Source organism: Pseudomonas oryzihabitans (assembly GCF_014522265.1).
GTDB lineage: Bacteria > Pseudomonadota > Gammaproteobacteria > Pseudomonadales > Pseudomonadaceae > Chryseomonas > Chryseomonas aestiva.
Genome location: NZ_CP017024.1, coordinates 747,003 through 862,345 on the forward strand (window position 1 = coordinate 747,003; position 115,343 = coordinate 862,345).

The 115,343-nt window shown below is 67.2% G+C and carries 96 protein-coding genes and 7 pseudogenes (2 of these 103 cut by a window edge); 47 read left to right on the forward strand and 56 right to left on the reverse strand.

Going from position 1 to position 115,343, the window contains the following annotated elements:
• The 5 genes from BGI51_RS03505 to BGI51_RS03525 all read left to right on the forward strand — a co-directional run.
• Positions 1-1,278: the 3' portion of a TonB-dependent receptor family protein gene (locus BGI51_RS03505; RefSeq protein ID WP_187980328.1), read on the forward strand. 1,011 nt of this gene lie to the left of the window's left edge; only the last 1,278 of its 2,289 coding nucleotides appear in the window; its start codon lies off the left edge, out of view; it ends in the stop codon at positions 1,276-1,278.
• A 14-nt stretch (positions 1,279-1,292) separates the two neighbouring features.
• Positions 1,293-1,943 carry a MotA/TolQ/ExbB proton channel family protein gene (locus BGI51_RS03510; RefSeq protein ID WP_187980329.1) on the forward strand — a complete coding sequence of 217 codons (651 nt, stop codon included), beginning with the start codon at positions 1,293-1,295 and terminating at the stop codon, positions 1,941-1,943.
• Positions 1,944-2,000: 57 nt separating this feature from the next.
• Positions 2,001-2,555, forward strand: coding sequence for a GNAT family N-acetyltransferase (locus tag BGI51_RS03515; RefSeq protein ID WP_187980330.1), 555 nt, complete (start codon positions 2,001-2,003; stop codon positions 2,553-2,555).
• Positions 2,556-2,629: 74 nt separating this feature from the next.
• Positions 2,630-3,637: a zinc-dependent alcohol dehydrogenase family protein gene (locus tag BGI51_RS03520; RefSeq protein WP_187980331.1), complete on the forward strand. Its 1,008-nt coding sequence runs from the start codon at positions 2,630-2,632 to the stop codon at positions 3,635-3,637.
• 83 nt (positions 3,638-3,720) lie between these two features.
• Positions 3,721-4,113: a response regulator gene (locus BGI51_RS03525; RefSeq protein WP_187980332.1), complete on the forward strand. Its 393-nt coding sequence runs from the start codon at positions 3,721-3,723 to the stop codon at positions 4,111-4,113.
• Here BGI51_RS03525 and BGI51_RS03530 read toward each other — a convergent pair.
• Positions 4,110-4,493, reverse strand: coding sequence for a response regulator (locus tag BGI51_RS03530; protein ID WP_051226123.1), 384 nt, complete (start codon positions 4,491-4,493; stop codon positions 4,110-4,112). The genes BGI51_RS03525 and BGI51_RS03530 overlap by 4 nt on opposite strands.
• 244 nt (positions 4,494-4,737) lie before the next feature.
• Between BGI51_RS03530 and BGI51_RS03535 the strand changes: the two genes are divergently transcribed.
• Positions 4,738-8,079, forward strand: coding sequence for a PAS domain S-box protein (locus tag BGI51_RS03535; protein ID WP_187980333.1), 3,342 nt, complete (start codon positions 4,738-4,740; stop codon positions 8,077-8,079).
• Between the two features lie 272 nt (positions 8,080-8,351).
• On the opposite strand, the gene prpF is transcribed toward BGI51_RS03535, so the two are convergent.
• From prpF to BGI51_RS03555, 4 genes and pseudogenes are all read right to left on the reverse strand, one after another.
• Positions 8,352-9,503, reverse strand: coding sequence for a 2-methylaconitate cis-trans isomerase PrpF (gene prpF / locus BGI51_RS03540; protein ID WP_187980334.1), 1,152 nt, complete (start codon positions 9,501-9,503; stop codon positions 8,352-8,354).
• Positions 9,504-9,524: 21 nt separating this feature from the next.
• Positions 9,525-10,415, reverse strand: a complete 891-nt coding sequence (gene yghX / locus BGI51_RS03545) for a YghX family hydrolase (RefSeq protein WP_133861411.1) — start codon at positions 10,413-10,415, stop codon at positions 9,525-9,527.
• A gap of 104 nt (positions 10,416-10,519) precedes the next feature.
• Positions 10,520-14,635: a CheR family methyltransferase gene (locus BGI51_RS03550; protein WP_187980335.1), complete on the reverse strand. Its 4,116-nt coding sequence runs from the start codon at positions 14,633-14,635 to the stop codon at positions 10,520-10,522.
• A 639-nt stretch (positions 14,636-15,274) separates the two neighbouring features.
• Positions 15,275-17,628 (reverse strand): annotated as a pseudogene (locus BGI51_RS03555) (DNA polymerase II).
• Positions 17,629-17,816: 188 nt separating this feature from the next.
• Between BGI51_RS03555 and BGI51_RS03560 the strand changes: the two are divergent.
• Together BGI51_RS03560 and BGI51_RS03565 are read left to right on the forward strand one after the other, a co-directional pair.
• Positions 17,817-18,509, forward strand: coding sequence for a 3'-5' exonuclease (locus BGI51_RS03560; RefSeq protein ID WP_252977203.1), 693 nt, complete (start codon positions 17,817-17,819; stop codon positions 18,507-18,509).
• Positions 18,510-18,603: 94 nt separating this feature from the next.
• Positions 18,604-19,647, forward strand: coding sequence for a zinc-dependent alcohol dehydrogenase family protein (locus BGI51_RS03565; RefSeq protein WP_187980336.1), 1,044 nt, complete (start codon positions 18,604-18,606; stop codon positions 19,645-19,647).
• Here the strand turns inward: BGI51_RS03565 and BGI51_RS03570 are convergent.
• Positions 19,644-20,135, reverse strand: coding sequence for a hypothetical protein (locus BGI51_RS03570; RefSeq protein ID WP_178083908.1), 492 nt, complete (start codon positions 20,133-20,135; stop codon positions 19,644-19,646). The genes BGI51_RS03565 and BGI51_RS03570 overlap by 4 nt on opposite strands.
• Before the next feature lie 385 nt (positions 20,136-20,520).
• On the opposite strand from BGI51_RS03570, the gene BGI51_RS03575 reads away from it, so the two are divergent.
• Positions 20,521-21,540, forward strand: coding sequence for a branched-chain amino acid aminotransferase (locus tag BGI51_RS03575; RefSeq protein WP_133861416.1), 1,020 nt, complete (start codon positions 20,521-20,523; stop codon positions 21,538-21,540).
• Positions 21,541-22,603: 1,063 nt separating this feature from the next.
• Here BGI51_RS03575 and BGI51_RS03580 read toward each other — a convergent pair.
• From BGI51_RS03580 to BGI51_RS03590, 3 genes are all read right to left on the reverse strand, one after another.
• A complete protein-coding gene (locus BGI51_RS03580; protein WP_133861417.1) occupies positions 22,604-23,167 on the reverse strand; it encodes a DedA family protein in 564 nt (187 codons plus the stop codon).
• Between the two features lie 9 nt (positions 23,168-23,176).
• Positions 23,177-24,283, reverse strand: coding sequence for a calcium:proton antiporter (locus BGI51_RS03585; protein ID WP_187980337.1), 1,107 nt, complete (start codon positions 24,281-24,283; stop codon positions 23,177-23,179).
• A gap of 106 nt (positions 24,284-24,389) precedes the next feature.
• Positions 24,390-25,490: an acyltransferase family protein gene (locus BGI51_RS03590; protein ID WP_252977204.1), complete on the reverse strand. Its 1,101-nt coding sequence runs from the start codon at positions 25,488-25,490 to the stop codon at positions 24,390-24,392.
• A 228-nt stretch (positions 25,491-25,718) separates the two neighbouring features.
• Here BGI51_RS03590 and BGI51_RS03595 point away from each other — a divergent pair, with 228 nt between their 5' ends.
• From BGI51_RS03595 to BGI51_RS03605, 3 genes are all read left to right on the forward strand, one after another.
• A complete protein-coding gene (locus tag BGI51_RS03595; protein ID WP_133861420.1) occupies positions 25,719-26,669 on the forward strand; it encodes an adenosine deaminase in 951 nt (316 codons plus the stop codon).
• Positions 26,670-26,671: 2 nt separating this feature from the next.
• Positions 26,672-27,478: a histidinol-phosphatase gene (hisN, locus tag BGI51_RS03600; RefSeq protein ID WP_187980338.1), complete on the forward strand. Its 807-nt coding sequence runs from the start codon at positions 26,672-26,674 to the stop codon at positions 27,476-27,478.
• 265 nt (positions 27,479-27,743) lie between these two features.
• Positions 27,744-29,423, forward strand: a complete 1,680-nt coding sequence (locus tag BGI51_RS03605) for an ArnT family glycosyltransferase (protein ID WP_187980339.1) — start codon at positions 27,744-27,746, stop codon at positions 29,421-29,423.
• A 99-nt stretch (positions 29,424-29,522) separates the two neighbouring features.
• On the opposite strand, the gene BGI51_RS03610 is transcribed toward BGI51_RS03605, so the two are convergent.
• The 8 genes from BGI51_RS03610 to BGI51_RS03645 form a co-directional block, all read right to left on the reverse strand.
• Positions 29,523-30,215, reverse strand: coding sequence for a cysteine hydrolase family protein (locus BGI51_RS03610; protein WP_252977205.1), 693 nt, complete (start codon positions 30,213-30,215; stop codon positions 29,523-29,525).
• Complete coding sequence (locus BGI51_RS03615; RefSeq protein ID WP_187980340.1) at positions 30,212-31,138, reverse strand: ABC transporter permease; 927 nt, start codon at positions 31,136-31,138, stop codon at positions 30,212-30,214. The genes BGI51_RS03610 and BGI51_RS03615 overlap by 4 nt, the downstream gene beginning before the upstream one ends.
• Positions 31,135-32,262, reverse strand: coding sequence for an ABC transporter permease (locus tag BGI51_RS03620; RefSeq protein WP_187980341.1), 1,128 nt, complete (start codon positions 32,260-32,262; stop codon positions 31,135-31,137). Before BGI51_RS03620 ends, BGI51_RS03615 begins: the two co-directional genes overlap by 4 nt.
• Positions 32,255-33,769: an ABC transporter ATP-binding protein gene (locus tag BGI51_RS03625; protein ID WP_187980342.1), complete on the reverse strand. Its 1,515-nt coding sequence runs from the start codon at positions 33,767-33,769 to the stop codon at positions 32,255-32,257. The genes BGI51_RS03620 and BGI51_RS03625 overlap by 8 nt, the downstream gene beginning before the upstream one ends.
• A gap of 76 nt (positions 33,770-33,845) precedes the next feature.
• Complete coding sequence (locus BGI51_RS03630) at positions 33,846-34,937, reverse strand: BMP family ABC transporter substrate-binding protein (RefSeq protein WP_187980343.1); 1,092 nt, start codon at positions 34,935-34,937, stop codon at positions 33,846-33,848.
• Between the two features lie 20 nt (positions 34,938-34,957).
• Complete coding sequence (locus BGI51_RS03635) at positions 34,958-35,344, reverse strand: VOC family protein (protein ID WP_187980344.1); 387 nt, start codon at positions 35,342-35,344, stop codon at positions 34,958-34,960.
• Positions 35,344-36,363, reverse strand: coding sequence for an isopenicillin N synthase family dioxygenase (locus BGI51_RS03640; protein WP_187980345.1), 1,020 nt, complete (start codon positions 36,361-36,363; stop codon positions 35,344-35,346). The genes BGI51_RS03635 and BGI51_RS03640 overlap by 1 nt, the downstream gene beginning before the upstream one ends.
• Before the next feature lie 571 nt (positions 36,364-36,934).
• A complete protein-coding gene (locus BGI51_RS03645) occupies positions 36,935-37,420 on the reverse strand; it encodes an FKBP-type peptidyl-prolyl cis-trans isomerase (RefSeq protein ID WP_017639847.1) in 486 nt (161 codons plus the stop codon).
• Between the two features lie 225 nt (positions 37,421-37,645).
• Between BGI51_RS03645 and BGI51_RS03650 the strand changes: the two genes are divergently transcribed.
• A complete protein-coding gene (locus BGI51_RS03650; protein WP_007162722.1) occupies positions 37,646-38,374 on the forward strand; it encodes a GNAT family N-acetyltransferase in 729 nt (242 codons plus the stop codon).
• Positions 38,371-39,168 (forward strand): lysophospholipid acyltransferase family protein, encoded by a 798-nt coding sequence (locus BGI51_RS03655; RefSeq protein WP_187980346.1) that lies wholly within the window; start codon positions 38,371-38,373, stop codon positions 39,166-39,168. The genes BGI51_RS03650 and BGI51_RS03655 overlap by 4 nt, the downstream gene beginning before the upstream one ends.
• On the opposite strand, the gene BGI51_RS03660 is transcribed toward BGI51_RS03655, so the two are convergent.
• On the reverse strand, positions 39,111-39,698 hold the full coding sequence (locus BGI51_RS03660; RefSeq protein ID WP_187980347.1) for an ACP phosphodiesterase: 588 nt from the start codon (positions 39,696-39,698) through the stop codon (positions 39,111-39,113). The two genes, BGI51_RS03655 and BGI51_RS03660, sit on opposite strands and share 58 nt — an antisense overlap.
• A 95-nt stretch (positions 39,699-39,793) precedes the next feature.
• On the opposite strand from BGI51_RS03660, the gene BGI51_RS03665 reads away from it, so the two are divergent.
• On the forward strand, positions 39,794-40,753 hold the full coding sequence (locus tag BGI51_RS03665; RefSeq protein WP_187980348.1) for a 2-hydroxyacid dehydrogenase: 960 nt from the start codon (positions 39,794-39,796) through the stop codon (positions 40,751-40,753).
• A gap of 29 nt (positions 40,754-40,782) precedes the next feature.
• Positions 40,783-41,784, forward strand: coding sequence for a class I SAM-dependent methyltransferase (locus BGI51_RS03670; protein ID WP_187980349.1), 1,002 nt, complete (start codon positions 40,783-40,785; stop codon positions 41,782-41,784).
• 129 nt (positions 41,785-41,913) lie between these two features.
• Here BGI51_RS03670 and BGI51_RS03675 read toward each other — a convergent pair whose 3' ends face one another.
• A complete protein-coding gene (locus BGI51_RS03675) occupies positions 41,914-42,735 on the reverse strand; it encodes a M48 family metallopeptidase (protein WP_187980350.1) in 822 nt (273 codons plus the stop codon).
• 161 nt (positions 42,736-42,896) lie between these two features.
• Between BGI51_RS03675 and BGI51_RS03680 the strand changes: the two genes are divergently transcribed.
• The gene (locus BGI51_RS03680) at positions 42,897-45,026 is read left to right on the forward strand and encodes a methyl-accepting chemotaxis protein (RefSeq protein ID WP_187980351.1); all 2,130 of its coding nucleotides are present in this window, start codon (positions 42,897-42,899) and stop codon (positions 45,024-45,026) included.
• A gap of 87 nt (positions 45,027-45,113) precedes the next feature.
• Here the strand turns inward: BGI51_RS03680 and BGI51_RS03685 are convergent, their stop codons facing one another.
• The 3 genes from BGI51_RS03685 to BGI51_RS03695 all read right to left on the reverse strand — a co-directional run bounded on the left by BGI51_RS03685 (position 45,114) and on the right by BGI51_RS03695 (position 46,357).
• Complete coding sequence (locus BGI51_RS03685; protein WP_187980352.1) at positions 45,114-45,731, reverse strand: SOS response-associated peptidase; 618 nt, start codon at positions 45,729-45,731, stop codon at positions 45,114-45,116.
• 183 nt (positions 45,732-45,914) lie between these two features.
• Positions 45,915-46,175 carry a putative signal transducing protein gene (locus tag BGI51_RS03690; protein WP_133861431.1) on the reverse strand — a complete coding sequence of 87 codons (261 nt, stop codon included), beginning with the start codon at positions 46,173-46,175 and terminating at the stop codon, positions 45,915-45,917.
• Complete coding sequence (locus BGI51_RS03695) at positions 46,175-46,357, reverse strand: CPXCG motif-containing cysteine-rich protein (protein WP_017639858.1); 183 nt, start codon at positions 46,355-46,357, stop codon at positions 46,175-46,177. The genes BGI51_RS03690 and BGI51_RS03695 overlap by 1 nt, the downstream gene beginning before the upstream one ends.
• A gap of 107 nt (positions 46,358-46,464) precedes the next feature.
• Between BGI51_RS03695 and BGI51_RS03700 the strand changes: the two genes are divergently transcribed.
• The gene (locus BGI51_RS03700; protein WP_187980353.1) at positions 46,465-47,625 is read left to right on the forward strand and encodes a 1-acyl-sn-glycerol-3-phosphate acyltransferase; all 1,161 of its coding nucleotides are present in this window, start codon (positions 46,465-46,467) and stop codon (positions 47,623-47,625) included.
• A 60-nt stretch (positions 47,626-47,685) separates the two neighbouring features.
• Here BGI51_RS03700 and BGI51_RS03705 read toward each other — a convergent pair whose 3' ends face one another.
• The 7 genes and pseudogenes from BGI51_RS03705 to BGI51_RS03735 form a co-directional block, all read right to left on the reverse strand.
• Positions 47,686-48,273 (reverse strand): YajG family lipoprotein, encoded by a 588-nt coding sequence (locus BGI51_RS03705; RefSeq protein ID WP_133861433.1) that lies wholly within the window; start codon positions 48,271-48,273, stop codon positions 47,686-47,688.
• A 118-nt stretch (positions 48,274-48,391) separates the two neighbouring features.
• Positions 48,392-49,891: an AdeC/AdeK/OprM family multidrug efflux complex outer membrane factor gene (adeC, locus tag BGI51_RS03710; protein ID WP_187980354.1), complete on the reverse strand. Its 1,500-nt coding sequence runs from the start codon at positions 49,889-49,891 to the stop codon at positions 48,392-48,394.
• Between the two features lies 1 nt (position 49,892).
• Positions 49,893-53,029, reverse strand: a pseudogene (locus BGI51_RS03715) (efflux RND transporter permease subunit).
• A 12-nt stretch (positions 53,030-53,041) separates the two neighbouring features.
• Positions 53,042-54,235 (reverse strand): efflux RND transporter periplasmic adaptor subunit, encoded by a 1,194-nt coding sequence (locus tag BGI51_RS03720; protein ID WP_187980355.1) that lies wholly within the window; start codon positions 54,233-54,235, stop codon positions 53,042-53,044.
• Positions 54,236-54,582: 347 nt separating this feature from the next.
• Positions 54,583-55,161 carry a YceI family protein gene (locus BGI51_RS03725; protein WP_059313566.1) on the reverse strand — a complete coding sequence of 193 codons (579 nt, stop codon included), beginning with the start codon at positions 55,159-55,161 and terminating at the stop codon, positions 54,583-54,585.
• Positions 55,162-55,196: 35 nt separating this feature from the next.
• Positions 55,197-55,750 (reverse strand): annotated as a pseudogene (locus BGI51_RS03730) (cytochrome b).
• Between the two features lie 173 nt (positions 55,751-55,923).
• Positions 55,924-57,501, reverse strand: coding sequence for a flavin monoamine oxidase family protein (locus BGI51_RS03735; protein ID WP_187980356.1), 1,578 nt, complete (start codon positions 57,499-57,501; stop codon positions 55,924-55,926).
• A 173-nt stretch (positions 57,502-57,674) separates the two neighbouring features.
• On the opposite strand from BGI51_RS03735, the gene BGI51_RS03740 reads away from it, so the two are divergent.
• The 3 genes from BGI51_RS03740 to BGI51_RS03750 all read left to right on the forward strand — a co-directional run bounded on the left by BGI51_RS03740 (position 57,675) and on the right by BGI51_RS03750 (position 60,544).
• Positions 57,675-59,075, forward strand: a complete 1,401-nt coding sequence (locus tag BGI51_RS03740) for an adenosylmethionine--8-amino-7-oxononanoate transaminase (protein ID WP_133861439.1) — start codon at positions 57,675-57,677, stop codon at positions 59,073-59,075.
• 13 nt (positions 59,076-59,088) lie between these two features.
• The gene (locus tag BGI51_RS03745; protein WP_187980357.1) at positions 59,089-59,817 is read left to right on the forward strand and encodes a 16S rRNA (uracil(1498)-N(3))-methyltransferase; all 729 of its coding nucleotides are present in this window, start codon (positions 59,089-59,091) and stop codon (positions 59,815-59,817) included.
• A gap of 67 nt (positions 59,818-59,884) precedes the next feature.
• On the forward strand, positions 59,885-60,544 hold the full coding sequence (locus tag BGI51_RS03750; RefSeq protein ID WP_187980358.1) for an HAD-IA family hydrolase: 660 nt from the start codon (positions 59,885-59,887) through the stop codon (positions 60,542-60,544).
• Here BGI51_RS03750 and BGI51_RS03755 read toward each other — a convergent pair.
• From BGI51_RS03755 to pilG, 9 genes and pseudogenes are all read right to left on the reverse strand, one after another.
• On the reverse strand, positions 60,541-61,008 hold the full coding sequence (locus BGI51_RS03755) for a chemotaxis protein CheW (RefSeq protein ID WP_007161686.1): 468 nt from the start codon (positions 61,006-61,008) through the stop codon (positions 60,541-60,543). The genes BGI51_RS03750 and BGI51_RS03755 overlap by 4 nt on opposite strands.
• Positions 61,009-61,019: 11 nt before the next feature.
• A pseudogene (locus BGI51_RS03760) lies at positions 61,020-62,038 on the reverse strand (chemotaxis protein CheB).
• On the reverse strand, positions 62,031-67,034 hold the full coding sequence (locus tag BGI51_RS03765; RefSeq protein WP_437179424.1) for an Hpt domain-containing protein: 5,004 nt from the start codon (positions 67,032-67,034) through the stop codon (positions 62,031-62,033). The pseudogene BGI51_RS03760 and the gene BGI51_RS03765 overlap by 8 nt, the downstream one beginning before the upstream one ends.
• A 365-nt stretch (positions 67,035-67,399) precedes the next feature.
• Positions 67,400-69,136: pseudogene (locus tag BGI51_RS23955) on the reverse strand (Hpt domain-containing protein); the annotation flags it as partial.
• Between the two features lie 11 nt (positions 69,137-69,147).
• A complete protein-coding gene (locus BGI51_RS03770) occupies positions 69,148-69,996 on the reverse strand; it encodes a CheR family methyltransferase (RefSeq protein ID WP_252977207.1) in 849 nt (282 codons plus the stop codon).
• 61 nt (positions 69,997-70,057) lie between these two features.
• Positions 70,058-72,088, reverse strand: coding sequence for a methyl-accepting chemotaxis protein (locus BGI51_RS03775; protein ID WP_133861445.1), 2,031 nt, complete (start codon positions 72,086-72,088; stop codon positions 70,058-70,060).
• A gap of 161 nt (positions 72,089-72,249) precedes the next feature.
• A complete protein-coding gene (locus BGI51_RS03780; protein ID WP_133861446.1) occupies positions 72,250-72,786 on the reverse strand; it encodes a chemotaxis protein CheW in 537 nt (178 codons plus the stop codon).
• A gap of 49 nt (positions 72,787-72,835) precedes the next feature.
• Entirely contained in the window at positions 72,836-73,201 is a 366-nt protein-coding gene (gene pilH, locus BGI51_RS03785; protein WP_007161680.1) for a twitching motility response regulator PilH, read from the reverse strand.
• Positions 73,202-73,241: 40 nt separating this feature from the next.
• Positions 73,242-73,649, reverse strand: coding sequence for a twitching motility response regulator PilG (gene pilG / locus BGI51_RS03790; protein ID WP_007161679.1), 408 nt, complete (start codon positions 73,647-73,649; stop codon positions 73,242-73,244).
• 220 nt (positions 73,650-73,869) lie between these two features.
• On the opposite strand from pilG, the gene gshB reads away from it, so the two are divergent.
• From gshB to BGI51_RS03825, 7 genes are all read left to right on the forward strand, one after another.
• Complete coding sequence (gene gshB / locus BGI51_RS03795; RefSeq protein ID WP_133861447.1) at positions 73,870-74,820, forward strand: glutathione synthase; 951 nt, start codon at positions 73,870-73,872, stop codon at positions 74,818-74,820.
• Between the two features lie 103 nt (positions 74,821-74,923).
• Entirely contained in the window at positions 74,924-75,802 is an 879-nt protein-coding gene (locus tag BGI51_RS03800; RefSeq protein ID WP_187980360.1) for an energy transducer TonB, read from the forward strand.
• 55 nt (positions 75,803-75,857) lie between these two features.
• Positions 75,858-76,427 (forward strand): YqgE/AlgH family protein, encoded by a 570-nt coding sequence (locus BGI51_RS03805; protein ID WP_187980361.1) that lies wholly within the window; start codon positions 75,858-75,860, stop codon positions 76,425-76,427.
• Positions 76,424-76,876 carry a Holliday junction resolvase RuvX gene (gene ruvX / locus BGI51_RS03810; RefSeq protein ID WP_133861450.1) on the forward strand — a complete coding sequence of 151 codons (453 nt, stop codon included), beginning with the start codon at positions 76,424-76,426 and terminating at the stop codon, positions 76,874-76,876. The genes BGI51_RS03805 and ruvX overlap by 4 nt, the downstream gene beginning before the upstream one ends.
• Positions 76,877-76,878: 2 nt before the next feature.
• Entirely contained in the window at positions 76,879-77,388 is a 510-nt protein-coding gene (gene pyrR / locus BGI51_RS03815) for a bifunctional pyr operon transcriptional regulator/uracil phosphoribosyltransferase PyrR (RefSeq protein WP_133861451.1), read from the forward strand.
• 15 nt (positions 77,389-77,403) lie between these two features.
• Complete coding sequence (locus BGI51_RS03820) at positions 77,404-78,402, forward strand: aspartate carbamoyltransferase catalytic subunit (RefSeq protein WP_133861452.1); 999 nt, start codon at positions 77,404-77,406, stop codon at positions 78,400-78,402.
• Positions 78,399-79,676, forward strand: coding sequence for a dihydroorotase (locus BGI51_RS03825; RefSeq protein WP_187980362.1), 1,278 nt, complete (start codon positions 78,399-78,401; stop codon positions 79,674-79,676). The genes BGI51_RS03820 and BGI51_RS03825 overlap by 4 nt, the downstream gene beginning before the upstream one ends.
• Positions 79,677-79,726: 50 nt before the next feature.
• On the opposite strand, the gene BGI51_RS03830 is transcribed toward BGI51_RS03825, so the two are convergent.
• On the reverse strand, positions 79,727-80,131 hold the full coding sequence (locus BGI51_RS03830) for an NINE protein (RefSeq protein ID WP_133861454.1): 405 nt from the start codon (positions 80,129-80,131) through the stop codon (positions 79,727-79,729).
• Between the two features lie 434 nt (positions 80,132-80,565).
• Here BGI51_RS03830 and BGI51_RS03835 point away from each other — a divergent pair, with 434 nt between their 5' ends.
• The 3 genes from BGI51_RS03835 (at position 80,566) to BGI51_RS03845 (ending at position 83,916) form a co-directional block, all read left to right on the forward strand.
• Positions 80,566-81,123 carry a C40 family peptidase gene (locus tag BGI51_RS03835; protein ID WP_133861455.1) on the forward strand — a complete coding sequence of 186 codons (558 nt, stop codon included), beginning with the start codon at positions 80,566-80,568 and terminating at the stop codon, positions 81,121-81,123.
• Between the two features lie 132 nt (positions 81,124-81,255).
• Positions 81,256-82,467 carry a putative DNA modification/repair radical SAM protein gene (locus BGI51_RS03840; protein ID WP_017640984.1) on the forward strand — a complete coding sequence of 404 codons (1,212 nt, stop codon included), beginning with the start codon at positions 81,256-81,258 and terminating at the stop codon, positions 82,465-82,467.
• A complete protein-coding gene (locus BGI51_RS03845; RefSeq protein ID WP_187980363.1) occupies positions 82,468-83,916 on the forward strand; it encodes a UdgX family uracil-DNA binding protein in 1,449 nt (482 codons plus the stop codon).
• Here the strand turns inward: BGI51_RS03845 and BGI51_RS03850 are convergent.
• Both BGI51_RS03850 and pilT read right to left on the reverse strand, forming a co-directional pair.
• The gene (locus tag BGI51_RS03850) at positions 83,913-85,055 is read right to left on the reverse strand and encodes a PilT/PilU family type 4a pilus ATPase (RefSeq protein WP_133861457.1); all 1,143 of its coding nucleotides are present in this window, start codon (positions 85,053-85,055) and stop codon (positions 83,913-83,915) included. The genes BGI51_RS03845 and BGI51_RS03850 overlap by 4 nt on opposite strands.
• The gene (pilT, locus tag BGI51_RS03855; RefSeq protein WP_007161666.1) at positions 85,055-86,089 is read right to left on the reverse strand and encodes a type IV pilus twitching motility protein PilT; all 1,035 of its coding nucleotides are present in this window, start codon (positions 86,087-86,089) and stop codon (positions 85,055-85,057) included. Before pilT ends, BGI51_RS03850 begins: the two co-directional genes overlap by 1 nt.
• A gap of 126 nt (positions 86,090-86,215) precedes the next feature.
• Between pilT and BGI51_RS03860 the strand changes: the two genes are divergently transcribed.
• The 9 genes from BGI51_RS03860 (at position 86,216) to BGI51_RS03900 (ending at position 94,459) form a co-directional block, all read left to right on the forward strand.
• Positions 86,216-86,911, forward strand: coding sequence for a YggS family pyridoxal phosphate-dependent enzyme (locus tag BGI51_RS03860; RefSeq protein ID WP_187980364.1), 696 nt, complete (start codon positions 86,216-86,218; stop codon positions 86,909-86,911).
• 9 nt (positions 86,912-86,920) lie between these two features.
• Complete coding sequence (proC, locus tag BGI51_RS03865) at positions 86,921-87,739, forward strand: pyrroline-5-carboxylate reductase (RefSeq protein ID WP_133861459.1); 819 nt, start codon at positions 86,921-86,923, stop codon at positions 87,737-87,739.
• Between the two features lie 9 nt (positions 87,740-87,748).
• Positions 87,749-88,342 carry a YggT family protein gene (locus BGI51_RS03870; protein ID WP_017640989.1) on the forward strand — a complete coding sequence of 198 codons (594 nt, stop codon included), beginning with the start codon at positions 87,749-87,751 and terminating at the stop codon, positions 88,340-88,342.
• A 118-nt stretch (positions 88,343-88,460) separates the two neighbouring features.
• Positions 88,461-90,419, forward strand: coding sequence for a dynamin family protein (locus tag BGI51_RS03875; protein WP_133861460.1), 1,959 nt, complete (start codon positions 88,461-88,463; stop codon positions 90,417-90,419).
• Positions 90,420-90,527: 108 nt separating this feature from the next.
• Positions 90,528-91,667 (forward strand): homoserine O-succinyltransferase MetX, encoded by a 1,140-nt coding sequence (gene metX, locus BGI51_RS03880; protein WP_187980365.1) that lies wholly within the window; start codon positions 90,528-90,530, stop codon positions 91,665-91,667.
• Positions 91,668-91,672: 5 nt separating this feature from the next.
• On the forward strand, positions 91,673-92,293 hold the full coding sequence (metW, locus tag BGI51_RS03885) for a methionine biosynthesis protein MetW (protein WP_133861462.1): 621 nt from the start codon (positions 91,673-91,675) through the stop codon (positions 92,291-92,293).
• Between the two features lie 83 nt (positions 92,294-92,376).
• Positions 92,377-92,970, forward strand: a complete 594-nt coding sequence (gene rdgB, locus BGI51_RS03890; protein ID WP_133861463.1) for an RdgB/HAM1 family non-canonical purine NTP pyrophosphatase — start codon at positions 92,377-92,379, stop codon at positions 92,968-92,970.
• Entirely contained in the window at positions 92,967-94,118 is a 1,152-nt protein-coding gene (gene hemW / locus BGI51_RS03895) for a radical SAM family heme chaperone HemW (RefSeq protein ID WP_187980366.1), read from the forward strand. Before rdgB ends, hemW begins: the two co-directional genes overlap by 4 nt.
• Before the next feature lie 14 nt (positions 94,119-94,132).
• Positions 94,133-94,459, forward strand: a complete 327-nt coding sequence (locus BGI51_RS03900) for a DUF3392 family protein (protein WP_133861465.1) — start codon at positions 94,133-94,135, stop codon at positions 94,457-94,459.
• Here the strand turns inward: BGI51_RS03900 and BGI51_RS03905 are convergent.
• From BGI51_RS03905 to BGI51_RS03925, 5 genes are all read right to left on the reverse strand, one after another.
• On the reverse strand, positions 94,456-96,189 hold the full coding sequence (locus BGI51_RS03905) for a putative bifunctional diguanylate cyclase/phosphodiesterase (protein ID WP_133861466.1): 1,734 nt from the start codon (positions 96,187-96,189) through the stop codon (positions 94,456-94,458). The genes BGI51_RS03900 and BGI51_RS03905 overlap by 4 nt on opposite strands.
• Positions 96,190-96,358: 169 nt before the next feature.
• The gene (gene trmB, locus BGI51_RS03910; RefSeq protein ID WP_187980367.1) at positions 96,359-97,069 is read right to left on the reverse strand and encodes a tRNA (guanosine(46)-N7)-methyltransferase TrmB; all 711 of its coding nucleotides are present in this window, start codon (positions 97,067-97,069) and stop codon (positions 96,359-96,361) included.
• Between the two features lie 68 nt (positions 97,070-97,137).
• Positions 97,138-97,920, reverse strand: a complete 783-nt coding sequence (locus tag BGI51_RS03915; RefSeq protein ID WP_133861468.1) for a thiazole synthase — start codon at positions 97,918-97,920, stop codon at positions 97,138-97,140.
• A gap of 19 nt (positions 97,921-97,939) precedes the next feature.
• Positions 97,940-98,140 carry a sulfur carrier protein ThiS gene (thiS, locus tag BGI51_RS03920; RefSeq protein WP_017640999.1) on the reverse strand — a complete coding sequence of 67 codons (201 nt, stop codon included), beginning with the start codon at positions 98,138-98,140 and terminating at the stop codon, positions 97,940-97,942.
• 93 nt (positions 98,141-98,233) lie between these two features.
• Entirely contained in the window at positions 98,234-98,611 is a 378-nt protein-coding gene (locus BGI51_RS03925; RefSeq protein ID WP_133861469.1) for a DUF423 domain-containing protein, read from the reverse strand.
• Positions 98,612-98,679: 68 nt separating this feature from the next.
• Between BGI51_RS03925 and mtgA the strand changes: the two genes are divergently transcribed.
• Positions 98,680-99,381, forward strand: coding sequence for a monofunctional biosynthetic peptidoglycan transglycosylase (gene mtgA / locus BGI51_RS03930; protein WP_133861470.1), 702 nt, complete (start codon positions 98,680-98,682; stop codon positions 99,379-99,381).
• 228 nt (positions 99,382-99,609) lie between these two features.
• On the opposite strand, the gene rpoH is transcribed toward mtgA, so the two are convergent.
• The 4 genes and pseudogenes from rpoH to ftsY form a co-directional block, all read right to left on the reverse strand.
• Positions 99,610-100,464: an RNA polymerase sigma factor RpoH gene (gene rpoH, locus BGI51_RS03935; protein WP_064309252.1), complete on the reverse strand. Its 855-nt coding sequence runs from the start codon at positions 100,462-100,464 to the stop codon at positions 99,610-99,612.
• A gap of 161 nt (positions 100,465-100,625) precedes the next feature.
• Positions 100,626-101,636, reverse strand: a complete 1,011-nt coding sequence (gene ftsX / locus BGI51_RS03940) for a permease-like cell division protein FtsX (RefSeq protein ID WP_158893568.1) — start codon at positions 101,634-101,636, stop codon at positions 100,626-100,628.
• On the reverse strand, positions 101,633-102,307 hold the full coding sequence (ftsE, locus tag BGI51_RS03945; protein ID WP_133861472.1) for a cell division ATP-binding protein FtsE: 675 nt from the start codon (positions 102,305-102,307) through the stop codon (positions 101,633-101,635). The genes ftsX and ftsE overlap by 4 nt, the downstream gene beginning before the upstream one ends.
• Positions 102,304-103,757 (reverse strand): annotated as a pseudogene (gene ftsY / locus BGI51_RS03950) (signal recognition particle-docking protein FtsY). The gene ftsE and the pseudogene ftsY overlap by 4 nt, the downstream one beginning before the upstream one ends.
• 202 nt (positions 103,758-103,959) lie before the next feature.
• Between ftsY and BGI51_RS03955 the strand changes: the two are divergent.
• From BGI51_RS03955 to BGI51_RS03980, 6 genes are all read left to right on the forward strand, one after another.
• Complete coding sequence (locus BGI51_RS03955; protein WP_187980368.1) at positions 103,960-105,321, forward strand: M16 family metallopeptidase; 1,362 nt, start codon at positions 103,960-103,962, stop codon at positions 105,319-105,321.
• Positions 105,318-106,757, forward strand: coding sequence for a M16 family metallopeptidase (locus tag BGI51_RS03960; RefSeq protein WP_187980369.1), 1,440 nt, complete (start codon positions 105,318-105,320; stop codon positions 106,755-106,757). Before BGI51_RS03955 ends, BGI51_RS03960 begins: the two co-directional genes overlap by 4 nt.
• A gap of 1 nt (position 106,758) precedes the next feature.
• On the forward strand, positions 106,759-107,328 hold the full coding sequence (gene rsmD / locus BGI51_RS03965) for a 16S rRNA (guanine(966)-N(2))-methyltransferase RsmD (protein WP_187980370.1): 570 nt from the start codon (positions 106,759-106,761) through the stop codon (positions 107,326-107,328).
• On the forward strand, positions 107,325-108,329 hold the full coding sequence (locus BGI51_RS03970; protein WP_187980371.1) for a hydrolase: 1,005 nt from the start codon (positions 107,325-107,327) through the stop codon (positions 108,327-108,329). The genes rsmD and BGI51_RS03970 overlap by 4 nt, the downstream gene beginning before the upstream one ends.
• A 99-nt stretch (positions 108,330-108,428) precedes the next feature.
• Positions 108,429-108,914, forward strand: coding sequence for a pantetheine-phosphate adenylyltransferase (coaD, locus tag BGI51_RS03975; RefSeq protein ID WP_133861478.1), 486 nt, complete (start codon positions 108,429-108,431; stop codon positions 108,912-108,914).
• 99 nt (positions 108,915-109,013) lie between these two features.
• Entirely contained in the window at positions 109,014-109,265 is a 252-nt protein-coding gene (locus BGI51_RS03980; RefSeq protein WP_007161640.1) for a YfhL family 4Fe-4S dicluster ferredoxin, read from the forward strand.
• 23 nt (positions 109,266-109,288) lie between these two features.
• Here BGI51_RS03980 and BGI51_RS03985 read toward each other — a convergent pair whose 3' ends face one another.
• From BGI51_RS03985 to BGI51_RS04010, 6 genes and pseudogenes are all read right to left on the reverse strand, one after another.
• Entirely contained in the window at positions 109,289-109,645 is a 357-nt protein-coding gene (locus BGI51_RS03985; RefSeq protein ID WP_187980372.1) for a multidrug transporter, read from the reverse strand.
• An 85-nt stretch (positions 109,646-109,730) separates the two neighbouring features.
• The gene (gene lgt, locus BGI51_RS03990) at positions 109,731-110,543 is read right to left on the reverse strand and encodes a prolipoprotein diacylglyceryl transferase (RefSeq protein WP_059313521.1); all 813 of its coding nucleotides are present in this window, start codon (positions 110,541-110,543) and stop codon (positions 109,731-109,733) included.
• A gap of 19 nt (positions 110,544-110,562) precedes the next feature.
• Entirely contained in the window at positions 110,563-111,345 is a 783-nt protein-coding gene (locus BGI51_RS03995) for a sulfite exporter TauE/SafE family protein (protein WP_187981260.1), read from the reverse strand.
• A 76-nt stretch (positions 111,346-111,421) separates the two neighbouring features.
• Positions 111,422-113,701 (reverse strand): phosphoenolpyruvate--protein phosphotransferase, encoded by a 2,280-nt coding sequence (gene ptsP, locus BGI51_RS04000; RefSeq protein ID WP_133861481.1) that lies wholly within the window; start codon positions 113,699-113,701, stop codon positions 111,422-111,424.
• A 111-nt stretch (positions 113,702-113,812) separates the two neighbouring features.
• Positions 113,813-114,285 (reverse strand): annotated as a pseudogene (locus BGI51_RS04005) (RNA pyrophosphohydrolase).
• A gap of 191 nt (positions 114,286-114,476) precedes the next feature.
• Positions 114,477-115,343: the 3' portion of an MFS transporter gene (locus BGI51_RS04010; protein WP_187980373.1), read on the reverse strand. It continues 657 nt past the right edge of the window; 867 of the gene's 1,524 nt are visible here — the last part of the coding sequence; its start codon lies off the right edge, out of view — the gene reads right to left on this strand; it ends in the stop codon at positions 114,477-114,479.

The following is a 115,343-nucleotide window of genomic DNA, read 5'->3' on the forward strand; positions in this document are numbered from 1 at the left end:
CGCAATGGCGTCTATGACCTGAGCAACCTGAACAGCGCCGCCGGTTATGCCGCCGATGGCACGCCCAACTCCGGCGTCTACTACCGGCCCTCGCGCACCCAGACCTGGCGCCCAGGCGTGACCACCAAGCTGACCTGGGACGTGAATGACGCCCACAGCCTGCAATTCGGCTACTGGTTCGAATATGCCCGGCAATCGCAGACCCAGCCCTATATCCCGATCGATGCGGCGGGCAAGGCAGATGACAACTTCTGGCCGGATGCCCGCAGCGTGGTGGACGCTCGCGGCAACCGGATCCAGGGCCGCGACCGCTACACCGAAACCCCGGCGCACAAACTCTGGGTGCAGGACACCTGGACCCTGAGCCCGGACTGGACCCTGAACGTCGGCACTGCCTACCAAAAGGTGGAGCGCAAGGCCGACAACCATGGCGATCTTGGCAGCCTGCCCTTCGAGCGCTCGCGCAGCTACGACGCCTTCCTGCCCAGCGCCGGGCTGAGCTACCAGCTCGATGCGCAGAATCAGCTGTTCTACAACGTCAACCGCAACATGCGGGTGCCGGCCAACTACGTGCTGTACGACAGCAGCCCGGACTCCCTCAACCTGCGACCGGAATTCAGCTGGAACCAGGAACTGGGCTGGCGCCAGCAGCGCGAGACCATGGCCTTCTCGGCAAGCCTGTTCTTCCTCAAGTTCAAGGATCGCCAGGCCTCGAGCAAGGACATCAACGGCGACAGCCTCAGCTTCAACGGTGGCGACGTCGACAACAGCGGCCTGGAGCTGGCCTGGAGCGGCCTACTGCCCCACCATTTCAACTACTACACCTCCTACACCTATACCCGCTCGATCCAGCAGGACGACCTGCCGGTCTATAACAAGGGGCAGCGCATCGAGCTGCCTACCAAGGGCAAGCAATTCGCCAACGTGCCGCGCACCATGCTGGCCGCCAATATCGGTTATGACGACGGCCGCTACTACGGCACCTTCGGCGGCAAGTACAGCAGCAAGCTCTATGGCGATCTGACCAACGACGAGAGCGTGTCGGGCGCCACGGTCTTCAACCTGGGTGCCGGCGTCTACCTGCCCACCGACAAACGCTTCCTCAAGGACGCCACCCTGCGGCTGAACGTCGACAACCTGTTCGACAAGAGGTACCTGGACGACGTCGACAGCGTGCAGACCAATGCCGTTGCCTACCAGGGCTATGCCGGTAGCAGCCCGACCTACAACGTCGCCATGGAACGCACCGTGACCGTTTCCCTGGAAGGCCATTTCTGATCCCGGAGCCCCGCATGAATACCCAACTCCTGCACGACGCCACCTTCTACATCCTCTATGGCTGCATCGCCCTGGCGCTGTTCATTGCCATCGAGCGTGGCCTGTTCTTCGCCTACACCCGTCGCCAGGCCAGGCACCTGGCCGAGGCCCTGATCCAGCGCGAGGTGCAGCAGAGCGGTCGGCTGCCAGCCGCCCTGGCCGAGCGACCCGGTCTGCCGGTCAACATGATCGAGCCGATCCTGGCCCAGCGCGGCCGGCTCGATCACCAGGCGCTGGAAGATCTGGTCGATACCCAGTACCTGGCCACCCGGGCACCCCTGGCGCGCAGCCTGTGGATCATCGAGACCATCACCACCGCCGCTCCGCTGCTGGGCCTGCTCGGTACCATCCTCGGCATCATCGACACCTTCAAGGCACTGGCCTCGGCCGGGGTGTCCGATCCGGGGCAGATCTCCGGTGGCATCGGCACGGCGCTGTTCGCCACCGGCCTGGGCATCGCCGTGGCTCTGCTTTGCGTGGTCTTCCATAATTTCTTCCAGGACCGCCAGGAGCGCATCAACGAACAGCTCAAGATCGTGCTGATCCGGGCACGTGGCGCCGCCAGCTCGCCTACCCAGGCCGAGCTGGCTGAAGACCTGTCGCCCACGCGGCTCCGTCAGGCTTGAGTCGAAGTCCTCGCGGCGCGCCGCGAGGACGCCCTACGCTGCTGCCGGAGGACCGCCATGCTGCCGCAACCCAGCCTGCTCACCGAACGCCTGGCGCTACGTCCCTGCAGCGAGCGGGACGTACCTGCCCTGGTGACTCTGGCCGGCGACCCGCGTATCGCCGCCACCACCGGTACCCTGCCCCATCCCTACACCGAGGCGATCGCCCACCAGTGGCTCGCCACCCATGCACCGGGCTGGTCCACAGGTAGCCAAGCCCACTTCGCCATCGTCGACCGGACGCGCGACGATCTGCGCGGCGTTATCTCGCTGCGCCGCGATGGCCAGGATACGGCCAATATCGGCTACTGGATTGGCGTGCCCTCCTGGGGCCAGGGCCTGGCAACCGAAGCCTGCGCCGCCCTGATTGCCTTCGGCTTCGACCATTGGGCGCTGAGCGCCATCAACGGCCGCCACCTGCCAGAGAATCCCGCCTCGGGGCGCGTACTGCTCAAGAACGGCTTTACGCTGCAGGGACAGGTCCGCGCCCTGTTCCCCATCCGTGGTGGTGAGGAGAAGCTGGACAGCTACCAGCTCACCCGCGAGCGCTGGCTGGCTCGTCTGCTGGATTGAATTCCCGCGCGACGCCTGGGGTCCCTTCTGGATCGGCAGGCCAACCGCGGCCTGCGCCCCAAAGGAGAACGCTCATGCACGCCATACGCCTACGCAAACCCGGTGGTCTGGACCAGCTGGAAGCCTGCGAACTGCCTGATCCCGGGCAGCCGGGGGCTGGTGAGATCCGGGTGCGGATCAAGGCCAGCTCGCTGAATTTCCATGACCTGGGCGTGGTGCTGGGCAAGATGCCGACCGCCGATGGGCGCATTCCCATGTCCGATGGCGCCGGCGTGGTCGAGGCCGTGGGCGCCGGGGTCAGCGAGTTCGCCGTGGGCGATCACGTGGTCTCGACCTTCTTTCCCCACTGGCTGGATGGCGAGCCGCCCATCGATGACTTTTCCACGACCCCTGGCGATGGCGTCGACGGCTTCGCCTGCGAGGTGGTGGTACGCCCGGCCACGGCCTTCACCCTGGCGCCCAAGGGCTACAGCCATGCCGAGGCGGCGACCCTGACCACCGCCGGACTCACCGCCTGGCGCGCCCTGGTGGTGGATGGCGGACTCAAGGCCGGCGACAGCGTGCTGATCATGGGGACCGGCGGGGTGTCGATCTTCGCTCTGCAGATGGCCAAGGCCATGGGCGCCACGGTGATTGCCACCTCCTCCTCGGACGAGAAGCTGCAGCGCGCCTATGCCCTGGGCGCCGATCACCTGATCAATTATCGCGACGAACCGGAATGGGGTGCCAAGGTGCAGGCCATCACCGGCGGCCGTGGCGTCGACATCGTGGTGGAAGTGGGCGGCCCGGCGACCCTGGCGCAGTCGATCCAGGCCGCGCGTATCCATGGTCACCTGGCGCTGATCGGGGTGCTCACCGGCGTCGAGGGGCAAGTCCCCACGGCCAATCTGATGCGCCGCCATCAGCGGCTGCAGGGGCTGATCGTCGGCAGCCGTCGCCAGCAGCAGGAGATGATCAAGGCGCTGGAAGGCAACGGCATTAAGCCGGTCATCGATCGCAGTTATCCGCTAGACGAAATTGCCGCGGCCTTCGCCTTCCAGAAGGACGGCAGCCACTTCGGCAAGATCGTCCTGGAGTTCTAACAATGGTCAGACAAAAGCCGGACTGACGCCGGCAAGGCTCTGCTAGACTTCCGGAATCGTCTCGTCGCGTTCCGGAAGTCTCGATGACCTCGCCAGATCCCCTTCCCTATCTCGTCGTCATCGAAGACAACAGCCTGCTCGCCGAGCTGCTGAGCAACCATCTCGAAGACCGCCTCTGCTGGACCTGTCGGCAGTTCGACAATGCCGACGATGCCCTGGTGCATCTGCTCCAGCAGCAGCAGGCTCCCGGGCTGGTAATCACCGATCACCTGATGCCCGGCCAGCTGCGCGGCGGTGAATTGGCCGAAATGCTGCTCCAGCGCTGGCCCGCGCTGCCCATGGTCATCACCTCGGGCTATGGCTACGAGATCACCACGGCGCTGCCCCCGCAGGTGATCTTCCTGCAGAAGCCCTGGACGCTCGATGAGGTGGATTCGGCGGTACGCCTCGCACGCGCGCGTCAGGCGGGCGGTTAGACGCCCAGCTGGCCGCAGGCCTTCAGCAACTGGTCGATGGTCCAGGGCTTGGGCAGGAACAGCGCCCGGTCTTCGCGTTCGGCGTACTGCTGTCCGGTATAGCCGGACGACACCAGTATCGGCAACTGCGGAAAACGTTGGCGGACCTGTTTGGCCAGGGCGAGACCATCCAGCCGACCGGGCATGCGCACGTCGGTGAAGAGGAGATCAGGCGGCAGCGGGTCGGCTTCGAACCAGCACCAGGCGGCATCGGCGGTGTCGAACGACTGGACGGCATAACCCTCCATCTCGAACACCTCCGTCGCCAGCGATCGCAGTACAGGATCGTCCTCGACCACCAGCACAGTGGTAACGGCTGCGGAAGAAACTACATCGGTCATGGCAACGCTACTTCATTAGTACGACTAAATAGACCGAAATTACTCGAATTGGATCACAACCCTCGGATGGACGGCTGGCCGCTTGGTACCGGCACTTGTCTGATGCCGTAACGGCTACTTAATTCCCTGCCTGTCGGAAAAAGGTGCTGGCAGATCGCTAGCCGGCGCCCGACTCTCTTACTCTAAGGCTCTTGCTGGACGTCATTGGCGTCCGCTTCCGCTGCCCACGCGCTTGAAAGATCCCATGGCTGAATCCGCTCCCTCCTACGCTGAACTCCAGGCCGAAGTCCGCCGCCTCCGCGCCGCGCTCGACCAGTGCACCGCGCTGCCACCCCAGGACGCCCAGCGGCGCCTGGCGATCTTCGATGGCGCCATCGATTTCGCCATGGTCGTACTGGATCCGGCCGGGGTCATCACCGACTGGAACACCGGCGCCGAGCGCCTGCTGGGCTGGACCGCCACGGAGATCCGCGGCGCCCCGGCAGAGTGCTTCTTCACCCCGGAAGACAACCGGAACGGCCGGGCCGCGCTGGAAATGCGGCTGGCGCTGCAGGACGGTCGCGCCGAAGACGAACGCTGGCACCTGCGACGCGACGGCACCCGCTTCTGGGCCAGCGGCGAGATGCATCCGCTGCACGACGACGCCGGCCGCCATACCGGCTTCGTCAAGATCCTGCGCGACCGCACCCCCCAGCACCTGGCCGGCGAGGCCCTGCGTGACAGCCAGCGCCACGTCGGCGAGGTGCAGCGGCAACTGGCGGAGAGCGAGCGCTACTGGCGCGGCCTGTTCGAGCAACTGGACGAGGGCTTCATCCTTGGCACCATCCTGCGTGATGACCAGGGCCATGGCCGGGACTGGCGCTATGACCAGGTCAACCGCGCCTGGTGCACCCACTTCGGCCTGAGCGCGGAACAGACGATCGGCCAGACAGCCCGCACCCTGTTTCCCGAACTCGAAGACCTCTGGGTGGAGGATTTCACCCGGGTGGTAGATACCGGCCAGTCGTTCAGTTACGTGCGGCAATTCCAGTTCAACGGCCGCTGGTACGAAGGCCATGCGCACAAGGCTGGCCCGGACAGCTTTCTGGTGCTGTTCCTGGATGTCACCGAGCGCGAGCAGGCCGCCCAGGCCACCCGTGACGAAGAGCGCTATCGCCGCGCCCTGGCGGAGTTGGGCGAAGGCTTCAGCCAGCTGAACGACATCGAGGCGGTCACCGAACTCGCCTGCACCGCCCTGGGCACCATCCTGAATGCCCATCTGGTGGGCTACGGTCTGGTGGACGCCGAGACCGAGACCATCACCGTGGAACGCGACTGGACGATCCCGGGCGCCCGCAGCCTGATGGGCACGCTGAATTTTCGCGACTACGGCAGCTACAGCGAGGCCTTCAAGCGCGGCGAAACCGTGGTGATCGAGGACGTGCAGCAAGACCCTCGTACCCGTGACAACCTCGCGGCCCTGCAACGCCTGGAGACCCGCGCCCTCGTCAACCTGCCGCTGTTCGAGCACGGCAACCTGGTGGCCCTGCTCTATGTCTGTTCCAGTCAGCCGCGGCGCTGGACGCCGGCCGAGCTGCAGTTCATACGCGAGGTCGCCAATCGCACCCGCTCGGCCACGGCGCGACTGACCGCGGAACGTGCCTTGCGCGACAGCGAACTCAATCTGCGCCTGGTGGCCGACACCCTGCCCTGCCTGATCGCCTTCGTCGATCGCGACCTGATCTATCGCTTCGCCAATATCGAGGCGCCCAAGTGGTTCAGGGACGCGCCGCAGAGCATCCTGGGCCGCAGCATGGCCGAGGTGTTCGCGCCGGAACTGTTCGCCGCCCGGCGTCCGGCCATCCAGGCCGCCCTGGACGGTACCCCGGCGCGACTGGACCTGCCGTGGGCCTGGCCGGATGGCCGCCGGCGCATCGCCGACATCCACTACCGCCCACGGCGCGATGCGCGCGGTGCGGTGGACGGCTTCTATGTCTTCGCCCAGGACGTCACCATCCAGCGCGACGCCCAGGCGCTGATCCAGGCGCAGAATCTCAGCCTCAGCCAGGAGGTCCAGGCCCGTACCGCCGAGCGCGACCGGCTCTGGGCGCTCAGCGAAGACCTGCTGCTCACCGCCGACTTCACCGGGCAGCTCCTGCGGGTGAGTCCGTCCTGGTCGCGCGGCCTGGGCTATTCCGAGGCCGAGTTGCTCAGCCGCCCTTACACCGAACTCATCCATCCCGATGATCTGCCCGGCGTGCTGATGGCGCTGGACGAACTGCGCCGCAGCGGCCTGCCGGCGCGGGTGGAGAATCGCGTCCAGGCGGCGGACGGCAGCTGGCGCTGGCTGTCCTGGACGCTGTCGATGGACACCGAACAGGATCGCCTCACCGGCGCCGGGCGCGACATCACCCGGGAAAAGGACGCCGCGGAAACCCAGGCGCTGCTGGAAGAGCAGTTGCGCCAGTCGCAGAAGATGGAAGCGGTCGGCCAACTCACCGGCGGCCTGGCCCACGACTTCAACAACCTGCTCGCCGGTATCGTCGGCAGTCTGGACCTGCTCACGGTGCGCATCGGCCAGGGTCGGCTGAACAATCTCGAGCGCTACACCACCGCCGCCCAGGGCGCCGCCATTCGCGCCGCCGCCCTGACCCACCGGCTGCTGGCCTTTTCCCGCCGGCAGACGCTGGACCCCAAGCCCACCGACGTCAATCGCCTGGTGGCCGGCATGGAAGACCTGATCCGCCGCACGGTGGGGCCGGCGATCCAGATCGAGGTGGTGGCCAGCAGCGAGCTGTGGTCGACCCTGGTCGATCCGCCGCAGCTGGAAAACGCCCTGCTCAATCTCTGCATCAACGCCCGCGACGCCATGCCCGAGGGCGGCCGGATCTTCATCGAGACCGCCAATCGGGCGCTGGATGCGCGCATGGGCCGGGTCCGCGACCTGGACCCGGGCGACTACATCGCCCTCTCGGTGACCGACAACGGCTGCGGCATGCCGCCCGAGGTGATTGCCAAGGCCTTCGACCCCTTCTTCACCACCAAGCCGATCGGGGTGGGCACCGGGCTGGGCCTGTCGATGATCTACGGCTTCGTGCGCCAGTCCGGCGGCCAGGCACGCATCCATTCCCAGGTCGATCAGGGCACCAGCGTCACCCTCTTCCTGCCGCGCCATCGCGAAGTGGCCACTGGCGTTGACCTCGCCGCCAGCCAGCCGACCCTGCCGCGCCAGGGCCACGGCGAAACGGTGCTGGTGGTGGATGACGAACCCACGGTGCGGATGCTGGTGGTGGAGGTGCTGGAAGAACTGGGCTACGCCGCCCTGGAAGCGGCGGATGCCAGCTCCGGGCTGCGCCTGCTGGAATCCGATGTGCGCATCGACCTGCTGATCAGCGATGTCGGCCTGCCTGGCGGGATGAACGGCCGGCAGATGGCCGATGCCGCCCGCCAGCGCCGCCCCGGACTCAAGGTGCTGTTCATCACCGGCTACGCCGAAAACGCCGTGGTCGGCAACGGCCACCTGGAGCCCGGCATGCACGTGATGACCAAGCCCTTCGCCATGGACGCCCTGGCGGTGCGCATTCGCGATCTGATCGTAGGGACCTGAGGGCCACTTTTGAGTGGGTCCACCCTCACCCCAGCCCTCTCCCGGAGGGAGAGGGGGCGGTTGGAATGCCCTGGGTGGATAAGGGTGCAGCCTTCCACGAATGGAGGCAGGCTTGCCCAGTGGAAAACACTGCGCGGTTTTCCACGCTACCGTGACGCGGCCAAGGTGCACGAGCCACAACCCCGCACCCGACTTAATCGCCCCCTCTCCCTCCGGGAGAGGGTTGGGGTGAGGGCGCTCCAGCACAGAGGCTTCGCCGCGCTCAACCCAACCTACCGGATCTCCGTCGGTACCCGCACCCAGCCTTCCATCAGGCGGCGGGCGCTGCGGCTCATGCTGGCCTTTTCCACCTGCCAGATACCAGCGACCTCGCGGGCCTGGGCGCCGACCGCCACGGTGCCGGCGGTGTGCGCTATCCGTACCTGGCGACCGCCCAGGTCGCCGGTCAGGGCATGAACCAGGGTCCCGGGTAGCGCCGCGGCCACCGCCACGGCGACCGCGCCGGTACCGGGGATGGCGTGATGCAGACTGCCCATGGAGATCATCCGCGCGATGACATCGAGTTCCTCGGCCTGCACCTGCTTGCCCCCGGCCACCCGGTAGGTCTGGGGCGCGGCGACCAGGCACAGCTTGGGCGTATGCGGGCGTTCCGCCGTCGCCTGGGCAGCCGTGGCGGCCAGGCCCATGGCGACCGCGCCCGCAGCGCGCAGGGCTTCCAGGCGCGCCAGCAGCGCCGCATCGCCGTTGATCTGCGCCTGGGTCTCGGTGCCGCTGAGACCCAGGGTCTCCGCCCGCACGAAAATGGTGGGATTGCCGGCATTGAGCAGGGTCACCGGCAGTCGGCCCAGCTCCGGAACATAGAGTTCGTCAACGGCTCGCCCGGTGGGCAGCACGCTGCCATCGGTACCGGTGGGATCGAGAAAATCGAGCACCACCTCGGCCGCCGGAAAGGCCACGCCGTCGAAGCGAAAATCGCCTTCTTCCTGCACCTCGCCATTGGCCATGGGGACATGGGCGAGAATGCGCTTGCCGAGATTGGCCTGCCAGATGCGTACCCTGGCCATGCCCTCGCGCGGCGCCTCGACCAGCCCCTCGCTGATGGCGAAGGGCCCGACGGCGGCGCTGAGATTGCCGCAGTTGCCCGACCAGTCGATCACCGGGGCCTCGATGGCCGGGGCGCCGAACAGGTAGTCGACGTCACAGTCCGGGCGGCTGGAGGGCGCGATCACCACCACCTTGCTGGTGCTGGAGGTGGCGCCGCCCATGCCGTCGATCTGCTTGCCGTAGGGATCGGGGCTGCCGATCACCCGCAGCAGCAGCGCATCGCGCGCCGGACCGGCCGGCGGCAGGTCGCGGGCATGGAAGAACACGCCCTTGCTGGAACCGCCGCGCATGTAGACGGCGGGAATACGCAGTTGCGGCATCTAAGGTCTCCGTCGGGGTGCCTAGGCGAGATAGCGCCCGAACCAGCCCAGGGTACGGTCCCAGGCCAGGCGCGCGGCGGCTTCGTCGTAGCGCGGGGTGGAATCGTTGTGGAAACCATGGTTGGTGCCGGCATAGCGATGCACCTCATAGGTCTTGCCAGCCGCCTTGAGCGCCGCTTCGTAGGCGGCAGCGCCCTCGTTGATGCGCGGATCGTTCTCGGCGTAATGGATCAGCAGCGGCGCCTTGATCGCGGCCACCTCCTCGGCGCGCGGCTGGCGACCATAGAAGGGCACGGCCGCAGCCAGTTCGGGATAGGCCACGGCGGCCGCATTGGCCACCCCGCCGCCGTAGCAGAAACCGGTGATGCCGACCTTGCCGGTGCTGAATTCGTGGCCCATCAGGGTTTCCACGGCGGCGAAGAAGTCGTTCATCAGTTTCTCGGGATCGACCTGCTGCTGCAGTTCGCGGCCCTTGTCGTCGTTGCCGGGATAGCCGCCCATGGAGGTGAGGCCGTCCGGCGCCAGGGCCAGATAGCCGGCCTTGGCCAGGCGTCGGGCGACGTCTTCGATATAGGGATTGAGGCCGCGATTCTCGTGGACCACAACCACCGCTGGCACCTTGCCGCTGGCCTTGGCCGGGCGCACCAGATAACCGCGGACCCGACCATGCCCCTTGGGCGAGGGATAGTAGACGTATTCGGCGACGATATCCGGATCGGTGAACTCGACCTGGGTGGCCAGGGCATAGTTGGGCGTCAGGGCCGCCAGCACTCCGGTGGCCGACAGCCCCAGCACCGCGGCGCAGGCGCCGGCACGGTCGAGGAAGTCGCGACGGCTGATGCGACCGTGCACATAGAAGTCGTAGAGTTCGAGCAGTTCGGGCGAGAAATCCTTGGCGGTGAGGCGGGTCATCGCGGCGCTCCTCTGGCGGGAAACAAGGCATCCGGCCCGATTGGCCAGGCGCCCTGGGGGCTCCCGAGTGTGCCGCGAATCATCTGACTATGCCACTGCCCGTCTTAGCTGGAGACCTGCAATGCATGCAGCACGGCGATCAGCGCCTCGAAGCTGACCGGCTTGTTCAGATGCCGGTTGAAGCCCGCCGCCCGCGCCTTGTCGACGTCCAGCCGGGTGCCATAGCCGGACAGCGCCACCGCCGGGGTGCCGACGTTGCGATCGCCCGCCCGCACCTGGCGCAGGAATTCGTGGCCGTCCATCTCCGGCATGCCGATGTCGGAAAGGATGATGTCGAAATCCTGCGTCTGGGCCAGCAGCAGGCCCTGCCGGGAATCGGTGGCGGTAGTGACCCGCACGCCCTCCTCCTCCAGCAGCAGCTGCAGGGTCTCGACGATGTCGGGAGAGTCGTCCACCAGCAGGACCCGCAATCCGGCGATGGATTGGTCATCCGCGCGCGCCTCCGGCGCAAGCCGCCGCTCGTCCTCGCACAGGGGCAGCCAGACGCTGAAGCGCGCGCCCTGGTCGAGTCCGGCGGAATGGGCTTCGATGCGCCCGCCGTGGGCTTCCACCAGTTGTTTGACCAGTGCCAGGCCGATCCCAAGGCCGTGCTGGGCGCGGGCGGTGTACTTCATTTCCGCCTGGCCGAACATCTCGAACACCCGCGGCAGGAAGTCCGGCTCTATACCCTGGCCGGTATCGGTGACGTCCAGCCGGGCTTCAACGCCTTCGATCCCCAGGGCGATCTCCACCCGCCCACCGGCCGGGGTGAATTTGACGGCATTGTTGAGCAGATTCCAGACGATCTGGCCGACACGGGTCGCGTCCGCCTGCACAAACAGCGGCGCTTTCGGTAGCTGCAGGCTGCTGACCTCGACCTCACCCGCCAGCGGCCGGATCACCTCGACGATCTCGCGCAGCTGCTGCACCAGATCCAGGCTCTGGCGCTCCAGCTTGAGCTTGCCGGTACGGATACGCGACAGGTCGAGCAGGTCGTCGATGATCTGCGCCTGGCTGCGCACGGCGCGCTGGATGGCCTCGGTGGCACGCCGCGCCAGGGGCACGTCGCGCAGCACCGGCGAACGGGTCAGCAGCTCGCTGTTGAGCTGGATGAGATTGAGCGGGTGCTTGAGTTCGTGGGACATCACCGCGAAGAACTCGTCCTTGAGCTGCACCAGGGCGCGCTGCTGTGCCTGCTGATTGGCATTCTCGCTGGCACGGACGTGATCGGCGGTGGCGTCCCGGGCGATCTTGGCATAGCCGCGACCGCCCGAGGCATTGCTCATGCGACTGAGTACCCCGGTGCAATAGAGGCGGCTGCCATCCTTGCGCCTGAGCCAGCGTTCATCCTGAGCGGCGCCCTGCTCGTCGGCCTGGCGCAGCTCCGCTTCCGGAACCTGGGTGGCCAGGTCTTCCGGCGTGAAGATCAGGCCCATGGGCTGCCCCAGCGCCTCGCGTTCGCTATAGCCGAACAGCCGGGTGGCGCCCCCGTTCCAGCTGTTGATGATGCCGCCGGCATCCAGGGTGACGATGGCATAGTCATGGATGTTCTGCGCCATGAGGCGCATGTTTTCCTCGCCATCGCGGGCACGATCCTGAGCCTTGCGCCGCTCGGTGATGTCGATGAAGGTCAGCACCGCACCTTCGATGCGGTCCTCCGCGGTACGGTAGGGCAGCAACCGGGCCAGGTACCAGCGGTCATCGTGGCTGCGAACCTCCCGCTCGATCTGGCCGAGGGACTCGAAGACCTGATTGGCATCGGTGGCCAGCTCCGGATAGTCCAGGCGATGGGTGATGTCGAGCAGCGAGCGGCCGGTATCGCTGACGATGATGTTGAAGATGCTGGCGGCGCGCGGCGTGAATCGCTTGATGCGCATGCCCCGGTCGACGAACACCGTGGCGATGTCGGTGGAGGTGATGAGGTTCTGCAGATCGTCGTTGATCTTGCCGGTTTCCTCGATCTTGGACTTGAGCTCGTAGTTGACGGTGATCAGCTCTTCGTTGATCGACTGCAACTCTTCCTTGCTGGTCTCCAGCTCCTCGGTGGCCGAGCGCAATTCCTCGTTGATCGCCTGCAGCTCTTCGTTGGAGGCCTTGAGCTCCTCGGTGGAGGTCTCGGACTGCTCGATGGTCAGCTGCAGCTGCTCCTTGGTGCGCTGCAACTCGGCTTCCAGCTGGGTGAGGACGCTGTCCTTGGCTTCGACGTGATCGCTGACGGAATCGGCGCTCATGACATCTTCGACTTCATCGAAGAGCACCAGCAGGTAGTCGGTGTTGGTGTCGCTGTCGCGGAACGGCCGCACCACCATGTTGATGTAGTAGCTGCGGTCGTCGCGCTGGATATGCACGCGTCGCGCCTCGACGCTCTTGTTGCTCTGCAGCGCCTGAAACAGGGCGGTACGCAGCTCCAGGCGCAACTCCTCCAGCACCAGCGCCGGCAGGCTGTAGCTGGGCTCGCCGCCGACGTACCTCAGGAAGCGCCCGGCCCGCTCGGAGAGGTGCACGATGTTGGATTCGCGATCAACGATGATGCTTGGCGGGGCATATTGCTCCAGCACCCGCTGATGCACCTCGGCAAAGGACACCTTGTTGCGCCGACCGACCTGGTGCGGTGGCAGGCGCACGCTGTGCACACCCGGATTGAGATTGAGCAGCGGCGTGGGACGCACCACGCTGGTCGTGTGCTTGGCCCGATAGATGCGGTTCTTCTTGTCGACCGTGGCGAACAGGCTGCTCTGCACATCGGCCGACTCGGAACTGCCGAGAAACAGGTAGCCACCCGGCTTGAGGGCGAAATGGAAGGTGTGCAGGATCTCGGCCTGCACCTCGCGATCCAGATAGATCAGCAGATTGCGGCAGCTAATGAGATCGAGCCGGGAAAACGGCGGATCGCTGAGCAGGTTGTGCTGGGCGAACAGCACCTTCTCGCGCAGCTCCTTTTTCACCCGGTACTGATTCTGCTCCCTGAGCAGGTGCTGGCGCAGCCGGGCGGGGGCGACGTCGGTGACGATGGAACCGGGATAGACGCCATAGCGCGCCATCGCCAGGGCGTGCTCGTCGAGATCGGTGGCAAAGACCTGCAGGCGCGCGTCCGACTGGCGCAACTCGGCCTGCTCGGTCAGCAGCATGGCCAGCGAATAGGCCTCCTCACCGCTGGAGCAGGCGGCGCTCCACACCCGCAGCTCCTGATCCTCCCCGGCCGGCAGGTGCTCGAATAATTCCGGAATGACGTCGCGTTCCAGGGCCTCGAAGGCCTCGCGGTCGCGGAAGAAATTGGTCACGCCGATGAGCATGTCCTTGAGCAGCGCCGGTGTCTCTTCCGGATGATCATGGAGAAAACCGGCATAGGCCGGCATGTCGGCGATGGCGTTCACCTGCATGCGCCGCTCCACCCGGCGCAATACCGTGGCGGTCTTGTATTGCTTGAAGTTGTGCCCGGTACGGGTGCGCAGCAGGGTGAGGATGTCGCGCAGCGCCAGTTGCATGGCCTTGCTCGACGGACCTGGAATCCGGGCTTCGAGATCGAGCTGGTGCAACTCGCCCTGGCTCAGGGTACTGAGGGTGGCGGCCAGCTCCAGCAGCTTTTGCGGCATCTCCACCACCGGCAGGACGAAGTCCACCACGCCGGCGGTGATGGCGCTCTTGGGCATGGAATCGAATTCGGCATCTTCCGGCGCCTGGGCGAGGGTCACCCCGCCCTGCTCCTTGATACGCCCCAGGCCCACCGAGCCATCGGCACCATTGCCAGACAGGACGATGGCGACGGCATGGGTCTTGTGCACGTCGGCCAGGGCGCGAAAGAATAGGTCTACGGCGACATGATCGCCCTGGGGACGCTCCGCCGGAGCCAGTCGCAGGTAACCGTCGTTCATGGTCAGATCGGAGCCGGGCGGGATCACATAGACGTGCTCGGCCTGGATGGGCACCGGCTGGGTGACCTGCTGCACCGGCAAGCGGGTCACCCGCTGCAGGATCTCGTCGAGATGACTCTGGTGCTCCCGCGACAGGTGCATCACCACCACGAAGGCCATGCCGCAATCGGCCGGCAGGGCTTCGAAGAAATGCAGCAGCGCCTGGATACCCCCGGCAGAGGCCCCAATCCCCACCACCGGAAACGGCAGGTCGCTGGGGGTCAGGTTCCTGGAGTTGTTGGGTCGGGCCACATCCGCCTGGTCGCTCATCTATCCGCCGTCTGCACATCCACAAGAAATCGTGATCGCCGCGTCCGCACCGATCCTGGCACGCCACCTATCCTTCCCACGGAAAAGACCTGTCGCCGGCCGGAGTATAACGAGCCCAGGCCGGGAGAGCGGGCATCATCCAGCAGTGAGACTGACCGGCGGCCGCACCGCCTAACTGAGACTGGCGCGTGCAGGGCAAGTGCGAGCGCAACGCGGGAAAGCCTGGGTGAGACGGTCTTATGGAGGATTCGCAGCGCTTGTCCTCGCCGCCGAGCCGCGTGGACGAGGCCTTGCCGTCATCCACCCTACCCTGGACCCACCACCCTGCGTCGAACCCGCCATTCGCACCGTGCCGCCCCCTCTCCCGCCTGCGGGAGAGGGTTGGGGTGAGAATGTTCCAGCCTGAGCGATTGGCCACTCCGGGAAGCCCGCGTGGATGAGGCCTTGCCGTCATCCACCCTACCCTGGACCCGCCACCCTGCGGAGAAACCGCCATCCGCACCGTGCCGCCCCCTCTCCCGCCTGCGGGAGAGGGTTGGGGTGAGGGTGTTCCAGGCTGAGCGCTTGGCCACGCCGGGAAGCTCGCGTGGATGAGGCCAGGCCGTCATCCACCCTAAACCGCTCCCACTCCAGACCGCGCTAGAACAACCCCATCTGCCGATCCAGCAACCGATCGAAGCGGTCGCCGACGAAGGGCAGGATGGCGTCGGCCACCGGCGCCAGCTGGCGCTGCACATAGTGGTCGTAGTCCGGCGGCGCATGGGGCAGCTCGACCGGTTCGGCGCCCGCGGTGGTGATCAGGTAGCTGATCCAGCCGCCGCGGCGAAAGCGGCTGCGGCGTCCCAGGCGGGCGTTTTCCGCCTCCAGCAGCCGCGCCGCGCGGACCTGCGGCGAGAGGTTGCTCTGGTACTCCTCCAGCGGCCGGCGCAGGCGCTTGCGATAGACCAGCAGGTCTTCGAAGTCGCCGGCGCGGGTCTGGGCGACGAAGTCACGCACATAGTCCTCGTGGGGCTCGCCGGTGAAGATGCGCAGATACAGCTCGCGCTGGAAGCGCTGGGCCAGCGGCGACCAGTCGCTGCGCACCGTCTCCAGGCCCTTGAACACCAGTTCCGGCTGACCCTCGGCACCCGGTCGCAGCCCGGCGTATCTTTTCTTGCTGCCCTCCTCCGCGCCGCGGATGGTGGGCATGAGAAAGCGGCTGAAGTGGGTCTCGTACTGCAGCTCCAGGTGGCTTTCCAGTCCCAGCTCGGTCTGCAGCTGCGCGCGCCAGTGGGCATTGACCGCCGCCACCAGGTCGCGACCGATGCGCTCGGCCTCGGCTTCGGCATGGGCAGCCCCGAGCCAGACGAAGGTGGAGTCGGTGTCGCCATAGATCACCCGATGACCACGCGCCTCGATCAGCTCGCGGGTCTGGTGCATCACGGCGTGGCCGCGCAGGGTGATGGACGAGGCCAGGCGGTGATCGAAGAAGCGGCAGTGCGGGGTGCCCAGCACGCCATAGAAGCTGTTCATGATGATCTTCAGCGCCTGGGCCAGGGGTGCGTTGCCGGCGCGCTTGGCGGCGTCGCGCCCCTCCCAGACCCGCGCCACCATCTCCGGCAGGCAGTGCCGGGTGCGATGGAAGCGCGCGCCGCGAAAGCCCGGTACCGTCTCGTCCTCGGGCAGCGCCAGGCCCTCCACCAGGCCCACCGGATCGATGAGAAAGGTGCGGATCAGCGAGGGATAGAGGCTTTTGTAGTCCAGCACCAGCACCGAGTCGTAGAGCCCGGGCCGGGAATCCATGACGAAGCCGCCGGGGCTGCCTTCGGGCGGCTGGGCGCCGAGATTGGGCGCGACGAAACCCTGGCGGTGCATCAGCGGCAGATAGAGGTGGTAGAAGGCGGCGATGGAGGCGCCATGACGCTCCAGCGGCAGACCGGTGACACTGGCGCGCTCCAGCAGGAAGCGCAGCAGCCCGGTCTTGGCGAAGATCCGTGTGACCAGTTCGCAATCCACCAGGTTGTAGCGCGCCAGGGCGCTCTTCTCGCCGGCGAACATGCGGTTGATGGAGGCCATGCGGTCGTGGGGATTGTCGATGGCCTTGCCCTCGCCCAGCAGGCTGCGGCTGACATTCTCCAGGCTATAGGAGGGAAACACCCAGGTCGCCGACTTGAGCGCCTCCACCCCGTCGATGATCGGCCGTCCGGCCAGCAGGGCGTGGAAGGGCCGGCCCTGGCCGCCGGGTTCGTAGCGATCGTCCTCGGCGGCGCCCCGGCCCAGGTGCAGCGGCACATCCAGTTTGCGCGCGTGCTCGTGAAGCACGCGGATGTCGAACTGCAGCACGCTCCAGCCGATGATGACGTCAGGATCATGGCGCGCCATCCAGGCGTTGAGGCGTTCGAGCAGAGTGGCGCGGTCGGCGACGTATTCCAGGTCGAAGTCCACCGCGGCGTCTTCGCCGGTGGGGGGCCGAGCATGTACACCTGGCGCTGGCCGCAGCCGTGCAGGCCGATGCTGTAGAGCTCGCCGCGCTCGCTGGTCTCGATGTCCAGCGACAGGGTGCGCAGCGTGGGGCGATAGTCGGGATCCGGCCGCAAGGGCGCGCCGTCGGCGGTGGGCAGCGTCACCGGCGCGGTGATGAAGCGCTCCATGAGGAAGCGATCCGCCGGGGCGATGTCCGTCTCGTAGACCTCGATGCCGGCGGCGGGGAGCCGCTGCTCCAGTTCGCGCAGGGTGCGATAGCGCGGCGCATAGAGCCCCAGGACGGGGCGCCGCTGGAAGTCCTGCAGCGCCAGCTCGCGGATCTCCACCCCGGCCGGCAGCAGGCGCTCGATGTCCGCCCGTCGCGCGGCCGGGGCGAAGGCCACCGCCTGCTGCCCCGGCACTCGCAGCTGGTGCGGACCGCTGTCGGTGGCGAACCAGAACACCAGCTCCATCCCGGTGGAAGTCTCGCGCCAGAGGCGTGTCAGCAAGAAACCCTGGACGGCGGCCAAAGCAATGGCGCTCCTCGACATGGATGAAGGGCCCATTCTCGCAAGGCCAGCCGATACCGGCGACCTCGACGTGCCAGATGGTCCGCTCGTCGCCCCCGCCGAACGGCCTGTGTCCTGTGGCGATGATCTTGCATCGAATGCCCACACCCGTCGTAGAGCCGACTTGTCGGCTTTTGGGCGCACCCTTGGTTATAGCTGTCAGGCCGTGTATGAATCCGTTGTCATCGTCTTTTTCCAGCCCTGTCTCCCCCCGCTACAACGCCCAGCAAGCACGGGTGCGCGAGCAGGCGCGTCGCTGGCTGGAGCAAGACGTCCTGGTGCTGGATACCGAGGCGACCGGGCTGGGCGAGGATGCCCAGCTGATCGAGGTGGCGGTCATGACCCTCAGCGGTCGGGTGCTGCTCGATACCCTGGTCCGCCCGAGCATCGCCGTACCGCGCGAGGCGACCCTGATCCACGGTCTGACCGATGCCCACCTGGCCCAGGCGCCACGCTTTCCCGAGGTGTTCGCCACCCTCTGGCCCCTGCTGCAGGGCCGCACCGTGCTGGCCTATGGCATGGCCTTCGACTATCGCCTGCTGGCCCACAATGCCCGCCGCCACGGTCAGGCCCTGCCGCCGGAACTGGAGCGCGAGACGCCGCCGGTGCAACTGGTGGATGGCACCCGTCTGCACTGCCTGATGCAGCTCTATGCGCACTTCTGGCAGGAGCCGAGTCTGGACAGCCGCAGCCAGGACGGCTGGCGCCGCAAGTCCCTGGCCATGGCTGCCCGCCAGCAAGGCATCGCCGTGCAGGAAACCCATCGCGCCCTGCCCGATTGCCGACTCAAGGCCGCTCTGGTGCAGGCGCTGGGCGAGGACGCACCGGCTACCTGGAGCGGGCTGCAGGCCCTGGCGGGCTAGCCGGGCAGCAGTCCGCCGGCAACACCGGCAAGCAGACCGGCTAAATTCGCGCGGCTTGCCATACTGGAGGCGTCATCCAGCCCGAGGCACCGCCATGAAAGCCGTCGTCTATGAAGCCTTTTCCGCGCCACCCCGCCTGACCACGGTCGCCGACCCCACCCCCGAGCCCCACGGCGTCGTACTCAAGGTCATGGCCACTAGCGTCTGCCGCAGCGACTGGCACGGCTGGGTCGGCCATGACAGCGACATCGAGCTGCCCCATGTGCCAGGCCACGAACTGGCCGGGGTGGTCGAGGCGGTGGGCAGGGACGTGACCCTCTGGCGCATCGGCGACCGGGTGACGGTGCCCTTCGTCGGTGGCTGCGGCGCCTGTCCGCAGTGTCATGCCGGCCACCAGCAGGTCTGCGATCACCAATTCCAGCCCGGCTTCACCCACTGGGGGTCCTTCGCCCAGTACGTCGGCATCCACCAGGCCGATCTCAATCTGGTCGCCTTGCCCGAGCAGCTGGACTTCGCCACGGCGGCCAGCCTCGGCTGTCGCTTCGTGACGGCCTTTCGCGCGGTGGTCGATCAGGGCCGGGTCAGCGCCGGCCAGTGGGTGGCAGTGCACGGCTGCGGCGGCGTCGGCCTCTCGGCGATCATGATCGCCCGCGCCCTGGGCGCCCAGGTGGTGGCCATCGACATCACCGCCGACAAGCTGGCCCTGGCGCGTCGTCTCGGCGCGGTGGCGACGATCGATGCCACCCAGGTGGCCAGCGTCCCCGAGGCGGTGCAGGAACTCACCGGCGGCGGTGCGCACGTCTCCCTCGACGCCCTGGGGCATCCCACCACCTGCTGCAATTCCATCGCCAGCCTGCGCAAGCGCGGCAAGCACGTCCAGGTCGGGCTGCTGCTGGGTGACCAGGCGACCCCGGCGCTGCCGATGAACCTGGTGATTGCCCGGGAACTGGAGATCCTCGGCAGCCACGGCATGCAGGCCCATCGCTACGACGTGCTGATGACCATGCTGCGCCAGGGCACCCTGGCGCCGGAGCAGCTGATCGGCCGCGAGATCAGCCTGGCCGAATCCAGCGCGGCGCTGATGCACATGGATACCTTCGCAGGCACCGGGGTGACCGTCATCACCCGCTTCGACTAATCCGCCTCCGCCGCCTGCAACACCCAGCGCAGGCCCTGCAGGTCCTCGGCGGTCAAGGTTTCGCGCAGGCGGCAGAGACGATAGTGAACGCGGGTGTTCATGGCCACCCACTCCAGATCCTGGCGGGTGGGTTGGGCGACGAAATATTCACCGTAGCGCTCGTCCAGCCCGGCCATGCGGTACTGGCCCTTGAGCGGCAGGTAGATCTGGCCGTTCATCTCCCAGCGACTGGCGCTGCAGCCATTGAAGCGCACCTTGTCGCCGAAGGTGGAGAGCTGGGTGCGGAAATCGGTGGTGGCGTTGCCGGCACTGGTCTTGAACTGACTGGCGATCACGCTGAAGACGATGCCTTCCGGCGAGGGCGCGCCCCGCCATTCGATGACCCGGCGATTGAGGGCCGCGTCGAATCCATCGGTGAAGATACCGGCGGCCTGCGCCGTGAGCGTTGGCAGGGTCAAGGCACCCAGCAACGCCATCATTGTTTTCAAAACGAGCTCCTGGTGATGACCCCATCCTCCAGCCTGAGGCAGCAGGCCGAGGCGGCAAAGGGCCAGCTTCAGACTTTGGAGACCCGATTGGCTGAAAGGTGCCCCAACGGTCCGGATAAGCGGTATCTTTCACAGTCTAGGCTCTGTACGAAAAGTGCCTGCGCTCGGTGATGCTGCGTTAAAAATCAGCTCGGAATGCTCATTTACCCCTCGTAAACTCCGCTTCCTCGCCGATTTTTGTCTTGCCTGACCTTCGCTCGGCGATTTTTCATACAGAACCTAGCGACGAGCCTGCCTCGTCCACCCCCTTGAACCGTCGCCGGCGAGGCGTACGGCCCGACCACGAAACGACCGGCCAAGCCGCCGGAGAGCACTGCGAGGATCTATGAGCGCTGCGGACATCGATTGGAAGACCCTCGGTTTCGACTACATCAAGACCGACTTCCGCTATATCGCCACCTATCGCAACGGCAGCTGGGGACCCGGCGAGCTGACTCGCGACAACCAGCTGCATATCAGCGAAGGCTCCACGGCCATCCACTACGGCCAGCAGTGCTTCGAAGGCCTCAAGGCCTATCGCTGCCAGGACGGCTCCATCAACCTGTTCCGTCCCGATCGCAACGCCGCGCGCATGCACAGGAGCTGCGCCCGCCTGCTGATGCCGCCGGTCCCCACCGAGATGTTCATCGACGCCTGCCAGCAGGTGGTCAAGGCCAACGAGGCCTGGATTCCGCCCCACGGTACCGGCGGCGCCTTCTACCTGCGTCCCTTCGTCATCGGCGTGGGTGACAACATCGGCGTGCGTACCGCCCCCGAGTTCCACTTCGTGGTGTTCGGCATCCCGGTCGGTGCCTACTTCAAGGGCGGCATGACCCCGCACAACTTCGTGATCTCCGGCTACGACCGCGCCGCGCCCCAGGGCACCGGCGCCGCCAAGGTCGGCGGCAACTACGCCGCCAGCCTGATGCCCGGCGCCCAGGCCAAGGCCGAAGGCTTCGCCGACTGCATCTACCTGGACCCCCTGACCCACAGCAAGATCGAGGAAGTCGGTTCGGCCAACTTCTTCGCCATCACCGGCGACGGCAAGTTCGTCACCCCGCGCTCCGAATCGGTGCTGCCGGGCGTGACCCGCATGTCGCTGATGGACCTGGCGCGCGAGCGGCTGAACCTAGAAGTGGTCGAGGGCGATGTCCATATTGACCAGCTCGACCAGTTCGTCGAAGCCGGCGCCTGTGGCACGGCGGCGGTCATCACCCCCATCGGCGGCATCCAGTACGGCGAGAAGCTGCACGTCTTCCACAGCCTGACCGACGTCGGCCCCGTGACGCGCAAGCTGTACGAAGAACTGACCGGCATCCAGACCGGCGACAAGCCGGCCCCGGAGGGTTGGATCGTCAAGGTCTGACCTGGGGTTGGTTTGGTTCGAAAAAGGCGCCTCAGGGCGCCTTTTTCGTTGGAGAAGGGGTTGGCGGTAGGTTGGGTTGAGCGCAAGCGAAGCCCAACGCCAAAGGCACGGCGTAGGTTGGCGCTGAGCGCAAGCGAAGTCCAACGGATTGCGGTTAGGGTTATAGGTGCCCTAGCTATTTATCGCGATCTGTTCGTGGCTCTTGTTTCGCCCACCCGGGCGACTCACTTTTTTCAATCGCGAAAAAAGTAAGCAAAAACGCTTGCCCCGACCATCCGGCCCTACGCTTCGCTCCGGGTCCGCTCACGCCAGCGCCGTTCCGGGGTCGGCCTACACGGGCCGTCCATGGCCCGTTAGGCCTCTCGCCGCATCCATGCGGCTCGACCCACTCCACGACACTGGCGTTCACCCTGCTGAACGGGGCGATTCGCCAGCCTGAAAGTATTGGTGGAAGGACCTGTAGCGTGGACAACGGCGAAGCCTTGTCCACTTTTCGCGGTCAAGCACATCAGTGGAAAACGCTGCGCGGTTTTCCACGCTACGCCTTGACTCTACTGGAATCGCGGCCATGGGCCGCTCCTACGGGATATCCGGCTACTGTAGGAGCGGCCCATGGCCGCGATAAAGACAATTGGTTCGGCAGTTAAAGGCTGCCAGTGGAAAACGCTCTGCGGTTTTACACGTTACAGATCTTGTGAACGCCCAAGCTTCAGGCTTGCGCCCCGTCCCCGTCAGTGAGGCCGAGTGCAGGCGTTGCGGAGGGGGTTGCGAGGCAGGACGCCGAGCAAGGCGCGAGGGGCAGGAGGCCCCTTCGTGCCGTGCCCCCGGAGCGGCGCCGGAGCGAGGGGACCCGGAGCGTAGCGAAGGGCCGAAACGTGGGGCGTGCTTTCTTTTGCTTACTTTTCTTTGCACCGGGCGGCGATCCGCAAGCAAAGAAAAGTAAGTCGTCGGCTAGGCGAAACAGGGGCTACAAGCGAAACTCAACAACTAGCCGAAGCATCCAAGATCCAAGTCCGCAACGTTGGGCTTCGCTTGCGCTCAACCCAACCTACGCCGCCCTACCCTACACCCTCTCCCGCCGCCGCAGGATGGCGCGGGCGCCGATGAACAGCACCGCCACGCAGATCGCCGCCGCAAAGAACCACCGCTTCGACACATGATGCTCGGCGAAGAAGTCCCGCAGGATCTCGCCCACCGCATAACCGATGCCGGTCATGAAAAAGCCCCAGAGCAGCGCGCCGATGATGTTGAAGAACAGGAAGCGCCGCGGGCGTACGCCGCTGGCGCCGATCAGCAGCGGGCCGATCAGGCGGAAGCCGTAGGCGAAGCGGATACCGATGATCCACAGCGCCTCGTGGCGATGGATGCGGCTGCGCAACCAATCGATGCGCGCCTGCTGACGCTTGAAGCGCCCCAGGATGCGGTCGCCATAGCGCCGCCCGAGAAAGAACAGCGTCTGGTCACCGATGAAGCCGCCCAGGGCCACACAGACGGCCGTGAGCGGATACAGCAGGTAGCCGTGGCGGGCGGCGATGCCGGCCAGGATGGCCACGCCATCGCCCTCGATCAGGGCGCCCAGGACGGCGGCGCCGTAACCGTAGTTGCTGATGACCTCGCTGTCGATCATGGTGCGTCCCTAGAGACCGAGAATGGTCAGCATGATGAAGGTGCCGAACAGCACGAAGTGGGTCATGCCCTCGATGGCGTTGGTCTCGCCGTCGTTGAGGTTGATGGCGGCGACGATCAGGGTCACGGCCATCATCACCGTCTGCACCGGGGTCATGGCCATCTGGATGGGCTGGCCATTGTACAGGGCGATGGCTTCCACCACCGGCACGGTGAGGATCACCGTGGACAGGCTGGCGCCCAGGGCGATGTTGATCACCGACTGCATGCGATTGGCCATGGCCGCGCGCAGCGCGGTGAGGATCTCGGGGCTGGCGGAGATCACCGCCACCACCAGCGCGGGGACCAGCGCCGGCACCGCCAGGCCTTCCAGGCCGGTATCCAGCGACTTGGACATCACTTCGGCCAGGGCCCCGGTGGCGACGATGCCGACGATCAGCATGGCGATGGACAGGGTGGCGCTGCTTTCGCCATGGCCAGCGGTGGCGGCTTCGCCCTCGACCGCCGGACGCTTGCGCTTCTTGTCCGGGTAGTTGTAGCTGAAGAAATAGCTGTGCGGGCCGGTCTGCATGCGCAGGAACAGGGTATAGAGCAGCGCCATGGCGCCGATGGTGAAGAAGGAATAGACGTGCCACTGGGCCGAAGGGATGAATTCCGGCACCAGCATGGAGATGCTCACCGCGGTGATGATCATCACCCCGTAGCTGCGGCTGGAATCGTCGTTGTAGGGCTGTTCGCCATGCTTGAGGCCACCGAGCAGGGCGGCCAGGCCGATGATGCCGTTCATGTCCAGCATCACCGCGGCATAGATGGTGTCGCGGGCCAGGGTCGGCGAATGGTCGTGGCTCATCATGATCGCCAGGATGATCACCTCCACCAGCACGGCGGAGAGCGTCAGGATCATGGTGCCATAGGGATCGCCGACCTTTTCCGCCAGCAGTTCGGCGTGGTGGGCCACGCGCATGGCCGCGCAGATGATGGCGGCGATCAGACCGCCAGCCGCGATCAGCGCCAGGGTCTGGCCACCGCCGAGCAGGGTGTGTTCGAACACATAGGCCAGAACCGTGGCGCCGATGGCGACCAGCAGCAGGGTTTCGTCTTTGAGGGCGGCAAGCATGGAAAGGGGCGTCCTTGGTTGAGCAATGCCTTGTTACGACCGCCATAGACGGCAAAACGCTCGCACCGCGATACTGCCCTGCCCCGATCGCCCGCGCGGCCGCTCCTCAGCCCACCCGGGGGCGCGGCGCCAGGCGCTTCCACACCGCCTTGGTACCCGAGGCGCAGGCCTGGCGATAGCCCAGGGCATGGCGCTCCACCAGGAACCAGGAGACCACCGCCAACGGCAGGGTGATGCCGATCGAGAGCAGCACCATGGTCCAGGCCTCGATGCCGGGGATCACCGCCGCCAGGGTCTGCTGCACCGGGAAGGAATAGATGTAGAGCCCGTAGGAATAGTCGCCCACCTCGTTGAAGGCGCGGATGCGCCCGCCCGGAACGAAGGCGAGGTAGAGCAGCACGTAGCCCAGCGTCAGGTTGTAGACCAGGAAGAAGCTGTCACGGTCGGGGGTGGCCACCGCCAGCAGTGCCACGGCGGCAGCGAACAGCGCGCGCGACAGCGGAATGTAGCCGCGCAGCACATAGAAGGCACCCCCCAGAAAGAACATCTGGAACAGCCGCAGCAGGTGCGATTCGCTGGCGAAGAAGTAATAGGCGAACAGCTTGAACAGCACGGCACCGGCGGCGAACAGCAGGATGGCGCGCTGGAAGTGCCGGCTGTCCAGGCGCAGCCAGAGCACGGCCAGCCACAGCAGCGCCAGGGCACCGTACATGCCCACCTCGAAAGGCAGCGTCCACAGCGAGCCGTTGACGATGGTCTGTAGCGGATTGCCCTCGAACAGCCCGGGCAGGTCGAATTCGGCACCGGCGATCAACCCGGTGTTCTTCAGCAGATAGAACCAGGTCTGGGGATCGCTCAGATAATCCTGCAGCGGTGCCCGGGTCAGCCAGGCGCCGAGGCCGAGCACCGTCAGCATCAGCATCACCAGCAAGCCTGGCACCACGCGCAGGGCACGGCCCCAGACGAAGTCGATGATGTCGGCGCGGCTGAGCAGACTCTTGGTGACCAGGAAACCGCTGGTGATGAAGAAGATGTCGACCGCGATATCGCCGAGGGTCATGCCCAGGCTCTCGCGCCCGGGTTCCGCCGTGGCGGTGCCACTGGAGATGGCGAAACTGTGGCTGAAGACCACGGCGAGCGCCGCGATCATGCGAATCAGATTGAGATTGTTGTTCTTGCCGCCAACGTAATCCTGAACGGTCTGCACGGATACCTCACGCCTGGTGTTTGGAGCCATGCGTCCCGATTGTAGTCAGATCCGGACCCAATGCAGGTGTTATGGCCCTTTGCTGGCCCAAAGCGTGGAATGCTGGGAATTTCTAACCGACGAAGCCACCGTACATCGGTCAGCGGGAACCCGGATGCCTGCGGAAAACCCGGCAAAGCGTGCGACAATCGTCCATCTTTTTCCGATTCAGGCTATCCCGAGGCTCCCATGTACGACTGGCTCAACGCCCTGCCCAAGGCCGAACTGCACCTGCACCTGGAAGGCACCCTGGAGCCCGAACTGCTGTTCAAACTGGCCGAGCGCCATGGCGTCGCCCTGCCCTGGGGCGATGTCGAAGCCCTGCGCGCCGCCTACAACTTCGGCAACCTGCAGGAATTCCTCGATCTCTACTACGCCGGTGCCGACGTGCTGCGCACCGAGCAGGACTTCTACGACCTGACCTGGGCCTATCTGCTCAAGTGCAAGGAGCAGAACGTCATCCACACCGAGCCCTTCTTCGATCCCCAGACCCACACCGATCGTGGCGTTCCCTTCGAGGTGGTGGTGCGCGGCATCACCCAGGCGCTGAGCGACGGCGAGCGGCAGCTGGGCGTGACCAGCGGGCTGATCCTGAGCTTTCTGCGCCACCTTTCCGAAGACGCCGCCCAGGCCACCCTGGACCAGGCACTGCCGTTCCGCGACCACTTCGTCGCCGTCGGCCTGGACAGCTCGGAAAAGGGCCATCCGCCGAGCAAGTTCAAGCGTGTCTTCGCCCGTGCCCGTGCCGAAGGCTTTCCGGCCGTCGCCCACGCCGGCGAGGAAGGTCCGCCGGAGTACATCTGGGAAGCCCTCGACCAGCTCGGCGTGGTGCGGATCGACCACGGCGTGCGCGCCTTCGAGGACGAGCGGCTGATGGCCCGCCTGGTCGACCAGCAGATCCCGCTCACCGTCTGCCCGCTGTCCAACACCAAGCTCTGCGTGTTCGACGACATGAGCCAGCACACCATCCTCAAGATGCTCGACCGCGGCCTCAAGGTCACCGTCAACTCGGACGACCCGGCCTACTTCGGCGGCTACGTCACCGAGAACTTCATGGCCCTGCACGAAGGCCTGGGCATGACCCAGGAGCAGGCCCGGCGCCTGGCGCAGAACAGCCTCGACGCCCGCCTGGTGAAATGAGCATGAGCCTGACCGCTGCCGAGATTTCCTACTACGAACGCTTCGCCGAGCGCCTGGCCGACGCCGCCGCCGTGGCCATCCAGCCCTACTTCCGCGCCCAGCTGGCGGTGGACGACAAGGGCGACGCGGCCATCGCCGGTCGCCGCTACGACCCGGTGACCATCGCCGACAAGGCCGCCGAACGGGCCATGCGCGAACTCATCCAGGCCGAGCATCCGGATCACGGCATCCTCGGCGAGGAAGAAGAGAACGTCGCCGGCGGCAGCCCCCTGAGCTGGGTACTCGATCCCATCGACGGCACCCGCGCCTTCATCACCGGCCTGCCGCTGTGGGGCACCCTGGTGGCGCTCAACGACGGCAACCGTCCGGTGATCGGGGTGATGAACCAGCCCTTCACCGGCGAGCGCTACCTGGGCACCCCCGCCGGCGCCTGGCGCAACGGCGCGGCCCTGCGCACCCGCGCCTGCGCCAACCTGGCCCAGGCCCGGCTGATGTGCACCAGCCGCGACATCTTCGACACTCCCGAGCGCCTGGCCGCCTTCGACGCCGTGGCCGCCGAGGTGCAGCTGGCCCGCTTCGGCGGCGACTGCTACGCCTACTGCATGCTCGCCTCGGGTTTCGTCGACGTCATCATCGAAGCGGGCCTGCAGCCCTACGACGTCCAGGCGCTGATCCCCATCATCGAAGGCTCCGGCGGCCGCATGACCGCCTGGGATGGCGGCGATGCCCAGCAGGGTGGCGCCATCCTCGCCTGCGGCGATCCGCAGCTGCATGCGCAGCTGGTGGAGCGGTTGCAGCACCTGGCTTGAGGCTTGGCAGGCGGGGCCGTAGGTTGGGTTGAGCGCAGCGAAGCCCAACGCGGAGTTTGCCGTGATGCCTTGGTTTATCAGTGCCCTATTTGCTTATCGAGTGCTCGGATGGCTTTTGTTTCGCCTCCTAGGGCGAAACAAAAGCCTCAGCAAACCTCGATAAACAGCCAAGACACCAAAAGCCATCGCGTCCCCTCGCCAACCTCTTAAGCCCCCTCTAAGCCAAGTCCCGTATACCGGCAGGATTCCACCAAGAGTCCCTGCCGTGCGCCCCTCTTCGCCCCCTGCCTCCTCCAGAGCCGCAAAGCTGGAGCGGGCCCTGCTGCTCGGCTGCCTGGCCGCCTACCTGCTCGCCGGTCTGTTCGGCCGTGGTCTGTGGAAGGCCGACGAGCCCTACTCCTTCGGCATGCTGTGGAATTTCCTCACCACCCCGGACTGGCTGATTCCCCGGGTCGGGACCGCGCCCTTCATGGAAAAGCCGCCGCTGATGTACTGGACCGGCGCCCTCGCCGCGCGGCTGTCCGCGCCCTGGCTGAGCGTCCCCGACGGCGCGCGGCTGGCGGTGCTGGGCTGGACGCTGGTGACCCTGGCCGCGCTCGCCTGGCTGACCCAGCGGCTGCTGCCAGGTCGCCGGCGCGAGGCCGTGCTCGCGCTGCTGGGCATGCTCGGGGTGGTGCAGCACAGTCATCTGCTGATCGCCGACGTGCCCCAGCTGGCCGGCGCCACCCTGGGCCTCGCCGGGCTGGCCGCGCACCTGCACGACAACCGCCACCCCTGGCGCCAGGGCCTGCTGTTCGGCAGCGGCCTGGGTATCGCCTTCATGAGCAAGGGTCTGCTGGTGCCCGGGGTGCTGGGCCTCACCGGGCTGCTCTGCGCGCTCTGCTGGCCGCGGCGGCTGGTCGAGCCGGAAGGGCGTCACTGGCTGCTCGCCGCCAGTCTGGCCGCCCTGCCCTGGTTGCTGCTCTGGCCGGCGCTGCTCTGGCACCGGGCGCCGGAGCTGTTCCATACCTGGCTGTGGACCAACAACATCGGCCGCTTCTTCGGCCTGGAGGCGCGCAACAGCGATACCGATGGTCTGGCTTCCAGCCTGGAGGATCTGCTGGCGCTGTCCTTCCCCACCGGGCTGATCCTGCTCGGCGCTACCCTCTGGCAGCTGTATCGCCGTGGCGGCAGCCCGCTGAAGCGGCTGGGTCGGCATCCGGGACTGGCCACGGTGGTGCTCTATGCGCTCGTCTGCCTGGCGGTGCTGCTCAAGTCGGCGGTGTTTCGCAGCCTCTATCTGCTGCCGCTGTTTCCGGCCCTGGCGCTGCTGGCGGCAAGGTTGCAGCCACCGCCGGTCATCGCTCGCCTCGGCCGTGATACCAGCCTGGCACTCTGGACGCCGCTCATCGTCCTGCTGGCCCTGGGCGGTATCGGCCTGGCCCTGGGTTGGGCCCTGCCCTGGCCGCAGCTGATCCGCGAGCACTTGCCGATCACGGAACGCCTGGCGCCGAGTCCCCTGGCCTGGGCGGTCGCGCTGCTGGCCCTGGTAGGCTGGGGCGTCACCCTGGCGCTGCGTGTACAGCTGGCAGCCGCCAGCGTCTGGTTCGTCGGCCTGACGGTCAGCTGGACCCTGGCCAACAGCCTCTGGCTACCCTGGGTCGACCTGGGCAACAGCTATGCGCGGCCCTTCACCGCGCTGCAGCGGGTGCTCCCCGCCACGGATTGCGTGGCCAGCTACGGCCTGGGCGAGTCGGAGCGCTCCATGCTGCACGTCTACAGCGGCTATCCCCCACAGGAGCTGAGCGGTCTGCACCAGGTGCCCTGCCGGGTACTGGTAGTGCAGGACGAGTGGCACGAAGCCGTGACGGTACCGCCAGGCTGGCAGTTGCTCTGGCAGGGCGCCCGCCCCGGCAATCTCAAGGAGCGCTTCCGCGCCTTCACGGTGTTGCCGAGGGTGCCCTGAGGCGTTGGGCTTCGCTGCGCTCAACACCAACCTACAAGAACTCATTCCCCCGGTAGGTTGGTTGAGACGGCTCCACCGTCGAAGCCCAACGGGCCGTACTCAAAGGTCGCCGCCATTACCCCAGGCCGCGAGCAGATCCTGGGATTCCATCACCAGCCCCAGGTGCAGGGAGACCATGCTCAGCGCCGCCCGCTCCAGGCCTTCATCGGTTCCCCGCACTAGGTCGCGCAGGACGATGACCCGGTAGGTGCGGTTGCTGGCGTCGAAGGCGGTGTTGAGCACGCAGCAGTCGGTGAAGCCGCCATCCAGCACCAGGGTGGTGATGCGCTGGTTGCGCAGCAGGAAGTCCAAATCGGTGGGATAGAAGGCCGACAGCCGCCGCTTGTTTTCCACCCGCAGATCCTCGGGCAGGACCTCGGTGAGCAGCTCGGTCCAGGGCGAGCCTTCCAGGGCATGGGCGTCGGCATTGGGAATCGGCCCGACGTGCAGCGGAAAGGTCCGCCGCCAGGCCGCAGGAATACCGCCCAGGTCGTCGGCACCATTGGCACGCAGTACCGACTTCACATGGACGATACGCACGCCCAGGGCGCGGGCCTGGCGGTGGAAGGCGTCCACCGGTGCCACCAGGTCGCGGGCGCGGGGCGCCGGGCAGGGGCACTCCGGCGAGGCGTCCAGGTGGCCGCGGTGCAGGTCGATGGACAGCACCGCCGTGGTGCTCGGGTCCAGGTAATTGGCGAAGTCCGCCCGCGCCAGCAGGCGGGGCTCCTCGTAGACGAAAGCACGCAGGTTCATCGACGCTCCTCGCGGACATAGGCTTCGCCCAGGGCGCCGGGCTGGCTCAGGCGGTCACGCCCGGCCAGGGCGACCCAGATCATCACGCCCAGGGTGACGGCATAGGGCGCCATCAGGATGAAGTATTGCGACAGCCGCACCCCGGCGGCGGCCAGTTGCGGAATCAGCGCCTCGATGCAGCCGAACAGCAGCGCCCCGGCCAGGGCGCGCCAGGGCGACCAGCGGGCGAAGATCACCAGGGCCACGGCGATCCAGCCACGACCACCGGTCATCTCGGCGATCCACAGCTTGGTGCTGAGCACGGCGATGTAGCCCCCGGCCAGACCGACCAGCGCCGCGCCGGCGAGGATCGCCAGCAGCCGGTAGCCAGCCACCGAGAGTCCTGCCGCATCGGCCGCCTGGGGATTCTCGCCCACCGCCCGCAGGCGCAGCCCGGGGGTGGTGCGTTCAAGCCAGGCGATCACCGCGAAGAAGATCAGCGGGGTCAGATAGACCAGCAGGTTCTGCTGGAACAGCCGTCCCACCAGCGGCAGGTCCGACAGCGGCCAGAGTGCCAGCGCCGGCAGCCCGGACACCGGCTGGTTGGTCCAGCCCCAGAGGGTGCCGAGCAGGCCGGTGAGGCCCTGGCAGAAGAACACCAGGGTCAGGCCGGCAATCACCTGGTTGATGCGCAGCCAGATCACCATGACGGCGAACAGCAGCGACACCAGCGCCGCGGCGCCCATGGCCGCCAGCAGCGCCAGGCCGGCATTGCCCAAGGCCAGTTGCGCGCCGATGCCGAACAGCGCGCCGACCAGCATCAGGCCCTCGGCATGCAGGGCCAGCACCCCGGATCTTTCCGTGAGGATCAGCCCCAGCGCCGCCAGGGCGTAGGGTATGGCGAAGTCGGGGACGTTACCCAGCCAGCTGGCGAGCAGGTTCAAGCGGCACCTCCCTGGCTGCGTCTGAGCCGATGGCGGATGAAGAAATCCGAGGACGCCACGCAGATGACGATCAGCGCCTGGATCAGCTGCACCATGGCGAAGGGGATCTGGTAGAACACCTGCAGATTGCGCCCGGCGACGAACAGGGTCGCCACCAGGAAGGCCACCAGGGCGGCGGCCAGGGGGTTGTTGCGCGCCAGGAAAGCGATGAGGATCCCGGAGAAGCCGTAGCCCTGGTAGAAGGACTGGGTCAGTCGCCCTTCCTGCCCGGCCGCCACCACGAAACCGGCCAGCCCGGCCAGGGCGCCGGAAGCCAGCACCGTGGCAAGGATGGTGGCGCGCACCGGCACGCCGACGGCGCCGGCCACCCGCGGATTGGCGTCGACGAATCTCAGGTACAGCCCGGCGCGACTCAGGGCGACGAACCACCAGGCCAGCACCGCCACCAGCAGCGCCAGGGGTACCGCCAGGCTCAGCCCCGGCAACAACTCGGGCAGCCGCTCGAAGGGGCGGAACAGCGGCGAATAGGGAAAGGCGTCGCGTGGGTCCTTCCAGGGGCCGAACACCAGGTGCAGCAGGAAGTTGGCGGCGATGTAGTTGAGCATCAGCGAGGCGATGATCTCGTTCACCCCCAGGCGCAGCTTGAGCAGCAGGGGCGCCAGTGCCCAGAGCAGGCCGCCGAGCAGCGCCGCCACCAGCATCAGCGGCAGGCGCAGGGCTTCCGGGCCGATCTCGAACAGCGACACTGCCGTGGCGCCGAGGGCCCCCCAGATCATCTGGCCTTCCAGCCCCAGATTCCAGAAGCGCGCGCGAAAGGCCAGGCAGCCGGCCAGACCGACCAGGATCACCGGCGCGGCCTGGAACAGGGTGGCCTGCAGGCTCTGGGCATCGAACAGGGTGGCGACCACGAATTCGTTGAGCAACTCGCCAGCGGGCACCCCCGCCAAGACCAGGATGGCGGCCGACAGGCCCAGGCCCAAGAGCAGCGCAAGACCGAGGATCAGCGCCTGCCAGGGCCAGGCCAGCTGCTGGCGGATCTCCAGGGTGTAGCGGCGGCTGAACAGCGGTTGCCGTGGTCGCGGGCTAGCGACCTCGGCCAGGGGAGCACTCAGGGGTTCAAGCATGATTCACCATGGCATGGCCGATCGCCTGGCGATCGGCGGGTCGCTGGAATTCGGCGACGAGGCGTCCGGCGCTCATCACCCCGATGCGGTCGGCGAGGGCCAGTACCTCGTCCAGGTCTTCGCTGATCAGCAACACCGCGGCGCCGGCCTCGCGGGCGGCCAGCAGCCGTGCCTGCACCTCGGCACCGGCGCGCACGTCGAGGCCACGACTGGGACTGTGGGCCAGCACCAGCTGCGGTTCGCGGCCGAATTCCCGGGCGATCACCAGCTTCTGGGCGTTGCCGCCGGACAGCAGCGCCGCCTTCTGCCGCACCGAGCGCACGCCCTGGACATCGAATTGCGTGACCGCCGCCTGGGTCGCGGCTTCCTGGGCGCGTCTATCCAGGCGGGCGAAGCCACCGAAGCGACCGCTGTGCACCGCGCCGATGGCGAAGTTGTCGGCCACCGACAGGGACCCGGCCAGGGCGCTGCCATAGCGGTCGGCGGGAATGGCGGCGATGCGCAGGTCGCGGCGTCGGGCGCTGGCGGCCGCGGCCAGATCGCCGAAGCCCTCCAGCCGCACCTCGCCTTCGTAGGGCTGCGGCAGGCCCATCAGCACGTCGGCCAGCTCGCCCTGGCCGTTGCCGCCGACCCCGGCGATGCCATAGATCTCGCCAGCGCGCAGCTCCAGGTCGATACCGTCCAGCGCGCGCCGTCCGCCGCGTTCCGGGGTGCGCAGGCCACGCACCGTCAGCAGCGGTACCCCGGCGGCGCCTCGCGGAGTGTCGGCGAGCGGCTGGGCATCGCCCACGGTGAGGCGCACCAGTTCGTCCACCGACACCTCGGCGGGGTCCAGGCTGCGCAGGGTGCGGCCGCCGCGCATCACCGTGAGGCGGTCGGCGTAGCTCAGGGCGTCCTGCATGCGATGGGTCACCAGCACCACCGCCGCGCCCTCTGCCGCCAGGGCGCGCAGGGTCTGCAACAGCCGCTCGCCTTCGCCGTCGGTGAGCACCGCGGTGGGTTCGTCGAGGATGAGGATGCGCGCCCCGGCCAGCAGCACCTTGAGGATCTCCACCCGCTGCTGTTCGGCGATGGACAGCTCCGCCACGCGCTGCTCCGGGCGAATGGCGAAGCCCAGGGCGGCGGCCTGCTGGCGGATGCGTTCGCTGATCTCGGCCAGGCGCCGGCGATGGCTACCCTGCCCCGCCGGCAGGCCGAGCAACACGTTCTCCGCCACGCTGAAGGGTCGCACCAGCTTGAAGTGCTGGTGGACCATGCCGATGCGCAGCCGGGCGGCGTCCGCCGGACCGCGCAGCCGCACCAGGTTGTCGTCCACCAGGAGCTCGCCGGTCTCCGGCGCATAGAGGCCGGCGGCGATGTTCATCAGCGTCGACTTGCCCGCGCCGTTCTCGCCGAGCAGCGCATGCACCTCGCCCCAGCGCACCAGGAAGTCCGCCTGCTGCAGCGCCTGGAAGCCATCGAAGGTCTTGCCGACGCCACGCAGTTGCAGGGCGTTGTGTTTTTTCATGCTGGTCGGCCTTTGTCCAAGGATCGCCTCCGTGGAAAACGCTGCGCGGTTTTCCACCCTACCCAGGGGTGAACCGCTACTTCTGCGTCGTCACGCCCTGGACGAACCAGTCCATCTGCCACAGCGCCGGGTCGGACAGCACTTGGCCGGCGGCGACCCGCTCCTTGCCGTCGCGATCGCTCAGAGGACCGGCATAGATCTGCTTGCCCTTGAGCAGCGCTTCGCGCTCGGCGAGGATCTTTTCCTGGGCCGCCTTGGGCACGGCGTCGCCGAAGCCGGCGATGTCGGTGCCGCCGTCGGCCATGGACACCAGGGCACCGTTGGGTGCGGGTTTCCAGTGGCCGGCGATGACGCGCTTGAGCTCCGGCACCAGGAAGCGATCCCAGACCCACACCGAGGAGCAGAGGGTGGCCTCGGGCGCGAACTGGCGCATGTCGCGGTGGTGGCCGGTGCCATAAACGCCACGCTCCTGGGCGACGATCTGCGGCGTGGGGGTATCCACGTGCTGGCCGATGACGTCGGCGCCCTGGTCGATCAGCGCCGCGGCGGCGGCGCGCTCCTTGACCGGATCGTTCCAGCTGCCGGTGTAGATCACCGTGAGGGTGGCATTGGGATTCATCTGCCGGGCGCCCAGCTCGTAGGCGTTGATGGTCCAGTTCACCACGCCGAAGGGATTGGCGGCGACGAAGCCCAGCTTGCCGGTCTTGGACGCCGCGCCCGCGGCCATGCCACAGAGGTACTGGCTTTCGTAGGTGCGGCCATAGAAGGATTCCAGGTTGCGCCCGTTGGTGGTGCCCGAGGCGTTGAGGAAGGCCACCTCGGGATACTGCTCGGCCAGTTGCTTGAAGGTGTCGGAATAGCCGAAGGCGGTGCCGATGACGATGTTGGCGCCGCGCTTGATGAAGCGCTCGGCGGCCGGGCGGATGGCCGAGGCGGTCTCCGGCACGTTTTCCACGAACTGGATCTTCATACCCAGTTCCATCTCGATCTTCACCCGCGCCTCGTCCATGGCCTGGGTCCAGCCGCCGTCGTTCTTGGCGGTGAAATACAGCATGGCGATCTTCGGCTCGCCCTTGAGGGTGAAGCCCTCGTCGTCCGCCCGCGCCCCGGTACCCAGCCCTACCAACGCCAGCACGCACGCCACTCTTCCCAGCCATCTGCTCAGCATCGTCTCGTCCTTAGTCTTGTCTACAGCATGTGGTTGATACGGAACACGTTGCCTTCCGGGTCCAGCAATACGGCCTGGTACCAGTGGTAGTAGGTTTCGTAGGGCGCCTTCAGCAGGCGGGCACCAGCGGCTTCGGCCACCGGCACCAGCCGGTCCACCTCGGCGCGGCTGTCCACCTCCAGGTTGAGCAGGAAGCGGCAGCCCTCACTGCCGGCGAATTCGCCCAGCCCCAAGAGCTCATAGGCCTCCGGCGCATTGAAGCCGATGGCGGTCTTGCCGGTGTCCAGGCCGCGAAAGATCGGCGAGCGGATCGCCTCAATCTCGGGAAAATCGAACACCCGCTGGTAGAAGCCACTCAGGGCCACCACGTCCTGGGCGAAGACGTTGACGTAGGAAAGACTCGGCATCAGGCCACCCGCACGCCGGTCTGGGTCCCGCCGAAGGTGGTCTGCTTGACGAACTTGGATCTCAGGTGGTCGCCCGAGGTGATGGGCGCATGGCGCGGCGGCGTGCCGGGCGTGGCGCAACCGGGCAGGCATTGGATGAGGGTGTCGTAGTTGGGCTGGTGGAAGAACACCAGGGACTGGCGGCGGGTGTCGCAACCGGCATCCGCCGGTGGATTCACCACCCGGTGCAGGGTCGAGACCCAGCGGTCGTTGGTCCACTGCATCATCAGGTCGCCGATGTTGACCACGAAGCCGCCCGGCACCTTGGGCACGTCCACCCACTCGCCGTCGGCATTGCGCACCTGCAGGCCACCGGGCGCGTCGTCGGGGCGGACGATGGTCAGGCTGCCGTAGTCGGTATGAGCCCCGGCGCGCAGCTGGCCGGGCAGCGCCGCCTCCTGCTGGTGGGGATAGCAGAGGGTGCGGAACATGCTGATGTGGCGATCGATGCGGCTGTCGAAATAGGTTTCCGGCAACGCCAGCCCCAGGGCGAAGAGGCGCATCAGGGTGCGTGCCAGGTCGCTCATGGCGGCGAAATACTCGGCATAGGCCTCGCGGAAACCGGGGATGGCTGTCGGCCAGACGTTGGGCGCGAAGTGCGGCCCGGCTTCCGGACCGCGGTAGTAGGCCGTCTCCGGGACGTCCAGCGGACCTATGGAAAAGGACTCCTTGAGATCCCCTGGCGCCGCCTCCTCCAGGCTGTAGGACAGACTCTCCTCGGCCACCGCGCTGTAGCCGCGCACCTGATCCGGGCGCGGCCGATCGGCCTTGCGCTTCTCCGCCAGCGGCAGCTCGAAGAAGGCCCGCGAGAGACGCGAGACGCGCTCGACCAGTTCCTCGGGCACCTGATGGTGGGTGATGACCAGAAAGCCGATATCGCGGCAGGCCTGGTCGACGGCCTTGGCCACCGCCTGCTTGCCGGCGGCCGAGCCGGCGAAATAGGGAGCCAGATCGATGATGGGAACACTGGACAGCGGCATGACGGACCTCACGGGTTGGACGAAAGGAGACAGCGCGACGCACGTTCACCGGGCAGGACGGCAGCAGGGAAATTGCAACCGTTGTGCCATCTTTGGACCATTTGGTAAAAACTTGAAAAGCCAATGAAAACAGCAGGTTGAGGAAGAGATTCAGAATCTGCTGACGGCGCGCTGCACCTTGAGCGATCAGCGTGCACCGGGGTGGCGCCCATGGGGGGGCGGCGCCGAGCGGGAAGGCGTTGGCGAGAGGGAACGGCTTGGCGACGTTGGGCTTCGGCACTGTAGCCGCCTCGACTCAACCTGCGGCTAGCCTCTGCGTAGGTTGGGTCGAGCGCAGCGAAGCCCAACGAATCCGGACCATCACGTTGGATACTGCAGTTTCCAGCTGTTGGGCTTCGGCGATGGAGCCATCTCAACCCAACCTGCGGACCCTCCCGCTCACACTATCCAACCAACGCCCTCTCCCCGCGGGAGAGGGTTGGGGTGAGGGCCACCCTGCACGGACGCCACAAACGACAACGCCCGTGCCGGCATTGCCGGACACGGGCGCTGTGGGAACCTGTTGCCAGGCTTAGTGCTGGTGACCGCCTTCGCCATGGATGTGGCCGTGGGCGATTTCTTCGTCGCTGGCCGCACGCACGTTGACCACCTTGACGTCGAAATTCAGACGCTGGCCGGCCAGGGGATGGTTGCCGTCGACGGTGACCTGGTCGCCGTCGATGTCACGCACGGTGACGATCTGCATGGCGCCATCCGGGCCGGAGGCGTGGAACTGCATGCCCACTTCCAGCTCGTCCACGCCTTCGAACATTTCCTTGCCCAGGGTGGCAACCAGTTCGGGGGTGTATTCGCCGTAGGCGTCTTCCGGCTCGATGGCCACCTTCAGCTCGTCACCAGCCTGCTTGCCGGACAGGGCGCGCTCGAGGCCGGGAATGATGTTGCCCGCGCCTTGCAGGTATACCAGCGGAGCACCACCAGCGGAGCTGTCGATGACTTCGCCGGCGTCGTTGGTCAGGGTGTAGTCGATGGATACTGCCGTGTTCGCCGCGATCTGCATGGCCAGAACCTTCATGCTGGGAAAAAAATAGGATGACGCATCAGTCTACGCGTCCAACCTAGCAATTGCGAATGCGTTCGGTCAGTCCCCTGGCGCCCGGAGGCATCTGGAGGGCGCCCCTGCACCGGTACTCGACCGCTCGTCACGCAATCGACATGGCCGCTTCACGGCGCTGTCATCCCGGCTACCTAGGGTTTGCTGCATACCCACTGCCGGAGCCCTGCCATGCCGATTCCAGTGTCCGCACCGCCCGCGCTGCGCGCCGAACGCCTGTCGACCGCCGCGGATATCCGCGCTGCCCAGCGCCTGCGAGCTGCGGTCTTCGGCAGCACCTACGGCGTGCATTTCGCCGACAACCTCGACCAGGACGCCTACGACGCCCACTGCCTGCACCTGGGGGTGCGCGACCTGCGCAGCGGCGAGCTGATCGCCACCACGCGGCTGCTCGACGGGCGCCGCCGCGAGCGCCTGGGCAGTCTCTACAGCGAAAGCGAATTCCAGCTGGAAGGCCTGGATGGCCTGCAGGGTCCGCTGCTGGAGATCGGCCGCACCTGCGTGGCGCCCGGGCATCGCACCGGCGCCGCCATCGCCCTGCTGTGGGCGGAACTGGCCGAGATCATGGCCTGCGGCGACTATCGCTACCTCATGGGCTGCGCCAGCGTGCCCATGGCCGACGGCGGTCTGCAAGCCGCCGCCCTGCTGCGCCAGGCCGCGCGGGACGAGCGTATCCCGGCGATCCGCGCCACGCCGCGGCGCCCGCTGCCCTTCGTCGCCGTGCCCGACAACCTGGTGGTGCAGCTGCCGCCCCTGCTCAAGGCCTATCTGCGCCTGGGCGCCCAGGTCTGCGGCGCGCCTTGCTGGGATCCGGAATTCGGCGTGGCCGACGTCTTCATCCTGCTCAAGCGCGAAGACCTCTGCCCGCGCTATGCCCGCCATTTCAAGGCCGCGGTATGAGGCGACCGCGCCTCGCCGTGCGGCTGCTGCCGGTCCTGGCCGCACTGCTGCTCGGAGCGCTGTTCGCCCTGACGGTGGCGCTGGCGGTAGCGCTCAGTCACCGGCCCTGCCTGGGGTTGCGGCAACGGCTGACGCGACGTTTCTTCCAGCTGCTGGCCCGGACCCTGCGCCTGCGCCTGGAGGTCCGCGGCGAGGTACCGCGCGGCACCCACCTCTGGCTGGCCAATCATGTGTCCTGGCTGGATATCGTCGCCCTCGGCAGCTTGCGGCCGCTGGGCTTCCTGTCCAAGGCGGAGGTGGCGGAGTGGCCCTTCGCCGGCTGGCTGACGCGCCAGGCCGGCACCCTGTTCATCCGCCGTGGCGCCGAACGCGGTGACGCCCTGAGCGAGGCGCTGACCACGCGCCTGACCCAGGGCCTGTCACTGGCGCTCTTTCCCGAGGGCACCACCACCGACGGCAGTGTGCTGCGCACCTTTCATGGCCGGCTGTTGAGTCCGGCCATCGCCACCGGTACCCCACTGCAACCCGTGGCCCTGAGCTACTGGCGCCACGGCGAGCCTGACCGGGCCGCGGCCTTCATCGGCGACGACGACCTGGTGAGCCACATGCTGCGCCTGCTGGACAACGGCGGCACCACCCTGAGGATCGAGTTGCTGCCAGCCATCCTGCCCCAGGACCGGCCGCGCCAGGTGCTGGCAGGTGAATGCCAGGCGGCCATCGCCGCCCGCCTCGGGATTCAACTGGAAACGCGCGCCGCGCGCTCGGCGGCGGCAAAAGCCTGCAGCTGCGGATAGAAGTCGCGAAAGTCTGCCAGCAGGCCATCGTAGGCGGCCTCCAGCTCGGCGAAGGCGCCGGCCAGCAGTTCCGGACGCGACAGCCGCCGCGCCATGCCCTCCACCACCCGCTCCAGCACGGCGAAGTCCCGGTAGCTGCCCAACCAGTCCTGATGCGCCATCAGGGGTGCGATGCGGGCCAGCCGTGGCGGCAGTTCCGGCTCCTCCAGCAGGGTCTGGTAGCAGTCCGCGACGAAACCCGGCAGCGGCTGCTCGGCATAGTCGTGCCAGAGGCGCGCCAGGCAGTGATCGAAGAAGACATCCACCAGCAGTCCGGCCACCCGCCGCCGCGCTGCGGGCAACCGGGCCTTGGCCCGGATCACCAGAGGGTGGTCGTCGGTATAGACGTCGATGCGCCGGTGCAACCGGATACCGGCGGCGATTCCAGCGGGCCAGGCGTCCGCCGAGCCCTTGACGAAATCGCCATAGAGGCTGCCGAGGCGATCTTCACGGCTGGGGCCGCCCAGGTGCAGGTGCGCGAGATAATTCATCCCTTCAGCATACTCCAGCCGCGAGCGGGCGGTTTTCCTGGACGACCCGCGGCTGCTAGGCTCGGACCTCCCTTCCCTTTTCCGCTGGAGTCGTCATGCCCGTTCGCGCCGTGTTCCTCGACTATGCCTCTCTCGACCTCGGCGATCTGGACCCGGCGCCCTTGCGCGCGGTGTTCGACGAGCTGGAACTCCATCCGGCGAGCGCCCCGGACGAGGTCGCGACGCGCCTGGCCGGCGCCCAGGTCGCCATCGTCAACAAGGTGGTGCTGGACGCCGCCATCCTGGCCGCCTGCCCGGACTTGAAGCTGGTACTGGTCAGCGCCACCGGCACCAACAACATCGACCTGGAAGCCGCGCGCGCCCAGGGCGTGCGCGTCTGCAACTGCCAGGGCTATGGCACCGCCTCGGTCGCCCAGCACACCCTGGCGCTGCTGCTGGCCCTGGCGACCCGCTTGCCGGACTACCAGACAGACGTCCGTGCCGGTCGCTGGCAGACCGCCAGCCAGTTCTGCCTGCTCGACCACCCCATCGTCGAGCTGGAAGGCAAGACCCTCGGCCTGCTCGGCCTCGGCGAGCTGGGCAGCGCGGTGAAGCGCCTGGCCGAAGCCTTCGGCATGCAGACCCTGGTGGGCCAGTTGCCCGGTCGCCCGGCGCGTCCCGGCAGCCTGCCGCTGGCCGAGCTGCTGCCCCAGGTGGATGCCCTGACGATGCACTGCCCGCTGACCGAGCAGACCCGCGGCCTGATCGGTGCGGCGGAACTGGCGGCGATGAAATCCACGGCCTTCCTGGTCAACACCGCACGCGGCGGCATCGTCGACGAACAGGCCCTGGCCGATTGCCTGAGGCGCGGCCACCTGGCCGGCGCCGCCACCGATGTGCTCAGCGTGGAGCCCCCGCGTGACGGCAATCCGCTGCTAGCCGGCGACATTCCGCGACTGATCGTCACCCCGCACAACGCCTGGGGTAGTCGCGAGGCGCGTCAACGGATCATTGGCCAGCTCGCCGCCAATGCCGAGGGCCATTTCGCCGGCACGCCGCACCGGGTGGTCTGCTAAAGTTCGCGCTTTTTTCGCCAGGTAGCCCCATGGATCCGCGCAGCGAAGTCCTCCTCCGTCACCCCGAGCGCTTTGGCGGCGCCTTGCTGCTCGCCGGCTTGCCGGCCGATGACCTGCTCGGCACCCTGCCCGCGGCCAGCGGCTGGAGCTGGCATGCGGGCGAGGCCGAACAGTTGGTCCGGCGCTATCCGGGTCGCGTCAGCCTGGGGATCGAACCGCCGGCGGGCGACTTCGCCAGTGCCGTGCTGTTTCTGCCCAAGTCCCGCGAGGCCACCGACTTCCTGCTCACCGCCCTGACTCGCTGCCTGCCGGCCGAAGGCAGTCTCTTTCTGGTCGGCGAAAAGAAGGCCGGTATCGAACGCGCCGCGCGCCAGCTGGGTGCCTTCGGTCAGGCCAGCAAGCTCGACAGTGCCCGCCATTGCCAGCTGTGGTTGGTGCAGGGACCGCGCACCTCGGCCGATCCGCAGCCGGACGCCTGGCTGCAACGTCACCTGTTGGAGCGGGCGGGGGTGAAGCTGGAGATACTCAGCCTGCCGGGCGTGTTCAGCCATGGCCGGCTGGATGTGGGCACGGCGCTGCTGCTGGAGCAACTGGATGGCCTGCCCGAAGGTGCGGTGCTCGACTTCGGTTGCGGCGCCGGCGTGGTCGGCGCCGCCCTGGCGCGCCGCTATCCCGCCAGCACCCTGCATCTGCTCGACGTGGACGCCTTCGCCGTGGCCAGCAGCCGCCGGACCTTGGCGGCCAACGGTCTGAGCGGAACGGTGATCAGTGGTGATGGCATCGCCGCGGCGCCCACCGGCCTCGCCGCCATCGTCAGCAATCCGCCCTTCCACAGCGGCGTGAAGACCGACTACCGCACCACCGAGACCCTGCTGGCCGAGGCGGTGCGTCATCTAAAGCCCGGCGGCGAATTGCGCCTGGTGGCCAACAGCTTCCTGCGCTATCCGCCACTGATCAAGGCGGCCTTCGGCAACTGCCGTACCCTGGCGGAACGCGACGGCTTCAAGGTCTACAGCGCCCGGCGACGGTAGCGACACCGAGCCCTGTTGGGCTTCGCTGCGCTCAGCCCAACCTACGGCTATACCTCGGCGCCAGAGCCGCCCCCTCTCCCCCTGGGAGAGGGTTGGGGTGAGGGAAACCTCCTCTGCCAACCCAAAACCTCAGCCCTTCTTCGCCGCCTCGTACAGCGGCATCACCTTGGGAATCGCCGCCTGCAGGGCCTTGGTGCGGTTGGCGTCGGACGGGTGGGTACTGAGGAATTCCGCCGGCTGCTTGCCCTGGCTGGCCTGGGCCATCTTCTGCCAGAGGGTGATGGCGGCATTGGGGTTGTAGCCGGCGCGCGCCGAGAGCTCCAGGCCGATCAGGTCGGCCTCGTTCTCATTGCCGCGGCTGAACGGCAGGCTCAGGGCCACCTGGGACACCTGGTCGGCCAGCTGCATGCCGCCCTGGCCAACGCCCAGCAGGGCGCCACCGAGGTTCTCGCCCATCTGGATGGCATAGGCCCGCGACATCTGCTCGCGGCTGTGCTCGCGCAGGGCGTGGGCGATCTCGTGGCCCATCACCGCCGCCAGTTCGTCATCGGTCAGCTTGAGCTGATCGATCAGCCCGCTGTAGACGAAGATCTTGCCGCCCGGACCGCAGTTGGCGTTGAGTTCGTCGCTCTGCACCAGGTTGACCTGCCAGTCCCAGTTCACCGCATCCGGGCGGAAGGCCGCGGTCTGCGGGATCAGGCGCTTAGCGATGGCGGCGACGCGCTTGCCGTCGGCGCTGTCATTGGCCAGCTTGCCGGCGGACTTGGCCTCGCTGACCGTCTTGGCATAGGACTGGGCGTACATCTGGTTGACCTGCTGCTCGGACAGCATGCTGAACATGTACTGCTTGCGCTGCACCCCGACCGCACCACCCGAGGTGGTGTTGACGGTCTGGCAGGCGACCAGCAGCAGGCTCAGGGACAGGCCTGCGAGGGGAAGGATACGGCGCATGGGAATCTCCAGGTATCGAGGCGGATACAGTCTAGAGAGGGGCGTCAGACCCGGCAACGTCCGGTAACGCCCGGCAACGCTCTCCTGCCAGGCGACCGGAGGCCTCAATGGATAGGCGTCACCGCCGATAGCCCCGGCATCGAACGTTCCCGGAGTCCCCCATGAATTCCCGCTCCATCCGCACCTCCATCACCCTGCTGGCCGGGGCCTGCATCCTGGCGGTGGTCGCTGCCCTGATCGCCTATACCCTGTTCGCCGGTCAGCGCACCCGCGCCCTGGTCGACAGCCACACCGAGGCGCTGGCCGCCACCGCCGCCGAAGCCCGGCTGACGGCCGAGGCCGAGGCGGTGGGCAATCAGCTGCAACGCCAGCTGGACGTCCCTCTGCAACTGGCCAATCAGCTGGCGCAACTCAGCGTGGCCATGGGCAGTCCGGGCGACCAGCAGGTCGAGCTGGATCGCCAGAGTCTGGTACGCCTGCTGGGCCAGAGTCTGAAGCGCCAGTCCGGTCTGCTCAGCCTCTATATCGTCTGGGAACCCAATGCCATCGATGGCCAGGACGACCGCCATCGGGGCGACGCCGCGGCCGGCTACGACGAGCAGGGGCGCTTCACCCCCTGGTGGCACAAGACCCTCGACGGCGATGTGACGGTGGAACCGATCGGCCCGACCGTGGAAAGCCAGACCCGTCTGCCCTCGGGCGTGCGCGAAGGCGAGTACTACCTCTGTCCGCGGGAAAATCGCACCACCTGCGTGCTCGATCCCATGCCCGACACGGTCAACGAACAGCAGGTGCTGATCGCCTCCTTCAACGTGCCGATCCTGGTCGGCGGTGCCTTCAAGGGCGTGGTCGGTGCCGACGTGCCGCTGGACTTCATCCAGCGGCAGCTGGTCAAGGCCAATGGCCGCCTCTATGGCGGCGTGGGCCGCATGGCCCTGGTGGCCGGGCGCGGCACCCTGGTGGCCTACACCGCCGACGCCAGCCAGCTGGGCAAACCGGCCGAACCGGCGCTGGGGGCGACCCTGGCCGGCCTCAAGGACCTGGGCGAAGGCGTCACCCGTCGCTTCGACGCCCAGAGCGAGCGCTATCAGGTCTATCTGCCGCTGCGCTTCGCCGGCGACAACCGCCAGGTCTGGACGCTGATCATCGAATTGCCCCGCACAGCCGTGCTGGCCGACCTCTACAGCCTCAAGGACACCCTGGGCAGCCAACGCCACCAGGACGTGATCGGCATGCTACTGGTAGGCCTGGCGGTCGCCGGCGCCGGTCTGCTGGTGCTCTGGCTGATCAGCCTGCGCATCGCCCTGCCGCTGCGGCAGATGGTGACCATGCTCGACGCCATCGGTCAGGGCGACGGAGACCTCACCCAGCGCCTCGCCACCGAGCGCCGCGACGAGGTCGGCGCCATGGCCGGCGGCGTCAACCGCTTCCTGGCCTCGCTGCAGAGCCTGATCGGCAAACTGATCCATTCGGTGGGCGAGGTGGCCTCGGCCGCCGAGCACACCTCCCATATCGCCCAGCGCACCCGCGACGGCGTGGAGCGCCAGCTGCAGGAGATCGAGCAACTGGCTACCGCCATGCAGGAGATGACCGCCACCGCCCAGGACGTGGCCGGCAATGCCGGTCGCGCGGCGCGGGCTGCCACCGAGGCGGACGGCGCGGTCAACCAGGGCCAGCGCCTGGTGCAGCAGAACGTCGCCAGCAGCGCCGCCCTCGCCCAGGAGATCGAGCGCGCGGTGGAGCAGGTCCGCCGGGTCGCCGAGGACAGCGAGAACATCGGTTCCATCCTGACCACCATCAATGGCATCGCCGAGCAGACCAACCTGCTGGCGCTCAACGCCGCCATCGAGGCGGCGCGCGCCGGTGAGCAGGGTCGCGGCTTCGCCGTGGTGGCCGATGAGGTGCGCAACCTGGCGCAAAAGACCCAGGTGGCCACCGGCGAGATCCAGAGCATGATCCAGCGCCTGCAGCAGGGTACCCGCGAAGCGGTGACGGTGATGCAGGCCAGCGGTGCCCAGACCAGCACCCAGGTCGCCCAGACCGAGGCCACCCGGCACGCCCTGGACACCATCCTGGCGGCGGTAAGCGAGATCACCAGCATGAATCTGCAGATCGCCAGTGCGGCGGAGGAACAGAGCGCGGTGGCCGAGGACATCAACCGCAACGTAGTCAACATCGGCCAGAGCGCCCAGGCGGTCCACGGCGAAGCCGACAGCGCCTCCCGAGCCGGCCAGCAGCTGCGCGAACTCGCCGAGCAGCAACGCCAGCTGGCGGGGCGGTTCCGGGTCTAGCTCTCTACTCCGTTCCCCTTTCCTTCTGGGAGAGGGCTGGGGTGAGGGCTGGCCCAGGGACTTGCAGCGCGCTTTGACGTCTAGGCGCTACAGCGGCGTCAGACACTCCGGCCCGTCCACCTCGGGCCGGTTGACGATGTCGGCCAGCACCCGCTCGCGCAGCGGCATGCCGCCCGCGGCCAGCAGCGCCTGCAGGGCTTCGGGCGTGCTGTCCGGATCCTGCCAGAGGGCACGCCCCGCTTCATCGAGCAGGATGGGCCGCCGCAACGGGCCGGCGGCCTGGGTGACCATGGCCACCGACAGCCAGAGCTGATCCCCGGCCGGATAGGCTTCCCAGAGCGCGGCGAACCAGGCCAGGGGTTCGCCGTTGAGCATCCAATAGGGGCGCTTGCGGTGGTTGCCGCGCCATTCATAGAAGCCGTTGGCCGGCAGCAGGCAACGCCGCAGGCGAAAGGGCTCGCGAAACATCGGCTGGGTGGCCAGGCTTTCGGCGCGGGCATGGGTGGGGGTGCGGGAGAGATCGGTGAGCCAGGGTGGGGTCAGTCCCCAGCGGCCACTGTCGACCCGCTCGCCATCCGCGGTCCGCCGCTGCAGCAGCACCTGCTGATGAGGGGAGATGTTCCAGCGCGGCGGATGCTTTTCGGGGAATCCCGGCAAGCCAGCGAATTCGGCGGGCCAGCGGAACAAGGCGTAGCGTCCGGACATGAAAACCTTTTAGGTTCTTTACGAAAAGTCGCCGAGCGAAGGTCAGGCGAGGCGAAAAGCTGAGGAAGCGGATCGGGCTCGCGAACGAGTTTACAAGTGGTAAATGAGTATTACGACCGGGCTGGCGTGCCAGGCGTTTTTCAACGAAGCATCACCGATGCGTAGGCACTTTTCGTATAGAACCTAGCAGACGAGGATGCCCTGTTCGGGGGAGGGATCCTCTCCCGGCAAAGGCGTGGCGGCATTGTACGCGGCGATCAGCGCCTGCGCGCGCTGGGCCTCTTCGTCGTCGACCAGCAGGCCGAGCAATCCTGCCGCTGGCAGGTCACCGATGCCACCGAGCAGGTGGCGACCGGCGAGGAAGCCACTGATGCCCTCGCTGGCGAGTACCGCCAGGAGCAGTTCGCCCTCGTGCAGTGACCCCGGCTCATAGATGCGGCGCATCAGTCATCCTCCCGCCGAACCTCGAGATTCCAGTCCTCGCCATCGGTATGCAGGCCGAAGCGGATCGGTCGGCAGCAGACTTCGCAGTCTTCGTAGTAGTCCTGATCACCGCCGCTGAGGTCGAGCACCACCTCGCCCGGTTCGCCGCAATAAGGGCAATCGTATTCCTGGCTTTCCAGCATCTGCCTGCACTCCTTGACCGCCAACCTGCCGCCCATCCGGCCCCTGGCGCTTGCATCTGGCGCCACGCCCACTACTATGGCCGCCGGAATTTCTACAAGAGAACACCATGGGCGAGTTCGAAGCCATTCGACCCTATAACGACGCGGAAGTCCCCGGGGTTCTGGCCCGCCTGATCGACGACGACCACTTCATCGGCATCCTCGCCGGCTACCGGTTCCCGCGCCTGTCCAAGGGACTCGGCTGGGTCGTGCGCCCCCTGCTGCGCACCCGCCTGCGCCAGGAACTGAGTGGTATCCAGAGCGTCGCGGCGCTGCAGGACAAACTCGAACCCTATGTGGATCGCGCCATCGAGAAGGCCTCGGACGGCGTTACCTACTCCGGCATCGACCAGCTGCGCAGCGGCCGCGCCTATCTGTTCCTGGCCAACCACCGCGACATCGTGATGGACCCGGCCTTCGTCAACTATGCCGTCTACCACGCCGGTCTGCCAACGCCGCGCATCGCCATCGGTGACAACCTGCTGCAGAAGCCCTTCGTCAGCGACCTGATGCGGCTGAACAAGAGCTTCATCGTGCACCGCTCCATCAGCGGCCGGCGCGAAAAGCTGGCGGCGTACCAGAATCTGTCCGCCTACATCAATCACTCGATCCGCCAGGACGGCCAGTCCATCTGGATCGCCCAGGCCGAGGGCCGGGCCAAGGACGGCGACGATCGCACCGATTCGGCCATCCTCAAGATGTTCCACATGAGCTGCAAGGACGAGCCCTTCGCCGAGCTGGTCAAGGCGCTGAACATCGTACCGGTGTCCATCAGCTACGAATTCGATCCCTGCGACCAGGCCAAGGCCCGTGAACTGCACACCCGCGCCACCACCGGCAGCTATGCAAAGGCGCCGGGCGAAGACGACGTCAGCATCGCCCGGGGCATCACCGGCTACAAGGGCCGGGTGCACGTGGCCTTTGGCGAGCCGGTCACGGGTGAGTTCGAGGATGCCAAGGCGCTGGCCCAGGAAATGGACCGGCAGATTCTCGGCAACTACCGGCTGTTCCCGGCTAGTTACCTGGCCTATGCCGCCTGGGAGGGCCGCGATCCGGACCTGGCCGTGCCCGCGGTGGACAGCCTGTTTCCCGCCGAGGAAATCGCGGTCGCCCGCAGCGAATGGGAAAGGCGACTGGCCGAGTGTCCGGCGCAGTACCGAGAGCAACTGGTGCGCCAGTACGCCCAGCCGGTGCTGAACAAGTACCGCGTCCTGGCCGGTCTGGAATAGCCCAGGCGCGCTCATGAAAAAGCCCGGCACGAGCCGGGCTTTTTTGTGGACGGTCGCGGCTCAGTGGCCGCTGAGCACCTGCACCACGGTCGGATCCTTGAACACCCGGGTCAGGGCATCGCTCAGCACATCGCTGACCAGCTTGGTGTTGGCCTCGGCGTTGGGCGCCATGCCGAAGCGCTGGTTGAGACTGGCGCCATAGCGACCCTTGTAGCCGCGCTGGCTGTTGCGCACCTCGACCTGGAAGGCCGCGGCGACGTCAGACGCGGTGACGTACAGCTCCTTGGGCGACTGATAGTTCAGTTCGGCCAGGGTCAGGGTCAGCTGGGGCGCACCGGGACCGGCATTGGGCGACGGGGTGAAGCCCATCTGACGTACGGCCTTCTCGGCTTCGGCCTGCAGCTTGGGAATCACATCCTGAGTCTGCACCACCACCACGCTGGTGTCGGGATAGAGACCGCCGCGGGTGCCGAGGGTGAAGGAGGAACGGCCGTCGACTACCCGGACCGAGACCGGCTGGCCCTGGCCGACCGGCGCGATGGGCGCGGTGATCTGGGGTTGCGGACTCAATTGCTGAGGGCTGCTGGCGCAGCCGGCCAGGGTCAGACCAGTGGCGGCGAGCAGGCCGAGCAACAGGCGATAGCGCATGCAGAGACTCCGAAGAAAGGGACAGGGGGCAGTATACCCAGCCCCCCAGCGGCGTCGATAGACCGGCCTTCCGGACAGGGAAACGCCGGCACGGGGCCGGCGTCGTTCAGATCAGGCGTTACGGCTTGGCCGCCAGCGGCGGCCGGGTCTGGCTGCGTTCCAGCCAGCCGCCACCGAGCGCCTTGTACAGGGTGACCTCGCTGTTGAGCTGGTTGAGCCGATCGGTGATCAGCTGCTGCTGGGCGCTGTACAGCGAGCGCTGGGCGTCGAGTACCGTGAGGTAGTTGTCGATGCCCTGGCGATAGCGCAGGTTGGCCAGGTCGTAGTACTCCTGGCTGGCCTGCACCAGGTCCTGCTGGGCCTGCAACTGGTCGTCGTAGGTGCCCTTCGCCGCCAGGGCATCGGCCACCTCGCGGAAGGCGGTCTGGATCGACTTCTCGTAGGTGGCGACGTTGATGTCCTTCTGGATCTTGGCCGCATCCAGGCTGGCCTTGAGGCTGCCGGCCGTGAAGATCGGGATGTTGATGCTCGGCGAGAAGGTCCAGTAGCCGGAACCGGCGTCGAACAGGCCGTTCAGGTCCCGGCTGGCCGTGCCGCCCTGGGCGGTCAGGCTGATGCGCGGGAAGAAGGCGGCCCGGGCGGCGCCGATGTTGGCGTTGGCGGCGCGCAGCTGCAACTCGGACTGGAGGATGTCCGGACGCTTCTGCAGGAGATCCGACGGCAGGTTGGCCGGCAGGTCGGCGAGCAGATCGGTGCCGTCCAGCCCCTTGCTCTGCGGCAGCTCCGCCGGGATCGAGGTACCCAGCAGCAGGGCCAGGGCATTGCGATCCTGGGCCACCTGGCGGGTGTATTGCGCCAGATTCGCCCGCGCCCCTTCCAGGGCGGTGCGCGACTGGCGCAGGTCCAGGCCGCTGGCCACACCGTTCTCCACGGTCTGGCGGGTCAGGTCGTAGGAGCGCTGATAGGCCGCCAGGGTCTCGCGGGTCAGTTGCAGCATGCGCTGGTCGGTGAGCCAGGCGTAGTAGGCGTTGGCCACTTCCGAGACCAGCGAGATCTGGGTGCTGCGGCGTCCTTCGCTGGTGGCGAAGTAGTTGAGCAGCGCCTGCTCGCTGAGGCTGCGCAGGCGACCGAACAGGTCCAGCTCATAGGAGGTGAACCCCAGGGTCACGCTGTACTGGCTGCTGATGCTGCCACCACTGCCACCCGCGCCATTGGCGCTGTTGCCGGCGAGCAGTTCGCGAATGGCGGAGACCTGGCTCAGGTCCTCCGGCTGGCGGGTACGGGTCCCGGTGCCACTGACCGCGATGTCGGGAAACAGCTCGGCGCGCTGCACGCGGTATTGCGCCTGGTAGAGGCGCACGTTCAGCGCGGCCTGGCGCAGGTCGCGGTTGTTGTCCAGCGACAGCTGGATCAGCTGCTGCAGGGCCGGGTCGCGATAGAAATCGCGCCAGCCGATGTCGGCTGCCTGCTGGTCACGATTGACCGTCAGGGCATCGTAGGCCTGGCCATGGGGCCAGGCGTTCTCCACCGGCGCATTGGGTCGCTGGTAATCGGGGATCAGGCTGCAGCCGGACACGGCCAGCATGCTCACGACCACCGCCAAGACAGACTTCTTCATATCAGTGTCCTTCCTTGCCATGGGCTTCCTGGTCCTTGGTGGCCTTGTCCTTGAACAGGCTGCTGACCACCACATAGAACATGGGAATCCAGAAGATCGCCAGGATCGTGGCGGTGAGCATGCCGCCGATCACGCCGGTACCCACGGCGTGCTGACTGCCGGAACTCGCGCCCGAGGAGATCGCCAGGGGCACCACGCCCAGGATGAAGGCCATGGAGGTCATGATGATGGGGCGCAGGCGCATGCGCGAGGCTTCCACCGCCGCATCGACGATGTTCTTGCCGCCCTCGTGCAGCTCCTTGGCGAATTCCACGATCAGGATGGCGTTCTTCGCCGCCAGGCCGATGGTCGTCAGCAGACCGACCTGGAAGAAGACGTCGTTGGCCAGGCCACGGAAGTAGGTGGCCAGCAGGGCCCCCACCACCCCAGCGGCACCACCAGGATGACCGCGATCGGGATCGACCAGCTCTCGTACAGCGCCGCCAGGCAGAGGAACACCACCAGCAGCGACAGCGCATAGAGCGCCGGCGCCTGGGAGCCCGACAGGCGCTCCTCGTAGGACAGACCGGTCCAGGCAATACCCACGCCCTGCGGCAGGTCCTTGGCCATGCGTTCAATCTCGGCCATGGCGTCACCGGTGCTGTAGCCGGGCGCCGCGGAGCCGAGGATCTCCAGCGAGGAGATGCCGTTGTAGCGCTCCAGCTTGGGCGAGCCGTAGATCCACTCACCGCGGGCGAAGGCCGATACCGGCACCATCTCGCCGGCGCTGTTGCGCACGTACCACTTGTTGAAGTCCTCGGGATTCATCCGCGCGCTGGCTTCGCCCTGCAGGTACACCTTCTTCACCCGACCGCGGTCGATGAAGTCGTTGACGTAGCTGGACGCCCAGCCGATGGACAGCGTCTGGTTCACGTCGCTCTGCGACAGGCCCAGGGCGCGCACCTTCTCGTCGTCGACGATGAGCTTGAATTGCGGCTCGTCGTTGAGGCCGTTGGGACGGGTCTGCACCAGCTTGGAATTCTGCGCGGCCATGCCGAGCAGCTGGTTGCGCGCGGCCATGAGCGCCTCGTGGCCGATGCCGCCCTGGTCCTGCAGGTAGAAGTCAAAGCCGGTGGCGTTACCCAGCTCCAGCACCGCCGGCGGGACGATGGCATAGACGATGGCGTCCTTGATGCCCGACAGGTAGCCCATGGCCCGACCGGCCACGGCGCTGGCGCCATCTTTGGCGTCCGGGCGCTGTTCCCAGGGCTTGAGCTGGATGAACGCCAGACCCGAGCTCTGACCACGACCGGCGAAGTTGAAGCCGTTGACCGTGAACATCGAGCTGACCGCGCTCGAATCGTTCTTCATCATCATCTCTCGCATGGTGTCGAGCACCTTCTGCGTCCGCTCGGCACTGGAGCCCGGCGGCGTGGTGACCTGGGCGAAGATCACGCCCTGGTCCTCTTCCGGCAGGAAGGACGACTGGATGCGGGTGAAGAGGAACACCATGACGCCGACGATCAGCAGGTACAGCAGCAGGAAGGGCACCTTGTGCCGGATCACCGCGGCCACGCTGCGCTCGTAGCGGTGCTGACCGCTCTCGAACTTGCGGTTGAACCAGCCGAAGAAACCACGCTTCTCGTGGTGCCCCTGCTTGACCGGCTTGAGCAGGGTGGCGCACAGCGCCGGGGTCAGGATCAGCGCCACCAGCACCGAGAGCACCATCGAGGAGACGATGGTGATGGAGAACTGGCGATAGATCACCCCGGTGGAGCCGCCGAAGAAGGCCATGGGCACGAACACCGCCGACAGCACCAGGGCGATACCGACCAGGGCGCCCTGGATCTGGCCCATGGACTTGCGCGTCGCCTCCTTGGGCGAGAGCCCCTCCTCGGCCATCACCCGCTCGACGTTTTCCACCACCACGATGGCATCGTCCACCAGCAGGCCGATGGCGAGCACCATGCCGAACATGGTCAGGATGTTGATGGTGAAACCGGCGGCCAGCAGCACCGCGAAGGTGCCCAGGAGCACCACGGGGACGGCGATGGTGGGGATCAGGGTGGCCCGGAAGTTCTGCAGGAACAGGAACATCACCAGGAACACCAGCAGGATCGCCTCGCCCAGGGTCTTGACCACCTCATGGATCGAGGCGGTCACCACCGGGGTGGTGTCATAGGGATAGACCACCTCCATGCCCGGCGGCATGAACGGCTTGAGGCGCTCGATGGTGGCGCGGACCGCCTTGGCGGTGTCCAGGGCATTGGCCCCGGTGGCCAGACGCAGCGCCATGCCGGAGGCCGGCTTGCCGTCGAACTGGGCATCGATGGAGTAGTTCTCGCCACCCAGCTCGACCCGCGCCACGTCACGCAGGCGCACCTGGGCACCGCTCTGGTCGACCTTGAGGAAGATCTTGCCGAACTCCTCGACGCTGGTCAGGCGGGTCTTGCCGATGATGGTGGCGTTGAGCTGCTGCCCCGGCACCGCCGGCAGGCCGCCGAGCTGACCGGAGGCGATCTGCACGTTCTGGCTCTGGATGGCGCTGCTGACGTCGACCGGCGTGAGCTGGTACTTCACCAGCTTCTGCGGATCCAGCCAGATGCGCATGGCGTACTGGGCACCGAATACCTGGAAGTCGCCCACACCGCTGGTCCGCGCGATGGGATCGCGCATGTTGGAGACGATGTAGTTGGACAGGTCTTCCTTGGTCAGGGAGCCGTCCATGGAGACCAGGCCCACCACCATCATGAAGTTGCGCTGGTACTTGGCGACGCGCATGCCCTGCTGCTGGACTTCCTGCGGCAGGAGCGGCGTCGCCAGCTGCAGCTTGTTCTGCACCTGGACCTGGGCGATGTCGGAATTGGTGCCTTGGTTGAAGGTCACGATGATGGTCATGCTGCCGTCGGAGTTGGACTCCGAGGAGATGTACCTGAGGTTGTCGATCCCGTTCATCTGCTGCTCGATGACCTGAACCACGGTGTCCTGCACCGTCTGCGCCGAGGCGCCCGGGTAGCTCACCTGGATCGAGACCGCCGGAGCGGCGATGTTCGGGTACTGGTTAATCGGCAGCGTGAGGATCGACAGAATGCCGGCGAGCATGATCACCAGGGCGATTACCCAGGCGAAGATGGGCCGGTCGATGAAGAACTTGGACATCAGGCGCTCCCCTTACTGACCCTGACCCGCCGGCTTCTGCTCGGCGGAGGCGATGTTGCTCGCCGGCTTGGTGGTGACGGTGGCACCCGGCTTGATCTTCTGCAGACCTTCGGTGATGACCTTGTCACCCGCCTTGAGGCCGTCGGTGACCAGCCATTCGGCGCCGACGGTGCGCTCGGTCTTGAGGATCCGCTGCTCGACCTTGCCTTCGCCGTTGACCACCATGGCGGTGGGCTGGCCCTTGAGATCGCGGGTCACACCCTGCTGCGGCACCAGCAGGGCATTCTGGCGCACGCCGGACTGCAGCTCGGCACGCACGAACATGCCGGGCAGCAGCAGCTTGTCGGGGTTGGGGAATTCGGCGCGGATGGTCACTGAGCCGGTGCCCTGGTCTACCGAAACCTCGGCGAACTTGAGCTTGCCGGGACGGCTGTAGGCAGTGCCGTCTTCCAGCATCAGCTTGACCTGGGCGGCGTTCTCGCCCTGCACCTTCTGCAGCTGACCGCTGTCCAGCTCGCGGCGCAGGCGCAGCAGATCGGTGGCGGACTGGGTCACGTCGACATAGATGGGATCGAGCTGGGTGATGCTGGTCAGAGCGCTGGTCTGGTCGGCGGTGACCAGGGCGCCTTCGGTCATCATCGAGCGCCCGATGCGCCCGGAGATGGGCGCGGCGACCTTGGTGTAGGCCAGGTTGATCTCGGCGTTGCGCAGGGCGGCCCTGGCCGATTCCACCTGGGCTTCGTTCTGCCGCTGCATGGACAGCGCATCGTCGGCTTCCTGCTTGCTGATCGCCTGCTCCTTGACCAGGGCGCCATAGCGCTGGGCCTTGAGCCGGTTGGAGGCCAGGGTCGCCTGGGCCTGGGCCAGGGAGGCCTTGGCGGAATTGACGTTGGCCTCGTAGGTACGCGGATCGATCTGATAGAGCTGGGTACCGGCCTTCACGTCGGCGCCTTCGGTGAAATAGCGCTTGAGCAGGATGCCGCTCACCTGCGGCCGCACCTCGGCGATGCGGAAGGCGGACGTGCGCCCGGGCAATTCGTCGGTCAGGGTGACGGTGCGAGGCTGCATCGTCACCACCCCGACCTCCGGGGGCTTCTGCTGCTGTTGCTGCTGGTCCTTGTTGTCCTGCTTGCCGCAGGCACCCAGGGCCAGGGCCACGGCCAGCAGGGCGGGAGCGAAAAAGGCATGCGCCGGCTTGATCTGCATATCAAAAGTCCTTGAAAGCGGGGAAATGAGCATGCGCAGCGCGCCTTGTGGATCCGCACCGGCTCGAGCATAGGAATTATTATCAGACAAATATACTTACGTTCACGACTGTTTGTAAATAACCCAAGCGCCTTACTCGGGTATCTCGCCGGCTACTCCGACGTCTCGTGAAAATGGCTATGCCGACAGAAGTCAGGCCAGTGCGACCGACCTCGGTAGCAGACCATGAGGCGGGAGGCGAGTTCTGCCGGGGAATCCCGGTGTCGCCCGCCTCGTCGGCAAAAACGACCAGGCATAAAAATGCCGGACGAATCCGGCATCTTTGGTTACAACCTGCGGGCGTCCCGTTACTGGCGCACGCCTTCGAAGGACAGCATGAATTCCACTTCCTGGGATTTCGGGCCGAGGTCCTTCTGGATGTTGAAGTCCTTGAGCTTGAGGGTGGTGGTGCCCTCGAAGCCGGCGCGGTAGCCACCCCACGGGTCCTTGCCCTCGCCCATGAAGTGGGCCTTGATGGTGACCGGCTTGGTCACGCCGTTCAGGGTCAGGTTGCCGGTGACGTCGGCGGTGCCATCGCCGGTGGGAGTGACCTTGGTCGATTCGAAGCTGGCCTGGGGATGGGCGGCGACGTTGAGGAAGTCGGCGCTGCGCAGGTGCTTGTCACGCTCGGCGTGGTTGGTGTCGACGCTGTCGGTGTTGATGGTCACCTTGACCTTGTCGGCGGACGGATCCTTGGCATCGAAGCTGAAGTTGCCGTCGAAGTCCTTGAAGGTGCCGTACAGCCAGCTGTAGCCCAGGTGCTGGATGCGGAACTGGATGAAGGCGTGCTGGCCCTGCTTGTCGATCTTGTAGTCGGCGGCCATGGCCTGGCCAGCGCCCAGCAGAGCGGTACCCAGGGCCAGGGCGGCAACGGTTTTCTTCAGCATTGGATGGAGCTCCAGGTGGTGGTGGGAAGCGAACATCAGGAAGGAGTGTGGACCCGACCGAGCATGCGGACCAGGGTGCCGTCGCGGTCGACGAAATGGTGCTTGAGCGCGGCCACCACGTGCAGACCGGCCAGGACGATCAGCGTCCAGGCGAACCAGAGGTGGATCTTGCCGGCGGTATCGGCCTGATCCGGCAGGCCGCTCAGGGTCGCCGGAACCTTGAACCAGCCGAAGACATCGATGGCCACGCCATCGGCGGTGGAGATCAGATAGCCGGCCACCATGACGCTGAGCATCAGCCCATAGAGCAGGAAGTGCCCGGCACCGGCGGCGCGGCGCACCAGGGGGCTGCCCTCCACCGGCGGCGGCGGACTGACCAGGCGCCAGAGCAGGCGCAGCACCAGGGCGATCAGCAAGAGGATGCCGGCGCTCTTATGCAGTTCGGGGCGGTGTGGTACCAGGTGTCGTAGTAGTCCAGGGTGCGCATCCACAGGCCGGAGGCGAACATGGCGACGATCGCCAGGGCCATGACCCAATGCAGAACCAGACTTACCAGACCGTAGCGAAGGCCATCGTTGCGCCAGTGCATCGCTTTTCTCTCCTGAAAAAGCTTTGCCTAAGCCTAGCCGCAAACGTATCGATGGAAAGCGGAAAAAGTATCGAATCAATATCGAAGGAATCGATGGATCGGACGGCGCGCGAAGGCCCCGTCCGCTCCGACCCAGACGCTGCGCGATGGCAGCGCCCGGGCTCAGGCAGGGATCAGAACGACCAGTGGAACAGCTTCCAGAAGAAGCCGTGCTCGCCACTGTCCTTGGCCGGCGCAGCGGCGGCGGCCTTGGGCGCAGCAGCCGGCTGGGCAGCGGTCTTGGCACTGGCCACGACCGGCACCACGGCCTTGCCGGCCTTGAGATCGCGGACCTGACCGGCAGCGCGCTGACCGCTGGCCAGGGCGCCTTCCAGGGTGCCCGGATGCAGCGGATCGGTGTGCTCGCCGGCGAAGATCACCCGGCCGGCGGGCTTTTCCCACAGCCGCCAGTAGCGGGTGATCTGGCCCGGACCATAGGCCAGGTAGGCACCGCCCACGCCCGGATCGCGGCTGTAGCGACGGACTTCGTAGCCGGAGAAGGCACCCCGCGCCTTGGGATAGAAGGCGTGGAAGCGGATCAGCACCTGATCGACCATCTGCTTGTCGCCAAAGGCCTGCACCAGACGCGCGCTGTCACCGGCCAGGTTAACCAGCACATTGGCGCCGCCCTTGACGTCCGGCTCCACCCACAGCATGCCCAGGCCCTGGTCGCTGTAGATCTCGCCGCTCATGCGCGACTTGCTGTCCCACACCGGGGTCTTGAACTTGAGCAGGATCTGGTCGCGCCAGCCATAGGTGGTGCCCTTGATCGCCGCCTGCTGGGTAGCATCCAGCGCCGGGGTCATCTGCACCTGGCCGAGGGCGCGCAGCGGCACCGCCATCACCACGTAGTCGGCCTTGTAGCCGGTGGCACCGGCCTTGACCACGACACCATCCTTGTCCTGGACGATGCTGGAGACCTTGTTGTCAGTCTTGATCGTCTTGATCTGCTTGACGAAGGCCTGGGCCAGCACCTCGCTGCCACCGGGCAGACGGGAGGCGCGCAGGTCCTTGTCGTCGACGCCGCGATAGACGCGGGTCTGCTGGGCCAGATAGAGCAGCGACAGCCGCGAGGGCTCGTCGTAGCGGACGCGGATGCGCTGGTTGATCAGCTGGCGCGCCACCGGCGGCAGATTCTGCTTGTCCAGCCAGGTGGCGGCGTTGATCTGGTCGAGGGCGTGCAGGGTCGGGGTGGCGGTCGGCTGCAGCGGATCGCTGATGGCGGCAGCCAGATCGTCCAGGGACTTGTCGACGCGTTTGAGGGCATCGGCCACGGCCGGCATCTTCTGCGCCAGGTCTTCCTGGGAAAAGTACTGGCCTTCGATCAGATAGCCCGGGGTGCGCACGAAGGACGGCGCGTCCACGGTCTTGAGCTTGAAGGTGTCCAGGTAGTGGTTGAGCACCGGCTGGGCCTTGGTGTCGCCGATCCATTCGCTGGAGGCGAGACCGGAACGACCGCCGACGCGCGCGCCGGCTTCCAGCAGGGTCACGTTCCAGCCGGCCTGCTGCAGTTCATAGGCCGAGGCCAGACCGGCCATGCCGGCACCGACCACGATCACCGAGGGACCACTGGGCGCTACGGGTGCCGCGGTAGCCTTTTCCGGCGCCTTGTGCGTCTCTTTATGGGCCTTCTCGGCAGCGCCTGCGCTCAGGCTGGTAGCGAATACGCCGGCTGCCAAGCAGACGGTAAAACCTGTCCAACGCGACGACATCTTTTCTAGACTCCTGGGACCGGGAAACGGCGGTGGCGCAGCATACGCCAGCGGCCCCGGGGCAACCAGACGGCGCCATGACCGGCAATCGGCCCGCGCCTTGCTCCCGTCGCGCGCCCTGGCTTAGGCTTGCGCCCCCTTTTTATCGCCGGGCCCGCCGCCAGGAGACGCCAATGACCAATCACGACTGGATGCGCCGTGACCTGGAGGTGCTCTGGCACCCCTGCACCCAGATGAAGGATCACGAGCAGCTGCCGGTGATCCCGATCCGCCGTGGCGAAGGCGTCTGGCTGGAGGACTTCGACGGCAAGCGCTACCTGGATGCCGTCAGTTCCTGGTGGGTCAATGTCTTCGGCCACGCCAATCCGCGCATCAACGAGCGCATCAAGGCCCAGGTCGACCAGCTGGAGCACGTCATCCTCGCCGGCTTCAGCCACCAGCCGGTGATCGAACTGTCCGAGCGCCTGGTCGCCCTGACCCCGGCCGGCCTCGACCGGGTGTTCTATGCCGACAACGGCTCCTCGTGCATCGAGGTGGCCTTGAAGATGAGCTACCACTACTGGCGCAACGTGGGCCAGCCGGAAAAGCGCCGCTTCGTCACCCTGACCAACAGCTACCACGGCGAGACGGTCGCGGCCATGTCGGTGGGTGACGTGGCGCTGTTCACCGAGACCTACCAGGGTCTCTTGCTGGACACCCTCAAGGTGCCCAGTCCCGATTGCTACCTGCGCCCCGAGGGCATGGACTGGGAAGCGCATTCGCGGCAGATGTTCGCGCACATGGAGCGCACCCTGGCCGAGCACCACGCCAGCGTCGCCGCGGTCATCGTCGAGCCGCTGATCCAGGGCGCCACCGGCATGCGCATGTACCACCCGGTCTATCTGCGCCTCCTGCGCGAGGCCTGCGATCGCTATGGCGTGCACCTGATCCACGACGAGATCGCCGTGGGCTTCGGTCGCACCGGGACGATGTTCGCCTGCGAGCAGGCCGGCATCCGTCCGGATTTCCTCTGCCTGTCCAAGGCCCTCACCGGCGGCTACCTGCCGCTGGCCGCCTGCCTCACCACCGATGCGGTCTACCAGGCCTTCTACGACGACTACCACACCCTGCGCGCCTTCCTGCATTCCCACAGCTACACCGGCAATCCGCTGGCCTGCGCCGCCGCCCTGGCGACCCTGGACATCTTCGCCCAGGACGACGTCATCGAGGCCAACAAGCCCCTGGCCCGGCGCATGGCCGAGGCCACCGCGCACCTGGTCGATCATCCCCACGTGGGCGAGGTGCGCCAGACCGGCATGGCCCTGGCCATCGAGATGAGCGCCGACAAGGCCCGCCGTACGCCCTACCCCTGGCAGGAGCGCCGCGGTCTCGCCGTCTATCAGCACGCCCTCTCCCGTGGCGCCCTGTTGCGACCCCTGGGCAACGTGGTCTACTTCCTGCCGCCCTATGTCATCACCCCCGAGCAGATCGACTTCCTCGCCGAGGTGGCGAGCGAAGGCATCGAGCTTGCCACCCGCACCTCGGTCAGCGTCGCCCTGAGCGACCTGCACCCCAACCACCGCGATCCCGGCTGATCTGGAGTCCGCCATGCGTCTAACCCGCTGCCACCTCGACCTGCCCCTGGCCCTCGGCCACCTCGACCTGCCCGAGGCCCAGGCCCACTACCTGGGCCGCGTGCTGCGCCTGGCGCCGGGGGATGCCATGCAATTGTTCGACGGCAGCGGCCGCGAATACCTCGGCCAGGTCACCGCGGTGGGCAAGAAGACCCTCAGCGTCGAGCTGACCGAGGAACTGCCCGGCCAACCCGATTCGCCGCTGCGCATCCACCTCGGCCAGGGCCTGTCCCGCGGCGAGCGCATGGACTGGGCGATCCAGAAGGCCACCGAACTGGGCGTGGCCGAGATCACCCCGCTGGTCAGCGAACGCTGCGAGGTGCGCCTCAAGGACGAGCGCGCCGACAAGCGCCTGCAGCACTGGCGCCAGGTCGCCATCAGCGCCTGCGAACAGTGCGGTCGCTCCACGGTGCCGCTGATCCATCCGCCGCAGTTGCTGGCCGACTGGCAGGCCGCGCTGGACGCCGATCTCAAGCTGGTCCTGCACCCGGTGGCGGAGCCTCTGGAAAGCCATGCCCGGCCTACCCGCCTGGCCCTGCTGATCGGTCCTGAAGGCGGCCTGAGCGAGGCCGAAGTCACGGCTGCCCGCGCCGCCGGTTTCCAGCCGGCCCGCCTGGGGCCGCGGGTGCTGCGCACCGAGACCGCCCCGGTGGTGGCCCTGAGCGTGGCCCAGCAACTCTGGGGTGATTTCCAGACCCCCTGAGCCGCCCCCCTGACCGCTGCCCCGCAGTGGTCCGCCCCTTTCCCCACGGATAGTTTTGGAGCCCCGGATGACCCTGCCCTCTCGCCCCTACGCCGCCTTCCTGTTCGACATGGACGGCACCCTGCTCACCAGCGTGGCCTCCGCCGAACGCGCCTGGAGCACCTGGGCACTCGGCCACGGCCTCGATCCGGCGGACGTCCTCGCCGTGATGCACGGAGTGCGGGCGGTGGAAACGGTGCAACGCTTCGCCCCGGCGGGCGCGGACATCGACGCCGAGACCCGCGCCATCACCGAACTGGAGATCGCCGACGTCGCCGACATCCAGGAAATCCCCGGCGCGGCGGCCTTTCTCGCCAGTCTGCCAGCCGGCAGCTGGGCGCTGGTCACCTCGGCCTCGCGCCGGCTGGCGGAAGTGCGGCTCGCCGCGGCCGGCATGGCCCTGCCGCCGGTGATGATCTGCGCCGAAGACGTCACCCAGGGCAAGCCCGCGCCGGACTGCTTCCTGGCGGGTGCGCGCAAGCTGGGAGTGGCGATCGGCGACTGCCTGGTGTTCGAGGATGCCCACGCCGGCTTTGCCGCGGCCAAGGCGGCCGGCGCCGATGCCGTGGCCATCACCGCGACCCATCGCCAGCCGCTGGACCTAGGGCTGCCGACCCTGGCGGATTACCGCGGAGTCGCTGTCAGCCTGGATGAAAACGGCAAGATGCGCCTCACCCGGCAGTCCTAGAACACACCAGCAGCGGCCAGCCGTTCTTCTACGCCGATCAGATCGGGAATGCGCGCCGTGCCGCCTTCGTAGGCCACGGCGCCCAGCTCCAGGGCGGCCAGGGGCACCTCGGCGGCGACCAGCTCCGGGGTGATGCGCAACGAGCGCGGAATGCTGCGGATCAGCAGCGCCAGGAAGCGCACCCGCTCACGCCCACCCAGGGCGTTGAGGATGGCCACCCGCGCATGGCGATCGCCATCGAATTGCGCGGCACTGCCGCTGGACAGCGCTTCGAAACTGATCAGCGGCAGGCGCAGATCGCGCCAGGCGACCTGGCCCAGGCACCAGTCCGGCTGCACCGGCAGCGGCCGGATCTCGCGACAGGGCACCAGCTCGGCGACCGCCGCGTTGGGCAGCAGCAGGGTACGATCGGCCAGGGTCAGCAGCAGACCGGTCAGGTGTTCGGCGGGAGCGGCGGTCGACATGGGGAATTCCTTTAGCTTCGCTGCTCGGCCAGGCGCGCCACCAGGGCTTCGGCCAGGCCGCGGGGATCGGCGGTAAGGGTCGCAAGACCCGATTCGCGCAGGCTTTCCGGCATGCTCGGGGCGATGCAGGTGCTCGCCGACTGGGTCCAGAGCGTGCCACCGCGACGCCGCACATAGGGCGCCGAAGCGGTGCCGTCGTTGCCCATGCCGCTGAAGACGATGACCCCACAGCGCGCGCCGAAGTGCTGCGCCAGATTGAGCATCATCTGGCTGATCGACGGCGTATAGGGCTCGGGCCAGGCGCGCTCGACGATGTCCAGGGCACCAGAGGCGCGAAAGGTCAGCTCCTGCTGGGTCGGCACCACCACCACCTCGCCGCAGCGTACCGGCTCACCCGGGCGCGCGCCCTGGATATGCCATTGGCTGTGCCGGCCGACCGCGCGCAGCAGGCTGGCGGCAAAGCCGTCGCCGATGTGCTGGGCATAGAGGAAGCCGACCGGCAGACCGCCCGGCAGGGCATCGAGAAAGGCCTTCACCGCCGCCGGACCGCCCAGGGACGCGGCCAGCAACCAGACCTCGGGGGCCGGATCGCCGGCTGGCAGCGGCAGATTGGCCAGGGGTTCCGGCAGGGTCAGGCGCGGCGGTCGCGGCTGGTCCTGCAGCAGGGTTTCCAGGGCCGGGCCGACCGCCGCCACCGGATCGCCGATCAGCCGCTTGAGCTTGCCGATCAGGCGCTTTTCCCACTGGGTGAAGGGGTCGGTGAAACGCTCGGGGCCTGGCCTTCGCCGAACAGGATGGGCACCTCGGCCCCCTCCAGCAGCGCGTCCACCAGTGGCGACTCCTCCGTCTGGCTCAGGTCGATCAGCCACAGGTCGGTCGCGACCGTGGGCCAGGCCGCTTCGTCGAAGCGCTCCGGATCGCTGTTGAGGACGACGTGATAGCCATTGTCGGCCAGCACCTGCTGCAGCACGTGGCGCTGCAGCGGACTGTCGGCCAGGATGGCGACGCGGGCGGTGTGCATCTCAGTCATCTTGCCTGACCAACCGATGGATGTGGGCCAGGAGTTCGCTCTCCTGGTAGGGCTTGCCCAGATATTCGTTCACGCCCAGGCTCAGCGCCCGCTCGCGGTGCTTTTCCCCGGTTCGGGAGGTGATCATCACGATCGGCAGGTCCTTGAGGCGCGGGTCATGGCGCACCAGGGTCGCCACCTCGAAGCCGTCCATGCGTGGCATCTCGATGTCCAGCAGCAGGATGTCCGGCTGCCGCTCCTGCAACTGGGCGATGGCATCCACCCCGTCCTTGGCGGTGAAGACTTCCATGCCGTGGCGTTCCAGCAGGCGGCTGGTGACCTTGCGCACCGTGACCGAATCGTCCACCACCATGACCAGCGCCGGCCGGGTGACCTCGGCCACCGTGGCCGGGCCCTGCGCCAGCCGGGCGAGCTCTTCGCCGCTGGCGCGCTGGCTGCGGATCATCGCCAGCAGGTCGAGAATCACCACCACGCGCCCGTCCCCCAGCAGGGTGGCACCGGACAGGCCCGGTACCCCGGCGAATTGCGGACCGAGGCTCTTCACCACGATCTCCCGCGAGCCGGCCACCGCATCCACCTGCACGGCTACCGCGTATTCGGCGGAACGCACCAGCACTACCGGCAGCGGCAGGCTCTGGCCGCTCAGCTTGGGCTGCTGGCCGTTGTTGAGCAGATGGCCCAGGTAGCGCAGGTCATAGTGCTGGCCGCCGTATTCGAAGGTCGTCGCCCCCGGGCGGTAATAGCGCTCGAGATCGGCCGCGGTCACCCGCACGATACCCTCGATGGTGTTCAGCGGCACGGCATAGAGGTCATCGCCGGCATGCACCATGAGCGCGCGGTTCACCGACACGGTGAACGGCAAGCGGATGGTGAAGCGCGTCCCCTCGCCCGCCACGCTGTGGATGTCCATGTTGCCGCCGAGTTGCTTCACCTCCTGGTGCACCACGTCCATGCCCACGCCCCGCCCGGAAATCTGGGTGACGGTCGGCGCCGTGGAGAAGCCGGATTCGAGGATGAACTGCAGCAGGTCCTGATCGGTGAGTTGCGCGTCTTCCGCCATCAGGCCGCGCTCGATGGCCTTGCGGCGCACCGCGGCCAGGTCGATGCCCCGGCCGTCATCGGCCAGGGTCAGGATGATGTCGCCGCCTTCACGGCGCAGATCCAGGCTGATCACGCCCTCGGCCGGTTTGCCGGCGCGCTGGCGCCCGGCGGCGTCCTCGACCCCGTGGTCGATGGCGTTGCGCAGCATGTGCTCCAGCGGCGGAATGATCCGCTCCAGCACCGTGCGGTCCAGCTCGCCTTCGGCGTTGTCGACGCGCAGCTCGATCGGCTTGTCCAGTTCGGCGCTGACCTGGCGTACCACCCGGTGCAGTCGCGGCACCATGCGCTCGAAAGGCACCATGCGGGTCTGCATGAGGCTTTCCTGCAACTCGGTGTTGACCCGCGCCTGTTGCAGCAGCAGGGTCTCGGCATCGCGATTGCGCTGGCCCAGGGTGTTCTTCAGATCCAGGAGGTCGGAAGCCGATTCGAACAGCGCCCGGGACAGCTGCTGCAGCTGGGAATAGCGATCCAGCTCCAGGGGGTCGAAATCCTCGTAGCCGGCGCGATCCACGTCTTCGTGGTGGCGACTGATGATCTGCGCCTGGGTCTCGGTATCCAGCCGGCGCAGCTGATCGCGGACCCGCTCGATGGTGGCTTCCATCTCGCCGAGAGTGGTACCGATGTCGCTGACCTGCTGTTCGACGCGGCCGCGGAAGATCGAGGTCTCGCCCGCCAGGTTGACCAGCTGTTCCAGCAACGCGGCCGGTACCCGCACCAGTTCCTGGGAAGAGCGCCGCTGCGCCGCCTGCTGGCGGACCTGCTGCAGGCGCTGCACGAAGGGCAGCGGCGCAGCCGCTGGCGCAGGCGTCTCGGCCGCCACCATGACCGGTGCCGCGATGTCCTGCTCAGGCGATATGGCGAGCGGGCTCGCGACGCCGGGCTCGGCGTCTGGGCCTGGCGTCTCGTCATCCACGGCCAGGTCCGCGGCCGCCGGCAGATCAGACTCGATCGCGACTTCGGCTTCGGCTTCGGCCGTCTCGACCGGCACCGGGGACGTACTCGCCGGAGCGGCGGCCGGCAGTGCCAGCTGGGCGACCGCCAGCTGCAGTCCGTCGACCCCCTGGGTCGCCAGGGCGCGTACCCGCTCGCGATCGTCCTCGCTCAATCCCACGGCGAGCGAGCGCAATTCCGCCAGTTGCTGTTCCAGCTCATGGGCCTGCTCACCCAGGCCGTGCAGACCGGCCAGGCGCGCACCACCCTTGAGGGTATGCAGGCAGCGCAGCAACTCGTCCACCGCCACGTCGGGCGCGGCCGGCCAGTCCGCCAGGGCCTCGTCCATGCTGACCAGCAGGTCCTGGGCTTCCTCCATGAAGATTTCGAGGATTTCCGCATCGGTGTCGGCGTCGAAGACCGGTGCGGCAACCACGGGCGCGGCCTTCACGCCGGCCGCCAGCGGCTCGCCGCGGTAGTCACGCAAGGCCTCGATCAGGTCGCCAGCCGGCGCCGAAGCCTGCCCCTGGGCCAGGGCTTCGAGTTGTTCGTGCAGACGATCGTGGCAGTGCTGCAGCAGACTGCCCAGGTCGGCACCGGGCTTGATCCTTCCCCGTGCCAGGCCCTCGTAGAAGGCCTCCAGGGCATGGGCCAGATCGCCGATGGCATCCACCTCGGCCAGGCGCGCACCGCCCTTGAGGGTATGCAGGTCGCGCAGCAGGGATTCCAGTTCGAGACTGTTGTGCGGTTCGGCTTCCCAGGCGCGCAGCGAGTTCGCCATGCTGTCGAGCAGGTCGCGACTCTCTTCGATGTAGATGGCCAGCAACTCGGCGTCGGGTCCCTCGTCCGACTCCGGCGCGGCGGCCAGGGGCGTCGGCGCACACAGCGACGACTCCGCAGCCGTCGGCTGGTCCGCGATGGCTTCGCCGAGCTCAAACTCGCCTGGGGTAGACCCGGCGGCGTCCGATCCCAGCCGTTCATCGAGATGGCCGGTACGGATGCGCTGCAGGCGCTCGACCTGCTCGCCATGCTCACTGACCGGGTCACCCGCCGCCAGCTCTTCGAGCTGCGCGGCGAGGCAGCCATGGGCGTCACGCAGGGGGTTGCCCAGTTCGGCGCCACCGGCGAGACGGCCATCGAGCAGGCCTTCGTAGATGGCGTCCAGCTCCGTCGCCAGACGCGCGACCGGCATCACCCCGGCGAGATGGGCGCCGCCCTTGAGGGTATGCAGATCGCGCTGCAGGGTGCCGAGGTGGAAGCGCTGCTGCGGCTCCACCAGCCAACGCTTCAGGGCCCGGTCGGCGCTATCCAGCAGATCCTGGGCTTCCTCGAGGAAGATCAGCTGCATCTCCGGATCGACGGGCTCGGCAGCCTCGGGCTCGACCGCGACGGCCTCCGCCGGCTCGCTGTCCACCAAAGGTGGCAGCAGCTCTTCCGGCTGATTCAGCGACTCCAGCTCAGGCTCGGCTTCGGCTTCGGCTTCGGCTTCGGCTTCGGCTTCGGCTTCGGCTTCGGCGGGCAATTCGACGTCCAGCGCCAGCTCGGGTGCGACCGGCGTGGCCGTTGCCGGATCGAAAAGCTCTTCGGGTTCGGGCTCGGCCAGCAGATTGGTGGCAGCCATTGGCAACCCGGCGAGAATGCCGGCCAGCAGGCCGCGCAGGCCCTGGATCCGCTCTTCGCTCGGCGTGGCCCGCATGCCACCGGCCAGCTGGTTGAGCATGCTGATCAGGGCTTCCTGGGCCTCTGCCGCTTCGCGGAAGAAGGCCTCGTCGGCGGGCAGCGAACCGCTCGCCGCGGCGGCATAAACCACCTGCAGCGCTTCAGCGAGTTGCTCGACATCGGCCAGTCCGACCCGGGCGGCCCCATCGGCAAAGGTATTCAGCCGCTCGGCCAGCAGGTCCGCGCAGGCCGCCTGGTCACCACCGGTCCGCCAGGCATGCAGGCGCTCATCGGCCTCCAGCAACAGGTCCATTCCGGGCATCAGGAAATCGGTCAGCCGCAGGATGTCACGCTGCTCCGGCAGCGGTGCCTCGGGCAGCGGCAACTGGGGATCCAGCTCCTCCAGCAGCGCTTCGCAGGACGAGATGACGTCCGGCGCGCCTGCCAGCGGCGTTGCCAGCGCCCCTTCGTCGAGTTCGCCCAGGCGCTGCTCCAGCAACTCGGCACCCCGGGCCAGCAAGGCGCACTCGGGTTCGGCGAAGGCGATATGGGCGAGCTTGTATTCCTTGGCCAGCCGTTCCAGCGCGGACGCCAGCTCGGCCATCGGCGAACTGCCCGCCATATGGGCACTGCCCTTGAGGGTGTGCAGGGCACGCAACAGATTGTCGGAGACCGGCTGGGCACTGCCGGCTTCGGACTGCTCGAGAAAGCGGCGCACGGTTTCCAGGTGCGCCTGGGCCTCGGTGCGGAAGATATCCAGCAGCTGGGTATCGGCTTCGGCGGCGACGGGTGCCGCGACCTCAGGCTCAAGCACCTCCGCTTCGGGGAGCGTCGCCGGCGCGGAGGCGGCTGCGCTGCCCGGTGAGGTACGCTCGGGCAAGGCTTCGTTACGGGCCAGCGCATGAGCGGCGTGGGCCAGCCAGTCGACGTCGTCGCGCTGCCGCTGACGATTTTCGGCGTACTCCTCGACCAGCTCCGGCAGCAGGGCGCAGGTCTGCTCGACCACCGTCTGCAGGGCGGTGCTGTGGGCGACGCTGTGGTCCAGCCGGCGATTGAACAGATTTTCCAGGGCCCAGGCCAATTCGCCGATGACCAGTGCCTGGACCATGCGGCCACTGCCCTTGAGGGTGTGAAAATTGCGCCGCAATTCACTCAGGGCGGTGCGCTGCTCGGGCTCGGCCTCCCAGATCGGCAGCCAGCGTTCCAGCTCCGCCTGGACCTCGCCGGCCTCTTCGATAAAGACCTCGCGCAGTTCGTCCTCGACCGGCTCGGCGTCGGCGGCGGGCGGCAGCAGCGCGTGCGGCACCTGCGCTGCCGGGGGTTGATGGGACTGACCGGCGCGGCCAATACCTCGGCGATCACATCGGCATCGGCATCGGCGGTCGCCAGCGACAGGCTGTCCGCCTCGCTGTCGGCCAGCAGCGCCTCGGGTTCGTCATGCGCGGGCGCGGTCTCGCCGAGCGGCTCGTCATCCGCCCCCTCGGCCGCCGCGTCTGCCTCCAGAAGATCGGCGGTCAGCGGCGCTTCCGCTGCGATTGACTCGAACTCGGCCGGCGAAGCTTCGCCGGCGTATACATGTTCCTCGACCGGCAGCGCGGTAAATTCCAGCGCCTCTTCGGTCACCGGTTCGGCAACCAGGGGCTGGTCTTCCGGCAGATCCAGAGCCGGCGGCGCGACCTCACCGGAGGCCAGGGGCGCTGCCGCCGCCTCGCCTTCGCCAGCCACCCTGGGCGGATAGCCGAGGGCGATGAGACTCTCGTCGGCGATGTCGAGGATCATGTCGTGGGGCGTGGAGGGATCTTCCGCCAGGCGCTCCAGATAGTACTCGACGCTGGTGATGGCGTCGGCCAGAGTGTCCAGGCTCTGCCAGTCCGGCACGGCCTGCTTGCCCAGCAGCTGCTGGCAGATATAGTCGTTGGCCGCCTGCACCTGGCCCGCGGCCCGTTCCAGCGGGATCATCGCCAGGCCGCCACGGACCTGGGTCAGCAACAGGGGCACCGACTCCAGGTGGACATGGTTCCACTGGGAGGCGATGAACTCGATGATGGCATCCTTGGATTGCTCCAGGCCATTGCGCGCCTCGCGCACCACCACCCGATGCAGCTGATCGATGTCGGTGGTGGGCAGCCGGCTTTCTTCGGCATCGCCCACCTCGTTGCCGCTGACCATGCCGGCCAGGGTGGCTTCGACATAGAGCAGCGCCCCGGCGATATCCATCAGGGCGGCGTCGCTGGCCTCGCGCACGCCCTCGGCCAGTTCGGCGACGGCTTCGTGCTGTTCGAGCACCACCTTGCGCGGCTGACCGAAGCCCAGCACCGCCAGGGTATCGGCGATCTGCTTGAGCGGGGCCAGCAGGCCGCGCAGGCTGGCGGGCTGCTGGCGATCGCTGCGCACGAACAGGTCCAGGCTGTCCTTGATCTGCACCAGCTCTTCGCACAGCGCGGTCACCACCGAGCGCATGGCTTCGCGATCCGGACCGACGATGCGCGAGCGCTCGAAGCCCACCAGCTCGGCATCCGGCAGGGCCTCGTCGAGGCGATAGTGCGCCTTGAGTGCGGCGATGCGCGGACTCTGCACCGGCGCCTTGGCCAGGTAGAACAGCAGATTCTTCAGCAGATCGGCCGGCGCCGGCTGATTGAGGGTGGTCACCCCATCGCTGATGAGTCGCTTGAGTTCGCGATCCAGTTGCCGCAACAGGCCGCGGATCGAACTGCTGTTGTCCAGCTCGCCGGCCTGCAGCAATTCGGTGAGGCCTGCGGCCACCGGCCAGAGCGCGCCGAAGGGCGAACCGGCGCAGAGCTGGTCCAGGCGCTCGAAGACCCGCAGCAGGTAATCCAGGTGCAGCTGGACATCGCGGTCGCGGAACAGTCCGACCTGGGCGCCCTGCAGCGCCTGGCGCAACTTGCGCAGGCGCGGCAGCCAGTCCGGCGCGGCGCGGTCGGCCAGTTCGGCATCGCTCAGCGACAGCGGCGTGGCGGACAGATCCGGCGAGAACAGGCTGGTCTCGGAGAGCAGCTTCTCGCCGCGCGCCGACCGCAGGTCGTTGAGCAGCGGCAGGATGGCCAGAGGCAGATCGCGGCGGGCCTCGAGGACCCGATCCAGATAGGGCGGTACCTGCAGGATGGCCTGCATCAGCACTTCCAGCGCCTCGTCGGAGCTGTTCACCCGCTCTTCGTGAAGAGCCTGCAGCAGCAGCTCCATCTCCTCGGCGAGCAGCGCGGCGCCGTAGAACTCCACCATCTGCAAGGTGCCGTAGACCTGATGCACATAGGTCCGGCAGAAACCCAGGCGGCTACGGTCGTGCGGGTTGTCGACGAACGCCTCGAGCGCCTTGCGGGCCTGCTGCAAGGTTTCGGCGATCTCGCCCTTGACCCACTCGAGAGCTACGTAGTCGTGTCGATCGATCATCTCGGCTCCTGTCATGCCGGGTGGTCCAGCTGGCGGGTGAACGCCAGGACTTCGGGATGATCGACGGGTATCAGTTGCGGGTGGCTCCAATTGCTCACCTCACCGACACCCAGGACCAAGAGCCCACCCGGTGCAAGCCGCTGGACCAGCTGGTTGAGCAGGTCTCGACGCAGCCAGCGGCGGAAATAAATCAGCAAGTTCTGACAAAAAATGACGTTGAACCCCTGCAAGGGGGCCTGGCCCAGTTCCAGCACATTGAGCCGGGCAAAGCACAGTCGCTCCATCAAGCCGGCAGCAACGTCGAAGTTGCCATCGCTGCGCAGACGAAAATACCGCTCGCGCAGCGCGGCCGGCACCCCGGCCAGGCGCTGCAGGCTGTAGGTACCCTGCCGCGCCTGGCGCAGGGCTTCGCTGCTGATGTCGGTACCGGTCAGGGCGAACGTCAGCGGGCGCGTCTGCCGCGTGAGCACTTCGGCGGTGCTGATGGCCATCGAAAAGGCTTCCTCGCCACTGGCACACCCCAGGCTCCAGAGGGTCAGGCTATCGCCCTCGGCGGTCTTGGCGAACTCGTTCACATAGGTTTCCAGCAGCGCGAAGGACGGCGGATGGCGAAAGAAGCGGGTGGCCTGGATGGTCAGGCGGTCGAGCAGCCGAACCCATTCGATGCGCCCGCCGATGCCGGCGCAGACGACCTGGTAGTAGCTGTCGTAGTCCGCGATCGTCAGTTCGCGCATGCGCGCGGCCAACTGGATCTGCAGAAAGCTGCGCTGGCGATCGTCCAGCACCATGCCGGCGCGGGTTTCCAGCAACTGTCGCCAACGCTCGAAGTCCGCATCCGGCAGCTCGGGAGCACGGCGCAACGCCCAACTCGACTCCCCCACCCCGTCTCCCCCTCGCCACACCACGATGTGGCCGCTGTGTTCAGCCCAGCGGCTGCTCGTTCGGCAGATTGAAGCCCGAAACCGAACGCCGCATCTCGCTGGCCAGCTTGGCCAGCTCGCCGATGCTGCGCGCGGTGGCGGTGGTACCGGTCGAGGTCTGCGAGGTGATCTCCTGAATCACGTTCATGGTGCTGGAGATGTGGCTGGCGGACGAGGACTGCTGGCGCGCGGCGTTGGAGATGTTCTGGATCAGCCCGGCCAGGCTCTGGGAAACCTTCTCGATCTCTTCCAGGGCCACACCGGCGTCCTGGGCCAGGGCGGCCCCGCGTACCACTTCCGAGGTGGTCTGCTCCATGGAGATGACCGCTTCGTTGGTGTCGGTCTGGATCGCCTTGACCAGGGCCTCGATCTGCTTGGTGGCGCCCGAGGAACGCTCGGCGAGGCGCTGGACCTCGTCGGCGACCACGGCGAAGCCGCGGCCGGCGTCACCGGCCATGGAGGCCTGGATGGCGGCGTTCAGGGCCAGGATATTGGTCTGGTCGGCGATGTCGTTGATCAGGCCGACGATGTCGCCGATCTCCTGGGACGATTCGCCCAGGCGCTTGATCCGCTTGGCGGTGTCCTGGATCTGCTCGCGAATGCTGTCCATGCCGATGATGGTGTTGTGCACGACCTGGTTGCCCTTGTTGGCAATGGCCACGGAGCGCTCCGCCACCGCGGTGGATTCGGAGGCGTTGGTGGATACCTGGTCGATGGACACGGCCATCTCGTTGATCGCCGCGGAAGCCCCGGCGATTTCCTGGGCCTGGTGTTCCGAGGCCTCGGCCAGCACCGTGGCGGTGTCCTGGGACTCCTGGGCGGCGGCGGCCACCTGGACAGCGGTCTGGTTGATGGTTTCCACCAGTTCGCGCAGCTGGTCGATGGAGTAGTTGATGGAGTCGGCGATGGCGCCGGTGAAGTCTTCGGTCACCGTGGCCTGCACGGTCAGGTCACCGTCGGCCAGGTCGGCGATCTCGTCCAGCAGGCGCAGAATGGCGGTCTGGTTGCGCTGGTTCTTCTCGTCGGTCTCGGCCAGGCGGCGGCGGGTGTCGCGGACCAGGATATAGCCGATGCAGAGGATGGCGCCGAGGGCGATGAACACCAGCAGGTAGCTGCCCACGGTGTTGATCTTGCGGCTCTGGGCCAGGGAGGCATAACTGCCACTGAGGTCGGAGGCGGAACCGAGCAGCGCCTGGGAGCCGCGATAGATCAGGCCCACGGCGGAACGGATCTGCAGCAGCTCGGGTGAGGTGGCGAGAATCTCGTCGACGTTGCCGGAGACGAATTCGAACAGCTTGTTGGCTTCGTTGAGGCGGCCGACCGCCTCGGGGTCGGTGATCTTGGCGATGCCCATGGAGGCATTGCCTTCACGCATGGCCTTGAGCACCCGGCCGAACAGGCTGGCGTCGCGACCAAAGCTGTCGGCAGCCTGCACGGCGGCTTCGTCGCCGGTGAGGATCTTGTTGATGGCGCCGAGGATTCGCTCGGCGAGCAGTGCCTGACGCTGGGCCACCACCACCTGACTGGCGGGCGCGCCGCGCTCGATCAGGATGTCGACGATCTCTTCGTTCTCGACCTGCAATTGGGGAATGGTATCGGCCAGGGCGCCGGACAGCTGGTGCAGGGACAGCACGGTCTGCTCACTGCCGAGCATGCTGTCGACCTGCTTGCGCTGGTTCTCCCACTGGGACTCCAGGGTATCCAGACGCGGACCGAGGATCGCCGGCGAAGGCGGCAGGCCGGTCTGCGGATCACCGCTGCGCAGGATGTTCAGGCGGCGCTCGAACTCGGCACGCGCCTGACGCAGGTCCTTGAAGGCCTCGGCCTTGCCGGTGGCGGCCTCACTGGCGCTCTTGGCCAGCTGCTGCGAGAGGATGCGCAGCTCGGTGGCCTGGCCCTGGTACTGGTTGTCGTAGTTGGTCTGGGTGCCCAGGTACGCGAAGTTGGCGAACAGCAGCACGATCGCGACGATCAGCACCACGAACATGCCCGCGACCCACGCGTTGAGTTTCCCGGTATTGAGTTTGTTCATCAGCGGCCCCCGCCTGGACCTTGGTTCCTTTAGTTCTATCCTTGTCGGACGCCAGACCGGTTCGCTTGAAGCCGGTGTTCGGCGCCCTACCCCCACCCGTCGGCGACGGCTCCTGCCATCCCGACCCCGATCCGCCTTGCAGCGTCCGGACGTCTGGCGACCTAGGCCGCGACGTCCATGAATTCGGGATGCTCGACCAAGGCGCGCGGGCTGCAGACCAGCCAGGGCACGTCGCGTTGGAAGACACCTTCCAGAAAGAAGTGCAGGCCTGACGGCACGCTGTCGGCGTGTTCGCGATAGGCCTCGATGTCGAAATGCTGCATACCCAGGACTTCGTCAACCGCCAATCCGACGAAGAGGTCGCCATGGTCGACGATCAGGATCCGCCGCTGTTTGCGCAGGGCCTGGATCTTCACGCCGAGGAACTGCCCCAGGTCGGCGATCGGCAGCAGGCGACCGCGCACATTGGCCACGCCCTTGAGCCATGGCTTGACGCCGGGCAGAGCGGTGAAACGCGGCTCCGGCAGAATCTCGCTGACCTCGCCCATGGGAATCACGAAGCGCAATTCACCGAGACGAAAGCCGATGCCACTCCAGCTGCGCTGGTTTTCCTGTTGCGCCGGCAGACCGGCTGCCCGCTCGCGGCAGCGCAGATCGATCAGGCGCAAGAGCTCGTAGGGCGTGGTGGCGTCGCTCATAGGATTCCCTGCCCAGTGGGGCGCTGCCGCGAGAAACGGCCGAAAGACCTCAGCCTTGCAGGACACCCGCCAGGGTGCGCAACAGGGTGTCTTCGTCGATGGGCTTGGTGAGGTAGTCCTTGGCGCCCTGGCGCTTGCCCCAGACCTTGTCGGTTTCCTGGTCCTTGGTGGTGACGATGACCACCGGAATATGGCTGGTCTCGGCATCCTTGGTCAGCTGCCGGGTCGCCTGGAAGCCGTTGAGGCCGGGCATGACGATATCCATCAGGACCGCGTCGGGCTTCTCCTGGCGGGCCAGGGCGACGCCGTCGGCGCCGTTCTCGGCCTTGAGCACCTGATGACCATGCTTTTCCAGCATGGCGGTGAGCTTGTACATCTCGGTGGGAGAGTCGTCGACGATCAGAATTCGAGCCATGAAAATTTCCTACTAGATAGAATCGCCCGCCTCAGGACACTCAGGACGCTTGTTCGAGCGGAGTGAAACTGGGGACGTGGGTCTTGATCGCACCGATCAGCTCTTCTTTGCTGAAGGGTTTGGTGAGGTACTGGTCAGAGCCGACGATGCGGCCCTTGGCCTTGTCGAAGAGTCCGTCACGGGAAGAGAGCATGATGACGGGCGTCGCGCGGAAGGCGCTGTTGTTCTTGATCAGCGCGCAGGTCTGATAGCCATCCAGTCGCGGCATCATGATGTCCACGAAGATGATGTGGGGATGACTATCGGCGATCTTGGCGAGCGCATCGAATCCATCGATGGCAGTGATGACTTCGCAGCCAACTTTCTTGAGCAGGGTCTCGGCGGTCCGACGAATCGTCTTCGAGTCGTCGATCACCATGACCTTCAGCCCTTCCGAATACTGTTCCATGTTCAAGCTACCAGCTCATCGTCGATGCAACGTGAATGATGTCGATCCGGGCACTTTGGCGGCGCCTCTTTGTAGCACACAATACCGTGACGTACCACGCAGATCCCCTGGTGGCGGACCACCGGCCCGCCCACCACGACGATCGCGCAAGCATTGGCACTGAAGGGGATCGAAGGGCTATTCTGACGCCTTGCCCACGTAGAACCGAGGTCTAGCGTCAATGAGTATCCGTCTGGGGATCGTCATGGATCCCATCGAACGCATCTCCTATAAGAAGGACAGCTCCATGGCCATGCTGTGGGCGGCCAAGGCGCGCGGCTGGACCCTGCACTATTTCGAGATGCAGGACCTGTACCAGGTCGATGGCGAGGCCCGCGGTCGCGGTCGGCAGCTGGACGTGTTCCAGGATCCGGAGCGCTGGTTCGCCTTTGGCGAAGACGTCGACCTGCCGCTACGCGAGCTGGACGTGATCCTGATGCGCAAGGATCCGCCCTTCGACAACGAATTCGTCTATGCCACCTACCTGCTGGAGCAGGCCGAGCGTGGCGGCACCCTGGTGGTCAACCGTCCCGCCAGCCTGCGCGACTGCAACGAGAAGTTCTTCGCCACCCTGTTCCCCGAGCTGGCGCCGCCAACCCTGGTCAGCCGCCGCGCCGACATCATCCGCGAATTCGCCCGCACCCACGGCGACGTCATTCTCAAGCCGCTGGACGGCATGGGTGGCAGCTCGGTGTTCCGTCACCGCGAAGGCGACCCGAATCTTTCGGTGATCCTCGAGACCCTGACCGCCCACGGTACCCAGCAGATCATCGCCCAGCGCTATCTGCCCGGTATCAAGGACGGTGACAAGCGCATCCTGATGATCGACGGCGAACCCGTGGACTATTGCCTGGCGCGCATTCCGGCCCAGGGCGAGACCCGCGGTAACCTGGCCGCCGGTGGCCGCGGCGTCGCCCAGCCGCTGTCGGCACGGGACCGCGAGATCGCCGCGACGGTGGGTCCGGAATTGCGCAAGCGCGGCCTGCTCTTCGTCGGTCTGGACGTGATCGGCGAGCACCTGACCGAGATCAACGTCACCAGCCCGACCTGCATCCGCGAGATCGATGCGGCCTACGACACCCGCATCGCCGAACGCCTGATGGACGTGATCGCGCAGCAACGCGCGGGCTGAGGCGCGCGTCCATGCCACCCGCGGCGGCATGGACAACCGCGGATACAATCCGCAGACTGGCGCCAGCCCTGCCGCGCGTCCTCTGCCCTTGCCGACCCAGTCAATGCCCAGCACCGCCTCCTCCCCCGCCGCCCAGGTTCGTCCCGCCGACCGCCTGGGCTTCACGCTGCTCATCGCGACCCTGCTGCACGTCGTGCTGATTCTCGGCGTCGGCTTTTCGCTGCCCGAGCCTACCCAGATCAGTCGCACCCTGGAGGTGACGCTGGCCAGCTTCAAGAGCGACGAGGCGCCCAAGCAGGCCGACTTCCTGGCCCAGGAAAACCAGCAGGGCAGCGGTACGCTGGACAAGGCGGCGGCGCCGAGCACCCCGGTGCAGGCGCCTTTCCACGACAGCGAGATCCGCCAGGCCGCGCCTCCGGCTCGCCCGCCGGCGGCGGATCGCGCCCAGGCGCCCAAGGCCGCGGTGACCACCCGCGCCGCGCGGCCGACCAAGGCCGAACCCAGTCGCGAGACGCCGGAGCGGGAGCAGCGCGATGCGCCCAGCCCCGAGTCCGACAGCCAGGCCGCCGAACTCGCCAGCCTGGAAGCCCAGCTCGCCGAGGAACGCCAGCAATACGCCAAGCGGCCGAAGATCTGGCGGATCAATGCCGCCTCGACGCAAAAGGACAAGGGCGCCCGTTACAAGGAAGAATGGCGGCGCAAGATCGAACGCATCGGCAATCTCAACTACCCCGAGCAGGCCAAGCGCGACCGCCTCTACGGCAGCCTGCGTCTGCTGGTGGCCATCAACAAGGACGGCTCGCTCTACGAGGTCCAGGTGCTGGAGTCCTCGGGACGCCAGGTGCTGGACCAGGCGGCGCTGCGCATCGTCCGGCTGGCGGCACCCTTCGCTCCCTTCAGCGGCGATCTGGCCGACATCGACCGGCTGGAGATCATCCGCACCTGGCGCTTCGAGCGTGGCGACCGCCTGTCCAGTCAATAGTCCGGGACGCCGTTGGACTTGAAGCCGGACCGCGCAACCGGGAAACTTGCCGGTCATGAAGCCGACCTCCAGCACCACCCTACAGCACCAGCTCCTGATCGCCATGCCGCAGATGGACGATCCCCATTTCGCCGAGACGGTGATCTACCTCGTCGACCACGGCCCGGATGGCGCCATGGGCCTGGTGATCAACCGCCCCAATGGCCTGCACCTGGACGACCTGCTCGAACAGCTGCGCCCTGAGATACCGGTCACCCAGGAAGATGCCCAGGTCGCGCTCTATGCCGGTGGCCCGGTGCAGACCGATCGGGGCTTCGTCCTGCATGACGCCGGCCCGGTGTTCCAGAACACCCTGGAACTCGAAGAACTGAGCCTGACCACCTCGCCGGACGTGCTCTTCGCCCTCTCCGACGGTACCGGCCCGAGCCGCCACCTGATCACCCTCGGCTACAGCGGCTGGGGCCCCGGCCAGCTGGAAGAGGAACTGGCGGCCAATCTCTGGCTCACCACCCCGGCCACCAGCGCCCTGCTGTTCGAGACGCCGAGCGAGCAGCGCCTCGGCGCGGCCGCCGCCCTGCTGGGGGTCGACCTGCGGCTGCTCTCGCGTCAGGCGGGTCACGCATGAGCGCGCCCAGCGGGCTCTATCTGGGATTCGACTATGGCAGCCGCCAGATCGGCGTCGCCGTCGGCCAGGCCGTGACCGGCCAGGCCCGTGAACTGCTCACCCTCAAGGCGCAGAACGGCGTACCCGACTGGCAGCAGATCCAGCGCCTGCTGGACGAGTGGCGCCCCACCGCCCTGGTGGTCGGTCTGCCACTGAACATGGACGGTACGCCCAGCGAGATGAGCGAGCGCGCCGAACGTTTCGCCCGCCGCCTGCAGGGGCGCTACGGCCTGCCCGTGCATACCCATGACGAGCGCCTCACCACCTATGCCGCCAAGGGCGAGCGCCTGCAGGGCGGTCAGCGCGACGGTTATCGCGAACGCCCGGTGGACGCCCTTGCCGCCGCCCTCCTCCTGGAAGGCTGGCTGACCCAACAACTGGAACGGGCCGCGCGCCCGCAATCGGAGTAGCCATGCACCTGCCCTCTCCCGCCGAGCTCCTGCCGCGGCTGGCCGCCGACCTGCGTCTGTCGCTGAATCGCCGCGGCATCACCGATCCCGGCTTCGTCGGCATCCACACCGGCGGCCTCTGGGTCGCCGAGGCCCTGCTGGCCGAACTCGGCCTGGACACCCCGCTGGGCAGCCTGGACGTCTCCTTCTACCGCGACGACTTCACCCAGAAGGGCCTGCACCCGCAGGTGCGCCCCTCGGCCCTGCCGTTCGAGATCGATGGTCGCCACCTGGTGCTGGTGGACGATGTGCTGATGAGCGGTCGCACCGTGCGCGCGGCGCTCAACGAACTCTTCGACTATGGCCGTCCCGCCAGTGTGACCCTGGTCTGCCTGCTGGACGTCAATGCCCGCGAATTGCCGATCCAGCCCGACGTGGTGGGCGCCACCCTGAGCCTGGCCCCCACCCAGCGCGTCAAGCTGACCGGCCCCTCGCCGCTCGCCCTCGAATACCGCGACGTCCCCGCCGCCTGACCTGGATTCGCTGCCATGACCGACGCTACGCGCTCGCTGCAACTCAACGCCCAGGGCCAATTGCGCCATTTCCTGTCACTCGACGACCTGCCCGCCGAACTCCTCACCGAATTGCTCGATACCGCCGACTCCTTTCTGGAGGTCGGAGCCCGGGCGGTGAAGAAGGTGCCACTGCTGCGCGGCAAGACCGTGTGCAACGTCTTCTTCGAGAATTCGACCCGCACCCGCACCACCTTCGAGCTGGCGGCCAAGCGGCTGTCGGCGGACGTCATCACCCTCAACGTCTCCACCTCTTCCACCAGCAAGGGCGAGACGCTGTTCGACACCCTGCGCAACCTGGAGGCCATGGCCGCCGACATGTTCGTGGTGCGCCACGCCGATTCCGGCGCCGCCCACTTCATCGCCGAGCACGTCTGCCCGGATGTGGCCATCATCAATGGCGGTGACGGGCGCCATGCGCACCCCACCCAGGGCATGCTCGACATGCTGACCATCCGCCGCCACAAGGGCGACTTCGCCAACCTCTCGGTGGCCATCGTCGGCGACATCCTGCACTCCCGGGTCGCCCGCTCCGACATGCTGGCGCTGCGCACCCTGGGCTGCCGCGACATCCGCGTGGTCGCGCCGCGCACTCTGCTGCCGGTCGGCCTCGAAGAGCTCTATGGCGTGCGCACCTGTACCGACCTGGCCGAGGGCCTGGACGGCGTGGACGTAGTGATCATGCTGCGCCTGCAGCGCGAGCGCATGCAGGGTGGCCTGCTGCCCAGCGAAGGAGAGTACTACCGGCTGTTCGGCCTGACCCGCCAGCGCCTGGCCCGCGCCAAGCCCGATGCCATCGTCATGCACCCCGGCCCGATCAACCGCGGCGTGGAGATCGAATCGGCGGTCGCCGATGGCGAGCAGTCGGTCATCCTGAACCAGGTCACCTACGGCATCGCGGTCCGCATGGCGGTGCTGTCGATGACCATGAGCGGGCAGACGGCCCAGCGTCAGCTACAGGAGAATGCGCAGTGAGCCTGAGCATCCGCAATGCCCGGGTGATCGACCCGGCCACCGGTCTCGACCAGATCAGCGATGTCCATGTCGACCAGGGTCGCATCCTGGCCCTCGGTGAAGCGCCCCAGGGCTTTCAGGCCGACGAGCAGCTGGACGCCAGCGGCCTGATCCTGGCCCCCGGCCTGGTCGACCTGGATGTCGCCCTGTGCGAACCGGGCCTGACCCGCAAGGGCAATGTCGACAGCGAGACCCGCGCCGCTGCGGCCGGAGGCGTCACCAGCCTGTGCTGCCCGCCCACCACCCGTCCGGTGCTGGACACCACCGCGGTGGCCGAACTCATCCTCGATCGGGCGCGCACCGCCGATCACGCCCGCGTCTACCCCATCGGCGCCCTGACCAAGGGCCTGGCCGGCGAGCAGCTGTCGGAGCTGATGGCCTTGCGCGACGCCGGTTGCGTCGCCTTTACCAACGGTCTGCAGCCCTTCGAGAATCTGCGGGTACAGCGGCGCGCGCTGGAATATGCCGCCACCTTCAACCTCACTGTGGTCTTTACCGCCCTCGACGCCGATCTGGCCCATGGCGGGCTGGCCCATGAAGGCCCCACCGCCAGCTTCCTGGGGCTCACCGGGATTCCGGAGACGGCGGAGACCATCGCCCTGGCCCGCGACCTGCTGCTGGTGGAGCAGAGCGGCGTACGCGCCCACTTCGGGCAGCTGACCAGTGCTCGCGCGGTGGAGATGATCGCCGCCGCCCAGGCCCGTGGCCTGCCGGTGACCGCCGATGTGGCGCTCTACCAGCTGCTGCTCACCGACGAGGCGCTGCAGGGCTTTTCCAGCCTCTACCACGTCAAGCCGCCGCTGCGTACCGCGCGAGATCGCGACGCCCTGAGAGCCGGGGTGCGAGACGGCGTGATCGGTGCCATCTCCAGCCACCACCAGCCCCATGAGGCGGATGCCAAGCTGGCCCCCTTCGCCGCCACCGAGCCGGGCATCAGCAGTGTCGAACTGCTGCTGCCGCTGGCCCTGACGCTGGTGGAAGACGGCCTGCTGGATCTGCCGACCCTGCTGGCCCGCCTGACCCAGGGTCCGGCCCAGGCCCTGCGCCTCGACGCGGGCCGCCTGGCCAAGGACCTGCCGGCCGACCTGGTGCTGTTCGCCCAGCAGCCGACCGCCCAGGCAGCGACGCCCTGGCTGTCCCGCGGCCGCAACTGCCCCTTCCGGGGCCTCACCCTGGCGGGACGCGTCGAGCGCACCCTGGTGGGTGGCCGCACCACCTACCGGCGTGATGCCTGAATAGCAGAAGGGGCTCCGCGGAGCCCCTTCTGCTTGTCGCCCAACCGAACCTAGCGCACCAGCCGCCGGCGGTTCTCCTCGGAGATCTGCGAGTTGAGCGTCCAGAAGTCGTAGAGCACGCCCAGCAGGAAGAAACCCGCCGTAAAGAAATAGAGGATGGCGGTGATCCACTTGCCCAGGTAGAGGCGATGGACGCCGAAGAGGCCGAGAAAGGTCAGCAGGATCCAGCCGAGGCTGTAGTTGAGGGAGCCGGACTGGAAGCGCAGATCCGCCTCGCGATCCATGGCCGGGATCAGGAACAGATCGATCAGCCAGCCAATACCCAGCAGGCCCAGGGTGCAGAACCAGATCGTGCCGGTGACCGGCTTGCCATAGTAGAAGCGATGGGCGCCGAGAAAACCGAAGATCCACAGCAGATAGCCCATGACCTTGCTGTGGGTGTCCTGATACCGCATGCCTACGACCTCGCGACTTAAGGAAAAGACCCGCCTTACCTACACCCTTACCTTCACCGTGACTTTATGTCGAAAACTGGATGAATGCCCAGGGAGTCTCACTGGTTGGCGCTCAAGGGACCTCACTTTCCGCTAAAAATTACATAATTTCTTGATGAGAGGTGCACAAAATATCCACAGGGTTGGTATAGAATCCCTCGCTTCGATCTTCAGACACCCCTACGACAATGCGTTTATTTCTTCTGACATGGCTCTCCGCCTGTCTTGTACTGCCAGCGGCAGTGCAAGCGAAAGAGAACTCTGCAGCGCGCACTGCCGCTCCGGTCCACAAGGTCGCAGCCCGGCATGTCACCGCCGCTTCAGCTCCCAAGACCGCCGCCCGGCACGCCTCCGCCGCTCCCGCACCCAAGGCCGCCGCTCGCCGCGTCGCGAAGGTGGACCCTACCCAGGCCGCCTCCGCCGCCCGCGCCAAGCACGCCGCCCGCGCCACCAGCGCCCTGCACCGTAAGCAGGCCACCGCCCAGGCTGCCACCCGCAACGTCGGTGCCCAGGTCGCGACCCGCGCCATGGACTTGGTCGGTACGCCCTATCGCTTCGGCGGTACCAATCCGCAGAACGGCCTGGATTGCAGCGGCCTGGTGAACTACGTCTATCGCGACGTACACAACGTCAAGCTGCCGCGTACCTCCCGTGAGCTGTCCCAGCTCAAGGGCCCCAAGGTCGCTCGTGGCGATCTCAAGGCCGGCGACCTGGTGTTCTTCAAGACCGGACAGCGCAGCGGCATCGATCACGTCGCCATCTATCTGGGCAACGATCGTTTCGTCCATGCCCCGCGCAGTGGCGAGAGCGTGCGCGTCGACCACCTGAGCAAGCCCTACTGGACCAAGAGGTTCGCGTCGGCCAAGCGCGTACTGCAGCAGCCCAATACCCTGGCGGCGGAAACCGATCCCGTCGCGGACAAGCCGCGTACCAAGCGCACCCGCAAGTCCTGATCCCGCCCCTCGCTCCGCCGGGTCGCTACCGCCCGGCGGAGTGTCGCTCCACTCGGCGCCGCCCGGCGCAAAGCCATTGAACGACGCTCCGCTTCCTGGATACTGTATGCAATCACAGTCCAGGAGATCTCGATGGAGCTCGCCGACAAGCTGATCATTCTCGCCGATGCCGCCAAGTACGACGTGTCCTGCGCCAGCAGCGGTGCGCCCAAACGCAGCTCGAAGGGCAAGGACGGCCTGGGCTCGACCGATGGCATGGGCATCTGCCACAGCTTCACCCCCGATGGGCGCTGCGTAGCGCTGCTCAAGGTGCTGCTGACCAACTTCTGCCAGTACGACTGCCAGTACTGCGTCAATCGTCGCAGCAGCAACGTGCCGCGGGCGCGCTTCACGCCCGAGGAAGTGGTGCAGCTGACCCTCGACTTCTACCGGCGCAATGTCATCAGCGGATTGTTCCTCAGCTCCGGCATCATCCGCTCCTCCAACTACACCATGGAGCAGATGACCCGGGTGGCCCAACTGTTGCGCGAACAGCACCAGTTCCGCGGCTACATCCACCTCAAGACCATTCCCGACGCCGATCCCGAGATCATCGCCCAGGCGGGTCTCTATGCCGACCGCCTGTCGGTCAACATCGAGCTGCCCACCGAGAGCAGCCTGATCAAGCTGGCGCCGGAAAAGAACGGCAGCAGCATCCGCAAGACCATGGGCAATATCCGCCTGGGCCTGGAGGAAGCCGAGGCCGAAGCCAAGGCACCGCGTTTCGCCCCGGCGGGCCAGAGCACCCAGATGATCGTGGGTGCCGATGCCACCGACGACCGCACCATCCTCGACACCGCCCAGACGCTGTATGGCGCCTATCGCCTCAAGCGCGTCTACTACTCGGCCTTCAGCCCCATTCCGGAAAGCCCCGGCACGGTGCCGCTGCAACCGCCACCCCTGCTGCGCGAGCACCGCCTGTACCAGGCCGACTTCCTCATGCGCGGCTATGGCTTCCAGGCGGAGGAGTTGCCTACCGAAGACGGCCAGCTGCCGCTGGACGTGGACCCCAAGTTGGCCTGGGCGCTGCACAACCGGGCCATCTTCCCGCTGGATCTCAATCGGGCCGACCAGGCGCTGATCGCCCGGGTGCCCGGCATCGGCGTGCTCTCGGCCAAGCGGCTGGTGGAGCTCAGGCGCGAGCGGCGCATCCGTTACGCCGATCTGATCCGCCTGAAATGCAGCGTCGAGAAGGCACGACCCTTCATCATCACCCAGGACTACCGGCCACAGCCGCGCCTGGCCGAGTCCCTCGACCTGCGCCGGCAACTCGCCGAACCGCCCGCTCAGCTCGCCCTGCTCTAGATGCAGAGAGTCGATTTCGACGGCACCTTCGCCGGCTGGCGCAAGGAAGCGCGCCGGTTGCTCCAGGCGGGTATCGCCCCGGCCCAGGTGAGCTGGCAGGAGAGTCGTGGGCTGGGCGATCTGTTCGACGAACCGGTCGAGGCCACGGCACCGCCGCCGAGTGGCGCCATACGCATTCCGCCCCAACTGGCCGAGGCCCTGAACTACGCCGCCTGCTTTCGCAGCGATGATCGCTGGGCTCTGCTCTACCAGGTGCTCTGGCGGGTCGCGCGGGGGGAACGGGCGGCGATGCTGGCCGGTGACGAGGATGGCAGCGAATTGCAGCGCCGGGTCAAGGCGATCCGCCGCGAGATCCACCATGTGCATGCCTTCCTGCGCTTTCGGCCGCGGGCGGAAAGCGCCGGTCCGCCGGCCTGGGTGGCCTGGCACCAGCCGGCCCACGACGTCCTGGCCCTGGCGGCGCCGCATTTCTGCGACCGCATGGGCAACAGCAGCTGGCTGATCGCGACCCCCGAGGCGGCCGCGCTCTGGGACGGCCAGGCGCTGCAACTGGTGGAGCCCTGCCCCGCCGAGCTGCAGCAGCTGGCGCGGCAGACCCCGGAAGACGATGACCGCAACGCCGGCGATGAACTCTGGCGCGCCTATTACCGGAGCACCTTCAATCCGGCGCGGGCCAATCCGCGCACCCTGAGGGGCAACATGCCGGCGCGCTTCTGGAAGGATTTGCCGGAAGGGTCGCTGATCCCGGCGCTGCTCAGCGAAGCCCGCGCCGGCGCCCAGCGCCTGGCCCAGGCCGAGGCAGTGGGTCGCCAGAGCGGTCGCGAGGTATTGATCGCCGCGGAACGTGCGCAGCCGGAGCGACCGCTGCCCACCACCCTTGATGACTGCCGCCGCTGCGAGCTGTGGGAAAAGGCCACCCAGCCGGTGGCCGGCGAAGGCCCGCGCACGGCGCGCATCCTGCTGCTGGGCGAGCAGCCCGGTGATCAGGAAGACCTGGCGGGTCGGCCCTTCGTCGGCCCGGCCGGACAGGTGCTGATGGCGGCGCTGGCCGAGGCCGGCCTCGAGCGCAGCGAGGTGTTCCTGACCAATGCGGTCAAGCACTTCAAGTGGATTCCCCAGGGGCGCAGACGCAAGCACGTCACCCCGGGACCGGAGATCGCCCCCTGCCGCTACTGGCTGGAGCAGGAATTGCGCGACATCCAGCCGACGGTGGTAGTGGCCCTGGGCTCGACTGCCCTGGAAGCCCTGCTCAAGCGCAAGCCCCGGGGTCTGGCGCAATTCATGGGCCGGCCCTTGCGACTGGACGAGCGTTGGATCATCGCCACCTATCACCCCTCCTACATCCTGCGCACCCCGGATGCCGAGCAGCAGGACCAGGCGCGCCAGGCCCTGGTGGCGGCCCTGCGCGAGGCCAGGACCCTGGCAGCCGAAGGCGAAGGCGAAGGCTAGCGGAAGCGCTTGGGCGGATCGTCGCCCATGTCCACCGAGAGATTGCGGGTGGTCTGATTGAGGTGATCGGCATCCGTCTCCGACCCCAGCTTGATCATCAGCCGCAGGTCATTGGCGGAATCGGCGTGGGCCAGGGCCGCTTCGTAGCTGATCTCACCGTCACGATAGAGGCTGTAGAGCGACTGGTCGAAGGTCTGCATGCCCAGTTCGCCGGACTTCTTCATCAGCGCCTTGAGTTCATGCACCTCGCCCTTGCGGATCAGGTCGGCGACCAGCGGGGTGTTGAGCAGCACCTCGATCACCGCGCGCCGCCCCTGGCCGTCGGTGGTGGGCACCAGCTGCTGGGCGACGATGCCCTTGAGGTTGAGCGACAGGTCCATCCAGGTCTGGCCGTGCCGATCGGCCGGAAAGAAGTGAATGATGCGATCCAGCGCCTGGTTGGCGTTGTTGGCGTGCAGGGTGGCCAGGCACAGGTGACCGGTCTCGGCGAAGGCCAGGGCGTGCTCCATGGTGTCGCGGCTACGGATCTCGCCGATCATGATGACGTCCGGTGCCTGGCGCAGGGTGTTCTTCAGCGCCACCTCGAAGGACTCGGTGTCGATGCCCACCTCGCGCTGGGTGACGATGCAGCCCTGGTGCTGGTGGATGTATTCGATGGGGTCCTCGATGGAGATGATGTGCCCCGCCGAGTTCTTGTTGCGGTGGCCGATCATGGCCGCCAGCGAGGTGGACTTGCCGGTGCCGGTGGCGCCGACGAAGATCACCAGGCCACGCTTGGTCATGGCCAGCTTCTTGATGATCTCCGGCAGGCGCAGCTGCTCGACCGTGGGGATGTTGACCTCGATGCGGCGCAGCACCATGCCCACCAGGTTGCGCTGATAGAAGGCGCTGACCCGGAAGCGGCCGATGCCGCGGGCGCTGATGGCGAAGTTGCACTCGCGCTTCTGCTGGAATTCCTGGCGCTGCTCGTCGTTCATCACCCCCAGCACGATGGCTCGGCACTGATCCGGCGTGAGCGAATCCTTGGTGACCGGCGTCATGCGCCCGTTGATCTTCATCGAGGGGGGCACGCCGGTGGTGATGAAGAGGTCGGACGCCCCCTTGTCCACCATCAGCTGCAGGAACCTGTCGAAATCCATCAGAAGTTCTCCGGCGTCTTGGCCTTCTCGCGGGCCGCGTCGCGGCTGATCAATCCCTTGGCCAGCAGCGCCTTGAGGCACATGTCCAGGGTCTGCATGCCCAGGCCGCCCCCGGTCTGGATCGAGGAATACATCTGCGCCACCTTGTCCTCGCGGATCAGGTTACGGATGGCCGGGGTGCCGATCATGATCTCGTGGGCCGCCACCCGGCCGCCGCCGACCTTCTTCAGCAAGGTCTGGGAGACCACCGCCTGCAGGGATTCGGACAGCATGGAGCGCACCATGGACTTTTCTTCCGCCGGAAAGACGTCCACCACCCGGTCGATGGTCTTGGCCGCCGAGGTGGTGTGCAGGGTGCCGAACACCAGGTGCCCGGTCTCGGCCGCGGTCAGCGCCAGGCGGATGGTCTCCAGGTCGCGCAGCTCGCCGACCAGGATGATGTCCGGGTCTTCGCGCAGCGCCGAGCGCAGGGCCTCGGAGAAGCCCAGGGTGTCGCGGTGCACCTCGCGCTGGTTGACCAGGCACTTCTTGGATTCGTGGACGAATTCGATGGGGTCCTCGATGGTGAGGATGTGGTGGTACTTGGTGTTGTTGAGATAGTCGAGCATGGCCGCCAGGGTGGTGGACTTGCCCGAACCGGTGGGCCCGGTCACCAGCACCAGGCCGCGCGGAACGTCGGTGATCTTCTTGAACACCTCGCCCATGCCCAGCTCTTCCATGCTCAGCACCTTGGAAGGGATGGTCCGGAACACCGCGCCGGCGCCACGATTCTGGTTGAAGGCATTGACCCGGAAGCGCGCCACGCCCGGCACCTCGAAGGAGAAGTCGGTCTCCAGGAATTCCTCGAAGTCCTTGCGCTGCTTGTCGTTCATGATGTCGTAGATCAGCGCGTGCACCTGCTTGTGCTCGAAGGCCGGCAGGTTGATGCGGCGCACGTCGCCGTCGACGCGGATCATCGGCGGCAGGCCGGCGGACAGGTGCAGGTCGGAGGCGCCTTGCCGCGCGGAAAAGGCCAGCAATTCGGTGATATCCATGGGACTCCCAGATGTCGAGCAAGCAGGTAGAATGCCGCGCAGCACTGGCGGTCTGACCTGGTCACCGCCACTCACTCATCCGGTACGCCGAGGCCTGCCGGATGCGCCGACGCAAGCAGGGGCTGAATGTCCACGATAGCCGAGAATAGCGCAACCGTACTCGAACGCATCGCCGCCGCCAGCCGGACGGCAGGCCGCGATCCCGCGACTGTCGGCCTGCTGGCGGTGAGCAAGACCAAGCCCGCCGCCGCCTTGCGCGAGGCCGCCGCCGCAGGCCTGCGCGACTTCGGAGAGAACTACCTGCAGGAGGCGCTGGACAAGCAGCCGGCGCTGGCCGACCTGCCACTGGTGTGGCATTTCATCGGCCCCATCCAGTCCAACAAGACCCGCGCCATCGCCTGCCATTTCGACTGGGTGCATTCGGTGGATCGCCTGAAGATCGCCCAGCGCCTGGCCGAACAGCGTCCGCCCGAGCGCGGGCCGCTGAACATCTGCCTGCAGGTCAACGTCAGTGGCGAGGCCAGCAAGTCCGGCTGCCACCCCGACGATCTGCCGGCCCTGGCCGCCGCGGTCAGCCAGTTGCCCAACCTGCGCCTGCGTGGCCTGATGGCCATCCCCGAACCCACCGAGGACCCGGCCAGCCAGCGCGCCGCCTTCGCCCGACTGCGCACCTTGAGCGAGGCCCTGAACCTGGGCCTGGACACCCTGTCCATGGGCATGAGCCAGGATCTGGAAGCCGCCATCGCCGAAGGGGCCACCTGGGTCCGCGTCGGTACCGCCCTCTTTGGCGCCCGTGACTACGGCGCCACCCCTTCAACCTAGGAAGTCTCGATGAAAGACACCCGCATCGCCTTCATCGGCGCCGGCAACATGGCCGGCGCCATCATCGGCGGGCTGCTCGCCCAGGGCATGCCGGCCCGGCAGCTCAGCGCCAGCAATCGCAACCCGGCCAAGCGCGAAGCCCTGGCCCGGGACCATGGCATCCGCGTCGAGGCCAGCAACAGCGCCGTGCTCGCGGATGCCGACGTGGTGGTGCTGGGGGTGAAGCCCCAGGTGATGAGCGAGGTCTGCCAGGAGCTGGCGCCCCATCTGCGCCCGGACCAGCTGATCGTCTCGGTCGCCGCCGGCATCACCTGCGCCAGCCTGACACTCTGGCTGGGCCAGCGCGCCCTGGTACGCTGCATGCCCAACGTGCCTTCGCAGCTGCGCCTGGGTGCCAGCGGCCTGTTCGCCAATGACCAGGTCACTGCCGAACAGCGCGCCCGTGCCCAGGAGATCCTCGCCGCGGTCGGCCTGGCCCTCTGGGTCGAGGAAGAACAGCAGCTGGACGCGGTCACCGCCGTCTCCGGCAGCGGTCCGGCCTATTTCTTCCTGCTGATGGAAGCCATGACCGAGGCCGGCACCAAGCTCGGCCTGCCGGCCGAGGTCGCCCAGCAGCTGACCCTGCACACCGCCCGCGGCGCCGCCGCCATGGCCTGTCAGGGCGACCGCAGCCCCGAACAATTGCGCCGCTCGGTGATGTCCCCCAAGGGCACCACCGAACGCGCCATCGAAACCTTCCAAGCCGGGGCCTTCGCGGACTTGGTGGAAGAAGCCCTCACCGCCGCGGCCGACCGGGCTGCGGAACTGGCCCAGTTGCCGGATCGATAAGGAGTATCCATGTCCGCTTTCGCCCAAGCTCTCGTCTACGTCATCCAGACCCTCGGCAGCCTCTATCTGCTGATCATCCTGCTGCGCTTCATCCTGCAGCTGGTGCGGGCCGACTTCTACAATCCGCTGTCGCAATTCACTGTGCGCGCCACCCAGCCGCTGCTTAAGCCGGTACGACGCATCATCCCCGGCTTCGGCGGCGTCGATCTGGCGGCCCTGGTGCTGGCGATCCTGGTCCAGCTGGCGCTGATGATGGTCGTGGTGGTGCTGCTCGGCGCCAGCATCGGCGGCCTGTTCCCCGCCCTGCTGATCTGGGCGCTGCTGGGCGTGGCGTCGCTGTTCCTCAAGGTGTTCTTCTTCGCCCTGATCGTCAGCGTCATCCTCTCCTGGGTCGCGCCCCAGACCCACAACCCGGCGGCCGAGCTGGTCAACCAGATCTGTGAGCCGTTGCTGGCGCCTTTCCGCCGTATCCTGCCGAGCCTGGGTGGCCTGGATCTGTCGCCGATCTTCGCCTTCATCGTGATCAATCTGCTGGACCGCTTCGTCATCGGCCAGCTGGCTGCGGCCACCGGCATGCCGCAGATTCTCGCCCCCTTCCTCTGACGCACCACTCGCGCACCCGCCACGACCGCCTGCCGCGTCGTGGCGGAGGCGGCATTGACGTCCCGCTGGACGCTGGGGCACCGTCCAGCCTTTGCTGTTCAGGTCAAGGAAGTCCCCTATGGAACGCCTGTTCCGCCACGTCGATGCCTATGCCACGTGGAAAGCCGAACTCGATACCCAATTGGGCCGCTACCGCGACTGGTTGCAGCGTAATCGTCTCGCCTCCCCCGCGCTGGACGCCGCCCTGGCGACCTGCCAGAGCGAACTGCAGGCCGACGGCATCACCCTCGCCTTCGCCGGCGAGTTCTCGCGCGGCAAGACCGAGCTGATCAACGCCCTCTTCTTCGCCGACTACGGCCAGCGCATGCTGCCGTCCCAGGCCGGGCGCACCACCATGTGCCCCACCGAGATCTTCTATGACGCCGCGGCCGACGGTCCCTATCTGCAGCTGCTGCCCATCGACAGCCGCCTGGACGAGCGCAGCCTGACCGCCTGGCGCAAGGCGCCCGAGGCCTGGCAGCGCTTCGCCCTGGACGACCGTCACCCGGACGCCATGGCCGCCCTGCTGGCCAAGGTCACCGAGACCCGCGAGGTGGAAACCGCCGCCGCCGTGCAGCTGGGCTTCGATCCCGAGCAGCTGGAACAACTCGACAGCGACGGCCTGGTCAGCATCCCGGCCTGGCGCCACGCGCTGATCAGCATCGACCATCCGCTGCTGCGCCAGGGCCTGCGCATCCTCGACACCCCCGGCCTCAACGCCCTGGGCGCCGAGCCGGAACTGACCCTGTCGCTGCTGCCCCACGCCCAGGCCGTGCTCTTTCTGATCGGTGCCGACACCGGCGTGACCGCCTCGGATCTCGCGCTCTGGGAGCAGTGCGTCAAGCCCTCGCTGGGCGATGCCCCGGAGCGGCTGTTCGCGGTGATGAACAAGATCGACAGCCTCTGGGACGACCTCGGCGGGGTCGCCCATGTCGCCCAGTCCCTGGAAAACGTCCGCCAGGCCAGCGCCCGGCAACTGGCGCTGCCGGCCGAACACATCCTGCCGCTGTCGGCCAAGCAGGCGCTGCTGGGCAAGGTCCGCGGCGATCTGGAACTGCTCGCGCGCAGCCAGCTGGACAGCCTCGAACAGCTGCTCGCCGAACGCATCGTCGGCGCCCGCGAGCGTCTGTTGCAGCAGCGCATCGTGCAGCAGGCCAGTGGTCTGCTCGGCGCCAGCCGGACGCTTATCGAACAGCGCCTGGAGGCCATTCGCGCCCAGTACGCGCAACTGGCCGACGAGGAACTGCCCGGTGCCGGCCTGGAGTTGCAGACCGCTCGCACGCGCCAGGAGTACGACCTCTACCACCGCCGCCTGCTGGATCTGCGCACCACCCAGAACATGCTGGCCGGGCAGCGCAAGCTGCTGACCGACCTGGTCGCGCCGGAGCGCCTGGACGCCCACCTGGACACCGCCCGCCGGGAATTTCGCACCAGCCTGACCACCGTCGGCATCAACCAGTCCATCACCCGTTTCTTCCGCGTGGTCGAGCATGACCTGCTGGCCCTGGACAACGAGGCGGATCGGGCCAACAAGGTGCTCGGCGCGGTCTACCAGCGGCACAATGTGGAGAATCCGCTGCATCCCCTGGAAGCGCCGCGACTGCGCATCCGCCCCTATGTCCGCGAGCTGCGCCAGCTGCAACTCAAGACCGAGGAGGTGCAGCGCCAGGTCAAGACCCTGCTCACCGAGCAGAGCGCCCTGGGCCGCCGCTTCTTCGCCACCGTCGCCCAGGAGGTCCAGGCGCTGCAGGAAGGCGCCCACGCCCAGGTGCTGCGCTGGAACGACGGCGCCCTGACCCCGCTGGTGCAGCACACCCGCGAGCAGAAGCAGTTGCTGGAAACCAGCATGCTGGCGCTCAAGCAGCTCACCCAGCAGAACCTCAACAGCCAGGAGCAGGTGCGTCGGCTGCAGGTGCACGAGGACGTCCTGCACGGGCAGCTCAGCGAGGTCAGCGACATGCTCAAGCAGATCAACCGGCCGGCACCGTCCCAACGCCACGACAACGTGGTCGCCCTGCCGCTGGCGCGGGTCGGCTAGCCCCACCCGCCACGCGCGGCGCGATCCCTGGCCGCCGCGCCACGCCTGCCCTTGCCGCTCCCGGCGGTGCTCTTTAGACTGGCGAGCCCCGCCCCGGACGAGCCGTCAATGCCCAGCGTCATTCCCGAAGATTCCGTCGGCCTGGTCACCCCCGAGCTGCTGCACTTCAACGAGCCCCTGGCCCTGGCCTGTGGTCGCACCCTGCCGGCCTACGACCTGATGGTCGAGACCTATGGCGAACTCAACGCCAGTCGCAGCAACGCCGTGCTGATCTGCCACGCGCTCTCGGGCCATCACCACGCGGCCGGCTACCACAGCATGGACGACCGCAAGCCGGGCTGGTGGGATAGCTGCATAGGTCCCGGCAAGCCCATCGACACCCGCAAGTTCTTTGTCGTCGCCCTCAACAACCTGGGCGGCTGCAACGGCTCCACCGGCCCCGGCAGTCCGAACCCCGAGACCGGTCGGGCCTATGGCGCGGACTTCCCGGTGCTGACCGTGGAGGACTGGGTCAACAGCCAGGCCCGGCTGGCCGATCGCCTGGGTATCGGGCAGTGGGCGGCGGTGATCGGCGGCAGCCTGGGCGGCATGCAGGCGCTGCAGTGGACCATAAGCTATCCCGAGCGCATCCGCCACTGCCTGGCCATCGCCTCGGCACCCAAGCTGTCGGCGGAAAATATCGCCTTCAACGAGGTGGCGCGCCAGGCCATCCTTTCGGACCCGGATTTCCACGCCGGCCACTTCCAGGAAAAGGGCGTGATCCCCAAGCGCGGCCTGATGCTGGCGCGCATGGTCGGCCACATCACCTACCTGTCCGACGAGGCCATGGGCGAGAAATTCGGTCGCGAACTCAAGACCGACCAGCTCAACTACGACTTCCACAGTGTCGAATTCCAGGTGGAGAGCTACCTGCGCTACCAGGGCGAGGAATTCTCCGGCCGCTTCGACGCCAACACCTACCTGCTGATGACCAAGGCGCTGGACTATTTCGATCCGGCCCATGCCCAGGGCGGCGACCTGGCCAAGACCCTGGCCGGAGTGCAGGCGCGTTTCCTGATCGTCTCCTTCACCACCGACTGGCGCTTTTCGCCGGCGCGCTCCAAGGAGATCGTCAACGCCCTGATGGCCGCGCGCAAGGACGTCAGCTACCTGGAGGTGGACGCCCCCCAGGGCCATGACGCCTTCCTCATCCCCATCCCGCGCTATCTGCAGGCCTTCTCCCACTACATGACCCGCATCGAGGTATAGCTGCCGTGCGCGCCGATCTGGACATCATTCAGGAATGGATCCCCGCCGGCAGCCGGGTCCTCGACCTCGGTTGCGGCACCGGCGAGTTGCTCGCCTGGCTGCGCGATCACAAGCAGGTCACCGGCTACGGCCTGGAGATCGACCCGGACAAGATCGCCGAATGCCTGCTCAAGGACGTCAACGTCATCGAGCAGGATCTCGACGGCGGCCTGGCCAACTTCGCCAGCGACAGCTTCGACGTGGTGGTCATGACTCAGTCGCTGCAGGCCATGCAGTACCCGGATCGCATCCTCCAGGAGATGCTCAGGGTCGGTCGCCAGTGCATCATCACCTTTCCCAATTTCGGTCACTGGCGTTGCCGGCTGTACCTGGGCGGCCGGGGGCGGATGCCGGTCTCGGACTTCCTGCCCTACACCTGGTACAACACACCGAACATCCACTTCTGCACCTTCGAGGACTTCGAACGCCTCTGCCGCGAACAGCGTGCCCAGGTGCTGGATCGTCTCGCCGTGGACCGCCTGCATCGTCATGGCTGGGCCAGCAAGCTGTGGCCAAACCTGCTCGGCGAGATCGGTATCTACCGGGTCAGCGCGCCGCACCTGCACGACCTGCGCGTCGCGATATGACGTAAGGCACGGGCGGCGCAGCCAGCCTGGGCACGGCTTCGCGTACAATACGCCGCCCTTCTCAACGCGACGCGGTGTCTCCCATGTCCGACCTTACCGAACTGGTTCTCGCCAGCCACAACGCCGGCAAGCTCAAGGAACTCCAGGCCATGCTCGGCGACCGGGTGCGGGTGCGCTCGGTGGGCGAATTCAGCCAGGTGGAACCCGAGGAAACCGGGCTGTCCTTTGTCGAGAACGCCATCCTCAAGGCGCGCAACGCGGCGCGGCTGTCCGGTCTGCCGGCCCTGGCCGACGATTCGGGCCTGGCGGTGGATGCCCTCGGCGGTGCTCCCGGCATCTATTCCGCCCGCTACGCCGACGGTAAGGGCGATGCCGCCAACAACGCCAAGCTGCTCGACGTGCTGCGTGACGTCCCCGACGCCGAGCGTACCGGCCAGTTCGTCTGCGTGCTGGCCCTGGTGCGCCACGCCGACGATCCCTTGCCGATCCTCTGCGAGGGCCTCTGGCCCGGGCGCATCCTCCATGCCGCCCAGGGCGAGCATGGCTTCGGCTACGATCCGCTGTTCCAGCCCGATGGCGAAGCGGTCTCCGCGGCCGAACTGGCGCCGGCGGAAAAGAACCAGCGCAGCCATCGCGCCCGCGCCATGGCCCAGCTCAAGCAACGGCTCGGCCTGTGACCCAGGTGTTCGCCCTGCCGCCACTGGCGCTCTACATCCATATCCCCTGGTGCGTGCGCAAGTGCCCCTATTGCGACTTCAACTCCCATGCGGCCGGCCCGACCCTGCCGGAGGCCGAGTATGTCGATGCCCTGCTGGCGGATCTGGACAACGACCTGGCGCACGTCCATGGCCGCCCGCTGACCTCGATCTTCTTCGGCGGCGGCACGCCCAGTCTGTTTTCCGCCGCGGCCCTGGGCCGTCTGCTGGATGGCGTGGCCCGGCGGCTGAGCTTCGCGCCGGATATCGAGATCACCCTGGAGGCCAATCCCGGCAACTTCGAGCAGGCCAAGTTCGTCGCCTACCGCGGGCTGGGCATCAATCGGCTGTCGATCGGCATCCAGAGCTTCCAGGACGCCAAGCTCAAGGCCCTGGGGCGCATCCACGGCCGCGATGAAGCCATTCGCGCCGCCGACCGGGCGCGCGCCGCCGGCTTCGACAATTTCAACCTGGACCTGATGCACGGCCTGCCCGAGCAGAGCGTGGCCGATGCCCTCGGCGATCTGGAGCAGGCCATCGCGCTCGCGCCCACCCACCTGTCCTGGTACCAGCTGACCATGGAGCCCAACACGGTGTTCTGGAGCCAGCCGCCGGAGCTGCCCGAAGACGATATCCTCTGGGACATCCAGGAAGCCGGCCAGGCGCGGCTGGCGGCCGCCGGTTACCACCAGTACGAGACCTCTGCCTATGCCCAGCCCGGGCGCCAGGCGCGGCACAATCTCAACTACTGGGGCTTCGGCGACTTCCTCGGCATCGGCGCCGGCGCCCACGCCAAGCTCAGCGCCCCGGATGGCACCCTGCTGCGCACCTGGAAGACCCGCCTGCCCAAGGACTATCTGGACCCGGCAAAGGCCTTCCAGGCCGGCGCGAAACCCCTGGCGCCAGCCGACCTGCCCTTCGACTTCATGATGAACGCCCTGCGCCTGGTGGACGGGGTGCCCGCCGCCTGGTATCCGCAGCGGACCGGTCAGTCCCTGGACAGCCTGGCGCCCGCACTGGCCGCGGCGCGCCGCGCCGGCCTGCTGGCCGAGGATGAACAGCGGCTGCGCCCCACCGCCCGCGGCCAGCTGTTCCTGAACGACCTCTTGCAATCCTTTCTGCCTGACTGACGAGGAGCTCTGCCTTGGACTTCGTACTCGACCATATCGCCGACCTCTCCCGCTGGAGCCGCAGCCACCTGGACGAGGTGGCCCTGGCGGTCACCGCCACTCTGCTGGTGCTGTTCGGCAGCCAGGTCAACGCCTTCATCCAGGCGCGGCTGGGCAGCCTGCCGACCGCCGTTCGGATACCGGCCTTCGCCCTGGCCTGCCTGGCCATCTATGGCGCCGCCATGACCTTCCTGACCCCCTGGGTGGTCAAGGGCCTGGCGCAGTTCAACAACTATGCCCTGGCCCCGGTGCTGCTGATCGGCGTCTGCCTGCTGGGCGTGCTGGCCGAACGCCGTAGCTAGCGGCAGCGGGCGCGGATACCGTCCAGCAGGCACTCCAGGGATTGCGGGCGACCCAGCAGGAAGCCCTGGAAGGTGTCCACGCCCAGGTCCTTGAGCAATTCGAACTGGGCCTGGGTTTCCACCCCTTCGGCGACGATCTGCATGTCCAGAGCGCGGCACAGGCTGACGATGCCGGCCAGCAACTGCCGGGATCGGTCGTCGGCGTCCACCGCCAGCAGAAAGCTGCGGTCGATCTTGATGGTGTCGAAGGGCAGGCGGTGCAGATAGCCCAGCGACGAATAGCCGGTGCCGAAATCGTCCATCGCCACCCGAAAGCCCTGCTCGCGCAAGGCGGCCAGGCGCCGCTCCGGCGTGCCCTGCTGCAGGAATACCGATTCGGTCACCTCCAGCTCCAGCGCACTGGGCTCGATGCCGAATTCGGCGCAGGCGGCCGCGAGAACCTCGGCCAGTTCATCATCGGCCACCTGCAGCGGCGAGATGTTGACTGCCACCGGGATCTGCAGACCGGCGTCCTGCAGGGCCCGGGCGCAAGCGGCCGCGCGGCGGATCGCCAGCCGCCCGAGGGCCGAGGCCATGCCGTTCTGCTCGGCCAGGGCGACGAAGACGTTGGGCGGCACCGCCCCGACGCCCGGACAGTTCCAGCGCGCCAGCAACTCGGCGCTGACCATGCGCTGGCGGGCATCGAACTTGGGCTGCAGGACGAAGGTGATGAGCTCCGCCTCGATGGCGCCGTGCAGATGGGCCAGCAGGGTCACCTTGCTGCGCGCCTCGCAGGTCAGCTGCGGATCGTAGCAGCGCACCCGGCTCTTGCCGGCCGCCTTGGCCGCGTACATGGCGGCATCGGCATTGCGCAGCAGGGTCTCCACATCCAGTCCCTCTTCGGGCGCCAGACTCAGACCGATGCTGGCCGATACGCGGATATCGTGGCCGGCGATGCACTGCTGCCGGCCCACCGCCTGCACCAGTTGCTCGGCGACCTGACGGGCCTGATCGCGATCGCTCACGTCCAGCAGGGCGACGAACTCATCGCCGCCCCAGCGCGCCAGCACCTCACCGGCCCCCAGCACCTGGCGCAACTCGCGCACCAGGGCGCAGAGCAGTTCGTCACCGGCAGCATGGCCCAGGGAGTCGTTGACCTCCTTGAAGCCGTCCACATCGATGAACAGCACCGCGAGGTTGCCGGTCTCTTCGAGGTCCTGCAGGCGCGTCTCGAAGTCCTGGTAGAAGGAGGTGCGATTGGGCAACTGGGTCAGGGCGTCGCTGAGCGCCATGCGCTCCAGCGCCTGTTCGGTGCGCTTGCGCTCGGTGATGTCCCTCAGACTGGCGACCACGTAGCCTTCGCGATCCGCCTCGCCGGCGAAGCGACTCAGACTGATCTCCACCGGCGTGATCCGCTTGGCGGAGACGTGGAACTGGGCTTCGCACAGGGCATAGCCGTCGCGCTCGAAGGTGCGGATGGCCGCCTCGGGCAACTTGATGTAGTGCGACAGGTACTGGCCGCTGACACTGCGCTCCGCACTGAGCATCAGGGCGCGCAGGGCGTCATTGGCTTCGATGATCTGCCCGCTTTCGGTCAGCACGGCCATGGCGTCGCGGCAGAGGGCGAAGGCTGAAGCGATGAGGTGCAGCGAGCGCTCGGTGCGCTGGCGAGCGCTACGCTCGACTTCGAGCCAGCGGCGTACGGCGTGCAACTCGGCCGTCGGCGAATCGGGACGGACCAGATCCCTCATGGAATCCGCCGCTCACGAAGGGCGGCACGGGACCGGTTGGCGTTCTTGAAGAGGACTGACATCCAGGTGTCTCTGTGAATTCGACTGCAACCGCCATCACAGCAGGGCAATTGGCCATCATGCCAATTGCCCGTCGGCAGCTCAAGATCGATTCGTCAGAGATACACGGTCAGCTCTGGCGTTCGAACTTGAGATCCCAGACGCCATGCCCCAGGCGCTCGCCACGGCGTTCGAACTTGGTGATGGGTCTTTCCTCGGGGCGCGGCACATAGCCCGAGGCGTCGCCGAGGTTACGGTAACCCGGGGCGGCGTTCATGATCTCGAGCATGTGTTCGGCATAGGCCTGCCAGTCGGTGGCCATGTGCAGCACCCCGCCGACCCTGAGCTTCTGCCGGACCAGTTCGGCGAAGGCCGGCTGGACGATACGGCGCTTGTGGTGACGGCTCTTGTGCCAGGGATCGGGAAAGAACAGCAGCACCCGGTCCAGACTGGCATCGGCCACGCACTGCCGCAGCACCTCGAGGGCATCGCAGCTGTAGACCCGCAGATTGGTCAGGCCCTGGGTCATGGCGCCATTGAGCAGCGCGCCCACGCCCGGGCGATGCACCTCGACGCCGATGAAATCCTGCTCGGGCGCGGCGGCGGCCATTTCCAGGGTGGAATGGCCCATGCCGAAACCGATCTCGAAGGTACGTGGCGCCTGGCGCCCGAACACCTGGTCGAAATCCTGCAGGCCGTCGGTCAGCTCCAGACCGAAGCGTGGCCAACCCTGGTCGAGACCGCGTTGCTGGCCTTCGGTCATGCGGCCGGCGCGCATCACGAAGCTCTTGATGGTGCGCCGGGGGCGGTCGGGGGTCTGGTCGTCTTGATGATCGGTCATGGCGTTATCGATAGTGGGAAAAAGAGACGCCCGGCAGAGGCCGGGCGCGTGATGGAGGGCGCCAGGTCCTAGTTGACCAGGCCGTCCAGCGGCGAGGAGGCCGTGGCATAGAGCTTGCGCGGCATGCGCCCGGCCAGATAGGCCAGGCGACCGGCGACGATGGCGTGCTTCATGGCTTCGGCCATCAGCACCGGCTCGCGGGCATGGGCGATGGCGCTGTTCATCAGCACCGCTTCGCAACCCAGTTCCATGGCGATGGTGGCGTCTGAGGCGGTACCCACCCCGGCATCCACCAGCACCGGCACCTTGGCCTCTTCGAGGATGATGCGCAGGTTGTAGGGATTGCAGATGCCCAGGCCCGAGCCGATCAGACCGGCCAGCGGCATGACGGCGATACAGCCGATGGCCTCCAGCTGGCGGGCGACGATGGGATCGTCACTGGTGTAGACCATGACGTCGAAGCCATCGGCGACCAGCGTCTCGGCAGCCTTGAGCGTCTCGATGACGTTGGGGAACAGGGTCTTCTGGTCGGCCAGGACTTCCAGCTTGACCAGGTTGTGACCGTCGAGCAGCTCGCGCGCCAGGCGGCAGGTGCGCACCGCTTCCACCGCGTCATAGCAGCCGGCGGTGTTCGGCAGGATGGTGTAGCGCTCGGGTGATATCACGTCGAGCAGATTGGGTTCGCCGGGCGTCTGGCCGATGTTGGTGCGACGCACCGCCACGGTGACGATCTCGGCACCGGAGGCCTCGATGGCCACGCGGGTCTCTTCGAGATCGCGGTACTTGCCGGTCCCGACCAGCAGACGCGACTCATAGGTGCGCCCGGCCAGGGTAAAGGGAGTGTCTTTCATCTGGATTCCTCTTGCGCGGCTAGCCGCCGCCGATGGCGTGGACCACTTCCAGCCGGTCGCCGTCCACCAGGGCGGTGGTGGCGTGCTGGCTGCGCGGCACGATGTCGAGGTTGCGTTCCACCGCTACCCGCCGCCCGGTCAGGTCGAGACGCACGAGCAGGTCGGCGACGGTGGCGCCGTCCGGCAATTCAAGGGATTCGCCGTTCAACAGAATCTGCATGGCAAAGGCATCGTCACGGGGTGAGCCGGCATTCTACGCCGGTCGGGCGTGCATTGCAGCGGCGCTGGGCCGGGAACGACGGCCAGTGCGCGGTCAGAGACTGCTCAGGCGCCAGGCGAGGATGGCCAGGCACGCCCAGCCGGCGAGAAAGCACAGCCCGCCGAAGGGAGTGATGATGCCCAGCCGCGCGATGCCGGTCAGCGTCAGCAGATAGAGGCTGCCGGAAAACAGCAGGATGCCGGCGATGAAAAAGCCACCGGCCCAGGCCACCAGGCGCCCCTGGAAGTGCAGCGACAAGAGGGCGACGCCAAACAGCGCCAGGGCATGGATGAGCTGATAGAGGACGCCGGTCTGGAACACGGCCAGGTAGTCGGCGGTCAGTCGGCCCTTGAGTCCATGGGCGGCGAAGGCGCCGAGTCCGACACCGGTGAAGCCGGCCAGGGCCGCGAACAGCAGGAAGAGACGCAACATGGGTTTTACCGGGCGATGGAAGAGAAGCGCTGGTTATAATGGCCCGCTAACCGCCAAAGACCAAGCCGATGCTGCTCACCCTCCTCCGCCGTCTCCTGCGTATCGCCCTCTGGTTCGCCGTCCTCAGCGCCGCTCTGGTGCTGATCCTGCGCTGGGTGCCGCCGCCGGGCAGCATGCTGATGGTGGAGCGCAAGGTCGAGTCCTGGATCGACGGCAAGCCCATCGATCTGCAGCGCGACTGGCGACCCTGGAAGGAGCTGCCGGACGATCTCAAGATGGCGGTGATCGCCGGTGAAGACCAGCACTTCGCCGAGCACTGGGGCTTCGACATGGCGGCGATCCGCCAGGCCTTCAGCCACAACGAAGCCGGTGGTTCCCTGCGCGGCGCCAGCACCATCAGCCAGCAGACCGCCAAGAACCTCTTTCTATGGAGCGGCCGCAGCTATCTGCGCAAGGCCTTCGAAGCCTGGTTCACCGTGCTGCTGGAAACCTTCTGGTCCAAGCAGCGCATCCTCGAGGTCTATCTCAACAGCGTGGAATGGGACGACGGCGTGTTCGGCGCCGAGGCAGCGGCCCGTCACCATTTCGGCATAGGCGCGCCCTACCTCTCCGACCGCCAGGCCAGCCTGCTGGCCGCCGTGCTGCCCAATCCCCGCGAATGGAGCCCGAGTCGCCCCAGCGCCTACGTCGCCGAACGCGCCGCCTGGATCCGCCAGCAGGAACGACAGCTGGGCGGTAGCGACTATCTCAGGCAGATGACCGGGCGGTAGCCAGGCAACTGGAAAACGCTGCGCGGTTTTCCACTCTACCGACTCAAGTTGATTGATGCGGTCGTGCCTTGATGCTCCATCGCGGCCATGGGCCGCTCCTACAGAAGCATCACACCCTGTAGGAGCGGCCCATGGCCGCGATACGCTGGGTCCCGTCCACAACAGGGTAAGGATTTTCGGACATGAAAAAAACGCACCCGGAGGTGCGGTTTTTGGTCAGCGACCGGATCAGGCGGCGATATTGCCCTTGAGCTTGTTCATCGCGTTCTTTTCCAGCTGACGGATACGCTCCGCCGAGACGTTGTACTTGGCCGCCAGCTCGTGCAGCGTCGCCTTTTCCTCGGCCAGCCAACGCTGGTAGAGGATGTCGCGGCTGCGGTCATCCAGATGCTCCAGGGCCTCGTGCAGATTGGCCGTGGAACTGTCGGTCCAGTCGGCTTCCTCCAGCTGACGCGCCGGATCGTAACGGCTGTCTTCCAGATACTGGGCCGGCGACTGATAGGCCGCATCGTCATCGGCATCGCTGGCCGGGTCGAAGGCCATGTCATGCCCGGTCAGACGACTTTCCATCTCACGCACTTCCCTTGGTTCGACACCCAGGGTTTCGGCCACGCGATGGACCTCGTCGTTGTTCAGCCAGGCCAGTCGTTTCTTCTGACTGCGCAGGTTGAAGAACAACTTGCGCTGCGCCTTGGTGGTGGCGACCTTGACGATGCGCCAGTTGCGCAGGATGAATTCGTGGATTTCGGCCTTGATCCAGTGCACGGCAAAGGACACCAGGCGTACGCCCATTTCGGGATTGAAGCGCTTCACGGCCTTCATCAGGCCGACATTGCCTTCCTGGACCAGGTCGGCCTGGGCCAGACCATAGCCGGAATAGCTCTTGGCGATATGCACCACGAAACGCAGATGCGCGAGCACCAACTGCCGGGCGGCCTCGACGTCTTCCTTGTAGAAGAGGCGCTCGGCCAGTTCACGCTCCCGCTCCGGCGTGAGCAGCGGAATGCTGTTCACCGAATGCACATAGGCTTCCAGGCTGGCGCCGGGAACCAATGTAGGAACAGGTTGCAACGAAGTGGTCATGCGAATCCTCCGATTCACTAAGCACTGGGCAGTCTAACACTGATTTTTTGGACAGCGCCAGACTAGCCGAGGTTCCCTTAACCCCAGCTGAAAACCACCGTGAAATGCTTGTGCCATCAGGGGTTTAGACCGTTTCCGCAGGTTTCGGAAACGGCCGTTCGTCAGCGCGGAGCGAGTTCGCGCAGATGGCGGGCAACCGCCAGCCAGGCGCCGATGTAGCCGAGCAGCACGGCGCCGATCAGCAGCTGCAGCCCGTCCTCGACGGCGACGCTGCCCAGGGCGAAATCACTGCCGTAGAGGCCGGCCAGATCCAGCACTGCGGCGTTGAGCCAGCTCAGGCCGAACACCAGCAGGGCCCAGGCGGCGATGCCGGCGCCCAGGCCGAACAGCGCGCCCATGTAGAGGAAGGGCCGGCGCACATAGCCGTCGGTGCCACCCACCAGCTTGACCACCTCGATCTCGGTACGGCGATTCTCGATGGCCAGGCGGATGGTATTGCCGATCACCAGCAGCAGGGCGATCACCAGCACCACGGTCAGGCCGAAGACGAAGCGCTCGCCGAGCTTGAGGATGGCGGTGAGCCGCTCGACCCACTGCATGTCCAGCTGCACCTGCTGCACGCCGTTCATCTCGGCCAGCTGACTGCGCAGCATGTCGAGACGACTCTTGTCGATTTCCCTGGGCGTCACGGCGATGACGCCGGGCAGCGGATTCTGCGGCAATTCGCGCAGCGCCTCACCCAGGCCGGCATCCTGCTGCAACTCCTTCAGGGCATCGTCCGGACTGATCCAGCGCGCCTCGGCCACATCGGGCAGGACCTTGATCTGGCTCATCAGCACCTCGGCCTGGTCCTGACCGGTGCGCAGGTCGAGAAACACCGAGATCTGCGCCGCGCGCTGCCAGGACCCGCCGAGTCGCTCGACGTTCTTCAGCAGCAGCGACACGCCCATGGGCAGCGCCAGGGCAATGCCCATCACCAGGCAGGTAAGGAAGGTGCCTATGGGCTGCTGCACCATGCGCCTGAGGCTGTCCCTCAGGCCGGTGCGGTGGGCTTCGAGGTAGGCATGCAGCGGACTGCGCCAGTCGCTCTTGGGTTTCTGCGGGGCCTGGCGCTGCGGACGCTGGGGTTTGCCGCCCTGTTCCTGGCCACGGGGCAGTTCGTTGCCACTCATGACTGGCTCTCCTCTTCGTCACCGATCAGGCGACCGCGCTGCAGGGTCAGCATGCGATGGTGCAGGCGGGCGATGAGCGCATGGTCGTGGCTGGCGATCAGCACCGTGGTGCCGAGACTGTTGATGTCCTCGAAGACGCCCATGATCTCCGAGGCCAGGCGCGGATCGAGGTTGCCGGTGGGTTCGTCGGCGAGCAGCAGGGCTGGCCGATGCACCACGGCGCGGGCGATGCCGACCCGCTGTTGCTGGCCGGTGGACAGCTCGGCCGGATAGTCGTCGAGCTTGTCCTTGAGGCTGACCCGCTCCAGCGCAGAGGCGACGCGCTTGGCGATCTCGGGCTTGGACAGGCCGAGGATCTGCAGCGGCAGGGCGACGTTGTCGAACACGGTGCGGTCATGGAGCAGCTGATGGTTCTGGAAGACCACGCCGATCTGCCGGCGCAGAAAGGGAATCTGCGCATTGGTGATGCGCGAGATGTCCTGGCCGGCCAGGGTCAGCTTGCCGCCGGTGGGCCTTTCCATGGCCAGGATCAGCCGCATCAGGGTGCTCTTGCCGGCGCCGGAATGACCAGTGACGAAGAGAATCTCGCCGCGTTCGGCACGGAAGCTCAGTTCCTGCAGGCCGACGTGACCATTGGGATAGCGCTTGGAGACGCGGTCGAACTGGATCATGAGACGCCCCGCTCCGCGAACAGGGCCTGGACGAAGGGCCGCGCCTCGAAGGGCCGCAGGTCGTCGATGCCTTCGCCGACGCCGACATAGCGGATCGGCAGGGCGCTCTGCTTGGCCAGGGCGAAGATCACCCCACCCTTGGCGGTACCATCGAGCTTGGTCAGCGCCAGGCCGGTCAGGGGCACCGCATTGTGGAACTGCTTGGCCTGGTTGAGGGCGTTCTGGCCGGTACCGGCGTCCAGCACCAGCAGGGTCTCGTGGGGCGCCGCCGCGTCCAGCTTGCCGATCACCCGGCGCACCTTGCGCAGCTCTTCCATGAGGTTGTCCTTGGTGTGCAGGCGGCCGGCGGTGTCGGCGATCAGCACATCGATGCCGCGGGCCTTGGCGGCCTGGACGGCATCGAAGATCACCGAGGCGGAATCGGCGCCGGTGTGCTGGGCGATCACCGGGATGCGGTTGCGCTCGCCCCAGACCTGCAACTGCTCGACCGCCGCGGCGCGGAAGGTATCGCCGGCCGCCAGCATGACCTTCTTGCCGTCGTTCTGCAGCCGCTTGGCCAGCTTGCCGATGGTGGTGGTCTTGCCGGCGCCGTTCACGCCGACCACCAGGATGACGTAGGGCTTGTGCGAGGTATCGATCACCAGCGGCTGTTCCACCGGCAGCAGCATCTCGGTGAGCTCCTGCTGCAGCGCCTGGTAGAGCGCCTCGCTGTCGGCCAGCTGCTTGCGTGCCACCTTCTGGGTCAGGTTGCGCATGATGACGCCGGTGGCCTCGACGCCGACGTCGGCGGTCAGCAGGCGGGTCTCCAGCTCTTCGAGCAGGTCGTCGTCGATGACCTTCTTGCCGAGGAACAGGCTGGCCATGCCCTCGCCGAGACTGGCGCTGGTCTTGGACAGGCCCTGGCGCAGGCGGGCGAAGAAGCCCAGCTTGGCGGGTTCGGTCGGCGTGGCGGCGACGGCTGGCGGAGCAGGTTCGGGCTCGGGCGCCACCACCGCGGGCTCGGAACGGATCGGAGCAAGGGGCGCTACCGGTACGACCGGGGCGGGAGCAGGCTCAGGAGCGGGCGCCGGCACAACCGGAGGTAGCGGTGTGACCGGCACGGCCACCGGGTCGGGCTCCACCTCGGGCGCCATCACCGGCTCGACCTCGACCGGCGGCACGATGGGATCGGCCACCAGCGGCTCGACCAGCGCCGTGAGCGCCACCGGCGACGGCGCCTCCTCTTCGGCGACCGGCACCGGGGTCAGCGAGGGGATCGCCTCCGGCGGTTCGGGCACCGGCTCCGGGTGCTGCACCGGCTCACTGGCCAGCGGCTCGGACAGGCGCGCCTCGGCGTCGGGCGCGGGGGCTTCGGCAGGCGTCTCTACGGGTTCGGCAGTCTTCTTGCGGAACCAGCCGAACAGGCCTTTCTTCTCCGTGGGGGAGACTTCTTGTCGTCGGATCCAAACATGCGGGGCTCTGTATCGAACGGACGAACCGGCTGCGGGAGCTCCGCCAGGCGGGGCTCGACCGTCAGGCATGGCCGTCGGGAAAAGGGATGCGTATCCTAGCAGCCTGCCGGGCGGAAGACCTCCCCGTCGGCGAAAAACGCGCGACCGTCCCCAGGACGCAGCCGCTTCGTCCCCTACCGCGCTACAAGGCCTGCTCTCGCGATGTCCGCCTCCCGCTCCCGTCGGACCGCCCTGGTCGTCCTGCTCAGCCTGCTCCCCACCCTCGCCCTGGCCACGGCCAACCGGCAGAACACCGAGGAATTCACCCTCGACAACGGCCTCAAGCTGGTGGTCCGCGAAGATCACCGGGCGCCGGTCGCCGTGGTGCAACTCTGGTACCGCGTGGGTTCGAGCCTGGAGGCGCCCGGTGCGACCGGCTTGTCCCATGCCCTGGAACACCTGATGTTCAAGGGCAGTCGCAAGCTTGACGCCGGCGAGGCCTCGCACCTGCTGCGCGACTTGGGCGCCGAGGAAAATGCCTTCACCACCGACGACTACACCGTCTATTACCAGCTGCTCGCCCGTGATCGCCTGCCGGTGGCCCTGGAGCTGGAAGCCGATCGCATGCAGCACCTGCGGCTGGCGCCCGACGAGGTCAGTCGCGAGCTGGAGGCGATCAAGGAGGAACGCCGGCTGCGCACCGACGACCGCCCCGAGGCACTGTCCTTCGAGCGCTTCAAGGCCGCCGCCTACCCGGCCAGCGGCTATCGCAATCCCACCATCGGCTGGCCCCAGGACCTGCAGCGCCTCGGCGTGGATGACCTGCGCCGCTGGTACCAGACCTGGTACGCGCCCAACAACGCCACCCTGGTGGTGGTCGGTGACGTCAACCCCCAGGCGATCCATGCCGAGGTGCAGCGCTGGTTCGGCACTCTCCCGCGCAGCGACCTGCCCGCGCCGCGCCGCCCGCTGGAACTGCTGGCGCCGGGCGAGCGCCGCCTGGACCTGCAGGCCCGCGAACTGCCCAGCCTGCTGATGGGCTTCAACGTGCCCAGCCTGGCCACCGCCGCCCAGCCGCGCGATGCCTACGCGCTGCAACTGCTGGCCGCCCTGCTCGGCGGCGGTTCGGGGGCGCGCCTGCCCAGCCGTCTCGAACGCGGCGTGGAAGTGGCCAGCAGCGTGCGCGCCGCCTATGGTGCCTACACCCGTGGCGACAGCCTCTTCCTGCTCAGTGGCACCCCCAACACCCAGCGCGGCAAGACCCTCGACCAGCTGGAAGCGGCCTTCTGGGCGCAACTGGACCTGCTCAAGCGCGAGCCGCCCAGCACCGAGGAGCTGGCCCGGGTCCGCGCCCTGCTGGTGGCCGGGCTGGTCTATGGCCGCGACTCCATCACCGCCCAGGCCAGCAGCATCGGTCAGCTGGAAAGCGTCGGCCTCGGCTGGCGCCAGGGCGATCGGCTGCTTGACGAACTGGGCCGGGTCACCCCCGACGACCTGCGCCGGGTGGCGCGCACCTACTTCACCCGCGAGCGCCTGACCCTGGCCCAGCTCAAGCCCGCAGCTACCGCGGAGAACCGTCCATGAAGCCGCTGTTCTGGCTGTCGCTGTGCCTGCTCGCCGGTTGCCAGTCCCCTACCCCGGTCGGCGACCTGTCGCGCGCCTATCCCGCCGTGGATACTCTCAGGACGCTCAAGGACGCACCGCCCCTGGGTCGCCAGCTGGATATCCAGCGCTGGCGCACCGCCGAGGGCGCCAAGGTACTGTTCGTGCCGGCGCCGGAATTGCCGATGTTCGACGTGCGCCTGATCTTCGCCGCCGGCAGCAGCCAGGACGGCGCCACCCCGGGCCTGGCCATGCTGACCAACGGCCTGCTCAACGAAGGCACCCCGGGACGCGATGCCGGCGCCATCGCCGACGGCTTCGAGCGCCTGGGCGCCGATTTCAGCAACGGCGCCTATCGTGATCAGGCGGTGGTCGGACTGCGCACCCTCGCCGATCCGGCCCACAGCGAACCGGCCCTGGCGCTGCTGGCCGAGGTGGTCGGTCGCCCGACCTTTCCCACCGAGGCCATCCAGCGCATCCGTGACCAGTTGCTGACGCTGATCGCCGCCAGCCGCCGCGAACCGGCCAGCCTGGCCGGCGAAGCGCTGCAGGAGCGCCTCTACGGCAATCATCCCTATGCCCATTCGCCACGGGGCACCGCAGCCGGAGTGACCCCTCTCGATGCGGCCAGCCTCAGGGCCTTCCATGCCCGTGCCTATGCCGCCGGCAATGCGGTGATCGCCCTCACTGGCGACCTGGATCGAACGCGCGCCGAACAGATCGCCGCCCGGCTGTCGCGCGCCCTGCCCCGCGGTCCGGCCCTGCCGCCACTGCCGGTGCCAGCGCCTGCCGCATCGGCAGTGGTGCAGCTGGAGGTCCCGGCCCAGCAGACGCGTCTGCTGCTCGGCCAACTCGGCATCACCCGCCGCGATCCCGACTACGCCGCCCTCTTCGTCGGCAACCAGATCCTCGGTGGCGGCGGCTTCGGCAGTCGGCTGATGACCGAGTTGCGCGAACGCCGTGGTCTCACCTACGGCGTCAGCTCGGGCTTCACCCCCATGCGTCAGCCCGGTCCCTTTACCATCGGCCTGCAGACCCGCGCCGAACTGGGCGATGCCACCCTGGCGCTGGTCCGCGAACTGCTGCGCGACTACCTGGCCCAGGGCCCCACCCAGGCCGAACTGGACCGCGCCAAGCGGCAGATCGAAGGCAGCTTCCCGCTGGCCAACGCCAGCAACGGCGCCATCGTCGCCCAACTGGGCAACATCGGCTTCTACGACCTGCCCAGCAGTTACCTGGACGACTTCCTCCAGCAGGTCCGCCGCCTCACGGTGGAACAGGTGCATGCCGCCCTGCGGCGCCATCTGGACCCGGAAAGGTTCGTCGTGGTCAGCGCCGGCCCACGGGTCGCCCAGCAGCCGCTGCCGCCACCCCGCCCTCTTCCCAACCTGCCGCCCAGCGGCGTTCCGGAGCACTAGCATGGCCCAGAAGACCGCCAACCAACTGCGCATCATCGGTGGCGACTGGCGCAGCCGGCGCTTCGTCTTTCCCGATGCCCTGGGCCTGAGACCCACCCCGGACCGGGTCCGCGAGACCCTGTTCAACTGGCTGGCCGCCGTCACCCCGGGCGCGCGGGTGCTGGATCCCTTCGCCGGCAGTGGCGCCCTGCTGCTGGAAGCCCTGTCCCGCGGCGCCGGCCCGGCGCTGGCCTTCGACCTCAATGCCCAGGCCGCCAATGCCCTGCGCGGCCATCTGCAGGCCCTCGGCTGCGCCCACGCCGAGGTGCGCCAGACCGACGCCCTGCAGGCGCTGGCCAAGCCGGCGGCGACGCCCTTCGACCTGGTGTTTCTCGATCCGCCCTTTGCCAAGGACCTGCTGGAGCCGGCCTGCGCGGCTCTGGAAGCCCAGGGCTGGCTGGCCGCGGACGCCTGGATCTACACCGAGAGCGAGACCCAGCCCTCGCGCCTGGCCCTGCCCGCGACCTGGCAGCTGCACCGCGAGAAGAAGACCGGCAACGTCCACTACGCCCTCTGGCGCCGCCAGGCGTGAACAGCGCACCCTTTCGCCCGGCGCGCTGGCTGCCCGGCCCGCACCTGCAGACCCTCTGGGGCTCGCTGTGGCGCCGCCTGCCACCCATCACCCGGCCGCGGGAGCGGCTGTGGCTGGAGGATGGCGACTTCCTCGATCTGGACTGGTACCACGCCGAGGATCCGCGCGCGCCGCTGGTGCTGATCGCCCACGGCCTGACCGGCAGCTCCGGCTCCCACTACGTACTCGGCCTGCAGTTCGCCCTGGCCGCCCGCGGCTGGGCCAGCGTCGGCCTCAACTGGCGCGGCTGCTCCGGCGAACCCAACCGCCTGCCGCGCGGCTATCACTCCGGCGTCAGCGAAGACCTGGCGGCGGTGGTGCGCCATCTGCAGGCCAGTCGTCCGCACGCGCTACTGTATGCGGTGGGCTTTTCCCTCGGTGGCAATGTGCTGCTCAAGTATCTCGGTGAGCGCGGCGCGGACAGTGGTCTCACCGCCGCAGCCGCGGTCTCGGTGCCCTTTCGCCTGGACCTCTGCGCCGATCGTATCGGCCTCGGCTTCTCGCGCATCTACCAGCGGCACTTCATCCGTGAACTGGCGCGCTACGTGCGCGACAAGCAGGCGCTGTTCGACCGCGAACGTCACCCCGAGCAGCACGAGATCCTCGCGCGCCTGGGGCCGCCCGAGGGGCTCAAGACCTTCTGGGACTTCGACGACCGCTACACCGCGCCCCTGCACGGCTTTCGCGATGCCCGGGACTACTATCGCCAGGCCTCCAGCCGCTACTACCTGGGGGGAATCCGCATCCCCACCCTGCTGATCCAGGCCGAGGACGACCCCTTCATCGGCATCGACGCCCTGCCCGCCCGCGCCGAACTGGCGCCCGACACCCTGTTCGAGCGCCTGCCCCACGGCGGCCACGTGGGTTTCATCGGCGGCGCCTTCCGCGATCCGGACTACTATCTGGAAAGACGCATCCCCGACTGGCTGGTCAGCCAGTGGGCAGCGCCATCCGGCCGATAAACGCCCACGGGTCGGCGATCCCGGCGGCTGTCGCCTTGGCCTCACTCCGCCCCTGAGCTACCATCCAAGCCCCAACAGCTTCGCCCCCAGGACAGCGTCATGAACCGAGTGCTATACCCCGGCACCTTCGACCCCATCACCAAGGGCCATGGCGATCTGGTGGAGCGCGCCTCGCGGCTGTTCGACGAAGTCGTGGTGGCGGTGGCGGCCAGCCCCAAGAAGAATCCGCTGTTTCCGCTGGAGCGCCGGGTCGAGCTGGCCAAGGCGGTGACCGCGCACCTGCCCAACGTCGAGGTTATCGGCTTCAGCTGCCTGCTGGCCACCCTGGTGGAGCAGCAGCAGGCGACCATCATCCTGCGCGGCCTGCGCGCCGTGTCGGATTTCGAATTCGAATTCCAGCTGGCCAACATGAACCGGGTGCTCGCGCCCCAGGCGGAAAGCATGTTCCTGACCCCGTCGGAGCACTATTCCTACCTGTCTTCCACCCTGGTGCGGGAGATCGCGGCGCTCGGCGGTGACGTGACCAAGTTCGTCCATCCCACCGTGCATCAGGCGCTGCTGGAGCGTTTTGCCCCGGGCAGCTGATTAACCCCAAGGACTGTCGGGTGCAGCCGGCGCGCGGATGGGGCAAAATGCGCGCCTGACTTTTGGATCGCTGCGCGTTCGCGCGGCGTGGAGCCGACGATGTCCCTCATCATTACCGACGATTGCATCAACTGCGATGTGTGCGAGCCCGAGTGCCCGAACGGCGCCATCTCCCAGGGTGCGGAGATCTATGTGATCGATCCGAACCTGTGCACCGAGTGCGTGGGCCACTACGACGAACCCCAGTGTCAGCAGGTCTGCCCGGTGGACTGCATCCCCCTCGACGAGAACCATGTCGAGACCAAGGAGCAGTTGCACGACAAGTATCTGAAGATCAGCGGCCAGGCTTAAACAGCCTGGCCTGGCGCCAGGGCCTACTCGGTACGCCCGTACCCGCTCTGGGTGCAGCCCAGGCAGCGCACGAAGGCCGCCTTGCCCGGCTCGACCACCAGCGCCTTGCCGGCCTTGCCGATGTTACCGCCGGCGGCGGTGAACGGCAGACTGACCACGAAGGCGCCCGCGCCGATCACGGTGGCGGCGATCAGCAGCGGTCGCGCGATCAGCAGATCGCCGATCATGGAAAAGGCGGCGGGAGCCTGGGCTTCACCGAACGCCTGGTCGGCGGTCTGATATTCGGTGACGTCACCCTGGGCCTGCTGTGCCTGCGCCGGCAGGATCTGCATCGTCAGGGCCAGCGCCAGCACGGCGGCCAGGCTACGGAACGGATTCATACGGCTGATCCCTTGCGCGGTTGTAATGGTGGTCCCTGAACTATAACAGGCCGCCCGCACTTGTCATGCGGGCGGCCTCCAGACGTCATTCGGCGCGGACGACCGGCTGCGGCGCACGCCGGTAGGCATAGACCATGAGCGCGATACCGCCCAGCACCATGGGTACGCAGAGTACCTGCCCCATGGTCAGCCAGCCCCAGGCCAGATAGCCGAGCTGGGCGTCGGGCACCCGGACGAATTCGACGATGAAGCGGAAGATGCCGTAGCAGAGCACGAACAGGCCGGACACGGCCATGGTCGGCCGCGGCTTGCGCGAGTACAGCCAGAGAATGACGAACAGCGCCACGCCTTCCAGGGCGAACTGATAGAGCTGCGACGGATGGCGCGGCAGCTGGGCCGGATCGCTGTAGGGCGGGAAGATCATCGCCCAAGGGACATCGGTGGGCTTGCCCCAGAGCTCGGCGTTGATGAAGTTGCCGATGCGGCCGGCACCGAGGCCGATGGGTACCAGCGGCGCGATGAAATCCATCAGCTCGAAGAAGCCCTTGTTGTGGCGCTTGCCGAACCACCAGACCGCCAGGATCACCCCGAGCAGGCCGCCGTGGAAGGACATGCCGCCCTTCCAGACCTCGAAGATCAGCGTCGGATTGGCGATGTACTCCGCCAGATTGTAGAACAGCACGTAGCCGAGTCGCCCCCCGGCGATGACCCCCAGCGCCACCCAGAACACTAGGTCGGACAGCGTCTCGCTGGTCCAGCGCGGATCGAAGCGGTTGAGTCGCCGCTTGGCCAGCCACCAGGCGCCGCCGATCCCCACCAGGTACATGAGGCCGTACCAGTGGATCTTCAGCGGCCCCAGCGACAGGGCCACCGGGTCTATTTGCGGATACGGCAGCATGGTGCCTCCTTGAAAGGGATCAGAGTAGGAAGTTGAGACCGACGCCGAACAGCAGCAGGGCGAACAGGCGCTTGAGCAGCCGGGGCGAGAGGCGATGGGCCAGTCGCGCACCGAAACGGGCCGAGAACATGCTGGTCAGGGCGATGCCCAGCAGGGCCGGCAGATAGACATAGCCCAGACTCCAGGCGGGCAGACCCGGCTGCTGCCAGCCGACCAGGATGAAGGACAGCGCCCCGGACAGGGCGATGGGCAGGCCACAGGCCGCCGAGGTGGCCACCGCCTGCTGCATCGACAGGCTACGCCAGACCAGGAAGGGCACGGTAAGCGAGCCGCCGCCGATGCCGAAGATCGCCGAGGCCCAGCCGATCACCACCCCCGCCACCGTCAGCGTCGGCTTGCCGGGCTCGCCGGCCTGGCGCCTGGGGCGCAGGTCCAGCGCCAGCTGGAGGGCAATGAGAATGGCGAAGGTGCCGATGATCTTCTGCAGCAGCGGGCCATGGATGGCAGCGGCGGTCAGGGCGCCCAGGGCGCTGCCGAAGACGATGCCCAGGGCCATCCAGGCGAACAGCCGCCAGCGCACGGCGCCGAGTCGATGGTGGGCCCAGACGGAATTCAGCGAGGTGAAGACGATGGTGGCCAGCGAGGTGCCCACCGCCAGGTGGGTGAGGATGTCCGGATCGAGGCCCTTGGCGGTAAAGCTGTAGACCAGCACCGGCACGATGATCAGGCCACCGCCGACCCCGAACAGACCGGCCAGCAGCCCGGCGCAGGCGCCGAGCACCAGGAAGAGCAAGAGATCCATCATCACCTCGGGCGCAAGAGGCGGCATGGTACGCCGCTACCTGTCAGGCGGGAAGCAGCCTTCCCGCCTGACACGCTCAGCTCTGGACGCTGGCTGCCGGGTTGATCACCCGGCCCAGTCCGAGATTGCGCAAGGCCAGGTGCAGGGCGCTGTGGATGACCTGGGGATTGTCGATCTGGCGCATCTGCTGCACCAGCTCGCGGGCCTTTTCCAGGGTGACCTGGCGCAGCAGCCACTTCACCTTGGGCAGGTTGGTGGCGTTCATCGACAGGGTATCGAAGCCCATGCCCATGAGCAGCACCGCCGCCGCCGGATCGCCGGCCATCTCGCCGCAGATGCTGACCGGCACCCCTTCGGCATGGGCGCCATCGACCACCTGTTGCAGCGCCTGCAGCACCGCCGGGTGGAAGTAGTCGTAGAGGTCAGCCACCCGCGGGTTGTTGCGATCCACCGCCAGCAGGTACTGGGTCAGGTCGTTGGAACCCACCGAGATGAAGTCCACCTGGCGCGCCAGATCACGAGCCTGGTAGACCGCCGAGGGGACCTCGACCATGACACCCACAGGCGGCATAGGGATATCGACGCCTTCGTCACGCACCTCGCACCAGGCACGGTGCAGCAGATGCTGGGACTCCTCCACCTCGTGCACACCGGAAATCATCGGCAGCATGATGCGCAGGTTGTTCAGGCCTTCGCTGGCCTTGAGCATGGCGCGGGTCTGCACCAGGAAGATTTCCGGATGGTCCAGGGTGACGCGGATCCCGCGCCAGCCGAGGAAGGGATTGTCTTCCTTGATCGGGAAATAGGACAGCGCCTTGTCGCCGCCGACGTCCAGGGTACGCATGGTCACCGGCGCCGGATGGAAGGCGGCCAGTTGCTCGCGATAGATGGAGAGCTGTTCCTTCTCGCTGGGAAAGCGCTCGTTGACCATGAAGGGTACTTCGGTGCGATACAGCCCGACCCCTTCGGCGCCGCGCTGCTGGGCACGGGCCACGTCGGCCATCAGGCCGGTGTTGACCCACAGCGGCATGCGGTGACCGTCGAGGGTCTCGCAGGGCAGGCTGCGCAGGGCGTCGAGGCCCTGGGTCAGCTGGCGCTCCTCTTCCACCACGTCGCCATACTGCTTGATCAGCGTCGGCGAAGGATTGGTGAAGATCTCGCCGTGGTAGCCATCGACGATGAGGTCGATGCCGTCCACCTTGGAATACGGCAGATCCACCGCGCCCATGACGGTGGGCACGCCCATGGCACGCGCCAGGATGGCCACGTGGGAATTGCCCGAGCCAAGCACCGAGATCAGGCCGACCAGGCGCCCTTCGGGCACCTCGCCGAGCATGGCCGGCGAGAGTTCCTCGCTGACCAGGATGGTGTTTTCCGGATAGATCAGGCAGGCCTGGTGGGCCTGCTGCAGATAGGCCAGCAACCGGCGACCGAGGTCGCGCACGTCGGCGGCGCGTTCGCGCAGATAGGCGTCGTCCATCAGTTCGAAGCGCTGGACGTGCTCCATCACCACCTGGCGCAAGGCACCCTGGGCCCACTGGCCGCTCTTGATGATGGTGGTCACCTCGTTACCGAGGGCGGCGTCGTCGAGCATCATCAGATAGACGTCGAACAGCGCCTGCTCTTCCTTGCGCAACTGGGTGGACAGGCGCTTGGACAACGCCTTCATGTCCGCCCGTACGCCTTCGATGGCGGTGCGGAACAGCTGCAACTCGGCGTCGATGTCGGTCACGGTCTTGTCCGGGACCACTTCCAGGTCGGCCGGTGGCAGGACCACCACCGCCTTGCCGACGCCGACCCCGGGCGAACCGGGGATGCCGACGAAACGGGCCTCCTGGATACCCCGGCCCTGCCGGTCCAGCCCGCGGATGGTCCCGGTAGCCTCGGCATGGGCGATCACCCCGGCGAGCTGGGCGCTCATGGTCACCAGGAAGGCCTCCTCACCCTCGTCGAACTGGCGACGCTCCTTCTGCTGCACCACCAGCACGCCCATGACGCGCCGGTGGTGGATGATGGGCGCGCCGAGAAAGGAGGCATAGCGTTCTTCGCCGGTCTCGGCAAAGTAGCGAAAGCGCGGGTGACTGGCGGCGTCTTCGAGATTGAGCGGCTCTTCGCGGGTCCCGACCAGACCGACCAGGCCCTCGTTGGGGGCCATGCTGACGCGACCGATGGACTTCTTGTTGAGGCCTTCGGTGGCCATCAGCACGAAACGGTTGGTGTCCGGATCCAGCAGATAGACGGAGCAGACCTGCGACTGCATGGCCGCGCGGACGCGCTGCACGATGATGGACAGTGCCGACCCCAGATCCTTGGCGGCATTGACCTCCTGGACGATCTTGCGCAGAACTGCAAGCATCTAGCGCCTCCGCAGCCGACGCCCGGCGGAGCCGCCGGCGTGCATCACGTGTCGTTCATCCTGCATGACCACAGCTTCTCCTCACCTCTTTCGCACCGGCCGTACCGGTAATCAGGCCAGCAAGCGGGGTGCCAACTCCTTGAGCGCCCGCCGATAGACCTCTCGCTTGAAGGTCACCACCTGGCCCAGTGGGTACCAGTAGCTTACCCAGCGCCAGCCATCGAATTCCGGCTTGCCCGTCACATCCATCCGCACCCGCTGCTCTTCCGCGGTCAGCCGCAGCAGAAACCACTTCTGCTTCTGGCCGATGCACAGCGGACGGCTGTGGGTGCGCACCATGCGCTGCGGCAGACGATAGCGCAACCAGCCCCGGGTACAGGCCAGGATGCGGACGTCATCGGGGCTCAGCCCCACCTCTTCGTTCAGCTCCCGGTACAGCGCCTCTTCGGGCGTTTCCCGATCATCTATCCCACCCTGGGGAACTGCCAGGCATCCTGATTGATGCGGCGGGCCCACAGTACTTGGCCGGCATCGTTGGCGAGAATGATGCCGACATTGGGGCGAAAACCATCAGCGTCGATCACGGCTGCCACCCTTGAAAAATGTCGTTGCCCGCATTGTTCCACAAAGCCCGACAGCCCAGCAATGCAAGCTCCGGACCGACTGGGGCGCGGCCGACCGGCGCAGGCGCCCGACAGCTGCCGCGACCTGCAAAAGCCCGCATTATGGTGGTCGCTAGCTGAACGTCGGCTTAAGGGCCGGCAAACGTCGCGCCTCAGCGAAAATGCCGTTGCACGGCCATGTAGAGGGCCAGTGCCAGACCGATCCAGCCGACCAGCCAGAAATAGTCGAGATAGCCCAGCACCTGGCTCTGGCGGGTGACCAGACTGGAGATCTGCGCCAGGGCGTTGTCGGCGCCGGTGGCTTGCCGATAGCGTTCGCCATAGGCCTGGTAGTTCTGCGCATAGGGATTGACCGCGGCGCTGAGCACCGCGGCGTGAAAGGCGTCGCGCCACTGCAGGAAGACGTTGGAGAGCACGATGCCCATGGGCATGACCAGTTGCTGGGTCATGTTCTTGATCTGGTAGGCCTGGCTGAAATAGGCCGGCTCGACGCGCATGAAGGTGTACATGATGATCACCGCGAAGGTGCCGATCAGGTAGGTGCCATGCATCATCAGCCCCGGGACCAGCTGCTGGTAGAGGGGCACGTCGGCGTGCTGGCGCACCATCCAGAAGCCGTAGCCGGCCAGCAGCAGATAGCCCGCCACCAGGTACTTGCGAAAGCCGCCCCAGGGAAAGCGCTCGCGCAGCCGCACCGAGGTGATCATCAGCAGCGGTGCCAGACCGCACAGCCAGCCCAGCGCCATGACGCCCCCGGCGGTATAGACCGGCAGTTGCAGGCCGTTGACCACGTACTGGGGGATGATGAAGTTGTAGGCGCCGAGCAGGAAGTAGTTGAGCATCATGAACAGCATGCCGGCGAGAAAGCCCGGGGTGATGGCGTGCTTGAAGTCCAGCGTCGGCCGCGCCAGGCCGCGCTCGTAGTAGACATAGAGTCCGAGGATGGCCGTTCCCAGCAGCAGCTCCAGGGCCAGCCACAGCCCGTCGCTGAAGAAGTCGAAGGCCAGGCGCTGGGTGGT

Coding starts and splice junctions, on each gene's coding strand:
- BGI51_RS03870 (WP_017640989.1), top strand. CDS start 87,749: ATGTCCGCTTTCGCCCAAGCTCTCGTCTACGTCATCCAGACCCTCGGC.
- yghX (WP_133861411.1), bottom strand. CDS start 10,415: ATGACCCGCCTCACCGCCAAGGATTTCTCGCCCGAACTGCTCGAACTC.
- coaD (WP_133861478.1), top strand. CDS start 108,429: ATGAACCGAGTGCTATACCCCGGCACCTTCGACCCCATCACCAAGGGC.
- BGI51_RS03830 (WP_133861454.1), bottom strand. CDS start 80,131: ATGCGGTATCAGGACACCCACAGCAAGGTCATGGGCTATCTGCTGTGG.
- adeC (WP_187980354.1), bottom strand. CDS start 49,891: ATGAAGAAGTCTGTCTTGGCGGTGGTCGTGAGCATGCTGGCCGTGTCC.
- BGI51_RS03735 (WP_187980356.1), bottom strand. CDS start 57,501: ATGTCGTCGCGTTGGACAGGTTTTACCGTCTGCTTGGCAGCCGGCGTA.
- BGI51_RS03550 (WP_187980335.1), bottom strand. CDS start 14,635: ATGAGCGACCAGGCGGATGTGGCCCGACCCAACAACTCCAGGAACCTG.
- BGI51_RS03610 (WP_252977205.1), bottom strand. CDS start 30,215: ATGAACCTGCGTGCTTTCGTCTACGAGGAGCCCCGCCTGCTGGCGCGG.
- hisN (WP_187980338.1), top strand. CDS start 26,672: ATGAGCCTGACCGCTGCCGAGATTTCCTACTACGAACGCTTCGCCGAG.
- BGI51_RS03925 (WP_133861469.1), bottom strand. CDS start 98,611: ATGTTGCGTCTCTTCCTGCTGTTCGCGGCCCTGGCCGGCTTCACCGGT.
- BGI51_RS03530 (WP_051226123.1), bottom strand. CDS start 4,493: ATGACCGATGTAGTTTCTTCCGCAGCCGTTACCACTGTGCTGGTGGTC.
- BGI51_RS03675 (WP_187980350.1), bottom strand. CDS start 42,735: ATGCGCCGTATCCTTCCCCTCGCAGGCCTGTCCCTGAGCCTGCTGCTG.
- BGI51_RS03670 (WP_187980349.1), top strand. CDS start 40,783: ATGGATCCGCGCAGCGAAGTCCTCCTCCGTCACCCCGAGCGCTTTGGC.
- BGI51_RS03510 (WP_187980329.1), top strand. CDS start 1,293: ATGAATACCCAACTCCTGCACGACGCCACCTTCTACATCCTCTATGGC.
- ruvX (WP_133861450.1), top strand. CDS start 76,424: ATGAGCGCGCCCAGCGGGCTCTATCTGGGATTCGACTATGGCAGCCGC.
- BGI51_RS03620 (WP_187980341.1), bottom strand. CDS start 32,262: ATGCTTGAACCCCTGAGTGCTCCCCTGGCCGAGGTCGCTAGCCCGCGA.
- BGI51_RS03955 (WP_187980368.1), top strand. CDS start 103,960: ATGTCCGCCTCCCGCTCCCGTCGGACCGCCCTGGTCGTCCTGCTCAGC.
- ptsP (WP_133861481.1), bottom strand. CDS start 113,701: ATGCTTGCAGTTCTGCGCAAGATCGTCCAGGAGGTCAATGCCGCCAAG.
- BGI51_RS03860 (WP_187980364.1), top strand. CDS start 86,216: ATGTCCACGATAGCCGAGAATAGCGCAACCGTACTCGAACGCATCGCC.
- BGI51_RS03655 (WP_187980346.1), top strand. CDS start 38,371: ATGAGGCGACCGCGCCTCGCCGTGCGGCTGCTGCCGGTCCTGGCCGCA.
- BGI51_RS03780 (WP_133861446.1), bottom strand. CDS start 72,786: ATGAGCGACGCCACCACGCCCTACGAGCTCTTGCGCCTGATCGATCTG.
- BGI51_RS03720 (WP_187980355.1), bottom strand. CDS start 54,235: ATGCAGATCAAGCCGGCGCATGCCTTTTTCGCTCCCGCCCTGCTGGCC.
- prpF (WP_187980334.1), bottom strand. CDS start 9,503: ATGCCGCAACTGCGTATTCCCGCCGTCTACATGCGCGGCGGTTCCAGC.
- BGI51_RS03745 (WP_187980357.1), top strand. CDS start 59,089: ATGCGTCTAACCCGCTGCCACCTCGACCTGCCCCTGGCCCTCGGCCAC.
- BGI51_RS03690 (WP_133861431.1), bottom strand. CDS start 46,175: ATGCGCCGCATCTATGAGCCGGGGTCACTGCACGAGGGCGAACTGCTC.
- BGI51_RS03995 (WP_187981260.1), bottom strand. CDS start 111,345: ATGGATCTCTTGCTCTTCCTGGTGCTCGGCGCCTGCGCCGGGCTGCTG.
- BGI51_RS03980 (WP_007161640.1), top strand. CDS start 109,014: ATGTCCCTCATCATTACCGACGATTGCATCAACTGCGATGTGTGCGAG.
- pilG (WP_007161679.1), bottom strand. CDS start 73,649: ATGGAACAGTATTCGGAAGGGCTGAAGGTCATGGTGATCGACGACTCG.
- BGI51_RS03840 (WP_017640984.1), top strand. CDS start 81,256: ATGGAGCTCGCCGACAAGCTGATCATTCTCGCCGATGCCGCCAAGTAC.
- BGI51_RS03805 (WP_187980361.1), top strand. CDS start 75,858: ATGAAGCCGACCTCCAGCACCACCCTACAGCACCAGCTCCTGATCGCC.
- BGI51_RS03575 (WP_133861416.1), top strand. CDS start 20,521: ATGAGCGCTGCGGACATCGATTGGAAGACCCTCGGTTTCGACTACATC.
- rpoH (WP_064309252.1), bottom strand. CDS start 100,464: ATGACCACTTCGTTGCAACCTGTTCCTACATTGGTTCCCGGCGCCAGC.
- thiS (WP_017640999.1), bottom strand. CDS start 98,140: ATGCAGATTCTGTTGAACGGCGAATCCCTTGAATTGCCGGACGGCGCC.
- mtgA (WP_133861470.1), top strand. CDS start 98,680: ATGCTGCTCACCCTCCTCCGCCGTCTCCTGCGTATCGCCCTCTGGTTC.
- BGI51_RS03985 (WP_187980372.1), bottom strand. CDS start 109,645: ATGAATCCGTTCCGTAGCCTGGCCGCCGTGCTGGCGCTGGCCCTGACG.
- proC (WP_133861459.1), top strand. CDS start 86,921: ATGAAAGACACCCGCATCGCCTTCATCGGCGCCGGCAACATGGCCGGC.
- rdgB (WP_133861463.1), top strand. CDS start 92,377: ATGTCCGACCTTACCGAACTGGTTCTCGCCAGCCACAACGCCGGCAAG.
- BGI51_RS03695 (WP_017639858.1), bottom strand. CDS start 46,357: ATGCTGGAAAGCCAGGAATACGATTGCCCTTATTGCGGCGAACCGGGC.
- BGI51_RS03740 (WP_133861439.1), top strand. CDS start 57,675: ATGACCAATCACGACTGGATGCGCCGTGACCTGGAGGTGCTCTGGCAC.
- BGI51_RS03635 (WP_187980344.1), bottom strand. CDS start 35,344: ATGCCGAGTCTTTCCTACGTCAACGTCTTCGCCCAGGACGTGGTGGCC.
- BGI51_RS03960 (WP_187980369.1), top strand. CDS start 105,318: ATGAAGCCGCTGTTCTGGCTGTCGCTGTGCCTGCTCGCCGGTTGCCAG.
- BGI51_RS03680 (WP_187980351.1), top strand. CDS start 42,897: ATGAATTCCCGCTCCATCCGCACCTCCATCACCCTGCTGGCCGGGGCC.
- BGI51_RS03755 (WP_007161686.1), bottom strand. CDS start 61,008: ATGTCGACCGCCGCTCCCGCCGAACACCTGACCGGTCTGCTGCTGACC.
- ftsX (WP_158893568.1), bottom strand. CDS start 101,636: ATGAGTGGCAACGAACTGCCCCGTGGCCAGGAACAGGGCGGCAAACCC.
- BGI51_RS03660 (WP_187980347.1), bottom strand. CDS start 39,698: ATGAATTATCTCGCGCACCTGCACCTGGGCGGCCCCAGCCGTGAAGAT.
- BGI51_RS03640 (WP_187980345.1), bottom strand. CDS start 36,363: ATGCCGCTGTCCAGTGTTCCCATCATCGATCTGGCTCCCTATTTCGCC.
- BGI51_RS03645 (WP_017639847.1), bottom strand. CDS start 37,420: ATGCAGATCGCGGCGAACACGGCAGTATCCATCGACTACACCCTGACC.
- BGI51_RS03915 (WP_133861468.1), bottom strand. CDS start 97,920: ATGAAAGACACTCCCTTTACCCTGGCCGGGCGCACCTATGAGTCGCGT.
- pilT (WP_007161666.1), bottom strand. CDS start 86,089: ATGGATATCACCGAATTGCTGGCCTTTTCCGCGCGGCAAGGCGCCTCC.
- BGI51_RS03565 (WP_187980336.1), top strand. CDS start 18,604: ATGAAAGCCGTCGTCTATGAAGCCTTTTCCGCGCCACCCCGCCTGACC.
- BGI51_RS03595 (WP_133861420.1), top strand. CDS start 25,719: ATGTACGACTGGCTCAACGCCCTGCCCAAGGCCGAACTGCACCTGCAC.
- ftsE (WP_133861472.1), bottom strand. CDS start 102,307: ATGATCCAGTTCGACCGCGTCTCCAAGCGCTATCCCAATGGTCACGTC.
- pyrR (WP_133861451.1), top strand. CDS start 76,879: ATGCACCTGCCCTCTCCCGCCGAGCTCCTGCCGCGGCTGGCCGCCGAC.
- BGI51_RS03650 (WP_007162722.1), top strand. CDS start 37,646: ATGCCGATTCCAGTGTCCGCACCGCCCGCGCTGCGCGCCGAACGCCTG.
- BGI51_RS03665 (WP_187980348.1), top strand. CDS start 39,794: ATGCCCGTTCGCGCCGTGTTCCTCGACTATGCCTCTCTCGACCTCGGC.
- BGI51_RS03875 (WP_133861460.1), top strand. CDS start 88,461: ATGGAACGCCTGTTCCGCCACGTCGATGCCTATGCCACGTGGAAAGCC.
- BGI51_RS03845 (WP_187980363.1), top strand. CDS start 82,468: ATGCAGAGAGTCGATTTCGACGGCACCTTCGCCGGCTGGCGCAAGGAA.
- BGI51_RS03850 (WP_133861457.1), bottom strand. CDS start 85,055: ATGGATTTCGACAGGTTCCTGCAGCTGATGGTGGACAAGGGGGCGTCC.
- gshB (WP_133861447.1), top strand. CDS start 73,870: ATGAGTATCCGTCTGGGGATCGTCATGGATCCCATCGAACGCATCTCC.
- trmB (WP_187980367.1), bottom strand. CDS start 97,069: ATGACCGATCATCAAGACGACCAGACCCCCGACCGCCCCCGGCGCACC.
- BGI51_RS03525 (WP_187980332.1), top strand. CDS start 3,721: ATGACCTCGCCAGATCCCCTTCCCTATCTCGTCGTCATCGAAGACAAC.
- BGI51_RS03630 (WP_187980343.1), bottom strand. CDS start 34,937: ATGCTGAGCAGATGGCTGGGAAGAGTGGCGTGCGTGCTGGCGTTGGTA.
- pilH (WP_007161680.1), bottom strand. CDS start 73,201: ATGGCTCGAATTCTGATCGTCGACGACTCTCCCACCGAGATGTACAAG.
- BGI51_RS03700 (WP_187980353.1), top strand. CDS start 46,465: ATGGGCGAGTTCGAAGCCATTCGACCCTATAACGACGCGGAAGTCCCC.
- BGI51_RS03585 (WP_187980337.1), bottom strand. CDS start 24,283: ATGCTTGCCGCCCTCAAAGACGAAACCCTGCTGCTGGTCGCCATCGGC.
- metX (WP_187980365.1), top strand. CDS start 90,528: ATGCCCAGCGTCATTCCCGAAGATTCCGTCGGCCTGGTCACCCCCGAG.
- BGI51_RS03520 (WP_187980331.1), top strand. CDS start 2,630: ATGCACGCCATACGCCTACGCAAACCCGGTGGTCTGGACCAGCTGGAA.
- BGI51_RS03905 (WP_133861466.1), bottom strand. CDS start 96,189: ATGAGGGATCTGGTCCGTCCCGATTCGCCGACGGCCGAGTTGCACGCC.
- BGI51_RS03775 (WP_133861445.1), bottom strand. CDS start 72,088: ATGAACAAACTCAATACCGGGAAACTCAACGCGTGGGTCGCGGGCATG.
- BGI51_RS03685 (WP_187980352.1), bottom strand. CDS start 45,731: ATGTCCGGACGCTACGCCTTGTTCCGCTGGCCCGCCGAATTCGCTGGC.
- BGI51_RS03725 (WP_059313566.1), bottom strand. CDS start 55,161: ATGCTGAAGAAAACCGTTGCCGCCCTGGCCCTGGGTACCGCTCTGCTG.
- BGI51_RS03515 (WP_187980330.1), top strand. CDS start 2,001: ATGCTGCCGCAACCCAGCCTGCTCACCGAACGCCTGGCGCTACGTCCC.
- lgt (WP_059313521.1), bottom strand. CDS start 110,543: ATGCTGCCGTATCCGCAAATAGACCCGGTGGCCCTGTCGCTGGGGCCG.
- BGI51_RS03535 (WP_187980333.1), top strand. CDS start 4,738: ATGGCTGAATCCGCTCCCTCCTACGCTGAACTCCAGGCCGAAGTCCGC.
- BGI51_RS03705 (WP_133861433.1), bottom strand. CDS start 48,273: ATGCGCTATCGCCTGTTGCTCGGCCTGCTCGCCGCCACTGGTCTGACC.
- BGI51_RS03560 (WP_252977203.1), top strand. CDS start 17,817: ATGAATCCGTTGTCATCGTCTTTTTCCAGCCCTGTCTCCCCCCGCTAC.
- rsmD (WP_187980370.1), top strand. CDS start 106,759: ATGGCCCAGAAGACCGCCAACCAACTGCGCATCATCGGTGGCGACTGG.
- BGI51_RS03800 (WP_187980360.1), top strand. CDS start 74,924: ATGCCCAGCACCGCCTCCTCCCCCGCCGCCCAGGTTCGTCCCGCCGAC.
- BGI51_RS03580 (WP_133861417.1), bottom strand. CDS start 23,167: ATGATCGACAGCGAGGTCATCAGCAACTACGGTTACGGCGCCGCCGTC.
- BGI51_RS03750 (WP_187980358.1), top strand. CDS start 59,885: ATGACCCTGCCCTCTCGCCCCTACGCCGCCTTCCTGTTCGACATGGAC.
- BGI51_RS03625 (WP_187980342.1), bottom strand. CDS start 33,769: ATGAAAAAACACAACGCCCTGCAACTGCGTGGCGTCGGCAAGACCTTC.
- BGI51_RS03820 (WP_133861452.1), top strand. CDS start 77,404: ATGACCGACGCTACGCGCTCGCTGCAACTCAACGCCCAGGGCCAATTG.